At 72.6% G+C, this 115,343-nt stretch carries 76 protein-coding genes and 1 pseudogene (2 of these 77 running past the window's edge); 45 read left to right on the forward strand and 32 right to left on the reverse strand.

Features of this window, described 5'->3' with window-relative positions:
* Positions 1-323 carry the start of a siderophore-interacting protein gene (locus LRS74_RS29925; RefSeq protein ID WP_277743924.1) on the reverse strand. Its footprint begins 403 nt before the window's first position, so only the first 323 of its 726 coding nucleotides appear in the window; it begins with the start codon at positions 321-323; its stop codon lies beyond the left edge, outside the window.
* 131 nt (positions 324-454) lie between these two features.
* On the opposite strand from LRS74_RS29925, the gene LRS74_RS29930 reads away from it, so the two are divergent.
* Both LRS74_RS29930 and LRS74_RS29935 read left to right on the forward strand, forming a co-directional pair.
* A complete protein-coding gene (locus LRS74_RS29930) occupies positions 455-2,581 on the forward strand; it encodes a penicillin acylase family protein (protein ID WP_277743925.1) in 2,127 nt (708 codons plus the stop codon).
* Positions 2,571-3,221: a GNAT family N-acetyltransferase gene (locus LRS74_RS29935; protein ID WP_277743926.1), complete on the forward strand. Its 651-nt coding sequence runs from the start codon at positions 2,571-2,573 to the stop codon at positions 3,219-3,221. The genes LRS74_RS29930 and LRS74_RS29935 overlap by 11 nt, the downstream gene beginning before the upstream one ends.
* A gap of 410 nt (positions 3,222-3,631) precedes the next feature.
* On the opposite strand, the gene hemB is transcribed toward LRS74_RS29935, so the two are convergent.
* Genes hemB through hemE form a run of 5 tightly spaced genes read right to left on the reverse strand, consistent with a single transcriptional unit; the run spans position 3,632 to position 9,378 of the window.
* Entirely contained in the window at positions 3,632-4,660 is a 1,029-nt protein-coding gene (hemB, locus tag LRS74_RS29940; RefSeq protein ID WP_277743927.1) for a porphobilinogen synthase, read from the reverse strand.
* Positions 4,657-5,598: a hydroxymethylbilane synthase gene (gene hemC, locus LRS74_RS29945; RefSeq protein ID WP_277743928.1), complete on the reverse strand. Its 942-nt coding sequence runs from the start codon at positions 5,596-5,598 to the stop codon at positions 4,657-4,659. Before hemC ends, hemB begins: the two co-directional genes overlap by 4 nt.
* A complete protein-coding gene (gene hemA / locus LRS74_RS29950) occupies positions 5,595-7,259 on the reverse strand; it encodes a glutamyl-tRNA reductase (RefSeq protein ID WP_277743929.1) in 1,665 nt (554 codons plus the stop codon). Before hemA ends, hemC begins: the two co-directional genes overlap by 4 nt.
* A complete protein-coding gene (gene hemF / locus LRS74_RS29955; protein ID WP_277743930.1) occupies positions 7,256-8,215 on the reverse strand; it encodes an oxygen-dependent coproporphyrinogen oxidase in 960 nt (319 codons plus the stop codon). The genes hemA and hemF overlap by 4 nt, the downstream gene beginning before the upstream one ends.
* Entirely contained in the window at positions 8,212-9,378 is a 1,167-nt protein-coding gene (gene hemE, locus LRS74_RS29960) for a uroporphyrinogen decarboxylase (protein WP_277743931.1), read from the reverse strand. Before hemE ends, hemF begins: the two co-directional genes overlap by 4 nt.
* Before the next feature lie 185 nt (positions 9,379-9,563).
* Here hemE and hemH point away from each other — a divergent pair, with 185 nt between their 5' ends.
* From hemH to LRS74_RS29975, 3 genes are all read left to right on the forward strand, one after another.
* A complete protein-coding gene (gene hemH, locus LRS74_RS29965; protein ID WP_277743932.1) occupies positions 9,564-10,667 on the forward strand; it encodes a ferrochelatase in 1,104 nt (367 codons plus the stop codon).
* On the forward strand, positions 10,664-12,103 hold the full coding sequence (hemG, locus tag LRS74_RS29970) for a protoporphyrinogen oxidase (RefSeq protein ID WP_277743933.1): 1,440 nt from the start codon (positions 10,664-10,666) through the stop codon (positions 12,101-12,103). Before hemH ends, hemG begins: the two co-directional genes overlap by 4 nt.
* Positions 12,104-12,327: 224 nt before the next feature.
* Positions 12,328-12,867, forward strand: a complete 540-nt coding sequence (locus tag LRS74_RS29975; RefSeq protein ID WP_277743934.1) for an L-2-amino-thiazoline-4-carboxylic acid hydrolase — start codon at positions 12,328-12,330, stop codon at positions 12,865-12,867.
* Here the strand turns inward: LRS74_RS29975 and LRS74_RS29980 are convergent.
* Complete coding sequence (locus tag LRS74_RS29980) at positions 12,834-13,514, reverse strand: TetR/AcrR family transcriptional regulator (RefSeq protein WP_277743935.1); 681 nt, start codon at positions 13,512-13,514, stop codon at positions 12,834-12,836. The two genes, LRS74_RS29975 and LRS74_RS29980, sit on opposite strands and share 34 nt — an antisense overlap.
* Positions 13,515-13,609: 95 nt before the next feature.
* Between LRS74_RS29980 and LRS74_RS29985 the strand changes: the two genes are divergently transcribed.
* The gene (locus tag LRS74_RS29985; protein WP_277743936.1) at positions 13,610-15,916 is read left to right on the forward strand and encodes an MMPL family transporter; all 2,307 of its coding nucleotides are present in this window, start codon (positions 13,610-13,612) and stop codon (positions 15,914-15,916) included.
* Positions 15,917-15,921: 5 nt separating this feature from the next.
* Positions 15,922-17,319, forward strand: coding sequence for an MFS transporter (locus LRS74_RS29990; protein WP_277743937.1), 1,398 nt, complete (start codon positions 15,922-15,924; stop codon positions 17,317-17,319).
* Positions 17,320-17,429: 110 nt separating this feature from the next.
* On the opposite strand, the gene LRS74_RS29995 is transcribed toward LRS74_RS29990, so the two are convergent.
* Positions 17,430-18,209 (reverse strand): aminotransferase class IV, encoded by a 780-nt coding sequence (locus tag LRS74_RS29995; RefSeq protein ID WP_277743938.1) that lies wholly within the window; start codon positions 18,207-18,209, stop codon positions 17,430-17,432.
* Positions 18,210-18,410: 201 nt separating this feature from the next.
* On the reverse strand, positions 18,411-19,118 hold the full coding sequence (locus tag LRS74_RS30000) for a YoaK family protein (protein ID WP_277743939.1): 708 nt from the start codon (positions 19,116-19,118) through the stop codon (positions 18,411-18,413).
* 320 nt (positions 19,119-19,438) lie between these two features.
* Here LRS74_RS30000 and LRS74_RS30005 point away from each other — a divergent pair, with 320 nt between their 5' ends.
* The 4 genes from LRS74_RS30005 to LRS74_RS30020 all read left to right on the forward strand — a co-directional run bounded on the left by LRS74_RS30005 (position 19,439) and on the right by LRS74_RS30020 (position 24,059).
* Positions 19,439-20,212 (forward strand): polysaccharide deacetylase family protein, encoded by a 774-nt coding sequence (locus LRS74_RS30005; protein ID WP_277743940.1) that lies wholly within the window; start codon positions 19,439-19,441, stop codon positions 20,210-20,212.
* 506 nt (positions 20,213-20,718) lie between these two features.
* The gene (locus LRS74_RS30010; protein ID WP_277743941.1) at positions 20,719-22,056 is read left to right on the forward strand and encodes an MFS transporter; all 1,338 of its coding nucleotides are present in this window, start codon (positions 20,719-20,721) and stop codon (positions 22,054-22,056) included.
* A 71-nt stretch (positions 22,057-22,127) separates the two neighbouring features.
* Entirely contained in the window at positions 22,128-23,072 is a 945-nt protein-coding gene (locus LRS74_RS30015; protein ID WP_277743942.1) for an arylamine N-acetyltransferase, read from the forward strand.
* Positions 23,073-23,321: 249 nt separating this feature from the next.
* Positions 23,322-24,059 (forward strand): hypothetical protein, encoded by a 738-nt coding sequence (locus LRS74_RS30020; RefSeq protein ID WP_277743943.1) that lies wholly within the window; start codon positions 23,322-23,324, stop codon positions 24,057-24,059.
* 6 nt (positions 24,060-24,065) lie between these two features.
* Here LRS74_RS30020 and LRS74_RS30025 read toward each other — a convergent pair whose 3' ends face one another.
* From LRS74_RS30025 to LRS74_RS30035, 3 genes are all read right to left on the reverse strand, one after another.
* Entirely contained in the window at positions 24,066-24,617 is a 552-nt protein-coding gene (locus LRS74_RS30025; protein ID WP_277743944.1) for a TerD family protein, read from the reverse strand.
* An 84-nt stretch (positions 24,618-24,701) separates the two neighbouring features.
* On the reverse strand, positions 24,702-25,604 hold the full coding sequence (locus LRS74_RS30030) for a TIGR03943 family protein (protein ID WP_277743945.1): 903 nt from the start codon (positions 25,602-25,604) through the stop codon (positions 24,702-24,704).
* Positions 25,601-26,644 carry a permease gene (locus LRS74_RS30035; protein WP_277743946.1) on the reverse strand — a complete coding sequence of 348 codons (1,044 nt, stop codon included), beginning with the start codon at positions 26,642-26,644 and terminating at the stop codon, positions 25,601-25,603. The genes LRS74_RS30030 and LRS74_RS30035 overlap by 4 nt, the downstream gene beginning before the upstream one ends.
* A gap of 505 nt (positions 26,645-27,149) precedes the next feature.
* Between LRS74_RS30035 and LRS74_RS30040 the strand changes: the two genes are divergently transcribed.
* Positions 27,150-28,148, forward strand: coding sequence for an asparaginase (locus LRS74_RS30040; protein WP_277743947.1), 999 nt, complete (start codon positions 27,150-27,152; stop codon positions 28,146-28,148).
* Between the two features lie 36 nt (positions 28,149-28,184).
* On the opposite strand, the gene LRS74_RS30045 is transcribed toward LRS74_RS30040, so the two are convergent.
* The 5 genes from LRS74_RS30045 to LRS74_RS30065 form a co-directional block, all read right to left on the reverse strand.
* A complete protein-coding gene (locus LRS74_RS30045; protein WP_277743948.1) occupies positions 28,185-29,240 on the reverse strand; it encodes a serine/threonine-protein kinase in 1,056 nt (351 codons plus the stop codon).
* Positions 29,237-30,076: a hypothetical protein gene (locus tag LRS74_RS30050; RefSeq protein ID WP_277743949.1), complete on the reverse strand. Its 840-nt coding sequence runs from the start codon at positions 30,074-30,076 to the stop codon at positions 29,237-29,239. The genes LRS74_RS30045 and LRS74_RS30050 overlap by 4 nt, the downstream gene beginning before the upstream one ends.
* A gap of 78 nt (positions 30,077-30,154) precedes the next feature.
* Positions 30,155-32,500, reverse strand: coding sequence for an FHA domain-containing protein (locus tag LRS74_RS30055; RefSeq protein WP_277743950.1), 2,346 nt, complete (start codon positions 32,498-32,500; stop codon positions 30,155-30,157).
* A gap of 107 nt (positions 32,501-32,607) precedes the next feature.
* Positions 32,608-34,353: a DNA polymerase/3'-5' exonuclease PolX gene (gene polX / locus LRS74_RS30060; RefSeq protein ID WP_277743951.1), complete on the reverse strand. Its 1,746-nt coding sequence runs from the start codon at positions 34,351-34,353 to the stop codon at positions 32,608-32,610.
* A 67-nt stretch (positions 34,354-34,420) separates the two neighbouring features.
* On the reverse strand, positions 34,421-34,750 hold the full coding sequence (locus tag LRS74_RS30065; RefSeq protein ID WP_277743952.1) for a hypothetical protein: 330 nt from the start codon (positions 34,748-34,750) through the stop codon (positions 34,421-34,423).
* 114 nt (positions 34,751-34,864) lie between these two features.
* Here LRS74_RS30065 and LRS74_RS30070 point away from each other — a divergent pair, with 114 nt between their 5' ends.
* Complete coding sequence (locus LRS74_RS30070) at positions 34,865-35,230, forward strand: arsenate reductase family protein (protein WP_277743953.1); 366 nt, start codon at positions 34,865-34,867, stop codon at positions 35,228-35,230.
* Between the two features lie 106 nt (positions 35,231-35,336).
* Here the strand turns inward: LRS74_RS30070 and LRS74_RS30075 are convergent, their stop codons facing one another.
* Positions 35,337-36,650: a streptophobe family protein gene (locus tag LRS74_RS30075; protein ID WP_277743954.1), complete on the reverse strand. Its 1,314-nt coding sequence runs from the start codon at positions 36,648-36,650 to the stop codon at positions 35,337-35,339.
* Positions 36,651-37,268: 618 nt separating this feature from the next.
* On the opposite strand from LRS74_RS30075, the gene LRS74_RS30080 reads away from it, so the two are divergent.
* Positions 37,269-38,339: a DUF6777 domain-containing protein gene (locus tag LRS74_RS30080; protein ID WP_277743955.1), complete on the forward strand. Its 1,071-nt coding sequence runs from the start codon at positions 37,269-37,271 to the stop codon at positions 38,337-38,339.
* A 216-nt stretch (positions 38,340-38,555) separates the two neighbouring features.
* Positions 38,556-39,497, forward strand: a complete 942-nt coding sequence (locus LRS74_RS30085; RefSeq protein ID WP_277743956.1) for an MBL fold metallo-hydrolase — start codon at positions 38,556-38,558, stop codon at positions 39,495-39,497.
* 85 nt (positions 39,498-39,582) lie between these two features.
* On the opposite strand, the gene LRS74_RS30090 is transcribed toward LRS74_RS30085, so the two are convergent.
* The 4 genes from LRS74_RS30090 to LRS74_RS30105 all read right to left on the reverse strand — a co-directional run bounded on the left by LRS74_RS30090 (position 39,583) and on the right by LRS74_RS30105 (position 43,112).
* Positions 39,583-40,338, reverse strand: coding sequence for a hypothetical protein (locus LRS74_RS30090; protein WP_277743958.1), 756 nt, complete (start codon positions 40,336-40,338; stop codon positions 39,583-39,585).
* Between the two features lie 310 nt (positions 40,339-40,648).
* The gene (locus LRS74_RS30095) at positions 40,649-41,437 is read right to left on the reverse strand and encodes an amidohydrolase family protein (RefSeq protein ID WP_277743959.1); all 789 of its coding nucleotides are present in this window, start codon (positions 41,435-41,437) and stop codon (positions 40,649-40,651) included.
* Positions 41,438-41,439: 2 nt separating this feature from the next.
* The gene (locus LRS74_RS30100) at positions 41,440-42,414 is read right to left on the reverse strand and encodes a DMT family transporter (protein ID WP_277743960.1); all 975 of its coding nucleotides are present in this window, start codon (positions 42,412-42,414) and stop codon (positions 41,440-41,442) included.
* A gap of 176 nt (positions 42,415-42,590) precedes the next feature.
* Complete coding sequence (locus LRS74_RS30105) at positions 42,591-43,112, reverse strand: YbaK/EbsC family protein (protein WP_277743961.1); 522 nt, start codon at positions 43,110-43,112, stop codon at positions 42,591-42,593.
* A gap of 304 nt (positions 43,113-43,416) precedes the next feature.
* On the opposite strand from LRS74_RS30105, the gene LRS74_RS30110 reads away from it, so the two are divergent.
* Together LRS74_RS30110 and LRS74_RS30115 are read left to right on the forward strand one after the other, a co-directional pair.
* Positions 43,417-43,788, forward strand: a complete 372-nt coding sequence (locus LRS74_RS30110) for a nuclear transport factor 2 family protein (protein WP_277743962.1) — start codon at positions 43,417-43,419, stop codon at positions 43,786-43,788.
* Positions 43,789-44,004: 216 nt separating this feature from the next.
* Positions 44,005-44,484: a hypothetical protein gene (locus LRS74_RS30115; protein ID WP_277743963.1), complete on the forward strand. Its 480-nt coding sequence runs from the start codon at positions 44,005-44,007 to the stop codon at positions 44,482-44,484.
* A gap of 224 nt (positions 44,485-44,708) precedes the next feature.
* Here the strand turns inward: LRS74_RS30115 and LRS74_RS30120 are convergent, their stop codons facing one another.
* The 4 genes from LRS74_RS30120 to mtnP all read right to left on the reverse strand — a co-directional run bounded on the left by LRS74_RS30120 (position 44,709) and on the right by mtnP (position 47,856).
* The gene (locus LRS74_RS30120) at positions 44,709-44,978 is read right to left on the reverse strand and encodes a hypothetical protein (RefSeq protein ID WP_277743964.1); all 270 of its coding nucleotides are present in this window, start codon (positions 44,976-44,978) and stop codon (positions 44,709-44,711) included.
* Entirely contained in the window at positions 44,975-45,532 is a 558-nt protein-coding gene (locus LRS74_RS30125) for a hypothetical protein (protein ID WP_277743965.1), read from the reverse strand. The genes LRS74_RS30120 and LRS74_RS30125 overlap by 4 nt, the downstream gene beginning before the upstream one ends.
* Positions 45,533-45,639: 107 nt before the next feature.
* Complete coding sequence (locus LRS74_RS30130; RefSeq protein ID WP_277743966.1) at positions 45,640-46,845, reverse strand: helix-turn-helix transcriptional regulator; 1,206 nt, start codon at positions 46,843-46,845, stop codon at positions 45,640-45,642.
* 117 nt (positions 46,846-46,962) lie between these two features.
* Complete coding sequence (gene mtnP / locus LRS74_RS30135) at positions 46,963-47,856, reverse strand: S-methyl-5'-thioadenosine phosphorylase (RefSeq protein ID WP_277743967.1); 894 nt, start codon at positions 47,854-47,856, stop codon at positions 46,963-46,965.
* Positions 47,857-48,107: 251 nt separating this feature from the next.
* Here mtnP and LRS74_RS30140 point away from each other — a divergent pair, with 251 nt between their 5' ends.
* The 3 genes from LRS74_RS30140 to LRS74_RS30150 all read left to right on the forward strand — a co-directional run bounded on the left by LRS74_RS30140 (position 48,108) and on the right by LRS74_RS30150 (position 51,615).
* A complete protein-coding gene (locus tag LRS74_RS30140) occupies positions 48,108-48,968 on the forward strand; it encodes an adenosyl-fluoride synthase (protein WP_277743968.1) in 861 nt (286 codons plus the stop codon).
* 114 nt (positions 48,969-49,082) lie between these two features.
* A complete protein-coding gene (locus LRS74_RS30145) occupies positions 49,083-50,963 on the forward strand; it encodes a fluorothreonine transaldolase (RefSeq protein WP_277743969.1) in 1,881 nt (626 codons plus the stop codon).
* 82 nt (positions 50,964-51,045) lie between these two features.
* Positions 51,046-51,615, forward strand: coding sequence for a helix-turn-helix domain-containing protein (locus tag LRS74_RS30150; protein WP_277743970.1), 570 nt, complete (start codon positions 51,046-51,048; stop codon positions 51,613-51,615).
* A 132-nt stretch (positions 51,616-51,747) separates the two neighbouring features.
* Here LRS74_RS30150 and LRS74_RS30155 read toward each other — a convergent pair whose 3' ends face one another.
* Both LRS74_RS30155 and LRS74_RS30160 read right to left on the reverse strand, forming a co-directional pair.
* Positions 51,748-52,404, reverse strand: a complete 657-nt coding sequence (locus LRS74_RS30155) for a response regulator transcription factor (RefSeq protein ID WP_277744992.1) — start codon at positions 52,402-52,404, stop codon at positions 51,748-51,750.
* 31 nt (positions 52,405-52,435) lie between these two features.
* Positions 52,436-53,872, reverse strand: a complete 1,437-nt coding sequence (locus LRS74_RS30160; RefSeq protein WP_277743971.1) for a cation:proton antiporter — start codon at positions 53,870-53,872, stop codon at positions 52,436-52,438.
* Positions 53,873-54,238: 366 nt separating this feature from the next.
* On the opposite strand from LRS74_RS30160, the gene LRS74_RS30165 reads away from it, so the two are divergent.
* Positions 54,239-54,784 carry an adenine phosphoribosyltransferase gene (locus tag LRS74_RS30165; protein WP_277743973.1) on the forward strand — a complete coding sequence of 182 codons (546 nt, stop codon included), beginning with the start codon at positions 54,239-54,241 and terminating at the stop codon, positions 54,782-54,784.
* Between the two features lie 69 nt (positions 54,785-54,853).
* Here the strand turns inward: LRS74_RS30165 and LRS74_RS30170 are convergent, their stop codons facing one another.
* Positions 54,854-55,528: a response regulator transcription factor gene (locus tag LRS74_RS30170; protein WP_277743974.1), complete on the reverse strand. Its 675-nt coding sequence runs from the start codon at positions 55,526-55,528 to the stop codon at positions 54,854-54,856.
* Between the two features lie 354 nt (positions 55,529-55,882).
* Here LRS74_RS30170 and LRS74_RS30175 point away from each other — a divergent pair, with 354 nt between their 5' ends.
* From LRS74_RS30175 to LRS74_RS30185, 3 genes are all read left to right on the forward strand, one after another.
* Positions 55,883-56,554: a hypothetical protein gene (locus LRS74_RS30175; RefSeq protein WP_277743975.1), complete on the forward strand. Its 672-nt coding sequence runs from the start codon at positions 55,883-55,885 to the stop codon at positions 56,552-56,554.
* Positions 56,555-56,795: 241 nt separating this feature from the next.
* The gene (locus LRS74_RS30180; RefSeq protein ID WP_277743976.1) at positions 56,796-57,413 is read left to right on the forward strand and encodes a sigma-70 family RNA polymerase sigma factor; all 618 of its coding nucleotides are present in this window, start codon (positions 56,796-56,798) and stop codon (positions 57,411-57,413) included.
* Positions 57,414-57,495: 82 nt separating this feature from the next.
* Positions 57,496-58,245: an aspartyl/asparaginyl beta-hydroxylase domain-containing protein gene (locus tag LRS74_RS30185; protein ID WP_277743977.1), complete on the forward strand. Its 750-nt coding sequence runs from the start codon at positions 57,496-57,498 to the stop codon at positions 58,243-58,245.
* A gap of 58 nt (positions 58,246-58,303) precedes the next feature.
* On the opposite strand, the gene LRS74_RS30190 is transcribed toward LRS74_RS30185, so the two are convergent.
* The gene (locus tag LRS74_RS30190; RefSeq protein ID WP_277743978.1) at positions 58,304-58,834 is read right to left on the reverse strand and encodes a copper chaperone PCu(A)C; all 531 of its coding nucleotides are present in this window, start codon (positions 58,832-58,834) and stop codon (positions 58,304-58,306) included.
* A gap of 606 nt (positions 58,835-59,440) precedes the next feature.
* Here LRS74_RS30190 and LRS74_RS30195 point away from each other — a divergent pair.
* The 12 genes and pseudogenes from LRS74_RS30195 (at position 59,441) to LRS74_RS30250 (ending at position 73,854) form a co-directional block, all read left to right on the forward strand.
* Complete coding sequence (locus LRS74_RS30195; RefSeq protein WP_277743979.1) at positions 59,441-60,844, forward strand: MFS transporter; 1,404 nt, start codon at positions 59,441-59,443, stop codon at positions 60,842-60,844.
* A gap of 70 nt (positions 60,845-60,914) precedes the next feature.
* Positions 60,915-62,006, forward strand: coding sequence for a beta-ketoacyl-ACP synthase III (locus LRS74_RS30200; RefSeq protein WP_277743980.1), 1,092 nt, complete (start codon positions 60,915-60,917; stop codon positions 62,004-62,006).
* Positions 62,003-62,242, forward strand: a complete 240-nt coding sequence (locus LRS74_RS30205) for an acyl carrier protein (protein WP_144383868.1) — start codon at positions 62,003-62,005, stop codon at positions 62,240-62,242. The genes LRS74_RS30200 and LRS74_RS30205 overlap by 4 nt, the downstream gene beginning before the upstream one ends.
* 87 nt (positions 62,243-62,329) lie before the next feature.
* Positions 62,330-63,217: a TauD/TfdA family dioxygenase gene (locus tag LRS74_RS30210; RefSeq protein ID WP_277743981.1), complete on the forward strand. Its 888-nt coding sequence runs from the start codon at positions 62,330-62,332 to the stop codon at positions 63,215-63,217.
* Positions 63,217-63,753 carry an FcoT family thioesterase gene (locus LRS74_RS30215; RefSeq protein ID WP_277743982.1) on the forward strand — a complete coding sequence of 179 codons (537 nt, stop codon included), beginning with the start codon at positions 63,217-63,219 and terminating at the stop codon, positions 63,751-63,753. The genes LRS74_RS30210 and LRS74_RS30215 overlap by 1 nt, the downstream gene beginning before the upstream one ends.
* Positions 63,754-63,817: 64 nt before the next feature.
* Positions 63,818-65,422, forward strand: a complete 1,605-nt coding sequence (locus LRS74_RS30220; protein ID WP_277743983.1) for a fatty acid--CoA ligase — start codon at positions 63,818-63,820, stop codon at positions 65,420-65,422.
* A 69-nt stretch (positions 65,423-65,491) separates the two neighbouring features.
* Positions 65,492-65,749: a phosphopantetheine-binding protein gene (locus LRS74_RS30225; protein ID WP_144383864.1), complete on the forward strand. Its 258-nt coding sequence runs from the start codon at positions 65,492-65,494 to the stop codon at positions 65,747-65,749.
* Positions 65,736-70,172 (forward strand): amino acid adenylation domain-containing protein, encoded by a 4,437-nt coding sequence (locus tag LRS74_RS30230; RefSeq protein WP_277743985.1) that lies wholly within the window; start codon positions 65,736-65,738, stop codon positions 70,170-70,172. The genes LRS74_RS30225 and LRS74_RS30230 overlap by 14 nt, the downstream gene beginning before the upstream one ends.
* 85 nt (positions 70,173-70,257) lie before the next feature.
* Entirely contained in the window at positions 70,258-71,295 is a 1,038-nt protein-coding gene (locus tag LRS74_RS30235; RefSeq protein ID WP_277743986.1) for an ABC transporter substrate-binding protein, read from the forward strand.
* 68 nt (positions 71,296-71,363) lie between these two features.
* The gene (locus LRS74_RS30240; RefSeq protein ID WP_277744993.1) at positions 71,364-72,329 is read left to right on the forward strand and encodes an iron ABC transporter permease; all 966 of its coding nucleotides are present in this window, start codon (positions 71,364-71,366) and stop codon (positions 72,327-72,329) included.
* A pseudogene (locus LRS74_RS30245) lies at positions 72,326-73,096 on the forward strand (ABC transporter ATP-binding protein); the annotation flags it as partial. The gene LRS74_RS30240 and the pseudogene LRS74_RS30245, both read left to right, overlap by 4 nt.
* Before the next feature lie 212 nt (positions 73,097-73,308).
* Positions 73,309-73,854, forward strand: a complete 546-nt coding sequence (locus LRS74_RS30250) for a GNAT family N-acetyltransferase (RefSeq protein ID WP_277743987.1) — start codon at positions 73,309-73,311, stop codon at positions 73,852-73,854.
* Between the two features lie 70 nt (positions 73,855-73,924).
* Here the strand turns inward: LRS74_RS30250 and gndA are convergent, their stop codons facing one another.
* Together gndA and LRS74_RS30260 are read right to left on the reverse strand one after the other, a co-directional pair.
* A complete protein-coding gene (gene gndA / locus LRS74_RS30255) occupies positions 73,925-75,382 on the reverse strand; it encodes an NADP-dependent phosphogluconate dehydrogenase (protein WP_277743989.1) in 1,458 nt (485 codons plus the stop codon).
* Positions 75,383-75,783: 401 nt separating this feature from the next.
* The gene (locus tag LRS74_RS30260) at positions 75,784-76,710 is read right to left on the reverse strand and encodes a helix-turn-helix transcriptional regulator (RefSeq protein WP_277743990.1); all 927 of its coding nucleotides are present in this window, start codon (positions 76,708-76,710) and stop codon (positions 75,784-75,786) included.
* A 614-nt stretch (positions 76,711-77,324) separates the two neighbouring features.
* On the opposite strand from LRS74_RS30260, the gene LRS74_RS30265 reads away from it, so the two are divergent.
* From LRS74_RS30265 to LRS74_RS30305, 9 genes are all read left to right on the forward strand, one after another.
* On the forward strand, positions 77,325-83,807 hold the full coding sequence (locus LRS74_RS30265) for a type I polyketide synthase (protein WP_277743991.1): 6,483 nt from the start codon (positions 77,325-77,327) through the stop codon (positions 83,805-83,807).
* Positions 83,804-94,669, forward strand: a complete 10,866-nt coding sequence (locus tag LRS74_RS30270; protein ID WP_277743992.1) for a type I polyketide synthase — start codon at positions 83,804-83,806, stop codon at positions 94,667-94,669. The genes LRS74_RS30265 and LRS74_RS30270 overlap by 4 nt, the downstream gene beginning before the upstream one ends.
* Before the next feature lie 12 nt (positions 94,670-94,681).
* Complete coding sequence (locus LRS74_RS30275; protein WP_277743993.1) at positions 94,682-101,152, forward strand: type I polyketide synthase; 6,471 nt, start codon at positions 94,682-94,684, stop codon at positions 101,150-101,152.
* A 52-nt stretch (positions 101,153-101,204) separates the two neighbouring features.
* Positions 101,205-107,432, forward strand: coding sequence for a type I polyketide synthase (locus LRS74_RS30280; RefSeq protein WP_277743994.1), 6,228 nt, complete (start codon positions 101,205-101,207; stop codon positions 107,430-107,432).
* On the forward strand, positions 107,429-108,835 hold the full coding sequence (locus tag LRS74_RS30285) for an MFS transporter (RefSeq protein WP_277743995.1): 1,407 nt from the start codon (positions 107,429-107,431) through the stop codon (positions 108,833-108,835). Before LRS74_RS30280 ends, LRS74_RS30285 begins: the two co-directional genes overlap by 4 nt.
* A gap of 186 nt (positions 108,836-109,021) precedes the next feature.
* Entirely contained in the window at positions 109,022-110,332 is a 1,311-nt protein-coding gene (locus LRS74_RS30290; protein ID WP_277743996.1) for a cytochrome P450, read from the forward strand.
* A 163-nt stretch (positions 110,333-110,495) separates the two neighbouring features.
* Positions 110,496-111,908 (forward strand): MFS transporter, encoded by a 1,413-nt coding sequence (locus LRS74_RS30295; RefSeq protein WP_277743997.1) that lies wholly within the window; start codon positions 110,496-110,498, stop codon positions 111,906-111,908.
* A 42-nt stretch (positions 111,909-111,950) separates the two neighbouring features.
* Positions 111,951-112,535 carry a DUF2867 domain-containing protein gene (locus LRS74_RS30300; protein ID WP_277743998.1) on the forward strand — a complete coding sequence of 195 codons (585 nt, stop codon included), beginning with the start codon at positions 111,951-111,953 and terminating at the stop codon, positions 112,533-112,535.
* 108 nt (positions 112,536-112,643) lie between these two features.
* On the forward strand, positions 112,644-115,343 hold the beginning of the coding sequence (locus LRS74_RS30305; protein ID WP_277743999.1) for a type I polyketide synthase. The gene runs 5,616 nt beyond the window's last position; only the first 2,700 of its 8,316 coding nucleotides appear in the window; the start codon lies at positions 112,644-112,646; its stop codon lies off the right edge, out of view.

The following is a 115,343-nucleotide window of genomic DNA, read 5'->3' on the forward strand; positions in this document are numbered from 1 at the left end:
GTCGCCTCGATCGTGTCACCGGGCTCGACCTCCCGCGCCCAGTCGCTGGCGCGGCCGTCGTGCAGCGCGAACTCCAGGCTGAAGGTGCCGGCGGCCGGATCGGGGTCCACCAGGGTGTAGGCGCGCTGGTGCGGCTTGCCCGAGTTCTGGAACCACATCCGCACCCACATGGTCGGGTGCACCCCGGTGGCGGCGAGCATCCCGCCGTCGGTGAACGACACCCGACGGTACCGCTCGGTGACCTGCTCGGCGCCGGTCACCGTGAACACGAAGTCCTTGCCTCGCATCAGCTTGAGGACGACGCCCTCCCAGCCATGTCCCACTGCCTGCTCCTCCCCATCGACCGGGACATCGGTCGGGTGTCTTCCCGTGCGAATCCCCGTGCGAAATTGTTTTCCGTGCAACGGTCCTTTAGGTTAGGCCAGCCTAACCTAAAGGAGATGGGGAGTTACGTGTGAGTACCGAGGTCTATCGGGACGCCTGGGGGATCCCCCATCTCCGCGCGGGCAGCCCGCACGAGCTCGCCTTCGCCCAGGGCCGTAACGCCGCCACGGACCGGGCCTGGCAGCTCGAGGTCGAGCGGCACCGCGTGCGGGGCACCACGGCCGCCTTCCTGGGCGCCGAAGCCGTCGGCTGGGACCGCTTCGCCCGGCAGGCCCGGCTCGAGGACACCGCGCGGCGCTGCTTCCGCTCCCTCGACGCCGACACCGCCGCCTGGGTCACCGCCTACGTCGACGGGGTCAACGCCGGGCTCGCGGCCGGGGCCAGCCGCGCCCCCCAGTTCGCCGCCACCGGACTGACCCCCGGACACTGGGAGCCCTGGACCCCGCTGGGGGTCTGGCTCTCCACCCACATCCTCTTCGCCGGCTTCCCCACCAAGCTGTGGCGCGAGGAGGTGGCCCGCCGGCTCGGGGACGAGGCCATCGAACTGTTCGCCACCGACGGCCCCGGCACCTCGGGCAGCAACGGCTGGCTGGTGGCCGGCGAACGCACCGCCACCGGCGCCGCCGTCATCGCCGGCGACCCGCACCGCTTCATCGAGGACCCCGGCGTCTACCAGCAGATCCACCTGGCCTGCCCCGAGTACGACGTGGTCGGACTCGCCGTGCCCGGCGTCCCCGGCCTCGCCCACTTCGGCCACACCGGCGGCGTCGCCTGGGCCATCACCAACGCCATGGCCGACTACCAGGACCTCTACCGGGAGCGGCTGCGCCGTGGCGCGGGCGCCGACGAGGTGGAGGCCCTCGGCCCGGACGGCTGGCGCCCCGCCACGCGGCACGTCGAGACCATCGAGGTCGCGAACGGAGACCCGGTCCAGGTCGAGATCATCGAGACCGAGCGCGGGCCCGTCATCGTCGGGGGCCCGGAGCACACCGAGGGCCCCGACGGCACCGCCGAACCGGAGGGCGCGGGCCGGGCGATCAGCCTCCGCTACCCCCCGCGCGTCCGCGGCGAACTCGGCTTCGGCGCGCTGCCCGCCCTGCTGCGGGCCCGGACCGTCGCCGACGTCGACCGGGCCTTCGACCAGTGGGCCGAGCCGGTCAACGTCGTCCAGGCCGCGGACACCGAAGGCGGGCTGCTGCACCGGGTCGCCGGCGCCGTGCCGCTGCGCCACCGCGACAACCGGCTGCGCGCCGTGCCCGCGTGGGAGGCCGGCCATGAGTGGCACGGCTGGCACGAGCCGCCGCGCGAGCCGGTCGACGGGTACGCGGTCATGGCCAACCAGCGGGGCCTCGCCGGCCCGCTCGGCGTCGAGTTCGCCCCGCCGCACCGCGCGGCGCGGATCGGGGAACTCCTGGCGGCGTCCGCCGACTGGTCCGCCGGCGACATGGCCGCCATCCACACCGACACCCACCTGGCCTCCGCGCGGCGCCTGGTGGACCTGCTCGGCGAGGTGAGCGGACTCGGCCCCGACGCCGCCCGACTGCGCGACCGGCTGCTCCGCTGGGACCGCCGGATGGACGCCGACAGCACGGACGCCGCCGCGTACGCGGCCGTGCGCTCGGCCGTGGTGCGCCGGCTGGCGGCCCACCCCGACCTGTCCGGGCTGGCCGACCCCGCCGCGTTCGCCTATCCGTATCCGCACCTCTTCTGGCCCTGGCTGGCGTTGCTGCCGCGGGTCGCGTTCGCCCTGGAGACCCTGCTCACCACCGAGTCGCTGCCCGGCATCGACCGGGCCGAGGTCGCCAGATCCGCCCTTGAGGAGGTGGCGGCCGAGCAGGCCGCCGCCGGCTCCGACGCCGCCCCCGTGACCTGGGGCGAACTGCACCGGCTCGCCCCCTGGCAGGCCCTGCCGGACGAGCCCGCCGAGGAGTGGCCGGGGCTCTCCGGCGACCACGACTGCGTGCTGTCCACCATGAGCGTCCCCGGCGCCACCGACCTCAGCGCCCGCGGCCCCGCCGCCCGCTACGTCTGGGACCTGGCGCGACGCGAGGACAGCCTCTGGGTGGTCCCCTTCGGCGCCTCCGGAGTGCCGGGCGACGCCCACCACCGTGACCAACTGCCGCTGTGGGTGCGCGGCGGGCTCGCCCCCGTGATCACCGACTGGAACGACCTGATCGAGGAGAGACATGACGACTGAGGCCACCGAGGTCCCGCGGACCACCGAGGCCACCGGGCCCGCCGCCCGCGCCGCCGCGTACGAGCAGACGGTCGAGGGCTTCGGGACGGTCCGGATCGCGCCCGTGGACCCCGCGCGGGACATCGACGTGATCCACGCCTGGGCCTCGGAGGAGCGGGCCCGGTTCTGGGGGATGCGCGAGCTCAGCCGCGAGCAGGTGCGGGAGATCTACCAGGACCTGGACTCCCGCACCACCCACCACGCCTTCCTGGTGCGCCTGGACGGCAAGCCGGTGGCGCTGTTCCAGACGTACCAGCCCGAGGCCGACCGGGTCAGCGAGTGCTACCAGGTCCAGCCCGGCGACATCGGCGCCCACCTGATGCTCGGCCCCGCCGAGGGCGGTGCGCGCCCGGGGTTCACCGCCGCGGTGATGCGCGCGCTGGTCGGCTTCACGCTCGCGGACCCCGAGGTGCTGCGCATCGTGGTCGAACCCGACGCCCGCAACGAGAAGGCCATCGCCCGCTTCGTCCGCTCCGGCTTCGTGACCGGCCCCGAGGTCACCCTGCCCGAGATCGACATCCCCGAGGTCTACCTCCCCGAGAAGCGGGCCCGACTCGCCTTCCTCAGCCGCGAGGACGCCCAGCGGCTGAACCGCGGCTGAACCCGCCTGACGGGTCGGCGGGGTGAGTCGGGCTGTGCTCGAGGGTGGTCGCCGGCGGCGGGGAGCGTGGCCGGCCCGGGCCGCCGGGGGCCGTGTCCCCGAGGCCGGTGTGCCGGGCGGGTGTCCTCCCGGGCTGCGGGCCGGGGCTCCGGGCGGTACCCCTTTGCCCGTTCGCCCTGCCGGTTCGCCGTCGGCCCGTCGCGAGAGCGTCGGCCGGGCGTCCGTCAGGGTCCCGCCGCCTTCCGGTAGCGCACGGGGACGCGTGGCCGGACCGCGCCCGACGGGGGACGTCTCCGAGAGGGCGCGTGGCCGACGCGGGCGGCCGGGGCCGCCGCGCCGGCCGGGAACCATGCACGCCTGTTCGGCGACGGGTACCCCGGCCGGGGGCCGGCGACCCCCGGCCGTCGGTGTCACAGGTCGTCGTCGGCGGCCCAGCGGGCGGCCTCCAGGGCCCAGTAGGTGAGGACGGCGTCCGCGCCGGCCCGGCGGACGGCGGTGAGGGTCTCCCGGATCACCCGCTCCCGGTCGAGCCACCCCCGGGCGGCGGCGGCCTCCACCATCGCGTACTCACCCGAGATCTGATACGTGACCACCGGCACGGGCGAGGTGTCCGCCACCGCCCGCACGATGTCGAGGTAGGCCAGGGCGGGCTTGACCATCACCAGGTCGGCGCCCTCCGCCACGTCGAGGGCGAGCTCACGGAGCGCCTCGTCCCGCCGGCCCGCCGGGTCCATCTGATAGGCCCTGCGGTCCCCGCGCAGATCGCACTCCACGGCGTCCCGGAAGGGCCCGTAGAACGCGGACGCGTACTTCGCCGTATAGGCGAGGATGGCGACGTCGTGGTGGCCGGTCTCGTCCAGGGCCCGCCGGATGGCGCCCACCTGACCGTCCATCATCCCGCTCGGTCCGACGGCGCGCACCCCGGCCTCGGCGTGCAGCACCGCCATCGCCGCGTAAGCGTCCACGGTGGCGTCGTTGTCCACCCGGCCGTCCGGGGTGAGCAGGCCGCAGTGGCCGTGGTCGGTGAACTCGTCCAGGCACACGTCGCTCATCACGACGGTCTCGTCCCCGACCTCGTCGACGGTCTCCCGGATGGCCCGCTGGAGGATGCCGTCGGGTCGGAACGCCTCCGAGCCGGTGGCGTCCTTGCGTTCGGGGACGGCGAAGAGCATCAGCCCGCCCACGCCGGCGTCGGCCGCCTCGCGCGCCGCCTTCCGCAGCGAGTCCAGGGTGTGCTGGACGACGCCGGGCATCGAACGGATCGGCTGCGGAGCCTCGACGCCCTCCTTGACGAACAACGGCAGGATCAGCTGCCGCGGATGCCACCGGGTCTCGGCCACCAGCCCGCGCAGCGCGGCGGTGGCGCGCAGCCGCCGCGGGCGGACGGTGGGCCGCCGCGGTCCGGGCGGTTCGGCGGGCGGTTCGGTGTGCAGGGTCACGGGGCGACTCCCTCGATGCGTGCGTGGGCCTTCAGCAGCGCGTCGGCCAGGTCGTGTCCGACGGTCGGGGCCTCGTAGGGCGGTGCGGCGCGCAGCGTGCGCAGGGTGCGCAGCCGGCCGTCGGTGGAGGTGAGGACGGCGGTCAGGTCGATCTCGGCACCGGGCGGCGCCCCCACCACCCGGGCGTACGCGCCGACGGGCGCGCTGCACCCGGCCTCCAGCCGGGCCAGCACCGCCCGCTCGGCCTCGACCGCGGTACGGGTCGCCGGATCGTCCAGCACGCCGAGCAGCCGGGCCAGGTCGGGGTCGTCGGCGCGGCACTCGACGGCCAGCGCCCCCTGCGCGGGGGCGGGCACGAAGCGGCCCGGGGCGAGCAGTTCGGCGGCCTCGCCGAGCCGTCCCAGCCGGGCCAGGCCGGCCGCCGCCAGCACCACCCCGTCCAGCTCCCCGGAGTGCACCCGGCCCAGCCGGGTGTCCACGTTGCCCCGCAGCGGGACCACCTCCAGGCCGGGGCGCAGCGCCAGCAACTGGCCCGCGCGGCGCGGCGATCCGGTCCCCACGCGCGCGCCGTCGGGCAGCTCGTCCAGCCGGCGGCCGTCCGCGGTCACCAGCGCGTCGCGCGGATCCTCTCGTGCCGGTACGGCCGCCACGACGATCCCCTCGGGCACGGCGGTCGGCAGGTCCTTGTAGGAGTGGACGGCGAAGTCGATCCGCCCGGCCGACAGCGCGCTCCGCACCGCCTGGACGAACACCCCGGTACCGCCCATCGAGGTGATGGCCGCGGTGCTGGTGTCGCCCTCGGTGGTGATGCCGACGGTCCGCACCGGCACGCCGGTGTGCAGGGTGAGCCGTTCGGCGCAGCCGGCCGACTGGGCCAGGGCCAGGGCGCTGCGCCGGGTGCCCATGCGCAGGGTCCGGGTCGAGATGCCGGTCGTCATGGTCGGTCGCCTCCGGTCTTCGGTGCGGGGTGGGTCGCGGGCGTGGGCGTGGTCGCGGATGTCGGCGCGGGCGGTGGCCCCGGCGGCTCGTACGGCTCGGTGGTCGTCCCCGGGCGGGGCGGTCCCGCCGGTTCGGTGGTCGTCCCGGGGCGGGGCGGTCCCGGCGGCTCGGTGGTCGTCCCGGGGCGGGGCGGTCCCGCTGGCTCGGTGGTCGTCCCCGGGCGGGGCGGTCCCGCCGACTCGGCGGCTGTCCCCGGACCGGGCGACCCCGTTGACTTGGCGGTCGTCCCAGGGCCGGGCGGTCCCGCCGGCTCGGCGGCTGTCCCCGGGCCGGGCGGTCCCGCCGGCTCGGCCGGCCCGAACAGATCGTGGACCACCTGCACATACGCGTGTCCGTCCGGCTGCGCGGCCATCTCCCGCACCCGCACCGTCGGCCGGTGCATCAGCTTCTCCGCGATCCGGCGGGCGGTGCGCTCCACCTCGCCGCGCACCGAGCCGGTGAGCGCCGGCGCCCGGTCGAGCAGCCGGTCCACCTCGGCCTCGGCGATGGACAGCGCGTTGCTGCGCATCGCGACGATGAGCGGGGTGACCCGCTCCCGCCGCCTGCCGTCGTGGTAGGCGGCGGTCTCCTCGGCGACGATGCGGTACGCGTCGTCCACCGGCACCAGGGCCGCGGTCTCCTTCAGCCGGGTGTCCAGCGCGGCGAGGTCGATCAGCCGTACCCGCGGCTCGGCCGCCAGTCGCGGATCGACGTCGCGGGGGAGGGCCAGGTCGACGAGGACCAGCGGGCCGCGGTCGGCGGCGCGCCCGGCCAGGGCGGGGGCCGCCAGCTCCCGGGTGACGACGGGCTCCCTGGCGCCGGTCGCGGAGAGGACGAGGTCGGTGTCGTACAGCAGCGCGGGCAACTCCTCCAGACCGGCGCTGCGATGGCCGTGCCGGGCCGCCAGTCGGCGGGCGGGCTCCGGGCTGCGGTTGACCACGGTGACGTCGGTGACCCCGGCGCGGTGCAGCGAGGCCGCGCTGAGCGCGCCGAGCGTCCCGGCGCCGACGACCAGCGCCCGGCGGCCGGCCAGCCATCCCACGGCCTCGGCCGCCGCGTCCAGGGCGACGCCGACCATGGAGGCGGCGGACCGGCCGACGCCGGTCTCGCTCTCCGCGCGCTTGCCGGCCCGCAGGGCGTGCTGGAACAGCCCGTGCAGCACCGGTCCGACGCTGCCGTGGTGCGCCGCGAGGGTGTAGGCGGCGCGGATCTGCCCGCGGATCTGGGCGTCGCCGAGCGCCATGGAGTCCAGGCCGCAGCTCACCCGGATGAGGTGCTCGACGGCCGCGGGCCCCCGGTGGACGTAACAGTGGGTGCGCAGTTCCTCGGTGGAGTTGCCGGTGAGGGCGCCGAGCCCGGCCAGCGCGTCGCCGACGGCGGCGTCGTGCGGTCCGGCTCCGGGTCCGGGGGCCGCGACGGCGTAGGGCTCCGGGTCCGGCTGCCCGGTCTCGGCGTAGATCTCCACGCGGTTGCAGGTGGCGAGGACGGCGGCCTCCGCGATCGCGGGGGTCGCGGACAGCCGGTCCAGCAGCATGGCGGTGTCGGGTGCGGTGAGCGCGAACCGCTCCAGGACCGCCTGCGGGACGACGCGGTGGCTCACTCCTATGACCAGCGTCGTCATCGTCGGGTCTCTACCGGCTCGAGGGATTCCAGGGCCAGCCAGTCGCGGGGCCGTAGGAAGTCGGAGAGTCGGGCCTCGGGGCTGTCGGGCTCCGGGCGCAGGTCGAAGCTCCAGGCGGTCATCGGCGGCAGCGACATGAGGATCGCCTCGGTGTTGCCCCGCGTCTGCAGCCCGAACTGGGTCCCGCGGTCGTAGACCAGGTTGAACTCGACGTAGCGGCCGCGCCGGTGCAGCTGCCAGCGCCGTTCCCGCTCGCCGTACGGGGTGTCCATGCGGCGCCGCACGATCGGCAGATAGGCGGGCAGGAGCGCGTCCAGACCGCGCCGGACCAGGCCGAAGCCGCGGTCCCAGCCGTCGGGTCCCTCGGGGTGCAGATGGTCGAAGAAGATGCCGCCGACCCCCCGGGCCTCCCCACGGTGGGGGAGGTGGAAGTAGTCGTCGCACGCCTTCTTCGCGTCCGCGTAGAACGCCCGGTCGTAGGTGTCGCAGCACTCCTTGAGCGTCCGGTGCAGATGGCGGGCGTCCTCCTCGAAGCCGTAGCAGGGGGTCATGTCGGCGCCGCCGCCGAACCACCAGGTGCGGTCCCCGTCCACCTCGAAGTAGCGGAAGTTGGCGTGGAAGGACGGGGCCCAGGGGTTGCGCGGGTGGAGCACGGTGGACAGTCCGGTGGCGAAGAACCCGGAGTCCGCGTCCAGCCCGTGGGCCTCCCGGATGGCCTCCGGCACCCGTCCGCCCTCGACGGCCGAGACGTTGACCCCGGCCCGCTCGAAGACGGCACCGGCCTCCAGGACCCGGGCGTGGCCGCCGCCCCCGCCGGGACGGGTCCAGTCCTGGGCACGGAACCCGGCGGCCCCGTCGCACTCCTCGAAGGCCGCGATCAGCTCGGCCTGGGCGTCCAGCATGAGCCCCAGCACCTGGTCGCGGTGGGGCGCGGGTCGGGAGACGCGGCGGGTCATGCGTCCGCCCCCCGGGGTGTCCCGGCGGGCCGTCCCGCCTCGGTCGGGCGCTCGGCCGAGGCGCGCGGCGCACCGGTGTGCCGGCGCGCGGCGTCGTCGGCGTGGGGTGCGGCGGCCTCAGGGCGCTCGGCGGCGTCGCGGTGCTCGGCGGCGGCGTGCCGGTCGAAGGCGTGCACGGCCTCGATGAGCCGCGCTACGTGGTCGGGCGGCGCGTCCGGGCGGATCCCGTGGCCGAGGTTGAAGAGGTGCGGGCCGCCCAGCCCCTGCCGCAGCACCTCGCGGGCCCGCTCGACCAGGGCCGCCGGTTCGGCGGTGAGCGCGGTGGGGTCGAGGTTGCCCTGGAGCGTCCGGCCGGGCAGCGCCCGGCGGGCCGTGTCCAGCGGGGTGCGCCAGTCGATGCCGAAGACCTCCGCCGACAGCGTGGAGACGTCGGCGAGCAGATGGTGGGCGCCGACCGCGAAGTAGACGCGGGGGACGCCCGAGTCGCCCAGCGCGTCCAGCACCCGGGCGGCGTAGGGCTGCCCGAACTCCCGGTACAGGGCCGGGCTCAGCGCCCCGGCCCAGCTGTCGAAGAGCTGCACAGCCTGCACCCCGGCCGCGATCTGGGAGCGCAGATAGCCGGTGGTCAGCTCGGTCAGCTTGGTGAGGAGTCGGTGCGCGGCCACCGGCTCGCGGTGCAGCCAGCCGCGGAAGGCGGCATGGCCGTCGCGGGCGCCGCCGCTGTCGACCAGATAGGTGGCGAGGGTCAGCGGCGCCCCGGCGAAGCCGATCAGCGGCACGGGGCAGCGCTCGCGGACCATGCCGACCGCCGTGGCGACGAAGGGCGCGACGGCGCCCGGCTCCGGCACCCGCAGCCGCGCCACGTCGGCTTCGGTGCGCACCGGGTCGGCGATGACCGGGCCCGGGGCGAAGTCGACCGTCACGCCCATGTCGGCGAGCGGCGTCATGATGTCGCTGAACAGAATCGCCGCGTCCAGCGGAAATCGCTTCAGCGGAAGGAGCGTGATCTCGGCTGCGAGCTCGGGATTTCGGCACATCTCCCAGAAGCCGTGACGCTCTTTAATCGCGTTGTATTCCGGTAGGTAGCGGCCGGCCTGGCGCATGATCCAGATGGGTGCCCGAGCGGTGTCCTTCCCCCGCGCGGCGTCCAGAAACAGACTCATCCCCGGTACTCCGTTCCCCGTTGGTTCCCCCCTGTGGCGCCCGGTACCTCGCTCTGTACACGGGGCCTTTGACAGTCTGTAAGGGGGTTGTATTGCTGTCAAGGATGTGCCTAGAGTCCTGGAGAACCGCCGCCGGAGAACCACACCGCAATGAACGTGCATGAGAAATCGGGGGTGTGCCACATATGGCTGATCAAAATCCCACCGGGGTCGTGATGTTGAACCTCGGTGGTCCTCGTACGCTTAGCGACGTGGGGCCGTTTCTGCGTAATCTCTTCCTGGATCGGGAGATCATCCAACTGCCCGCCCAGGAGCGGCTGGGTCCGTTCATCGCCCGCCGTCGCACGCCGAAGCTCCAGCGGCTGTACCAGGCCATCGGGGGCGGCTCACCGCTGTACGACTGGACCACCCGGCAGGGCGAGGGCATGGTCAAGCGCCTGGACGCGCTGTGCCCGGAAACCGCGCCGCACCGCTTCTACCTGGCCTTCCGTTATACGGAACCGAGCAGTGAGCACGCGCTGCGGCAGATGGCCGCGGACGGGGTGCGCCGGGCCGTGGCGTTCTCGCAGTACCCCCAGTACTCCTGCTCGACCACCGGCTCGAGCCTGGGTCAGCTCTGGCGCGACGCCCGCCGGCTGGGGCTGGCGAACACCTTCCAGTGGAGCGTCATCGACCGCTGGTCGGCCCATCCGTCATTTGTTCGAGCCATGACAGCGAAGGTGCGGGAAGGGCTGGGGAGTTTCCCGGAAACGGAACGCCGGGACGCAGTTGTACTCTTCAGCGCCCACTCGCTCCCCAGGAAGGTGATCAATCAGGGGGATCCCTACCTTCAGGAAGTCGCGGGGACGGTGCGCGATGTCATGCGCGAGCTCGACGAGGACCTGCAATACGCGCTGTGTTTCCAGGCCGACGTGGGCCCCGTTTCCTGGCAGGGGCCCAACACGGAATCGGTGTTGGAAGCCCTCGGAAAACAGGGTCGGCGTAGGGTTCTGATAGTGGGAATCGTTTTCACGACGGACCATCTCGATACGCTGTCGGAGATCGACATCGAGTTCGCCGAGGTGGCCAGGAACGCCGGAATAACGGAATTCCACCGTGCGCCGGCGCCCAATGACGACCCGCTGTTCCTTGACGCGCTGGCCCAGGTCGTCGCCGACCATCTGCGCTCCGGCGACTGCGCCGGTCCGCAATTCGGACTGCGCTGCCACGGCTGCGCCAACGAGAGCTGTCGGGAGATCCTCAACCCGGCCCACCCCTATCGGCAGCCCCCGCTGCACCCGCAGCGGTGACCGGGACCCGTCCGCGGGTCGCCGTGGTCGGCGGCGGCATCACCGGACTCACCACCGCCTTCGAGCTGAGCGCCGCGCCGGCCGCGCCCGCCGTGACCGTCCTGGAGGCGGCGGAGGCCGTCGGCGGCAAGATCGCCGTACACCGCGCCGACGGCTATACCGTCGACCTCGGCCCCAACGGCTTCATGGACAACGGCTCGGACACCCGCACCCTCGCCGAGGCGCTGGGTCTGGCGCCCGCCCTGGTGCGCGCGGCGGACGCCGCGCGGGACCGCTTCCTGCTGCGCCACGGTCGGCTGCGCCCGCTCCCGGACGGCGTGCCCGCGTTCCTCGCCAGCGGGTTGCTGTCGCCCTGGGCCAAGGCCAGGGTGGCGGCCGAGCCGCTGGTCGGCCGGGCGGCGGGCGAGGAGAGCGTCCACACCTTCCTGGCCCGCCGCTTCGGCCGGCCCGCCGCCGACCTCATGGCCGCCCCGCTGGTCCACGGAGTCACCGCCGGCGACCCCGCCGTCATCAGCCTGGACGCCGCCTTCCCGCGGATCAGGACCCTGGAGCGGGAGCACCGCAGCCTGCTGCTGGCCGCCCTGCGGGCCCGCCGCCGCCAGGCCGCCGCCGCCCGACGGCTCCCGCCCGGCGCCGGCCCGCCCGGCCCGCGGCTGACCAGCTTCCGCGACGGCGGCATGCGGGTGCTGGTGGACACCCTCGCCCGCCGTCTCGCCACCGACATCCGGACCGCGGCACCGGTGACCGGCATCGAGCCGGCGCCGGACGGCGGCTGGCGGCTGGCCGTGGCGGGCGCGGAGCCGGTGTCGGCCGACCACGTCGTGCTGACCGTGCCGGCGCCCGTGGCCGCGCGCCTGCTGGGCCCGCACCTGCCCACCGCGGCCGAGGTCCTGGCCGCGCTGCGGCACGCGGCGGTTCGGGTCCTCGCTCTCGGCTACCCCGGCGGCGAACTGGGCGTGGCGCCACGCGGCTTCGGCTATCTGACGGTGCCGGGGGAGCGAACCCGCATCCTGGGCGCCGTCCACAGCTCGGTCGTCTTCCCCGACTCCGCGCCGCCCGGAGCGGTGCTGCTGCGCGCCTTCGCCGGTGGTGCGCAGGACCCGGAGTTCGCCCGACTGGCCGGGGACGAGGCGGTGGCCGCCGCGCACCTCGACTTCTGCGCCCTCTACCGGGCCGCGGTCCGCCCGGAGTTCGTGCACGACCACGTCTGGACCGAGGGGATCCCGCAGTACGACCTCGGTCACGGAGGCCGGATCCACGCCGTGCTGCGACAGGTCGCCGGCGTGCCGGGGCTGCATCTGGCGGGCGCGGCCTGCCACGGGGTCGCGGTCAACGACTGCGTGCGGGACGGCCGTCGGGTGGCGGATGAGGTGCTCACCGCGATCCGCGCCCGGCCGCCGCTGCCGCTCGACCCCCGCCCCTCCGGGCGCGCCTGACCGTCCGTGCCCGGCGCGCGGCAGCGGGCGCGACGATCGGACACGCCGGCGGATCCAGCCGAGCCGGGCGCACGAGGTGAACGACCCGCCGAGCTCCCGGGACGACGAGCCGCCGAGACGAACGAGACGCACGAGACGCACGAGACGACGGAAGGAGTGAGGCGACGCGGCGAAACGAGACGACGAGACGACGCGGCGAACGAGACGACGAAACAGGAGGTCACGTGACGGACGGCACCGAGAGCACGGGCGGCACCGACCACGCCGAGGGCGCGGTGACCCCCGGCGGGCAGCCGAGGAGAGACACGAGGGCGCAGGCCCGCGCGATGCTGCGGGAGCGGCTGCGCCGCTATCTGGAGCTGGAGGCCGAGCACGGCACGGACAAGGCGCGAGAGGTGCTGCTGGAGGGCTATCCGGAACGCCAGGCCGCCCGCATGGGGCCGCTGATCACCGGGTGTTCACTCGCCGAGGGCATCGGCAAGGCGCTGCCCCGCTTCGCGGCCATGGGCTTCCTGGAGGAGGCCGTCGACGTCTCCACCGAGGATGAGGACGCCTGCATGGAGGTGTGCCGCACCTGCATGTGTCTGACGGCGGCCCAGGACCTCGGCGAGACCGAGGCCCGGCCGATCCTGTGCGAGCTGGACTTCGAGGCCACCCGGCGGGCCTTCCCGGAGCTGACGATCGAGAGCCTGCGCCGCCGGGCGGACGGGCACCACGTCTGCGTCTTCCGCTACTCCCGGGCCGCCGCCCCGCCCGCGGGCTGACCCAGCCCGCAGCGGGTCAGCAGCATCAGGTCCGCGGCGATCTCGGCCACCGGGGCGTCGCCGCGCAGCAGTTGCTCGCGGGCGCCGGAGAGCAGATGCATGACGAGCTCGGCGTGGCGCCGGGGGTTGGTCTCCGCGCTGAAGACGCCCTCCGCGCGCCCGGCCTCCAGCACCTCGGTCAGCAGCGCCCGCAGCCGGTCGGTGTGCGCGGTCATCCGGGTCCGTACGGCCGGGCTGATGCCCAGGGCCTGGAGCTGGAGCGCGCCGGAACGCCGCTGTGGCTGTGTGAAGTACTCCAGGTGCGCCAGCAGGAAGGCATCCAGCCGGGCCTGCGGGCCGACCGCCTCGGCGATCCGCTCGCTGAGGTCGGCGTAGAAGCGGTTGACCTCCTCCTGGACCACCTCCAGCAGCACGTGCTCCACATCGCGGAAGTGGTTGTACACGGTGGCCCGGGAGACCCCGGCCCGCTCGGCGATCTTCGCCATGGTGGTGCCGGCCAGCCCCTGCTCCGCCGCGATCTGCACGGCGGCCTGACCGATGGCGGTGCGCACCCGCTCCTTGTGCTCGGCCAGCGTCCGGTCCCAGTCGGAACTCCGCGACGGCTTGGTCCCCGACGCCTTGGACTCGTGCGCATCCTTCAGCACCACGCCACCCCTTAGACAACTTGTCCATGACCTGACGGCCGGTCTAGCATCTGCATTGCTTGTCGCCCTCTGGTCGTAGAGTCTAAGGCGGTCTCTCCGTGCGGTTAGGCACTGACGGCACCACCTCTGCACGAACGAGAACACCGCGCCCGCCCGGGCGTTCCCGACGGCGCGCCATCCTGTGGCTGGTCGTGCTCGGTTGGCTGCTGATCGCCGGAGCGTCGAGTCCGTACCAGTCCCGTCTGCGGGACGTCGAGAGCAACAGCGCCGCCGCCTTCCTGCCCCGCTCCGCGGAGTCCACCCAGGTGTCACGGCTGCTCAAGGAGCGCTTCCCGGACGGCGACTCACTGCCCGCCCTGGTGGTCCACCGACGCCCCGGCGGGCTGACCGAGGCCGACCGGCGGGCGGTGCTCGCCGACGTCGACCGGCTGCGGGCGGTGCCAGGCACCCAGCGGCCGGTCGCCCCGTTCACCGCCGACGGCCGCCCCACCCGCGGGCTGGTCTCCCGCGACGCCTCGGTCGCCGTGACCGTGGTGCCGGTGTCGGCCACCAAGGGGCGTGCCGTACGGGACACCGTCGAGTCGCTGCGGGACGCCCTCCACCCGCCCCACGGCGTGACGACCGAGATCACCGGGCCCGCGGGCATCAGCGCGGACGCCATCGCGGTCTTCGGCGATGTCGACCTGCGGCTGCTGCTGGCCACCGCGGGTCTCGTGCTGGCGCTGCTCCTCGTCGTCTACCGCTCGCCGCTACTGGCGTTCATCCCGCTGGTCGTGGTCGGTTTCGCGTACGTCCTGGCCGCGGGGGTGGTCTACGCACTCGCCGCCCACGGCGGGATGCTCGTCAACAACCAGGCCGTGTCGCTGATGCTCATCCTGATGTTCGGCGCCGGCACCGACTACTGCCTCCTGCTGACCGCCCGCTACCAGGAGGAGCTGCGGAGCGACCCGGAGCCGCGCGCCGCGATGGTCCGCGCGGTGCGCCGCGCCTGGCCCGCGGTGCTCTTCAGCGGGCTGACCGTGATGGCCTCGCTGGCGGCGCTGTTCGCGGCCCGCCTCGGTTCCACCCGCGTGCTGGGCCCGGTCGGGATCGTCGGCACCGGCTGTGTCCTGCTGGGCACCTTCACCCTGCTGCCCGCGCTGCTGGTGCTGTTCGGGCACCGACCGCTGCTGCGGCGCGCGGCCGGGAAGCGGGGAACGGGAGAGCCGGCGGGGCCGTCGGGACGACCACGAGGAGAGACGGAGCCGGCGGAGGCGACGGAGACAACAAAAGGGGCGTCGGACAGGACACCGGCAGGGGCGCCGGAAGGGGCATCGGCAGGGCTACGGGGCGGGGAGGCGGCCGTGGCGGCCGGTTCCCGGCCGTGGCGGCGCGTGGTGGCGGCGGTGTTCCGCCGGCCGGTCTGGGCGGTCGGGGCGACCCTGGCGTTCTTCGCAGCCGGCTCGGCGGGACTGGCGAGCTACACCGAGGACATGAGCATGCTGCACGCCTTCCGCGCCGAGACCTCCTCCGCGGCCGGCTACCGCGCCATCTCCGAGGCGTTCCCGGCCGGCACCGCGGCACCCACCACCGTGCTGGTGGAGCGCGTCGACGGCCCGCTGCGGGAGTCCGATCTGACCCGCGCGGCCCGGCAGGTGCGGTCCGTGCCCGACGTCGCCTCCGCGACCGTGCTCCCCGCCCGCTCCGCGGACGGCCGGATCGGACAGCTGCGCGTGGTCCTGGACGCCGATCCGTACGACGCCACCGGCCTGGCCCGGATCAGCGCGGTACGGGAGGCGCTGGACGGCGGGCTGCCCACCGGTGTCCGGGCGATGACCGGCGGCGATCCGGCCGTGCAGCTCGACACCAAGCACGCCGCGGACCGCGATCTGCGGCTGATCGTCCCCCTGGTCCTCGTCATCGTCCTGGCGCTGCTGATCGTGCTGCTGCGGGCCCTGGTCGCGCCGCTCTACCTGATCGCCACCGTGATCGTCTCCTTCTTCGGCGCCTTCGGGATCTCGGTGTTCGTCTTCCGCGAGCTCCTCGGCCAGCACGGGTTGAACCCGGTGGAACCCACCTTCGCCTTCCTGTTCCTGGTGGCCCTCGGCGTCGACTACAACATCTTCCTGATGGCGCGGGTGCGCGAGGAGACCCGTCACCGGGACACCAGGACCGCGATGCGCACCGCGCTGCTCACCACCGGTTCCGTGATCACGAGCGCGGGCGTCATCCTCGCCGGCACCTTCTCGATGCTGATGATCCTTCCGTTGGTGATGCTCTTCCAGCTCGGCTTCACGGTGGCGCTGGGCGTGCTGCTGGACACCGTGCTGGTACGGGTGGTGCTGGTACCCGCGATCACCTGGCTGCTGGGAGAGCGGGCGTGGTGGCCGGCCGGGCGATCCGGCCCCACCCGGGAGAGGAGCTGACCGCGATGGCCGAGACGACCCCGTCCCCGGCGAGGGCGACGGGCAACGGAGCCCCGGGCGCCGGCGGCGGAGGGCCCGGCGTACCGGGGGCGGCGCCCCCGACGCCGGTGCCGGTGCCGCGCGCGGCCTGGGTCCAACTGGCGGTGTGCACCGCGGTCGCCGCCCTGTTGCAGATGGACGGCACGATCGTGACCGTGGCCCTGCCCGAGGTGGGTGGTGCGCTGGACGTGTCGGCGCACACCGCCTCCTGGGCGCTGACCGCCTACTTCGCCGTGTACGCGCTCGGACTGCTGCCGGGCGGACGGCTGGTCGACCGCTTCGGACCCCGGCCGATCGCCGTCGTCGGACTGGCGCTCTTCTGCGCCGGCACCCTGGTGGGCGCGCTCGCCCAGAACTTCGCGCTGCTGGTCGTCTCGCGGGTGATCCAGGGCGCGGGGGCCGGGCTGGCCAGCCCGGCGGCGCTCGCCGGAGCGGTCGCCGGGTTCCCCGCGCGGCGCCGCGGCACCGCGCTGGGCGTCTGGGGGGCGGCCTCGGGGCTGTCCAACCTGGTGGGCCCGCTGCTGGGCGGAGTGCTCACCGAGGTGTGGGGCTGGCGCGCCAACTGGTGGGCGCTGCTGCCGATGGGCCTGGCGGCGCTGGGCGCGGTGCTCTGGAAGGTGGGTCCGGCGGCGGGGCCGGCTGCCGCGTCCTCACCACACGCGCCGGCCGCACCCGGCGTGCCGGCTGCCGCGCCCGACCCGGTACGGGCGGGCTCGCCGACCGCCGCACCGGGTGCCGCATCGATGTCGGAGGCCGCCGCGGGCACGGCCGCACCGGCCCCGGCGGGATCGATGCGCACGGTGCACACCGCCTCCGCGGTCGCGGCGGTGACCTTCGCCCTGATGATCGGGACCTTCTTCGCCATGGAGCAGTACCTCCAACACGCCGCCGGGTACGGCGTGCTGGAGGCGGCGACGGCCCCGATGGTGCTGGCGCTGTGCATCGGCGCGTTCGGCCCGCCGGCCGGGCGACTCACGGACCGGCACGGTGAGCGCCGTCCGGCACTGGCCGGATTCGCGGCCTGCGCCCTGGCCTTCGCGGTCTACGCCCCCTTCGGCGTACCGCTGCACGGCTGGGCGCTGCTCCCGGGGGGCCTGCTGCTCGGCCTGGGGCTGGGGCTGCTCTTCCCGGCCACCTCCCGTGCGGCCCTGAACTCCGTGCCCGCCGCCCGGCACGGCGACGCCTCCGCCCGGCTCTCCCTGGGCCGGCTGGCCGGGGCGGCCTGTGGTGCGGCCCTGGCCGGACTCGCCTTCCGCGGCGGGGTGACGACCGATCAGCTGCGCCTCGCACTCCTGGGCGGCGGTGTGCTCTCCGTCCTCGGCGCGGTGGTGGTGGCCGTGCGCTTCGCGCGGCCCGACTCCTGATCCGGCCCCGCCGCCGGCGCCCCGCGGACGCACGGCCGTGGACCGGGCCGTGCGGGCCGTACGGACGCGGCGGCGATGTCCGACGGTCACGGCGCGCCCCGCCGGGACCGCTACAACGGCTCGCCGGGGTGGGCGAGATAGCGTGCGCGCAGGGCGGCCAGCACCGGGTGGTCCGGGGGCAGCGACGCGTCGTCGATGCCACTGACCGCCCGGACGCCGAAGGCCGTGTTGGTCGCGAAGGCGGCCGCCATCCCCCGGGCCTCCGCGGCGGTGATGGGCGCGGTGCGGTGGTCTCCGGCGCGCTGGAGCAGGGCCTGGGTGACGCCCGGCAACACCTCGGCGTCCGGCCACACCACGGTGCCGTCCGCGTCGACGAAGCCCGCGTTCCAGGTGCCGCCCTCGGAGACGAGCTCCCCCTCCCCGGTGAACAGGGCGTCGTCGAAGCCGGCCAGCTGCGCCGTCCGGCGGGCGTACAGCGCGCCGAAGAGCCCCACGTGCTTCACCCGCGGGGTGTCGCGCACATACGGCACGGTCCGGGCGCGCAGCGGCGGCAGCGGCCAGGCGGCGGCGGGACGGTGGGTGACCAGCACCTGGGGGCTCGCCGGCGCGGCGGGGCGGCCGAGGTCCAGATCGGGGTCGAAGACGGTCACCCGCACCACGAGCGCCCCGCCGCGACCGGCCACGGCCCGGTGTGCGTAGTCGCGCACCCGCTCCAGGTCCAGTTCGACCCCGAAGACCGTCCGGCAGTCGCGGGCCAGCCGCTCCAGGTGCAGCTCCAGGCCCCGTACCCGGCCGTCCTCGACCCGCATCGTGGTGAAGTGGCCGTAGTTCGTCAGCCCGAGCGCGCGCAGCGCGTCCGCGTCGGCCGGCCGTCCGTTCAGTTCCGCCATGGGCCACAGTCTCGCAGCCCGGAGGCGTCAGCCGACCGGGGAACAGCGGACCGGTCGGCGTCGGCCCGAGCTCGCCGTCCGCGTACGAGAAGAGGGCGAGCGGCATCAGCGCGGCGCCGGCCGGCGCCACGTCCTTCCGGAACACGAGCCGCCGGCCTGCCGGGCCCGCGGCTCGGCCCGCTCCCGCCTGCTCCGGCGGGGTCAGTCGTGCGCGGGGCGTTCGTGACCCGGCGCGAGGCTGAATCCGGCCGCGACGAGCACGACCGCGGCGGCCGTGCCGAGGAGCACCGCCGGCGGGCTGCTGATCTCGTGGAGCAGCCAGGAGCCGAGCACGCCGCCCCCGAACAGCGCGCCGACCCCGGCCGCCCGCCGGAGCTCGTTGGTAAGGCCGGGGGCGATCCGGTGGTCCAGGGCGAGCGGTGAGCCGCCGACGAGGGCGGCCATGGACCGGGTGGCCAGGGTGGTCGGCAGGTCCGGCACCTTGGCCCGGAGCGCGGTCACATTCCTCATCCCCATCGCGGCGGCCACCAGTGCGGTCGTCAGGTGGTGCCAGCCGCTGAGCGGTTGGTGGGCCCGCTCCAGCCGCCAGCCCACCAGCCCCGCGACCGCCAGCAGCGCGCCCTCGGTGAACAGCGCCACCAGGAACCAGCGACGGCCCCGGACGTCCACGCTCGACTCCAACCGGGCGCCCAGGCCGGCGCCGACGAGGAAGCCGATCAGCGAGGCCAGTGACGCCTTCGCGGAGAGCTCGGCGGCTCCGGTGATCGCGAAGGCGAGGAACAGCAGATTGCCGGACTGCATCGCGGTGAAGGCCGGGCCGAGCGCGAGAAAGCTGACCGCCTCGATCACCCCCGTCGTGACGGTGAGCGTCACCATGACCGCCGTCAGTGCTCCGGGCCGCGCCTTCACGCGCCCGAGTCTCCGCGCGGTGCGCCGCTTCGGCGGCGCATTGCGCCATGTGTGGGCGTGACGTGAGGGCGGGCGTCCCTCGCACCGGATGGGCGTGGGGCCGGCCGGACCTATCGGGGAGCCCGTGGGATGGGCCGCCCGCTGTGGTCGGAGCGACATCGGGCGTATGGCGACTGACCAGGGAGAACGGGGCTCTCTCGAAGAAAACGGACCCCGCCGACTTGGCGTGTATACACCGCTTGTACAGTCCTGGGATCAGTCACCCGGAGTGCGTCTCCGGGTGACGTTTTGCGTTTCCTTCGTCCCAAGGGAGTTCTGGCATGCCGAGGAGTGCATCGACGGTACGGTCCCGTGTGGCCGCCGCCCTGGCGGCGGCCGCCGCGCTGACGCTGGGACTGAGCGGCTGCTCGTCCGTCGACACGACCTCGCCGAAGAGTGCCAGATCCGACGCCGAGTCCGGCGCCAAGGGGAAGTTCGGGTCGGTCGACTGCCGCAAGGCCAAGTGCATCGCGCTCACCTTCGACGCCGGCCCGGGCAAGGACACCCCCGAGCTGCTGGACACGCTGAAGCGGGAGAAGGTGCCCGCGACCTTCTTCCTGCTCGGCAAGAACCACGTCCTCGAGTACCCGAAGGTCGTGCGCCGCATCGCCGACGAGGGGCACGAGGTCGCCAACCACACCTGGACCCACCGCATCCTGACCGACCTGGACGGGGACGAGATACGCGAGGAGCTCTCCCGCACCCAGGACGCGATAGCGAAGATCACCGGCCGGAAGCCGGTGCTGATGCGTCCGCCGCAGGGGCGCACCGACAAGGAGGTGACCAGCATCAGTCGGGAGCTCGGCCTCTCACAGGTGCTGTGGAGCGTCACCGCCAAGGACTACTCCACCAACGACTCCGACCTCATCAAGAGTCGGGTGCTGGACCAGGCCGACCGGGACGGCATCATCCTGCTCCACGACATATACAAGGGCACCGTGCCGGCCGTGCCGGGGATCATCGCGGAGCTGAAGAAGCAGGGCTACACCTTCGTGACCGTGCCGCAGCTGCTGGCTCCGGCGGAGCCCGAGCCGGGTGAGGTGTACCGCCCGTGAGGCCGGGCGGGGTGTGCCGTCCATGAGTGACCGCCCCTCAGGGGGCGGTCGCTGATCCCTCGGGGGTGATGTCCCGCGAGGGGAGGGGGGCGTCGGGGCCGCGGAAGGGCCCGGACATGCAGTCCCCGGTAGTCCTTCTCGATTCCATGGATCTCAACCGTCGCTGACGATCCTGAAGCCGAGCGGATCTGCCGGGGGCCTGGCCAGAACCGATAAGTGGGTCACTCGGGCCGATAGACGTCTCCATCGACGGTGCGGCTCTCTTCGGTCTTCTGGTGTACTACGAAGTTTCCTCCGTATTCGCCCCGAGTCAAGGCTTTTCGGGGTCCGTTTTGAGAAGTTTTGTGGCCCCGCTGCCGAGCGGGGCCTTTCGTTACCCCGAGTATTGGATCGGTCAGTCCAGAACGTGATAGCGTGCGGGGGTCGCGGGGTGTGGGGGCGTGCTTGCGTCCGGATTCTGAACCAAGCGATCCAAAAGCACGGTCAAGCGAGTCGGGAGCACCCGCATGCCACGTTCCGTATACGTCCTGGCCATGGGCATCTTCGCCATGGTCACCAGCGAGTTCGTCGTCGCCGGGCTCATGCCGCAGATGGCCGAGGGCCTGGACGTCTCCATATCCCGGATCGGCTACCTCATCACCGCGTTCGCGGTGGCCATGGCCGTGGGCGGCCCCTTCCTCACCGTGGCCCTGCTGAGGATGCGCCAGAAGTCGGCGCTCATGCTCCTTTTCGGGATCTTCCTGGCGGGCAACGTGCTGGCCGCCACCGCGTCCACCTACACGGCCATGCTGGTGGCGCGGATCATCACCGGCGTCGCCGCACAGGCGTTCTTCGGGGTCGCCATCTCGATCTGCGTCCAGCTGGCCCGCCCCGAGCTGCGTGGCCGGTCCATCGCCGTGGCGCTGAACGGCCTGATGCTGGGAACCCTGCTGGGGCTGCCGCTGGCCACCGTGGTCGGTGAGCACCTGGGCTGGCGCGCGGCCTTCTGGACCATCTCGCTGCTGACGGTGCTCGCCGCGCTGTGCACCCTGGTGGGGGTGGAGCGGCTGGACCCGGTGGAGGGGGAGGGCGGCTTCCGGCAGGAGCTCCACGTCTTCGCGAACCGCCGGCTGTGGCTGACGCTGTCCACCAGCACCTGCGTCATCGGCGCCACCTTCTCCGCGTTCAGCTACTTCAACCCGATCCTCACCGAGGTCACCGGCTTCGGTACCGGGACCGTGCCGCTGCTGCTCGTCGCCTACGGAGCCGCCAGCGTGGTCGGCAACACCGTCGTCGGCCGCCTCGCCGACCGGTACACCGCCCCCGTGCTGCTCTGCGGCCCGCTCCTCAACCTGCTCTTCCTGGTCGGGTTCGCGCTGCTGGCCCATCTCCCCGTCCCGACCGTGCTGCTCATGATGGGCATCGGGCTGGTCGGCGTCACCATGAACCCGGCGATGACCACGCGTGTCCAGCGCGCCGGCAACGCCCGCCCGCTGGTGAACACCGTGCACTCCTCGTTCATCACGCTCGGCATCATCATCGGGTCCTCGGTCGGTGGCGCCGCGATCGACGAGTTCGGCCTCCGGGCCCCGCTCTGGCTCGGCGCCGCCATGGCCGCCATCGGTGTCGTCACCGTCCTCCCCGACCTCCGACGCCGCCGGGCGGAGGTTTCCGGCGCGGAGTCGCCCGAGGGGTGGGCCGCCGAAGAGCGCGTCGCCGAAGAGCGGGTGGTCGAGGACCGGGTGGTCGGGGATCGGGTGGTCGGGGATCGGGTGGTCGAGGGGGTGGCGACCGGGGGAGTGGGCGGCGCCGTGGGGCCCGACCTTGAGCCGGCGGGTGCGGAGGTCGTCAGTCGGCGGGCCTAGGCCCACCGGACCAGCGGTCACCGCCCCATCGTCGGAGGAACACCCCCCCAGTGATCACTTACAGTCAAGCCATGGCCCAAGCGCACGCATCCGTCTCAGCTTCCCCCTCCCTCTCGGCCTCCCTCTCCGTCTCGGATTCCGCCCCGGACTCCCCGGACTCCCCGGACTCCCCGGCCGCACCGACCCCCGCCCCCGCCCCCGCCTTCGACCTCGACGCCTACCTGGCGCGCATCGGGTGGTCCGGCGAGCGGCGGGCGACCGCGGAGACGCTGCGCTCGCTGCAGCGGGCCCACCTGGTCCACATCCCGTTCGAGAACATCCAGGCGTTCCTCGGCGGCGCCCCCTCCCTGGCCCTGCCCGACCTGGAGGCCAAGCTGGTCCGCGGCAACCGAGGCGGCTACTGCTACGAACACAACACCCTGTTCGCCGCCGCCCTCGAAGCGTTCGGCTTCACGGTCACCCGGCTCACCGCCCGCGTCCTCGTCGGCGCCCGCCCCGGCGAGACGCGCCCGCGCACCCACAAGCTGCTCCTGGTGACGGTCACCGAGGGCGATGAGCGCGGCCCCTTCGTCGCCGACGTCGGCTTCGGCAGCACCGGCAGCCTCTACGAGGCCATCCCGCTGGTGGCCGACGCGGAGGTCCGGGCCGGTCGGCGCCGCCACCGTCTCGTGCTGGAGCCGCACGGCGGACCGCTGGAGATGTGGGTGCTGCAGAGCGTCCAGGACGGTGAGTGGGAGGACCAGTACTCCTTCACGGTGGAGCCCTTCGAGCCCGCCGACTACGAGGTCATCAACTGGCACATCGCCACCAACCCCCGCTCCCCGTTCCAGCACGAGCTGTACGTCCAGCGGACCTTCGTCGACAGACACCTCGCCCTCGTCGGTCGGAAGGTGGAGGAGATCCTCCCCGACGGCACCCGCACCCGGCGCGAACTGGCCGACGGCGCGGAGGTGGTACGGGTGTTGGCGTCCGACTTCGGCATCGAACTGCCGGCGGACGTGACCCTGTCGGTCTGAGCGCCGCCGCCCGGTTGCCGCCGCCGCCACGGCGCATGACGATCGAAGGGTGCGCCGCGGGCGACGACGCCCACGAGCGGGGTTCGGCGCCGGCCGGCCCGCCGGAGAGCGGCGAGCCACGGGCCAAGGCGAGCGCACGGGCCAGGGCCGAGGCAGGCGCCCGGGCCAAGGCCGAGGCAGGCGCCCGGGCCAAGGCCGAGGCGGGCGCACGGGCCAAGGGGGCAGTCACGACGCGGAGGGCGGTCGGCCATGGCGAGTGCGGCGGACGTGGAGATCAAGGTCATTCTGTCGGGCGACACCACCGAGGCCGCCGGCGAACTGCTCGGGCTGGACCCGGAGGACGGTAAACGGCGCGCGATCTACTTCTGGGACCGCCCGTGGCTCGACGGTGACACGGTCCGCCTCCCGCTGCTCGACGCGGGCGCGGTGATCCGGCTCCGGCTGGACGAGGACGGCGACAAGGGCGATCTCACAGCCAAGCGCCGGCCCTGCGATCCCGACACGCTTCCCGAGGACTGGCGGGAGAGCCGGGAGGGCGAGGACTGGGAGTTCACCGTCGAGGAGGACTGGGCCGGCCGCGACCGCGTGTGGGCGGCCTCGCTCAAGGTGGACGGCAGGTACGAACGGCCCGCCGACGACGGCTCCGAACAGCCGGAACTCAGCCGCGACCAGCGGATGCTGCTGTCGACCGCCGAAGTCGCCGCCGCCGCGCTGGACGACCTGACCGCGCTCGGCCCGATCCGCGCCGTCAGATGGAAGGCGGCCCGTCGGGACCTGATCCATCCGATCGTCGCCGAGCTCTGGACCGTCGGCGACGAACTGCGCTTCCTGGAGCTGTCGCTGCGATCCGAGCCGGGGGTCGCCTCGCTCGCCCAGCACCTGCTGGAGCGGGGCCTGGGCGACCTCGGCCTGGGGCCTCCCGCGCGCCAGGTCCTCAAGACGCGACAGGCGATGACCGCCCTGGCCCGGGCCCGCGCGAGGGTGTGAGGGGCGTCAGACCCCGCCCATCAGCCCGGCGAAGGCCGCCGGGTCGGTGTCGAAGCCGCGGACGGTGGCGTGGAACTCCCACTCGCCCGAGCCGTTCCGCCGGAACTCCGCGAGCGTGGCGGCGGTGGCCCCGGCGACCCCCGAGAAGTCGGACCCGAGCAGCTCGGTGTCGCCGTCCAGGATCCGCACCGCGGTGTGGGGCACCTCGCCGAAGGTCTTACGCCCCTGGCCCTGCTGGATGGCCACCCCGATCACGACGCGCGCGTACGTCGGAGCCAACCGGTCCAACTCCAGCGTCATGACCTCGTCGTAGCCGAAGCCCTGCCCGGTCCTGCTGTCCCGGTTGAGGGTGATGGTGCCGTCGGGTGAGCGGCTGTCGAAGTGCACCAGATACGCCGGCGTGCCCCGGGGGGTGTCGACGGTGTACGTCGCCGCGATGATGTCCAGATCGTGGGCCGGCGAACCGAAGGGGCTCGGGTCCCACTTGAGCGACACCTCGACCTTCCTGGGTCCCTTGTTGAGGCTGCTCACCTGAAATCCCCCTCCTCGGAACCGCATCCGGTCCCGACGCGCCGGTCGGCCAATCCTACCGCGCGCGGCGGGAGTTGCCCGGGCCGGTGGCGGGGACGGACCGTTCGGGCGTCACTGTGGGGCGTCGTCACGGTAGGGATTGGCCGGCTCGGGCACCGTGCGCAGCCCCCGCACGTCGAGGGCGGCGGTCGCCGCGTCGGTACCCAGCCTGCCGCGCGGGTGCCAGCGGCCGGTCACCACCAGCCAGGTCCCGGCGGCCGGAGGCTCGCCGCCGTACATCGCCACCTTGAGCGCCTGCGCGTCCGCGGCGCAGCAACTCACCCGCATCCGGGTCAGATACCAGGGGCCGCCGTCCTTGCCCGGCGTGACGAACCCGGTCAGCCGCACCGTGCGGCCGCTGAGGCTGCGGTCGGTGTCCCACACCGCCCGTGCGGAGAAGTCCAGGAGGGACATCGGGACCGGCGAGCGGGCGGGCAGCGGCGCGAACTGCGACTCCTCCTCGACGGCCATGGGGCGTTGCCGCTCGGCGGTGTACGCGGCCAGCGGGGGCGGGGCGGCGAACATCAGGCCGACGACGGGGAGGAAGAGCAGCCAGCCGACCCGCGGCCCGCGCGCGTGGTCGTGGCCGTGCCCGCTCTCGTGCTCCGGTCGGCTCTGGTGCTCGGGTCGGCTCTCGTGCTCGTGCTGGCTTTCGTTCCTGTGCCGGCTCTCGCCCTCGTGCCGGCTTTCGTTCCCGTGTGGGCTTTCGTTGCCGTGTCGGTGTTCCCGTCCGGGTGTGTGCGGCCCGTCTTCCGGGTCCTCGCCGGCCTCGGCCGCCGGCCGCTCGTACGGGAACGGGAAGCCGTCCCGCCACGCGCCGACCAGCGCCAGCAAGAACAGCAGGCACCCGGTGGCGATCAGCGGGAGCCGCAGCCCCTCCTTCACATACCGCAGATACAGGTCGCCGAAGAGCGAGATGCGCAGCACCGCCGCGCCCGCCATGCCCAGCAGCAGGATCTGGAACTGTCGCCTCACAGCAGCCACCACCCGGTCAGCGCGGCGCAACCGACGGCCACGACGGCCGTCGCCGTGGAGAAGCGGGCGGCGAAGCCCGCGCCGAACGTCCCCGCCTGGAGCGCCACCAGCTTCACGTCGACCATCGGCCCCACGACCATGAAGGTGAGCCGGGCGGTGGGGGAGAAGCCGGTCAGTGAGGCGGCGACGAAGGCGTCGGCCTCGGAACAGACCGCGAGCACGATCGCCAGTCCGGCCAGGAAGAGGACCGAGAGCCAGGGCGACCCGGAGAAGGCGTCCAACACGGTGCGGGGCACGGCCACGTTGAAGGTCGCCGCCGCCATGGCGCCGACCACCAGAAACCCACCCGCGTGCAGGAAGTCATGTTGGAAGCCGAGCCGGAACTCCTCCCACCGGCTGTTCCCCGGCTGGTGCCCCACGGCCCCACCGCGCGGCCGCAGCCACTCCCGGCGGCCGAAGGCCAGCCACAGCCAACCCATGATCGCGGCGGCCGCCAGCGAGGCCAGCAGCCGGGCGGCGACCATCTCCGGGGCGCCGGGGAAGGCGACCGCGGTGGCGGTCAGCACCACGGGGTTGACCGCCGGCGCCGACAACAGGAACGTCAGCGCGGCGGCGGGCGCCACGCCCCGGCGGATCAGACTTCCCGCCACCGGGACCGAGGCGCACTCACAGCCGGGCAGCACCACCCCGGCGGCGGAGGCGACCGGGACGGCCAACGCGGGTCGCTTCGGCAGCACCGCGGAGAACACCCGCGCGGGCACGAAGGCGTTGATGGCGCCCGACACCACCGTCCCCAGCAGCAGGAAGGGCAACGCCTGGAGCGCGACCGCCACACAGACGGTGCGCCACGCCTGGAGCGCGGGCGGATCCAGCCACGGCCCGCTGCCGAGGACCCCGACGCCGGCCGCCACCAGCGCGGCGAAGCCGATTCGGCCTGCCCGGCCGGGCCAAGCGGTGCGGCGCGTCCGTGCCACGTCCGGCGGCTCCATCGCCCGGCGTGGCCGCGCGGGTTCGGCGAGGCGCTCCTGGGTACGGGGCACGGGATTCCTCCGGAGGTGGATAGGGGGCGCTAACGATAATCATTTCGCTCTGCCTGCGGTCAAGCGGGTGCCGGCCCTCCTGCGGAGGGCCGGCGGTGATCGTGGGGTTCGTACGCGGTGGGGTCTCGGGGGTTGCCTGACGGTCGGCTGCGGGCCGGTGGGGGCTGGTCGCGCCCGCGCGGCGGAGCCGCTGGTCGACACAGCCCCGCGCCCCTGATGGGGCGCTGTCCTGCTGGGCGTGCCCGTGCGGCGGGGCCGTAGGTGGACGCAGCCCCGCGCCCCTGGCGGGGCGCTGTCCTGCTGGTCGCGCTCGCGCGGCGGGGCCGTAGGTCGACGCCGCCCCGCGCCCCTGGCGGGGCGCTGTCCTGCTGGTTGCGCTCGCGCGGCGGGGCCGCAGGTCGGCACAGCCCCGCGCCCCTGGTGGGGCGCTCTAGTACGGTGGCGGGCGGTCGGCGTTCGTGGCGTCGCGCCGCGACCTCGTACGGCCGGAGCGGAGGCCCAGCGGATGACGGTGGCACTCTTCACCCTCGGTGGCACGATCGCCATGGCCGGACACTCCGCGGGGGCGGGCGGCGGTCCCGTCGTCACCCGGCTGACCGGCGCCGAGCTCACCGCGGCGGTGCCGGGGCTGGCCGACCTCGGGGTGGCGCTCGACGTGCGGGACGCGCACGCCGTGCCCAGCGCCGATCTGTCATTCCGCCATCTCCTCGACCTCGTGGACGCGGCGTCGCGGGCGGTGGCGGACGGGGCGAGGGGCGTCGTGGTGACCCAGGGCAGCGACACCCTGGAGGAGACCGCGTTCCTGGTCGACCTGGTGTGGCCGCACCCGGAGCCGTTCGTGCTCACCGGTGCCATGCGCAACCCCACCCTCGCCGGCCCGGACGGCCCCGCGAACCTGCTCGCCGCCGCCCGGGTCGCCGCCTCGCCCGCGGCTCGCGAGCTGGGGGCGCTGGTGGTGCTCAACGACGAGATCCACTCCGCGCGCTGGGTCCGCAAGACCCACAGCACCAGCACGGCCACCTTCGCCTCCCCGAACCTCGGCCCCCTCGGGCAGGTCATCGAGGGCCGGGTGCGGATCCTGGCCCGCCCGGAGCGGCGTGAGCCGCCGCTCGCCCGCCCCGCCGCCGCCCGCCTCGACGCGATACGCGTCGCCCTGCACACTGTCACCCTCGACGACGACGGCGCCGACCTCGGTCGGCTGGCGGACACCCACCACGGCCTGGTGGTCGCCGGTTTCGGGGTCGGCCATGTGCCGTCCGCCCTCGCGCCCGTCCTCGGCGCGCTGGCCGAGCGCATCCCCGTCGTCCTGACGTCACGCTCCGGCAGCGGCTCGGTGCTGCGCCACACCTATGGCGCGATCGGCTCCGAAACCGACCTCCAGCGCCGCGGCCTGCTCAACGGTGGCCTCCTCGACCCCTACAAGGCCCGGGTCCTGCTCCGTCTGCTGCTCGCCGCCGGCGCCGATCGCGAGGCCGTCACCGCCGCCTTCGCGCGGCACGCCTGAGCCGGCACGGGAGGATTCCGGAACGATCCGCGGGGGTCAGCCCCGCCCGCGTGCCGGGAAGACCGGCGCCGCCCAGGCCGGGGGATCGGGCGGCGGTCCATGGCCGGTGAGCTCGAGGTCGACCCGGGTGGGGGCGTGCTCCTGGCTGGGCGGGCCCGCGGCCTCGGGCTCGCGCGGGGCGGTGCCGGCGCGGCGCAGGGCGGCCACGAACTCCAGGCAGCTGCGGTACCGGTCGTCGGGGGCCTTGGCCAGCGCCTTGCCGAAGACCTCGTCCACACCGGGCGGCAGGTCGGGGCGGCGCTCGGTCACCGGCGGCGGCGGGTCGTACTGGTGGGCCCAGAGCAGGGCCATGTCGTCCTCGCGCTGGAAGGGCGGGGCGCCGGTGAGCGTCTCGTAGACGACGCACCCCAGGCTGTAGATGTCGCAGCGGCCGTCCACCGGCCGGCCGGAGATCTGCTCGGGGGCCACGTAGTCCAGCGTGCCCACGAACTGGCCGACCGTGGTGAACCCGGTCAGCGACAGCGACTTCTTCGTCAGCCCGAAGTCGGTCAGATAGACGTGCTCCGGATGGTCGGAGTCGGTGCCCTCCGCCACCAGGATGTTGCCCGGTTTGACGTCCCGGTGCACCAGGTCGTGCGCATGGGCGGCGTCCAGGGCCGAGGCCACCTGCACGGCGATGCGGCAGGCCGCGACGACGGACAGCGGGCCGCCGTGGTGCAGCAGGCTCCGCAGGTCCTGCCCCTGCACGTACCGCATGGCGATGTAGAGGATGCCGTCCGCCTCGCCGGCCTCGAAGACCGGGACGATGTGCGGGTGGTCCAGGGCCGCCGCCATCCGCGACTCGTGGACGAAGCGCTGGCGGAAGGTGTCGTTGCGGGCGAGTTGCGGGGAGAGGAGCTTGAGGGCGACGGTGCGGCCCAGCCGCAGGTCCTCGGCGCGGTAGACCACGGCCATGCCGCCGTGGCCGATCTCGCCCAGGACCCGGTACGCGGCGATCTGGCGGCCGATCAGGTCCGACTGACTGCCGAACGCCACCTCCGTCCGCCGCTCCGGCTCCCGGTCCTCGCCCGCCCCCCGCCGCTCCGCCGTCATCCGCCGCCGCTCCGATCGGCCTCGCTACGCCCGCCCCGGTTCGTACCGGCCGGCACCTGCTCCCCGGAGCCGGCCGAGGATCCCGGGGGTCCCGAGGATCCCGGGGCTCCCGGGCCGGCCGAGGCATTCGAGGGTCCCGGGGATCCCGGGCCGGCCGGGGCGCCCGAGGCACCCGGGGATCCTGGGCCGGCAGGAGCGCCCGAGGCACCCGGGGCTCCCGGGCCGCTCAAGCTGCTCATGGTGGGCGGGGAGCTGCTCGTGGTGGGCGGAGAGCCGCTCGTGGTGGGCGGAGCCCCGGTGGCGCGGCCCGCCCCCGAGACTGGCTGCTCCGACGCCGCGAACGGCATCAGGGCCGCCCCGTCGCCGTAGGTCCAGGCGTCGTGCTCCGCGTCGTACAGCCAGACCTCCGGGCCGTCCACGATGACGCCGAGCCGCAGCCCCTCGGTGTCGCCGCGGAACGCCTCGCCGTCCGTCCGCCCGGCCGCCACCTCCTCCACCGCCCGCCGGTAGCGGGACAGGGTCTCCTCCACCCGGGCCAGCAGCGGCCGGGGGTCGTCGGTGTGCCGGGGCGGGTGGCTCGCGGTCGGCGGGTCGTGCGGGACGGGCAGCAGCAGTCGGCCGTCGACCCAGGCGGCCCAGCCGTTGGAGCAGACCACCTGGGCCCAGTCGCCGCGGCGCTCCGCCAGCCGCACCGGGAGCAACGGGTCCAGCGGGTCCAGCGCCTGCACGCCGTCCGGCGCCGCCCATGTCGGCAGCCCGTAGCGGGGCACGATGTGGGTCGGCTCGAACAGCGGCTCCTCGGCGGGGGCGCCGGAAGAGGCGAATGCGGCGTTCATAGCGGCTCCGGCGGGTTCATCACGGCCTGGTGGGCTCCCTCCAACAATCCCTCCTCGCGGATCCCTGCTCGCGCATCCCTACTTGCGCATGATGACCGGTTCATGACGTCGCAGCAGCCGGGACACCAGCAGGCCGAAGACCAGCGAGAGCACCACCAGCATGCCCATGTTCAGCAGCCAGGTGCTCGCCGAGTGATCGAACAGCGGATCCTCCGTGGACGGGCCTGGCACGATGCGTGCCAGGTCCACCGTCCCGGCCATGGCGGCGAAGGCCCAGCGCGCCGGCACCAGCCAGCCGATCTGCTCCATTCCCGGCACGCCGTTCAGCTTGAGCAGGGCCCCGCAGAAGACGAACTGGACGATGGTCAGCAGCACCAGCAGCGGCATGGTGACCTCCTCCTTGCGCACCAGCGCGGAGATCACCAGGCCCAGCATCATCGCGGTGAACGACAGCAGCGCCATGGCCAGGGAGATCTCCATCAACGGTGGCAGGAACACCCCTCGGCCGTCCGGCGCGTTGAGCTCCACCCCACTCAGCCCGACCAGGGTGAGCACCACCGCCTGGACCACCGTGATCGAACCCAGCACCACCACCTTGGACATCAGATACGCCGAGCGGGACAGGCCCACGGCCCGTTCTCGCTGGTAGATCACCCGTTCCTTGACCAGTTCGCGCACCGCGTTCGCCGCCCCGGTGAGCACCCCGCCGACGCACAGGGTCAGCAGCGCGTCCATCGCCGTGTCCACGGTGAACGCGGACCCGGCCAGGGCACGGGTCATCGCGCCCATGATGAAGGGCAGGGCGATCATGATGGCCAGGAAGGTGCGGTCCGCGGAGATCGCCGCGAGGTAGCGGCGGGACAGGGTGACCAGCTGCGATCCCCAGCTCTGCGGATGGGGCGGCCGCGTCGGCGGGGCGGCCTCGCGCTCCGGCGCCGGCAGTTGCGGCTGTCGGCTCGCCGTCGCGACGTACTGCCGGTGCAGCGGGGAGGCCCGGAACCCGCCCGCCCAGTCGTGCCGGGCATCGCTGTCGAACGCCTCGAAGACCTCCGGCCACTCGCCCATCCCGAAGAACGGAAGGGTCTCCTGCGGTGGCCCGAAGTAGGCGATCCGCCCACCGGGCGCCAGGACCAGCAGCCGGTCGCACACATCCAGGCTCAGCACGCTGTGCGTGACCACGATGACGGTCCGTCCGTCGTCCGCCAGACCGCGCAGCATGTGCATCACCGAGCGGTCCAGGCCCGGGTCCAGGCCCGAGGTCGGCTCGTCCAGGAAGAGCAGCGAGGGCTTGGTGAGCAGCTCCAGAGCCACGCTCACCCGCTTGCGCTGGCCGCCGGAGAGGCTGTGGATGGGCTGGTCGACCCGCTGCTCCAGTCCCAGCTCGCCGATGACCTCGTCCACCCGGGCCGCCCGCTCCGCCGCCCCGGTGTCGCCGGGGAAACGCAGCCGCGCGGCGTAGCCGAGGGCGCGGCGCACGGTGAGCTGGGTGTGCAGGATGTCGTCCTGCGGCACGAGGCCGATGCGCTGGCGCAGCTCGGCGTAGTCCCGGTACAGGTCCCGGCCGTCGTACAACACCGTGCCCCGCTCCGCCGGCCGCAGCCCGGTGAGCGCGTTGAGCAGGGTGGACTTGCCGGAGCCGCTGGGGCCGACCACCGCGAGCAGCGACTTCTGGCCGACCGGGAAGGAGACCTGGTCCAGCAGCACCTTGCGCCCCCGGTCGACGGACACCGACAGGTCCTGCACGTCGAGCGAGACCTCCCCGGTGTCCCGGAACTCCTGGAGCTCGTTACCGACCAGGCAGAACGCCGAACGGCCGATGCCCACGATGTCGCCGGGGGCGACCGCCACCGAGCCGAAGACCCGCAGCCCGTTGAGGTAGGTGCCGTTGTGGCTGCCCACGTCGGCGATCTCGAAGCCGCCACCGGGGCGGGAGCGCAGCTCGGCATGGCGACGGGAGACCACCAGATCGTCGATGACCAGGTCGTTGTCGGGGTCCCGGCCGATCCGCAGCACCCGCGAGGGCAGCGCCCGCACGGTCGCCGGCTGTCGGAAGGTCCCGGTGGCCGCCGGCTCCGAGACATAGCTCGGCCGGTCCACCGGACGGGGCATCTCGCTGAGCACCGCCAGCGGGCCGTCGGTGGGGTTTCCGAACCGGATCATGCTGCCGGGCCCGACGTCCAGCCGCACCACGCGGTGGCCCTCGGTGTAGCTGCCATTGGTGCTGCCGGTGTCCTCCAGGGTCCAGTGGTCACCGACGGGCTTCAGAACCGCGTGGTGCCAGGAGACCCGTGTGTCCCGCAGCACGATGTCGCTCGTGGGATCGCGCCCTACCTGGTAGGACCGGCTCGGACTCATCACCTGTGAACCGCCATCGGCCTCGATGACCAGCACAGGCGCGGAGGGTGCGAACGACCGCTCTCCCATGTCTGACATCGTACGGCCGGGTCGGCCGGCCCGCCTTCTCGCGCGCGGCGCCGGACCGTCATCCGGCTCCCGCCAGGCCGTCCCTTGGGGCCCCGCCCCCTCCCCGCCTACCCCTCTTCGGCGCGGCGCCGACCCTCCCGGACGAAGCGGCGCAGCCGCTGCAGCGGCCAGGTGTTGATGACGTCGTCCTTGGTGAGCCAGCCGCGCTGGGCGGTGCCCACCGCGTAGCGCATGTACGGCAGATGGGTGACGGAGTGGGCGTCGGAGTCGAGCGCGAACTTCACTCCGTACCGCTTGGCGCGCAGGATGTCCTCGTCGCTCAGGTCGAGCCGCTCGGGGCTGCCGTTGACCTCCAGCGCGGTGCCGGTCCTGGCGCACGCCTCGAAGACCGCGTCGAAGTCGGCGTCGATGCCGGGCCGCTTCCCGATCCGCCGGGTGCTGGGGTGCCCGATGACGGAGACGTACGGGTTCTCGGCGGCGCGCACCAGGCGGCGGGTCAGGGCCTCGCGGCTCTGGGTGAAGTGCGAGTGCACGGAGGCCACACACAGGTCGAAGCCGGCGAGGAAGTCGCCCGGCCAGTCCACCTCGCCGTCGGGGCCGATGTTGAGCTCGGTGCCGTGCAGCACGTGCATCCTGCGGTGCTTACCGTCCAGCTGCCGTACCAGCTCCCGCTGTTCCAGCATCTTCTCGTCGGTCATCCGTTGCATGGCGAGGTCGGGGGCGTGGTCGGTGACGACGTAGTAGGAGTAGCCGCGGGCGGCCGCGGCGGCGACCATCTCCTCCAGCGGGGCGAGCCCGTCGGTGAGGTCGGTGTGGGTGTGCAGATCGCCGCGGATGTCCTCCTCGGCGACCAGCTCGGGCAGCTCGTCCCGCAGCCCGGCGGCGATCTCGCCGCGGTCCTCGCGCAGCGTCGGCGGGATCCAGGGCAGGCCGAGCCGGGCGTAGACCTCCTCCTCGGTCTCGGAGGCGACCTTGCGGCCGCTCTTGGTGCGGAAGAGGCCGTACTCCGAGAGCTTGAGCCCGTGCCGGACCGCGATCTCGCGGGTGCGGATGTTGTGCGCCTTGGAGCCGGTGAAGTACTGCAGGCCCGCCCCCCAGGAGTCGGGCGGCAGCACCCGCAGATCGACCTGGAGGCCCTTGGTGGTGCGGATGGAGGTCTTCTTCTCGCCGTGCGCGATGACCTCCGCGACGTGCGGCATGGCCCTGAACGCGGCCATGAACGGGGCCGAGCGGGTGGCCGCGACCAGGATGTCGATGTCGCCGATGGTCTCCTTCATCCGGCGCAGCGAGCCGGCGTAGGCGCAGCCCTCGCACCCGGTGACCGCCGAGAGCTCGGCGATGATCTGTTCCGCGGAGTCCATGGCGGCCGACAGCAGGATCCGGCCGCCGGCCCCGGCCTTCTGCATCAGCGCGATGCCGTGCAGGATGTTGGCCTCGGTCTTCTCGCCGAAGCCCTTCAGATCGCGCAACCGCTCCTGGTGGATGGCCTCCAGCAGCTCGTCCACCGTGGAGACGCCCAGCTCCTGGTAGAGGGTCAGGGCCTTCTTGGGGCCGAGCGTGGGGATGGTGATGAGCTCCCGTACGCCGGCGGGGATGGCGGTCCTGGTCTCCTCGATCGTGGACACCTGGCCGGTGCGCAGATACTCCACGACCTTGTCGGCGATCGACTTCCCCACGTTGGGGATCTCCAGCAGCTCCTTGGGGCCGAGCGTGCCGACGTCCGCGTGGTAGCCGGCGATGGCGCGGGCGGCCTTCTCGTAGGCGCGTGCCTTGAAGGCGTCGCCACCGGTGATCGCGATGAGGTCGGCGTACTCCTGGAGCAGCGCCCCGACCTCGTCATTGCGCCGGGTCATGCCCCCAGGGTGCCCCCTGGTCCCCGAACGGCGCACGTCCGGGGACCAGGGGCGAGCCGGGCCGGGCTCAGCGGCTGTCGCAGTGGATGAGCGCGCGCACCATGCGACAGGTGACGGCGGAGGGCGGGTGCACTCCGATCCGGGCGGCGGTGGTCCGTATGACGTGGTCGGGTGCCTGCTCGGGGCCGTACGCCCCCGAGTTGAGCAGGGCGATGGCCAGGCGCATGGCCTTCAGCCGGCGGTTGTACGACTCGTACCACTCGCGCGGGCGGCCGGCGGGCATCCGCTGCTTCGGCAGGGTGGTCAGGGTGGGCAGAGCGGGCGGAGCGGCCGTGTCCGGCAGCTCCGGCTGGTGGCTGAGGTCCGGGAGAGGTGTGGCGGCGACGGCCATCGGCATCCTCCTGAGAGGTCGGGAACCCTCTGTCCTAACTGCTTCCATTTTACTGCCCACCACTGACAAAAGCCCCAGGCCAGAAGGGGTTTGAGGGGGGATGCGCGATACCCTGGCGGCATGGAGATCTGGATCAACCCGGCCTGTTCGAAGTGCCGTGGCGCGCTCACCCTGCTCGACGCGGAGGGGGCCGACTACACCGTCCGGCGCTATCTGGAAGACGTCCCCGGCGAGGACGAGATCCGCGCGGTGCTCGACCGGCTCGGGCTCGAACCCTGGGACATCACCCGAACGCAGGAGGCGGCCGCCAAGGAGCTCGGGCTCAAGGACTGGCCGCGCGAGGAGAGCGCGCGCGACCGGTGGATCGCCGCCCTCGCCGCCCACCCCAAGCTCATCCAGCGCCCGATCATCACCGCCGACGACGGCTCGGCCCTGGTGGCCAGGACGGAGGAGGCCGTACGGGAGGCGCTGTCCCGCTCACGGTGACGCGGGGCGGCCGGGGCGGCTGTGCCCGCCGCGGCCCGGTGGCCCTGGGGGGCACGGTGTTCCGCGCGGTGACGGTGTCCTGTGTCGGTCACGGCGTTCTACGCGGTCACGGCGTCCTGCCCGGTCGGTCGGCGGGCACCTCCGTCCCGTGCCAGCGTCCGACCGGAGCCAGCAGCCCGCCGAGGAGGCCGGCGAGGGCGCCCCACAGGGCGCCGAGGCCGAGGAGGAGCAGGCTGGCGGGACGGAGGGTGACCTCACCGCCGAGGTCGGCGAGGTCGCCCAGCCCGAGGAGGTTGAGGCCGAAGTCGGCGGAGACGCGCGTGAGCAGGCCCACCGCGAGCAGGGTGACGGCCAGCGCGACGCCCAGCCGCAGGGCGAGCCGCCAGGGCGCGGTGCCGGCGGGGGAGCGCAGGGCGAGCAGAACGCCGGTCGCCAGGACGGCGAGTGCGGCGAAGACGGCCAGCAGCCAGGCGCGGCCGTCCCGTTCGGCGAGCGAGGCCAGGTTCACCGTGGCCTCACCGCCGTCCGTCTCCCGCAACACGTCCGCCAGCGGTTTGGGCATCGGCAGCCCGACGGGGGCGGGCACCCGCCCCACCCAGGCGCCGCCGAGCCCGAGGCCCAGCGCCATCCAGGCCAGATTGGGCAGCCCGAGCAGCAGCACGGCGAAGGTCTCCACAGGCTTGCCCCGAACGATGGCCACGATCACGCCGGCGACCAGCCCCGCGGCCACATACGCCAACAGCAGCGCCACCACCGCGAAGACGGCGGGGCGGACGGTGTCCTGGAAGGGCAGCAGCCGCGAGGGCAGCGGCGCCGTGCGGGAGACGGCCAGGGCGAGGGCTAGCACGACCAGCAGCCACAGCAGGCCCAGGACCAGCGTCGGGGCGACGGCGGCGCGGAAGCCCACCGTGGGTGTCACCCCCAGCGCCTCGCCGATCTCTTCGGCGAGCTCGTCGCCCAGCCCGATCCGGAACGAGTGCCGCGCGAGCCGCACGACCAGCAGCAGCCCGAGCAGCCACAGCAGGGCGGTACGGCCGGCCCGGCCGAGGATCTCCCCACCACCGGCCACGGCGCGGTGCCGCAACGGCAGCAGGAACAGCGCCCCCAGTGTCAGGGCGCCGACCAGGGACACCGACAGCGGGATCACGTCCAGGTCGGCGTCGGTACCGCCGACGAACCCGACCTCGCCGGTCAGCTCGATCTCGCCGCCGACCGCCGAGACCACGGCGGCGGCCACCACGCGGGGGAAGGCGCCGCCCGGCAGATCGCCCGCCCCGGCCGCCCACAGGCCCAGGGCGGCGGTGGCGAACATGGCGGCCAGCGCCGCCACCACCGCCGCCAGGGCGTCCCACCAGGCACGGAGGGCGTGCTGCGCGCTGTGGCGCACGCCGTCCGGCGCGGACCGCGGCGTCTGACTCACGTCTCTCACCGTACGGAGGGTGTGCCCGGCTCGCCGGTTGGCGGTGGCGTATGGAGGGTGGGCCCGCGTGTCGAACGGCGGTGGCGTACGGCGGCGGGGGTGCGTGGCGTGTCGGATGGCGGCGGTGGCGTACGGCGGGTGCGCGTGGGCCGTCGGATGGCGGGCGCCGTACGGGAGCGTCCCCCGGCCCGCCGCCAGCGGTGGCCCACCCGACCGGCGGCCTAACCGACCGTCGGTCGACCTGACCGGCGGTCGACCCGACCAGCAGCCGGTCGGCGCGCCCCGGTCGGCGCAGCCGCGCTTGCGGCACCGCCGACGGTCGAACAGACAATGGTCTGAATGGTCCCGTATATCCCCTCGGGTTCATGCGGAGTTGTCCAACTGGTCTTGCCCGGTTGGCGCCAGACGCTCCGGATGACCCCGGAGGAATCCGCTACCTACCTGGGAGTAGGGCCCGTGACGTCCCAACCGCCGTCGAAAGAGCGTCCCAGCGGTCCCCCCTCGGGCCCGCCCTCCGGCCCCCTCTCCGGGCAGGGCTCGGGGCAGCGGCCGGGATCCGGCGCCCCGCCCGGCGGCCCCGCCCCGGCCGAGCCGACGGCGCCGTACGAATCGCCGAGCGTGCCCCCGTCCGGTCCGCCCTCCGACGGCGGCGGTGGGGGCGGTGGAGGCGGCGGCGGGGGCGGTGAGCCCGGCGGCCGTGGCGAGGGGCCCTGGTGGAAGTCGGCCCCGCGGATCGCGCTGATCGTCGGCGCCGCGGTGGTGGCGATCGCGCTCGCCCTCTACTTCGGCCTCCAGGGCGGGGACGAGTACGGCGACAAGGAGAAGGACAAGGAGCAGGCGGGTGGGGAGATCTTCCTCCAGGCGGCCGGCGACGGCGGCCCCGACCCGTTCACCGGCTCCACCGCCAAGGACTCCGAGCCCACCGGCTCCCCCTCGCCCGCCCCCAAGACCACCACCGGCCCGGCCGGCGCCACCCGTGCCGCCAACGGCACCGAGCCCGGCCTGTACGGCGGCACCCGCAACGTCGCGAGCTGCGATGTCGAACAGCAGGTCGCCTTCCTGAAGGGCGATCAGGCCAAGGCCGACGCCTTCGCCGGCGTTCTCGGCATCAAGGCGCAGGAGATCCCCGACTACCTGCGCGGACTCACCCCCGTCCAACTGCGTCTGGACACCCGCGTCACCAACCACGGCTTCCGCGACGGCGCGGCCACCGAGTTCCAGGCCGTGCTCCAGTCCGGGACCGCGGTCCTGGTGAACTCCAAGGGCGAGCCCAAGGTCCGTTGCGCCTGCGGCAACCCGCTGACCCCGCCGGTGGCCCAGGAGAACCCCAAGCCCCAGGGCAAGCCCTGGCCCTCCTACCAGCGGTCGAACACGACGACGGTCACGCCGGGCGACAAGCCGGTCGACGCCTTCACCCTCTACGACCAGGAGAAGCGCGAGTGGTTCAAGCGCCCCACCGGTCAGAAGGGCAACACCGGCCAGGCCGACCAGCTGGTGCCGCGCCCGGCCACCAGCCCCGCGCCGAGCCCGACCCCGCCCCCGGAGAAGCCGGAGCCGCCGGAGCCCGCCGAGTCCCCCGCGCCCGTCGAGCCGCCCCCGCCCGCCTCTCCGGAGGCGCCCGAGAGCCCGGAGGCCCCCGAGCCGCCGCCGCCCCCCGAGCCGCCGGCGACTCCCGGACCCGGCTACTGAGCGGGACGTCCGAGTGACACCGTCTCCCGGTGGATGTGGCGCCGGTCCTACTTCGGACCGGCGCCACGCCGCTGACGGGACGTCAATCCACTGTCGTCACAGCGCTCATGGCCCCCGGCGCTGGTCCGCCCGTCGTCCTGGTTGACTAGTCTGGCGCTCGCCCACCATCACGGATCCACTCGCTCCGTGTCCGCGGACCCCGAGGAGACGACGCCGATGAGCAGCAGCCCACACGACATCTCCCTGCCAGGCCCGCCCCGGGTGGAGGAGGTGAGCGCGGACGTCTACGCCTACGTCCAGCCGGACGGCACCTGGTGGATCAACAACACCGGCTTCCTCGTCGGCCGTCGCGGCGTGATCAGCGTCGACGCCTGCTCGACCGAACGCCGCACCCGCGCCTACCTGGACGCCATCAAGACGGTGACCCCACAGCCGGTCCGCACCCTGGTCAACACCCACCACCACGGCGACCACACCTTCGGCAACCACCTCTTCCACGGCGCCACCGTCGTGGGCCACGAGGGCGTGCGGGAGGGCATCCGCGCCTGGGGCCCGCCCCGCTCCGCCCCGTTCTGGACCGACGTGGAGTGGGGCGACTTCGAGCCGGAGCCGCCGTTCCTCACGTACACCGAGGGCGTCACGCTCTGGGTGGACGACCTGCGCTGCGAGGTGCGTCATGTGGGCACCGCGGCGCACACCACCAACGACTCCATCCTCTGGATCCCGGAGCGCCGCGTCCTGTTCGCCGGCGACCTGCTCTTCAACGGCGGCACCCCGTTCCTCGTGCAGGGCTCCATCGCCGGTGCCGTCGACGTCCTGGAGAACGTCCTCGCCCCGCTCGGCGCCGAGACCATCGTGGCCGGCCACGGCCCGGTCGCCGGCCCCGAGTTGATCGACGACGTCCTCGGCTACCTCCGCTTCGTCCAGGACACCGCCCGCCGGGGCCGCGAGGCCGGCCTGTCCCCGCTCGACACCGCCCGCGAGACCGACCTCGGCCGCTACGCCGACCTCGCCGACAAGGAGCGCATCGTCGGCAACCTGCACCGCGCCTACGCCGAACTCGGCGGCGCGGCCCCCGGCGCCACCATCGACGCCGTCGCCGCGCTCGCCGACATGGTCGCCTACAACGGCGGCCGGCCGCTGTCCTGCCACGCCTGACCCGCTCCGCCCCGCTGGGCGGTCATTCACGCACCGGAGGCGCCGCGGGGTGCGCGGTGCCTCCGGCCTACGCGATCGGGGTCGGTCAGGCGCGCACGAGGTACCACGCACCCTGGCCGTTGCAGCCGCTACTGTTGTGGTTGGTGCTGCGGTAGCCGGGCGGGACGGGTGAGCCCGAGCAGACCCATACGCCGTCGCGGGGCAGTTGGTAGTACCACGCACCCTGGTCGTTGCAGCCGATACGGTTGTGGTCGGTGTAGACGTACCCGGGCGGGAGGGTTGAGCCCGAGCAGGCCCATATGCCGTCACGGGCCCGTTCGTGCAACCACGCGCCCTGGCCGTTGCAGCCGTTACGGTTGAGGTCGGTGTAGACGTACCCGGGCGCGACGGTTGAGCCCGAGCAGGCCCATATGCCGTCACGGACCCGTTCGTGCAACCACGCGCCCTGGCCGTTGCAGCCGTTACGGTTGAGGTCGGTGTAGACGTACCCGGGCGCGACGGTTGAGCCCGAGCAAGCCCATATGCGGTCACGGACCCGTTCGTGGTACCACGCGCCCTGGCCGTTGCAGCCGATACGGTTGAGGTCGGTGTAGACGTACCCGGGCGCGACGGTTGAGCCCGAGCAGGCCCATATGCCGTCACGGACGGGCTCCTGGTACCAGGAGCCCATGCCGTTGCAGCCGCTACGGTTGTAGTCGGTGGTGACGTACCCGGGCGGAACGGGCGTGTTGGAGCAGACCCACTCGGCTGCCGCGGCCCGCGACCCCCGTTCCGCAGCGGCGGCCGTGCCCGCCGTACCGGCGAGCATCGCGGTGGCGATCAGCGCGATCGCTCCGATCACCGCCGCGATTCTGCCTCTGGCGACCGCCACCCCCGTACGTCTTCTCCCCGCCTCGCGGAAGGCGCCGGACGATTCACGGCTCCGCGCCCGCCCTGGCGCACCACGCCGCCTCGACTGCCGTTCTCCGATGCTCATGCATACCCTCCCTGCAAGGACGGCGGCTCATGCCGCTGTCACGACGGGCAGAACGTAGCAACGGAATCGCACACATGACCGGCAGCGGCTGATTTGCCAGGAATAAAGGCTCAAAGCCACTTCTTGACAGTGTTCGCACGCATGAACCCTTACCAAGCGTGCGCCTTGAGAGGGCCTACGCGGGGAAGCGTGCCGCCGTTCGCAGGTGGTAGAAGTCCACGGCGTTGTCGTGCAGCGCCATCCGGGCCAGGCGCTCGCCGAGCGCCTCGTACACCAGCGCCACATCACCGTCCGCGAAGGGGGCGCGGGCCCGGGTGGAGGGGAGGTCGGTGCCGAACAGCAGCGCCTCGGGGTTGACCTCGCCGACCGCCTTCAGCGCGGCTGCCACATCGAGGTCGCCCCGCCCGAAGCCGGTCGCCTTGACCCGCGCGCCGCGCTCCACCAGGCGCAGCAGCTCGGGCAGCCCCTCCGCCGACAGGCCCAGGTGGTCGATGCTGATCCGCGGCAGGCCGGCGAGCCGGTCCGCCAGCTCGCCCAGCTCGCGGGCGTCCACGTAGACCTCCACGTGCCAGCCCGCCACAGCCGCCACCCGGTGCCCCAACTCCAGCAGCGCGTCGAGGCTCTCCCGCCCCTGCCGGAAGAGGTTGAAGCGCACCGCCCGGACGCCCGCGGTGTTCAGCACGGTGATCTGCTCGTCGCTGACCCAGGGCTCCAGCTGGGTGACGCCGACGAAGCGCGGCCCGAGCGTGCGCAGCGCGTCCAGCAGATAGCTCTGGTCGACGCCCTGGAACGAACCGGAGACCACCGCGCCGCCGGTGACGCGCAGCCCGGCGGTGCGCCGTCGGTAGTCCTCCACGGTGAAGGGTTCGGGGACGAAGCCCTGGTTGCCGACGAGCGGGAACCGGGGGTCGATGATGTGTAGATGTGCGTCGAAGAGCGGTCCGTACGCCTCCGTTGCCGACATGATCAGCCCACCCTTTCACTCTTCGGGGCCCGTTCGGGCGCTGTCGGGGGTGCGGGTTTCGATCGTCCCTCGAAATGCCGGCCGACGGTGGCCGCCAGCACGATGAGCGCGCCGCCCAGCCCCTGGAGCAGGCCGATGCCCTCCCCGGCGGCCGCGACGGCGAAGACGGTGGCGAACAGCGGCTCGGTGGCCAGGATGAGGCCCACCCGGGTGGAGCTGGAGAAGCGCGCCGCCCGCAGCTGAACGAAGAACGCGTAACTCGTGCCCAGGACGCCCAGATAGGCGATGAGCAGCCAGTTCGTCCCGGAGACGGAGCCGATGGCGGACCACACCGGGGAGTCGCTGAAGCCGGAGGTCGCGGTGGCCAGCAGGCACACGACGCAGAACTCGACCAGCGTCAGATTGGCCAGCGACTGCGGGCCGGTGCCGGTGGACTTGCGGCCGAAGAGGGTGATCTGGGTGGCGCGCACGAAGGCCGCCGCGAGGATGATCAGGTCGCCCGGTCGTGGATGCAGCCCGTCCGCGAGGAGCAGCAGCCCGCAGCCGAACAGGGCGGTGACGGTCGCCGCGTAGACCATCCACGGCTGGTCACGGCGGCTGATGACGCGTTCGAAGACGGGGACGAGGATCACCGAAATGGTGATCAGGAAGCCGGAGTTGGCCGCCGAGGTGTGCTTGACGCCGACCGTCTCCAGGATCAGGATCCCGTACAGCAGCGCACCGAAGGCGACGCCCGACAGCAGCTCGGAGCGGGTGATGCGGGGCAGTGTGGCCGCCGCGATCAGCGCGATGGCGGGGATGGCGGTCAGGAACCGTAACGCGAGGAAGCTCGCCGCCGACACCGACTCCCCGACGTCCTGCATGACGACGTAACTGGAACCCCAGATCACGGCCACCAGCAGCACGGAAAGATCGTTGACCAGGACCGCGCGGGCCCCCGCGCGGGATGTCGTGCCGACGGCCTCGGGTGCCGGCATGAGACTGCTCCTGCCTTCGAGGAAGCCTCGATCAAAAGGGGCGTATCGCCCACGGTGTCCAGGATGTTGACACTAGTGACCAGCATAACGAACACCGTGGGCAGCCCTGAGCCGTCGCCGGAAAGGTGTCCGGAACGCGGCGGAGGCGATACGCCCCGGGAGCGGAGCAGCCGTGGTCAGGCCACGGGAGCCGCGATCGACTCCACCCGAGGAGACGCAATCGCGACGTAGTCCTTGGTGCGGAGCGCCATCGACCGGTCCAGCCGCGCCGCGTTGAAGAAGAGCTCCTCCTTCTCCAGCAGCGACGGGTCGACGATCAGCTCCAGATCCGGGTGGAACGAGAACGGCAGGATGGTGCCGGCCACGCTCCCGGCCAGCCGCTCGGCGATGTCCGCCGAGGCGAAGGCCGTGTACGTCCCGCCCAGCAGGGCCTTGATGCTGCCCAGGTCCACCCGTACGTCACCGGGGACCACCGCCAGCACGTACTTGGTGACCTTCTTGCCGAGCTTCACCATCACCACGATGCACTTCGCGGCCTCGGAGACGTCGTTCCCGCGCATGGGGCTGACGATCTCCGTCCGCCCCTCCGGCGGGTGGTCGATCAACCGGTACTGCGCACCGTGGTGGTCGAGCAGCTTGATGAGCTTGTCGTACGTCTCGTACGTCTCTTGGTTCTCGGGCGTGTCGACGGCTTCCATGAGCACCTCTCAGGCGCCGGGCTGGCGCGGGGAAGGAGGAACGAGGCGGGCCCGCGCTCACGCCGACCGGACCGTACGGCCCCGCAGCAGACTCGGCACCCGGCTCTCAGGGGGGACCGACAGTACCCGATGTACAGGCCGAGTCATCGTCCGTCACCACATTCGGCCGGCGCCTGGAAGCCGCCGATCTCCTGCTCGACCTTCAGCAGGGCGCCCGTGAGGAGCTCCAGGGTGACGATGTCGGGCGGTGTGGCTGGGCGCGAGGACGAACACGTGCCGCGAAATGGACTGGTACTACTGGTGCATGCATGAAGAGACCGCACAGGCCGCGATCGACATGTTCATCTCCGCGTTCAACGCCTCGGACGACAGCTATGTGGCTGGGCTGCTCTCCCAGGCCCTGACCTCGGACGTCATCTTCTGGGGACCGTTGGGCCGCAGTGAGGGGATCGAGGCGGTCGAACGGTTCGTGCTGGACATCCGTCGCCACCCGGCGGGGACCGGCACGATGGTGCGCTGCTCGGCGGTGGACATGCCCGACGAGTGGGCCCGGTACCGGTGGGTCTTCACCACGCCCGATGGAGGCCCCCGCCTGGCGGGAACGGACGTCGTCCATCTGCGGCGGAGCCTCATCGACCAGGTCATCATCTTCGCGGGCGAGATCAAAGTGAGCTGATAGGGCCAGCCCAGCTCTGCGAACGCTGTCCCATGCGCGATCCCCGAAGGGAGGGGACGGCGGGCCCGGGGCGGCCGGTCGGCAGGCACAGGCGGCCGCCAGGATTTCTGAAAGGTCCACGAAGCCCCGCCCGCGCGCCGGGAGGGCGGCGCGCGGGCTGGGCAGCAGGGCTAGGCTTCGGCCCGACGGCCGGTCGTGTCGCGCGGGAGGTCGCCGGTGACGGAGGACAACAGGACGCATCCCCCGTTCTCCAGCGGCGAAGACCGGCCGGTGTGCGACATCTGCCCGTCGCTACGCCTGCCCGGCGGCGCTTTCGACGTGCACGAGCGGCCGTCCCGTGACTGCCCTTTCGACCAGGCCACCGGCCACCGCTTTACCGAGGCCGGGGTGCCGGTGTGTGTCCATCCCGAGCGAGTGGGGCTCCCGGCCGCCCCGTACGCCACCGACGGGCTCCCGCTGCCGTGGGAGGTGCCCCCGCCAGCCGACGCGGCTGGGGTCGCGGGGTGGGTGCGGGCCGCGTTGACGGCAGCACCGCCGGATGCTTGCGACGAGGTGATCGCGCGCGCGATGGACATCCTGCGCGCCTCCGACCCGGCCCTGGATGTCACGGCGGTGCTGCGGACGGCGCTCGACAAGGAGGCGAGTGCCTCGAACGTGATGGCGTCATCTGTCGGATGGTGGCCGCGCCCCGGCTGAGGGATCTCGGTCAACCGCAGGCGGGGCGCGGGGGTTCAGGGCGAGCGCGTGACGCTCGGTGGGGCCTGCCCCGGCCGGACCGTCCTCACCGATAAGGAGCGGCCGGGGCAGGGGCTTGGGGTGGGCCGCCGGCGGAAGGACCATCCCTGTTCCCCGCCGGCGGCCCTGGGTGGGCGCGCGCGGTGTCCGGCCGAGGCATGGAGCCGGAGACGAGCCCACCCGGTCTAGGCGCGGCGGCCGACCACCACGGTTTCGTCGTGGTGCGGGGCCCGCAGCACGATCTTGCGCGCCTCGGCCAGGGTCTCCTTGTAGCTGCCCAGGCGTCTCGTCCCCGTCGGGCACGCCGCAGAGTTCCGGCACTTGGGGCAGGCCGAGGCGTGGGTGAGGTAGTCCCTCCACGCCTCCTGAACGGGGGTGGTCTGGGGGCCGGCGGCCTCCAGCAGCGCCGCGCGGAGCTGCTGCCCGGCGGGACGCGTCGTGTGGCTGGACCTCACCGGGCTCGCCCTTCCAGCGCGCGGCGGCCGGCCGCGGCCTGGTCGAGCGGGTCGAGCTGCTTCGGGAAGTGCGGGGCGCAGTCCGGGCAGGCGTAGACGGTGCGGCCGGGGTTGCTGGCGCCGTGCGTCTCCGCGACGGCCACCGGCTGGTCGGTCAGCCGGTCGCACCGCTCACAGGGCTTCACGGCCTGGGCAGCGGCGAGCAGCGCGGAGTGCAGCCGGCCGGGGTCGGTGAGGTAGTCGCAGGGTTCCGGGGCCACGCGCCAGTGCAGCCCCGAGCCGCCCGTACGGTGCGCCGGGGGCACGGCGACGTATGACCCGGCGCTGAGCACTCGGCACAGTGTCCAGTCCGAGGCGGCGCCGGGCGCCACCAGCCAGTACCAGACCGCGCCATGGGCGTCCGCGATGACCGCCCCGGAGTCGTCCCCGAGGAGCGTCAGGGCGCGCACGCCGATCAGCGAGGGCACGCGCACGGCGTCCCACGATCGGCCGGCGGGCTGCGTCTCGATCTCGCCGCTGCTGGGCGGCCTCCACGGCAGTGAACGGATCGTCATGGTCGGCTCCATGTGCAGGGGGATGTGCTGGCTGCCACATCGTGCCGACGAACAAGGGGGCTGGCGTTGACCGATAGGCAACACCAACCCCCTTGACAAAGGATGGTTTACACGCCACTCCAGCGGGAGAAGGCCAGCAGATGCGACGACGCCCGCGGACGCGCCCGCAGAAGCACACCCACCGTCTGGCGCGTCGACGGGTGATATCGGGTCTGCAGCGGCGACACCTCCCGCGCCTTCTCCAGCGACTCCAGCGCGTCATCGAGACGTGCGCTCAGGGCCTGGGAGCGAGCCTTGTCGATCAGGAGCTGCCCATGCCGTGCGGCGGGGTAGTTCACGGGCACGCGGATTTCCTTCGCGATCGACAGCGCTTCGGCGTGCTCATCCCGATCACCAGCGGCAGCCACGGCGTGCTGCGCAACGTTCGTGGGCCCGAAGACGAGCATGTAGTGGTTGGTCTCACCGATCTCGCGCGCCATGCCCTCGGCCTCGCCCAGGTGCGCCTGAGAACCGTCCTTATCTCCCAGCAGCGCGCTCAGCTGCCCACCCTTGAGGAGCAGACCCCCGCGCACGGCCCGAGTCTGCGGCGTCCCGTCGTCATCCAGGTCTCGGAGGGCCTGCGCGACCAGGCGCAACCCTCGCTCCATCGAGGGCCCCTCAGTGGACAACTGCGCCCGCTTGAGCCGCTCAGCGGCCACCTGCCGGGGGTCACCAGATTGTGCGGCCGCCATGGCCATCCGGCAGAGCGCGAGCCGGGCAAGGTCCATGTAGCCGAACTTGTATGCGACGGAGAACGCGCCCAGGGCGGCCTCGGCCTGGAGCCAGTGCGCCAGCTCGCGGTCGCGGCCGGCCACGGTGTACAGCTGGGTGGCGTGCGAGAGCTCCGACAGAAGCGCCGGGGTGAGCTCGGCCAGGTCCGCGTACTCGGAATCCGTCCGAAGCTGCCGGACATGATTGATCACGTCCTGGAGCTCGGACAGTGAACGCGGGGCCGGGTCGTCGTCCTCCGGGGGGATGCCCCAGTCGTCGAGGGCGTTGCTCAACGGCGCGATCAGGCGATCAAGCTGATCCCGCCGCAACTGTTCGATGTACGGCTGTCCGTGCAGCACACTGACGCTGACGCTGAGCGCACGGGCTACGGCAGCCACTACCTGCTCGCTCGGCACCCTGGAGCCGCTCTCGATACGTGACAGCATGGAAGGGGATACGTGGCATTTCGCGGCCAACTCCCTGAGTGTCAGGTCGCGTAGGGTCCTGATCTCCTGGATACGCGCTCCCACGCCCCCGGCGCGTGTGCTGGTGTCGTCGGGCACACTGACTCCCGTCTACCGTTCTTGGGTCGCACTCAGAACGGTACCCCTGGTCGGCTCCAGGGGGATGTGTCGATCGGCCCCCGTCAAGTGAGGGGCTGTCGCCCTGTTGACCCCAGGTCAGGGCCGGCTCGTGACTTCCGAGACCCACCTGGAAGGGAACGCGGCGGACGAGTCGGCCTGCATCTGATGATCGGTCATCACCGCGCCGTCCAACGCCCGGTGGCACGTGCAGTCGTCCGGCGTGGAGGAGCGGGCGAAGCCGGACAGGGTTCGCCTGGCCACGGAGACGTTGGCGCTCATCACCTCGGCCACCGTGCGCGCGTCCACCGAGCCGTGTCGTGGGTGCCAGCAGTCGTAGTCGGTGACCAGGGCGAGCCCGACGTAGCAGAGCTCCGCCTCGCGGGCGAGCCGGGCCTCGGGCAGCGCCGTCATCCCGATGACGTCCATCCCCCAGGATCGGTACAGCCGCGACTCGGCACGCGTGGAGAACTGCGGGCCCTCGATGCAGCAGTAGGTGCCGGCCCCGTGGACCGAGGGGTGGGCCGCGCGGGCCGCCCGCTCCAGAGCCGGCCGCAGCCGCCCGCAGTACGGATCGGCGAGCGAGACGTGCGCCACCATGCCGTCGCCGAAGAAGGACGCCGGGCGCGCCCCACGGGTCCGGTCCACGAGCTGGTCCAGGATCACCAGGTCGCCCGGCGCGTAGTCCTCGCGCAGGCTGCCCACCGCGCTGACGCTGATCACCTCGCTCACCCCGAGCGACTTCAGGGCGTAGACGTTGGCCCGGGCCGGGATCTCGGACGGCGGGATCCGGTGCCCCGCCCCGTGGCGCGGGACGAAGGCGATCTGCCGCCCGCCCACCGTGCCCAGTGTCAGCGGTCCGCTGGGCTCGCCGTACGGCGTCGTCAGCGTGATCTCCCGGGCGTCCTCCAGGCCCTCGAGGGCGTAGAGCCCGCTGCCGCCGACTATGCCGAGATCCGCGGTCGGAAATCCGGACGCTCGTGCCTCGCGCATGGCGCAGACCTCCCGTGCGTAAAACGTCTGGGGCGTCGGAGCGCGCAAATTTAACATTCGCCGGTCGACCGGGTAAGGCGCAAAGGAGGTGGACCCGCATGTGACTTTCGATGTACCTCCGCCTGCCACCTCCGACCAATGGTCACCCAAGGACCGTGTATCTAGCATCGGACCCGTCGCAAGTAACCGGAGCGATCGCAGGAGGGACGCACGTGACCTCGAACGGAGCGCACCGCCCCATCATCGCCTTTATGAGCGATCTCGGCACCACGGACGACTCGGTGGCCCAGTGCAAGGGCCTCATGCTCAGCATCTGCCCGAACGTCACCATCGTGGACGTGTGTCATTCGATGACGCCGTTCGACGTCGAGGAGGGCTCCCGCTACATCGTCGACCTCCCCCGGTTCTTCCCCGAGGGCACCGTCTTCGCCACCACCACCTACCCGGCCACCGGCACCGAGACCCGCTCCGTCGCGGTGCGCATCCGGCAGGCCGCCCAGGGCGGCGCCCGCGGCCAGTGGGCGGGTTCGGGCGCCGGCTTCGAGCGCCAGGAGGGTTCGTACATCTACATCGCGCCCAACAACGGCCTGCTGACGCCGGTCCTGGAAGAGCACGGCTATATCGAGGCGTACGAGGTCAGCTCCACCGAGGTCATTCCCGAGCGCCCCGAACCCACCTTCTACAGCCGTGAGATGGTCGCCATCCCCTCCGCCCACCTGGCCGCCGGATTCCCGCTGGACCAGGTCGGACGGCCGCTGAAGGACAGCGAGATCGTCCGCTTCAGCCGGCCCGCGGTGGAGGTCGCGGGCACCGAGCTCACCGGCGTGGTCTCGGCCATCGACCACCCCTTCGGCAACATCTGGACCAACATCCACCGCACCGACCTGGAGAAGGCGGGCATCGGCTACGGACGGCAGATCAGGATCACCCTGGACGACGTGCTGCCGTTCGAGCTCACGCTGGTCCCGACCTTCGCCGACGCCGGTGAGGTGGGCAACGTGGTGGCCTACCTGAACAGCCGCGGCTACCTCTCCCTGGCGCGCAACGCCGCCAGCCTGGCCTACCCCTACCACCTCAAGGCGGGCCTGTCGGTCCGCGTCGACGCCCACTGACCACATCGCGCCGGGCCGGCCGCCGACGGATCCTCGCATCCCGGGCGGCCGGCCCTCGCGCATGCGCCCCGCCATCCCCACGCGACCCCGACGCACGCGGAGGAGCCGAGGATCATGCTGTCCGAGCGAGACGACGCCTTCCCGCTCTCCCTCGCGGCCATCGCCGACCTGATGGCCGAGGAGGAGGCGGAGCAGCGAGAGGTGCTCCACCTCACCGCCAACGAGACGGTGCTGTCCCCGCTGGCCCGGCGCGCCCTGGCGAGCCCCCTCGCCGAGCGCTATCTGCTGGAGCACCTGGACATGCGGGAGTCATCGCCCGCGCGCCTGAACAACCTGCTGCTGCGCGGCCTGGACCGGGTCAGCGCCATCGAGGCGTCGGCCACCGAGGTGTGCCGCCGGCTCTTCGGCGCCACCTTCGCGGAGTTCCGCTGCCTCTCCGGGCTGCACGCCATGCAGACCACCTTCGCCGCGCTCTCCGAGCCCGGCGACACGGTCATGCGGGTGGCCACCAAGGACGGCGGACACTTCCTCACCGAACTGATCTGCCGCTCCTTCGGCCGGCGCAGCTGCACCTACGCGTTCCACGACGACCTCACGCTCGACCTCGACCGCACCCGGGAGGTCTTCGCGCGGGAGAAGCCGCGGCTGCTCTACGTCGACGCGATGAACTACCTCTTCCCCTTCCCGCTCGCCGAACTGAAGGAGATCGCCGGCGAGGTGCCGCTGGTCTTCGACGCCTCCCACACGCTCGGGCTGATCGCCGGCGGCCAGTTCCAGGACCCGCTCGCCGAAGGGGCCGACATTCTCCAGGCGAACACCCACAAGACCCTGTTCGGGCCGCAGAAGGGAATCATCCTGGGCTCCGACCGGAGCCTCATGGAGAATGTCGGCTACACCCTTTCCAGCGGAATGGTGAGCAGCCAGCACACCGCCTCCGCCCTCGCGCTCTTCGTGGCGCTCCATGAGATCTGGTACGACGGACGCGAATACGCCGCCCGCGTGGTGGAGAACGCCCGGGGGCTCGCCGGACTGCTGCACGACCGCGGAGTGCCCCTGGTGGCCGCGGACCGGGGGTTCACCGCCAACCACATGTTCTTCGTCGACACCCGAAGCGTCGGCAGCGGCCCGCTGATCCTGGACCGCCTGGTGCGGGCGAACGTCTCCGCCAACCGGGTCGTCGCCTTCAACCACATCGACACCATCCGCTTCGGAGTGCAGGAGATCACCCGAAGGGGGTACGAGCGGGACGACCTGGTCCGCATCGCCGATCTGCTCGCCCCCCTGATCCTGGGGCAGGCCGAACCCGAGCGGATCCGCCCCCGGATCGCGGAGCTGGTACGGCGACCCCGCGCCCTGCGGTACACCGGGCGGACCGCCCCGGCCACCGAGCCGGCGCGCGCCTCGGTCACGGTGGCGCGTCCCACCGCCCCCGCCCGTCCGCGCTGGATCGGCATCGAGCTCCTGCCGGCCGGCGAACCGCCGCCCAAGGACGGCTGCGAACAGGCGCAGGAACTCGGGGCGCTGGCCGGCGCGTTCCCCCACCAGATCGACTCGGCCGGCAATGTGAGCTTCAGCGCCGACGACGGCCGGTTCTTCGTCTCGGCCAGCGGCTCGTACATCAAGAACCTCCTGCCCGAGGACTTCGTGGAGATCACCGGCCACGCCGGCTGGACCCTGCGCTGCCGGGGCGACGGGCACCCCTCCGCCGAGGCGTACCTGCACCATCTGCTGCGCGAGCGGGTCGGCGCCCGATACGTGGTGCACAACCACTGCATCCTCGGGCGGGACCTGGAACACGCCGACGAGCCCGGGGTGCTGGTCATCCCGCCGCAGGAGTACGGCAGCGTGGCGCTGGCCGAGGCCGTGGCGGGGGCCGCCGCGCACAGCCGGGTGATGTACGTACGTCGGCACGGCCTGGTCTTCTGGGCCCGGGAGTACGAGGAGTGCCGGGCGCTCGTGGAGGACCTCGCCCGCCGCACCGGGCGCCGCCGGTGAACTCCCGGGCTCCGTGACGCATATGCCGGTCCCCGCGCCGGGCGGGATAGGTTGACTACTCCGTACGAATACAGGAGCCGGCATGGACAGACAGGCGACGGACGCGGCGAGCGGCGTAGGGGTGACCGTCGGCGCCCAGGTGCGTCGGCTGCGCGAGTTCCGTGGTCTGTCGGTGGCGGAGCTGGCACGGCTGTCCGGGGTGAGCCGGGCCACGCTCTCGCTGATCGAGTCCGGGCGGGGCAACCCCACCATCGAGACCGTCTCCGCCGTCGCCGTGGCGCTGCGCCTGCCGCTGGGGGACCTGCTGGTCGACCCGACCCCGCAGTCCCCGGTGCTGCGCCGCGGCACCGGCGCCCCCGAGGTGAGTAAGCAGGAGCTGCTGGACCGGGTGGGCGCCGGTGGACTGAGCGAGATCTGGCGGCTGCGCATCGCCCAGGCCGGACGGCGGATCGACAGCCCGCCGCACAGCCGGGGCACCATGGAGCGGATCCTGGTGCTGGGGGGCGCGCTGCGGCTCGGGCCGGTGGAGCGCCCGGTGGTGCTGGGCAGCGGCGACTTCGTCTTCTTCGCCGCCGACGTGCCGCACTTCTACGAGGCGGCCGAGGACGACGTGGACGCCGTGATCGTGATGACCTACCCGGCCGCTTCGTAGCCCGGCCGACCAGGGGCCGTGCCGAGCCGGCACGCCGGCCCCGACCGGCCCCGGGTGACCCCGGTTGGTCCCGGCCGGCCCCGATCGGCCTCGGCTGCCTCCGCTTGCCTCGGCTGGCCCCGGCGGACCGGTCTATCCGACCGCGCCGTACCCCGTCTCATAGTCAACGGTCGGTGCCGCCGGCAGCGGGGGGACCATGCCGTGCTCCATCGCCTTGCGCACCGCCTCGGTGCGGCAGGCCGCGTCCAGCTTCGCGTAGACATTGGACAGATGACGCTTCACCGTGCCCTCGGTGATCAGCAGCTCGTCGGCGATCTGGGAGTTGCGCAGCCCCCGGGCGACCAGCACGACGATCTCCAGTTCGCGGTGGGTGAGCACGGTCGGCCGCGGCGCCCGCAGTTCGGCCAGGGTGCGCTGGGAGACGGAGAGCACCACCCGGTCCCGGCCGCGCACCACCCCGCGGATGGTGCCGCCCAACTCCTCCGGGGTGGTGCACTGGGGGATGGCCGCCCTGGCGCCGGCGGCCAGCACGCGCCTGACCGCCTGCGGGTCGTCCTGCGCCAACAGCGCCACCAGGCACGCGTACGGCGCGGCCGCCCGCAGGTGCGTCAGATCGGCGACGTGCGCCGCGGCCGGCGTGTCCACCCCGACCAGGACGACATCGGGCCGACGGCGGCCGAGTCGCGCCCGCGCCTCGGAGACCGTCGACCACTCTGCGACGATCTCGAAGGCGGCCTCGGCGGAGAGGACGTGCGCCAGCCCCGCGCGGTAGAAGACGTTGCCGGCCATCACCGCCACGCGGATCACCGGACGCGGAACGTCAGGCGGTCGTGCCCCGCGCCGCGCTGTCCGCCGCGTCGTCCGCGTCACCGGCGCGGCCGCGGCCCTCGGCCGCGTCGGGCCCGGCGGCCCGGTCGGAGCCGTCGCCTCCGTGGGATCCATCGCTTCCGTCATGGGGTGGAGCCTCCAGGCTGGGGGACAGGAGGGGGCGTTCCAGGGCGACCGTCCGGCCCAGCCACACCCCGGCGATCTGCGAGGTCACGATGGACAGCACCACCAGCGAGGTGAAGAACTCCTCGCTGATGATGCCCGCTCCGAAGGTGACGGAGGCCAGGATGATGCCGGGGCCGCCGCGGGCGTTCATCGCGACGGCGAGGTTTCCGGCCGCGGGGGCGCTCTGGCCGGCCAGCCGAGCGCCGAGCCACACACTGGTGAACTTCACCGCGCAGGCGAGCGCGAGGAACCACAGGAAGAACACCGGGTCGAAATGGCGGACGAGATCCAGTTTCAACCCGACGACCGCGAAATACACCGGAATGAAGAAGGCGAGCGACACGTTCTGCAGCGTCTCCCGGGAGGCCGCGGTGCGCCGCACCCCGGCGCCGCACATTCCCGCCGTCAGGGCGCCGAACATCGGGTCGATGCCCAGGCTCATACAGGCCAGGCACAGCCCGAAAAGGAAGACCAGAAGAAAGGCGGTGGGGCTGCGCCGGGCGAGGACGTTCCAGCGCGCGGAGGCCGCCACGGTGAAGACCCGCTTACCGCGCCAGAGGAGGAGCACCAGGAAGACCAGCGGGGCCACGCTGAAGTAGACCACGGCCCACGGAAGTGACTCCTCGCCGATCATTCCGCCGATTCCATAGGTGTCGCCGGACTGCGCCTGGGCGATTCCCAGCACCACGGCGAGAATCACATAGAGCACGACGTCCTCCAGCACGGCGACCGCCAACACCACGCGGGAGAAAGCGGTTCCCAGAATGCCGAGATCGAGCATGATCCGGGAGATGACCGGCACGCTGGTCACGGCGATGGCCATGCCGAAGATCAGCACCAGGGTGCCGCGCGAGCCGTTGTCGCCGGAGAGGCCGCCCAACGTGAAGGCGTAGCCGATGGCCAGCCCCGCGCCGAAGGGCAGCACCAGGCCGGAGACGGCCACGGCGGCGATGGTGCGGCGCTCCGGTCCGGTCGCCCGACCGCGCAGCTCGGCGCCGGTCAGATAGACCAGCAACAACAGCCCCAGGTGGTAGAAGACCCCCAGCGCATGGGCGCTGGGACCGTCTTTCGGAATCAACCATTCCTGCGCATCGGGAGCGATCGCGCCCAACACCGTCGGCCCCAGGAGCAATCCGCCGACGATTTCCCCGATGACCGGAGGCTGCCGCACGACCTTGAACGCGTAGGCGCCGCAATGCGCGACGATCACCAGCAGTACGAGGGAGATCAGCACATGCGCGACTTCGACGGTACGCAAGGACACCGGGCACCTCCGCCGTCGTTGAGTGGATTGGCCGCCAGCGGAGTTCCTACCGGTGACGGCGGCGGGGCGTCCATGAATCCGGGGCGAATATCCACCCTTTCCACCGTCGGTTCCGCCGTGAGAACTCATCCTTCCGACGGAGCGGCGGCCCACTGCCCTCCGGGGACGGAGGTGGCAATCAGCTGCCAGAGGGATGGTGCGCGGCGAACCGCTTCGGCACAATCGCGGGAACGCCTCAGCGGTGGGCACGCCGATATCTCCGCGCGGCCTCCACGGCCACCGATCGACACCCGCGGCACCGGCTCACACCCGCCCGCCACCCGCTGCGGCTCACGGGGACCCACATCACTTCCGGGGGGCGACACCATGGACGGGATCGGCATGGATGTCACGGCGAGACTGCGCGGGAAGATCCGGGAGGTCGCCGACCGACGGCGCGCCGGTGGCGTCGTGCGGGACATCACCCCGCTGCTCGCCGACGCGCGGCTCTTCGGGACGCTCGTCGAGACCATGGCGGACCCCTACTGGGGGATGGTCGACGTGGTGGTGGGCATCGAGGCGCGTGGCTTCATCCTCGGGGCCCCGCTGGCCGACCGGCTCGGCGCCGGCTTCGTCCCGATCCGCTGGGCGGGGAAGCTGCCGGGAGCGACGCTGGTCGAGGACGGGGAACCGGGGCCCGGCGGGACGCCGTTGGAGATCCGTGGCGACGTCCTCACCCCGGGGCAGCAGGTGCTCGTCGTCGACGACGTGTTCGCCACCGGCCGGACCGCGGCGGCCGCGACGGCACTGGTCCGCCGGGCGGGCGGCACGGTGGCCGGCTTCACCGCGCTGCTCGACCTCGGACTGCCCGGCGCCCTGGACCGCCTGGCGGGAGTGGAGTCCCGCTTCGTCCTGACGGCCGGACCGCGCTGACCCACCGGGCGTCGGTCGACCCGACGCCGTGCCCCGGAGGCGCGGGGTGGGGCGGCGCCCCGGCGCCGGTCACCGGGCGGCTCGTGGTGGCACGCTGATCAGCCCGGCGCCGTATGCCTTCGCCACCGCCTGAGAGCGGTTGCGCAGACCCAGTTTGGCCAGCAGCCGGGAGACATGGGACTTCACGGTGGCCTCGCCGAGCGAGAGACAGCGGGCGATCTCCCCGTTGGACAGCCCGGCGGCCATCAGCCGCAGTACCTCGAACTCACGGGCCGTCAGGTCGCCGAACCGGTCCGACCTGGTGGGCGCGTCCACCGTGCACAGGAGCGCCCACGGTTCCAGGCTGGCCACCACGCCCGGTGGCAGTACGGCGTAGCCGGCCGCGACCGTGCGGGCCGCGGCCACCAGCTGCCAGGGCGGATCGCTCTTGGCCAAAAACGCGCGGGCACCGGCCAACAGACCGCGCAGCGCCTGGGAGGAGTCGAAGGTCTGCGCGATGAAGACCACCCCGACCGGGTCCGCCGCGGTGCCGCGGGTCAGCAGCCGGGCCAGCTGGAGGCCGTCGACGTGCGGCGGGTCGAGTTCGGCGAAGACGACGTCGGGACCGAGCCGCTGGGCGACCTCCACGGCCTCGGCCGCGCCGTCCACCTCGGCGATGACCGTGATGTCCGGCTCGTCTTCCAGAATCTTTCGCAGCCCGCTGCGGATCAGCAGGTTGTGTCCGCACAAGAGGATCCTTATCAAGGCCGCTCCTCCTACGTCGCCGTGCAGCCGAGCCGTCGTCGCGCGACAAGCCGGGGCCGGCTGCGTTTTCCCCGCTGGATGGGAAAGCTGGTCCAAGCACGTACCGTCGGCAACTTCCATTCGGGACACTTTTGTCCACTGACAGGTGTGGTGCCTGAGTCGCCGGGAATCTGACGGTCGGTGATGTGGCCAGCGTCACGGAAGTGACTGAGTGCCTCGACGGTGTCTCGACAGAAAAGCTCAAGACTACCCAACCCGGGCCTTGTCTATGCCCTGTTGGCCCAAAGAACGCCTCACCAGCGCGAATAATGGCCGGGTCTCCCCTCTCGGGAGCGAGGCTGGCACGATGGTGCCATGACCATGAGGACGGCGCTCCGCGCCATACGTGCCGCGATCTTCGCGGCCGTGTGCACGCTGACCGCCGCCCTGGGGCATGTCCTCGCCTCCGGCGCCTCCGTGTCCTGGTTCTCGTTGGCAAGCGCTTTCCTCGTCACGGCCGTCGCCGCCTGGTGGCTGGCCGGCCGTGAGCGCGGCGTGCTCATGGTGACGGGGGCCACGGTGGCCGCCCAGATGGGCCTGCACTTCCTCTTCCGACTGCTCCAGCCGGAGGAGGAGACCGGCGCTCCGGTCCCAGCCCATGCGCACCACCATCACCAGGCCGCCCAGGCGGCGCACGGCGCGCACCACGTCCACGCCGGTACCGGCATTCCGCCGGACGCCTTCGGTCTCTCGGCGCTGTGCCAGTGCCACTGCGCCGTCGGCATGCTGCTGCTCCACGCCCTGGCCGCGCTGGTGTGCGGACTGTGGCTGTGGCGCGGCGAGGCCGCGGCCTTCCGGCTCGGCCGCTGTCTGTTCGCGGCCGTCTTCGTCCCCCTTCGCCTCGTCCTGCTGGCGGTGGCCGGGGCGCCCAGCCGTCGCTTCCGTGCCTTCGCCATGGGTGCGCGCCCGGTGCGTCGACTGCGCGGGGCGCTCCTGCAACACGCCCTCTCCCGTCGGGGACCGCCCGCCTTCGTCGCCTTCTGCTGAACCGCCCGTCGACCTCGTCCGCGCCGCACCGCGCGGCGCCGTCGACGCGCGGAGTACCGGCGTACCCGCCCGCCGCCGTCACCGGCGGTCCGCGCGCGCCGGGTGTTCGTTGCGTGGCTGACTCCGCGGCCGACTTCGTCCTGCCCGCCCGGCGCGGGCAGGGGGCCTCGCGGAGCACCCACCTTCCCCAGCCGGGTCGTGCCCGCTGATGCCGACCCGCGGCACCGAAGGACGATTTGTCATGCTTGATGCCCCGTATGCGGTCCCCTCCGTACCGGCGGACTCTCCCTACGACGACGAGGTGACCGCCTGGGCACTGGCCGCCCGGGACGGCAGCCCCTTCGCCGTGGAACGCCTCGTGCGCGCCACATACGATGATGTCTGGCGGTTCGTCACCCGACTCGTCGGTGAGGTGAACGGCGCCGACGACCTGACTCAGGAGACCTTCCTGCGGGCGCTGAAGAGCCTGCCGGGGTTCGCCGGGCGCTCCAGCGCGCGCACCTGGCTGCTCTCGATCGCCCGCCGGGTGGTCGTGGACCGCTACCGTTCGGCGGCGGCCCGGCCGCGGGTCGCCGACGTCGCGGACTGGCAGACGGCCGCCGAGGGGACGCAGCCGGCCGGGCTGCCCGGCTTCGAGGAGGGGGTGGCCCTGCTGGAACTGCTGGACGCGCTGCAGAGCCCGCGCCGGGAGGCGTTCGTCCTCACCCAACTGCTCGGCCTGCCCTACGCGGAGGCGGCGTCCGCCGCGGGGTGCCCGATCGGCACGGTGCGGTCCCGCGTGGCCCGTGCCCGCGAGGACCTGACCACCCTGTTGCGCTCCGCGGAGCGCGGCGAGGACCCGCTGGCGATGGCCGCCTGAGCGGCCCTCCGCCCGCCGGGCGATCGGTGCCCGGTACATACTCAGCACGCTGTGAATTCATGTGAACAGGCAGGAGACTGACATGACGCCAGAAATCGACAACGCCTTCGCCCTGGTCAAGGAGGAGTACGGCGCCGACTCGATCGAGCGGGTCGAGCGGATGCTGCAGCCGAAGAACGAGCGGCACCCGATGCAGAAGGGTGCCAAGTGGATCATGCCGGGGATATCCCAGCAGCCCTGGCACGACCCGTACGGCCACCCGGAACTGGAGCCGATCATCCGGGCCTTCGAGGCGAACCACGCCGCGATCAAGCAGGAGATGGAGACGGCCTGGGCGGAGCAGCGAGGCGAGTTCTCCGACTACGAGCACTATCTGACGCCGCAGCAGAACTGGCAGGCGCTCTATCTGTTCCGCAAGGGCGCCCTGGTGGAGGCGTCGCAGCCGACGGCCCCGACGGCGTACAAGGTGCTGAAGGAGTACGCGGTCGACACCGAGAAGCTGTGCCCGCTGCTGGAGAGCCACTTCTCGACGCTGCTGCCGGGCGCCCGGATCGCCCCGCACTGCGATCTGTGGAACTTCAGCATCAACCTCCACCTCGCGGTGGACATCCCCGAGGACTGCGGGATCACCGTCGCGGGGGAGACGCGCACCTGGGAGGAGGGCAAGTGCCTGCTCTTCGACTACTCCTTCGAGCACGAGGCGTGGAACTCCGACTCCCGTCCGCGCACCGCCCTGCTCATGGACCTGTGGCACCCCGACACCACGATCCCTGAGCGGAAGGCGCTGGTCTCGCTGATCACCGAGATCCGGAAGCTGATGGGCGAGAGCTGACCGGAGCGCACCACCGACCGGCCGCCGGTTCCCCTGGGAACCGGCGGCCGCCGTGCGTTCAGGGCCCGGTCCGCCCCGGTCCGGCCGTCACCGCGGTGACCCGGATCGGCCCGCTGTCCCGGAACCACAGGGTGAACGGGACCCGCTGCCCGGGTTTCAGCGCGGGCGGGTCGAGGATCATGACGTCCAGGGTGTCGCGGGTCATCCGCAGTCGGCCCTGGGCGGGGACCTCCACCGGCCCGGTCGGGCGCATCCGGGCGTCCCGGCCCGCCCCGCTCCGGCGGCCGAGGACCGTGATGCCCAGCGCGGGGGAGTCCACGGACTCCAGGGTGTCATCGGAGCCTCCCGTGTTGCGTATGTCGAAGAAGGCGGCGGTAGCCTCACGGTGTCCGGGCCAGTCGACGCGCGCGTCGACGACCTCGATCCGTGCCGGTGGCTCGCCGGCCGCTCCGGTCGCCGTGTAGCCGCTCAGCAGGACGAGCGACAGGACGCCGGCGCCCACCGGGACCAGTGCCGGGCGTGCGGCCGAGGCCGCGGTCCGCCATCGCCGCGCGGCCCCGGCGGGTCGGTCAGTGGACGCCGAATCCATCGGATGCCCTCCCAAGACGGTGGGCTCACGGTAGGGCCGACTCCGGCGGGGGGACCGCTGTTGAGTCGATCTGAAGAACTTTCGTAGCGCCGGGAACCAAACGGCAATTTCATCCGACTAATGAGGTCATAGCTTCAACTAGCGATTTTCCGGCCAGTCATGACTCGGTTTGGGCCACTCGCGCGCGCTGGTCAGCGTAGGGGGTGGCGAAAAACGTTCGTCTGGGCGAGCGTAGAATCCGACCAGTCGAACAAGGTTTTGTGCGTGGAACAGGCTTCTCCCGTATTCAGCCGGGATCTTTCGAGCAACTCGGCGGAGATCCGGGCGCGTTGGCGCGGAATGCGTAATTCCGCGTGGCCGAATCCGCCCGTGTCCGGAAGTCGTGAGCGAGCCGCGTCCGCCAGCTGGCAAGTCGACTCCTAGGACAGTCCAAAAATCAACGAGAGCGGTTGTCTTCGAACATAGATTGGGAGCAGATCCGGGGCGGCCGCCCTCTTGTACATATGCTCGATTCGCGCGATGCGCACGGTGGGCCGTCCGGAGTCGGCCCGTTCTCGGCAATACCTCGGGGGAGATTGTCCACTGATGTCCGCTATAAGTCCGCCCATGGCGCCGTCGCGGCAACGGCAGATGCTGCCGCTGCTGGTTCTGGCCACGGCACAGCTGGTCATCTCGCTCGACTTCAACATCGTCTACGTCGCCCTGCCCAGCATCGGCACGGAACTCGGCTTCTCCGACCAGGACCTGCAGTGGGTCGTCAGCGCCTATGTGGTGGCGACCGGCGGATTCCTGCTGTTGGGCGGCCGGGTCACGGATCTGCTGGGCCGCCGCCGGATGTTCGTCCTGGCCGCCCTGCTCTACGCCACCTCGTCGCTGGTCGGCGGGGTGTCCGGATCCGGCGGTGTCCTGGTCGCGGTGCGCGCCATCCAGGGGATCGGCGGCGCGCTGCTCTTCCCCGCCACACTCTCCCTGATCAACACCATCTACGAGGAGGGCCCGCGCCGAAACCGGGCGTTGGCCATCTGGGGCGCGGCCGGAGCCGGCGGCCTGTGCTTCGGCTCCCTGCTGGGCGGGGTGCTCGTGGAGGCGTTCGGCTGGCCCTCGGTCTTCATCGTCAACGTGCCGCTGGGCGGGGCGATCGCGCTGGCGGGATGGCTGCTGTTCCCGGCCGACGCCCCCTGGTCGCGGGAGCGGCGGTTCGACATCGCCGGCGCGGTGACCGCGACCACCGGAGTCACCCTGCTGGTCTTCGTCCTGGTCCACGGACCGGAGGCGGGCTGGGGCAGCCGGGAGGTGGTGCTGTGCGCGGTGGCCTCGGCGGTCTCCCTGGGCCTCTTCGCCGTCGTCGAGCGTCGCAGCGCGGACCCGCTCACCCCGGGGCGTCTGTTCGCCAACCGGGGGCTGTTGTCGGCGATGGCGCTGACCGCCGTCTTCAGCGCCACCTTCAGCTCGCTCCCGTACTTCCTGACCCTCTACTTCCAGACCGTGCACGGCTACAGCGCCCTGCAGACCGGGCTCGCCTTCCTGGTCCCCGCCGTGATGGTCGCGGCCGGCACCCAGGCGGGAGAGCGCGCGGTGGCGAAGCTGGGAGTCCGCACCACCCTGCTCAGCGGAATGACCCTGGGCCTGGTCGGCAGCGTGGCCCTCGCGATCGCCCTCACCGACCACGGCTCCTACCCTCGGCTGCTGCCCGGCATCGTGCTGCTCAGCCTCGGTCAGGGCGCCACCTGGACCGGGATGTGGATCGTCGCCGCCTCCGGGGTCGCCCCCGGAGACCAGGGCGTCGCCTCGGGTCTCGCCTCCACCACGCTTCAGGTCGGGGGAGCGGTGGGCCTCGCCATCCTGGTGGCAGTCGCCAACTCCGGGCTGTCCGGCCACGCCGGTGAGGCGCTGCGCCATGCCCAACTCGACGGCATCCGCACCGCCGTGTACGTGATCGCGGCCGGGATCTGTCTCGGAGTCCTCATGGTCCTCGCCCTGCGGAAGATCCCGGGCAAGCAGGGCCGCTAGCCCCGCCCGCCCTCCGGGACCCCTCCCGCCTCCCGCCGCCCCCCACGTCATGCCAACCGAGGAGAAGGTCATGCGCACCTCGACACCCCCCGCACCGGGACCGAGCGACCCGACCGCCGCCGTACGCCGGGACCGCGCCGCCGTCGTCTGCGGTGTGGGCGGTTACGTCCCGCCCCGTGTCGTCACCAACGACGAGCTGTCCCGGTTCATGGACACCAGCGACGAGTGGATCCGCAAGCGGACCGGCATCAGCCGGCGGCACTTCGCCGACCCCGGCCAGGCCACCTCCGACCTCGCGGCGGAGGCGGGCCGACGGGCCCTGGAGTCGGCCGGCGTCGACACCGTGGACGCGGTGGTCGTCACCACGACCACGCCCGACCGCTCCTGCCCGGCCACCGCGCCGCTGGTCGCCACCAAGCTCGGCCTGGAGGGGGTGGCGGCGTTCGATGTGAGCGCCGTGTGCACCGGCTTCGTCTACGGCCTGGCCTCGGCGGCCGGCCTGATCGCCACCGGCGTCGCCGAGCGGGTGCTGCTGATCGGCGCCGACACCTACTCCGCCATCCTCGACATGGAGGACCGGACCAACGCCATCATCTTCGGCGACGGCGCGGGCGCCGTGGTGCTGCGCGCCGGCCACGCCGACGAGCCGGGCGCGGTCGGCCACTTCGACCTCGGCAGCGACGGCAGCGGCGAAGAGCTGATCATGGTGGCCGCGGGCGGCTCCCGGCAACGGAAGAGCCCGGGCGACGTCAGCCGCCAGGACGAGCACTTCTCCATGCGCGGCAAGGAGGTCTACCGGCACGCCGTGCACCGGATGTCGGCCTCCGCCCGCGCCGCGCTGGAGCTCGGCGGCTGGAAGGCCGAGGAGGTGGACCACCTGGTCCCCCACCAGGCCAACATCCGCATCCTGCACACGGTGGCGGAGGAGCTCGGGCTCCCCAAGGAGCGCTGCGTCTCCAACATCGGTTCCGTGGGTAACACCGGAGCCGCGTCCATCCCGCTCGCCCTGGTCGACGCCGTCGGCGACGGCACCGTCAAGGCCGGCGACCGCATTCTTCTCACCGCATTCGGGGGCGGCCTGACCTGGGGCGCCTGTCTCCTGCGCTGGCCCTCCCTGCCACCGGTACGCCCCTCGCACGACAACGGAGGAACACCCGCATGACCACGACCACCTACGACCAGCTGGTCTCGATCCTGACGACGCTGCATGACGCGCCGGCCGACCGGATCAACCCCGAGGCCACCTATGCCGAGCTGGATGTCGACTCCCTGACCATGGTCGAGATCAGCCTGCGGGTGGAGCGCAACCTCGGCGTCACCGTGGAGGACAACGAGCTCCACGAGGACCTCACGCTCGGCGCCACCGCCGAGCTCATCGACCAGAAGCTCGCCCAGTAACCGACCGGCCACCGCCGGCCCATCCCCCCTGTCGACCGGCGCCACATGCCGGTCCGCACCTCGCATCACGGAAGGCACACCAGAGTCATGGAAATCAAGCCGCAGGAAGGCAAGAAGCTCGGCGCGACCGTCGAGGGCTTCGACTACGCCACCGCCAGCGAGGCGGACATCGAGACCCTGAAGCAGACCATCTACACCAAGAAGATCGCCGTCCTGAAGAACCAGGACCTGTCGCCGCAGCAGTTCCTGGAGCTCGGCAAGCGGCTCGGCACCCCGGTCACGTACTACGAGCCGATGTACCAGCACCCCGAGGTGCCCGAGGTCTTCGTCTCCTCCAACGTCCTCGAGGCCGGCAAGCAGATCGGCGTGCCCAAGACCGGCAAGTTCTGGCACGCCGACTACATGTTCATGCCCGACCCGTTCGGCATCACCCTGATCTACCCGCAGGTGATCCCGACCAAGAACCGCGGCACGTACTTCATCGACATGGGCCAGGCGTACGAGCGGCTGCCCGAGGACCTCAAGAACGAGATCCGCGGCACCAACTGCCAGCACTCCGTGCGCAAGTACTTCAAGATCCGCCCGTCGGACGTGTACCGCCCGATCTCCGAGATCATCGAGGAGGTCGAGACCAAGACCCCGCCGGCGCTGCACCCGACCACCTTCGTCCACCCGATGACCGGTGAGACCATCCTCTACCTCGCCGAGGGCTTCACCATGAGCATCGAGGACGAGAAGGGCAAGACCTTCGAGAACGACCTGCTCAACCGCCTCTTCGAGGCCAGCGGTCAGCTCGACGACACCTTCACCCACGAGAACATCCACCTCCAGACCTTCGAGCAGGGCGACATGCTCGTCTGGGACAACCGCAGCCTCATCCACCGCGCGCTGCACACCTCCGCCCCCGAGCCGACGGTCTCGCACCGTGTCACCGTGCACGACTCCAAGAAGCTGTACGAGAAGGCCGCTTCCTGATGACGGCACAGACCGAGCTGGCTCCGGCGGAGGTCCACCCGTCGGACCCCGCTCTGCTGGCACAGGTGCTGCGGCCCTACAAGGACCACTGCAAGTACCTGCTGTCGGCCGACGTCTCGCTCACGTCCGGCCGTGCCTCCGCGAGTGCCGAGTTCGCGATACCCGAGTCGTGCTACATCGACGACACCGGGCATCTCAACGCGGTCGAAGTCAACATCTGTTACAACCAGATGATGTACTACCTGGTCGCCAAGTCGGTCGAACAGGGACTGCTGGAGGAGTTCAAGTCCTGGACGATGGAGGACTACTGGAGGCACCAGCTTCCCGACATCCTCATCGCCCGGTTCAACAGCAACTTCCGGACCCCCATCAATCCCCGCTCGTTCTCCGGAGAGATGGAGTTCGTCTCCGTGACCCGGCGGGCGCCCGGCGGCCGGAAACCCTTCCTCGTCGCTGAGACGTCCTATCGGTACCGGGACGCCGACGGCGGGCGGTGCGACGGCGAGGCGACGCTCGCCTTCGTCAACATCACATAGCAAATCCCTTTCCCGGGCGGGCGCCCTCGCGGCGCCCGCCCGGGGAGCCGACGCGGAGACGGACATGGCCGATTCCACCGGGACGCAAGCCCGCGACACCAGGCTGTACTTCCCCCACCTGCAGACCCTCGACGAGACCGTGCGTTTCCACGCCGAGCGCCAGCCGCAGACCACGGCGGTGCGCTGCGAGGGGCGCTCCCTCAGCTATGCGCAGCTGCACCAGGAGAGCAACCGCATCGCCCACGCCCTGCGCGCGGCCGGGCTGAAGCCGGGCGCGCGCGTGGCGTACCTCGGCAAGGAGTCCGAGCACTACTACGAGATCCTCTTCGGCTGCGCCAAGAGCGAGACCGTCCTGGTGCCCATCAACTGGCGGCTGACCGCCCCCGAGGTGAGCCACATCCTGCAGGACTCCGGCAGCGAACTGCTCTTCCTGGAGGAGAGTTTCGCCCCGGTCCTGGAGCAGCTGGGCTCCGCCGCGCCGCGCACCGTGGTGCGGCTGGGCGCGACCGAGGCCGAACCGGACTCCTTCCCGGCCTGGAAGGCGACCCAGCCCGACACCGACCCGGCGGTCCGCGTCACCCCGGACACCCCGCTCGCCCAGCTCTACACCTCCGGCACCACCGGCCTGCCCAAGGGCGTGGTGCTCGCCCACCGCAGCTGCTTCGCCATCCGCGACGCGCTGGCCAGCGAGAACCTCGACTGGATCGACTGGCGCGAGGGCGACGTCGCCCTCATCGGCATCCCCGGCTTCCACGTCGGTGGACTGTGGTGGGCCACCCAGAACTTCAACGCGGGCGTGACCGTGGTCTCGATGCCCGCCTTCGCCGCCGGCGAAGCGGTGCGGCTCATCCGCGAGCTGGGGATCACCACCGCCTGCGTGGTGCCCGCCATGCTCCGGCTGCTGCTGGGTGAACCGGGCGTCACCCCGGAGGACTTCACCACCCTCCGCAAGATCGTCTACGGTGGGTCGCCGATCTCCGAGTCGCTGCTCGAAGAGAGCCTCGCCATGTTCGGCTGCGAGTTCGCGCAGATCTACGGGCTCACCGAGACCGGCAACACCGCGGTCTGTCTGCCCCCGGCCGACCATGTGCCCGGCGGCCCCCGGATGAAGGCCGCCGGCCACCCCTACCCCGGGATCGGCGCCAAGGTCATCGACGACAAGGGGCAGGAGCTGCCCGTCGGCGAGGTCGGCGAGGTGTGCCTGCGCACCCCGGCCCGCATGGTCGAGTACTGGGGCCTGCCCGACAAGACCGCGGAGACCCTGGTCGACGGCTGGATCCACACCGGCGACGCCGGCTACGTCGACGCCGACGGCTACGTCTTCATCAGCGACCGCATCAAGGACGCCATCATCGTCGCCGGCGAGAACGTCTACCCGGCCGAGATCGAGAACGTCCTGGAGCGACACCCGGGCGTCGCCGAGGCCGTGATCGTGGGGCGCCCCGACGATCGCTGGGGCGAGACCGTGCACGCCTTCGTGGTGGCCGCCCCCGGCGACCAGCCCAGCCCGCGCGACCTGCACCGCTTCCTGGCGCAGCGCATCGCCAGCTTCAAGCTGCCCGCCAAGTACGAGTTCATCGACCACGTGCCGCGCAACCCCAGCGGGAAGATCCTGCGCCGGGAGCTGCGCGACCGCTTCTGGGGCGATTCGGAACGCAAGGTCAACTGATCCGGCATCCGCGTCCGCCGATCCCGGCATCACCCGGCATCGCATCCGAAGAGAGCAAGAGAGAACCACATGTCTGAGACCTTGACGCTGGAGACCTTCCGCGCGGACCTGGCGGAGTTCCTGCACCAGGCCCCCGAGGAGGTCGACCTGGAGGAGAACCCGCTGTTCGCCGGGTTGGACTCGCTGCGCATCGTCACCCTCGCCGAGCGCTGGCGGGACGCCGGGGTGCCGGTGACCTTCCTGGAGCTGGCCGAGCGCACCTCGTTCGCCCAGTGGTGGCAGCTGCTGTCGGACCGTCAGTCCGGAGGCGCACGTGCCGACGCCTGACCAGTCCGCGGCATCCGCGAAGACCCCGGGGACCACGGAGCCGGCGGCGCGCCAGCCGCTGCTGGCCGCCATGGAGGGTCTGTGGAGCGGCCAGCAGCTGGACCTGGACAGCCCCGCGTACAACACCGCGGAGTACGTGCTGATCCACGGCCCGGTCGACATCGCCCTCTTCGAGCAGGCGATACGCCAGGCGGTCGCCGAGTCCGAGGCGCTCAACATCCGCTTCGTCGTCGAGGACGGCCGGCCCTCCTACCTCGCCACCCCCGTCACCGACTGGGCGGTGCACCACGCCGACCTCACCGACCGGAGCGACGCGCACGCCGCCGCCCGGGAGTGGATGGCGGCCGACATGGCCCGCCCCGTCGACCTGGAGCGCGACCCGCTCTTCGGCCACGCCCTCTTCAGGACCGGCGCCGAGGAGTACCTCTGGTACCACCGCGTCCACCACATCGCGCTCGACGGCTTCGGCCTGTCCCTGGTCGCCCGCCGGGTGGCCGAGGTCTACACCGCGCTGGCGGCGGGCGAGCCCGTCGGCGACAGCGGCTTCGGCACGCTGGCGTCGGTGCGCGAGGAGGAGCTGGCCTACCAGAACTCCCCGCGCTTCGCCAAGGACCGCGCGTACTGGACCGAGCGCTACGCCGACCGGCCCGAGGTGGTCAGCCTCTCCGACCGCTCCGGGCTGCCGGCGCGGGAGTTCCTGCGTCGGGTCACCGACCTGGACCCCGAGGCGACCGAGGCGCTGCGCGCCAGGGCCCGCGAGCTGTCCGCACCCTGGTCGGAGCTGCTGCTGGCGACCACCGTCGGCTATCTGCACCACGTCACCGGCGCCCCCGAGGTCGTCCTCAGCCTGCCCGTCATGGGCCGCCTGGGCTCCGTCGCGCTGCGCGTCCCCGCCTGCGTCCGCAACGTCCTCCCGCTGCGCGTCGCGGTCGGCCCCCAGGACACCCTCGGTGACCTGGTGGCGCGGGTCTCCGCCGAGCTGCGCGCCGGCCTGCCGCACCAGCGCTACCGCTACGAGCACATCCGGCGCGACCTGAAGCTGGTCGGCGGGCAGCGCCGGCTGTCCGGCCCGGGCGTGAACATCATGCCCTTCGAGTACGACCTGCGCTTCGCCGGACACCGCTCCACCGTCCACAACGTCTCCGCGGGTCCCGTCGACGACCTGTCGGTCAACGTCTACGACCGTGCCGACGGCGCCCTGCGGATCGCCTTCGACGCCAACCCGGACCTCTACGACGAGGCCGAGCTGGCCCGCCACCAGGAGGGGCTGCTCACGCTGCTGCGCGCCCTCCTCGCCGACCCCGGCCGTGAGCTCGGCGCCGCCGAGGCGCCCGTGGCCGTCACCGGGCGGGTGCTGGCCACCCTCGACGGCGGCCCGCTGCCGCGCCCGGCCCGCTCGGTGCTGGACCGCATCACCGAGCACGCGGTGCGCCGCGGCGACGCCATCGCCCTCGAGCACGGGGACCGCCGGGTCAGCTACGCGCAGCTGCTCGGCGAGGCACAGCACCTGGCCGGGCGGCTGGCCGCGCGGGAGATCGGCCCCGGCTCGCTGGTGGCGCTCGCGCTGTCCCGTGGCGTCGACACCGTCACCGCCATCCTGGGCGTGCTGCTCTCCGGCGCCGCGTACTGGCCGGTCGACCCGGCCACGCCCGCGACCCGGCTGGCCGCGCTGCTCGACGACGCCGGCGCCGCGCTCGTCCTCACCGACGAGGCCCACGCGGCCGGGCTCCGCGCGACCGCGCCGGTGCCGCTGCTGCTGGTCGACGACGCGGGCGCCACCACGGCGAGCGAGGCCCCGGTCCGCCCCGCCCCGCTGGCGCAGCCCGCGCCGGAGCAGCTCGCGTACGTCATCTACACCTCCGGCTCCACCGGGCAGCCCAAGGGCGTGGAGATCAGCCATGGCGCGCTGGCCCACTTCACGGCGGCCGCCGGGCTGCGCTACGGGCCGCAGACGCGCGACCGCGTGCTCCAGTTCGCGCCGCCGCAGTTCGACGCCAGTGTCGAGGAGATCTTCCTGACCCTGTGCACCGGTGCCACCCTGGTCATCCGCACCGAGGAGATGACCGAGTCCATACCCGGCTTCCTCGCGGCCTGCGAGCGGCTGCGGATCAGCATGCTGGACCTGCCGACGGCCTACTGGCACGAGCTGGCCTACGCGGTCTCCACCGGCGCCGCCACCCTGCCCGAGGCGGTGCACACCGTCATCATCGGCGGCGAGGCGGCGCTGCCCGAACGCGTCGACCGCTGGCGGGAGTCGGTGGGCACCTCGGTGCGGCTGTTCAACACCTACGGGCCGACCGAGGCCACCGTGGTCGCCACCGCCGCCGAGCTCCAGGACCCCGCGCTGAGCGCGGGCGACGTGCCGATCGGCACCCCGCTGCCGGGGCTGCGCGCCGTCCTCACCGAGGCGGCCGACGCCACCGACGACGACAGCGGCACCGTCGGCGAGCTGCACCTCGTCGGCGACGCGCTGGCGCTCGGCTACCGCGGCGCCCGCCAGCCGGACAACGCCCGCTTCGCCCCGCTGGACGGACTCCCGGACCGGCCGCGCGCCTACCGCACCGGCGACCTGGTGCGGATCGGCGACGACGGACTGCTCCGGTTCGTCGGCCGGGTGGACGGCGAATTCAAGATCAGCGGCCATCGCGTGCACCCGGCCGAGGTCGAATCGATTCTGCTCGGCCACGCCGGAGTGCGCGAGGCCGCGGTCGTCGGACAGATCCTCCCCGACGGCGGCCGGCGGCTCGTCGCCTACATCGTGCCCGCCGACGGTGCGGAGCCCACCGCGGAACCCATCCGGGAACACCTGCGCGCCGCGCTGCCCGCCGCCGTGGTCCCCTCCGCCATCGAGTTCACCGACCGACTGCCGCGCACCGGCACCGGGAAGATCGACCGCAGGGCGCTGGCCGAACCGCGCTCCGCCGCGCCCCAGGACACCGCCGACAGCACCCCGGCGGCCGCGGCCGCCAGCCCGCTGGAGCGGACCATCATGGGCGTGTGGGCGCAGATCCTGGGCGCCGAGGACATCACCCCGAGCGACGACGTCTTCGACCTGGGCGCCCAGTCCCTCCAGGCGATCCAGGTGGCCAACCGGCTCGGCGTCGAGCTGGACCGCGAGGTGAAGGTGGCCTGGCTGTTCCAGCACCCGACCGCGGCCGAACTGGCCGGCTTCCTGGAGCCGGCGGGCGAGGAGCGGACCAGCGAGGGCGGACTGCCGGCGGCGGTGCTCGCCGACGCCGTACTGGACGAGGACATCCGGCCCGGGACCGCGCCCCGTGCCGGCGGCGCGCCGCGCCGGATCCTGCTCACCGGCGCCACCGGCTTCGTCGGCTCCCACCTGCTGGCCGAACTCCTCGCCACCACCGAGGCGGAGATCGTCTGCCCGGTGCGCGCGAGCAGCCCCGACGAGGCCGCCGAGCGCGTCCGGCGGGCGCTGGCCGACCAGCAACTGCCGCTCCCCGTCGACCGGGACCGGATCACGGCGGAGCCCGCCGACCTCGCCCGGCCGCACCTGGGCCTGACGCCCGAGCGCTTCGCCGAACTCACCGAGAGCGTCGACGCGATCTACCACAACGCGGCGACGGTCAGCATCATGCGCGACTACGCCAGCCTGCGCGGCGCCAACACCGAGTCCACCCGGTGGCTGCTGCGGATGGCCGCCGCCCGCTCGGTGCCGCTGCACCTGGTCTCCACCCTGTCCACCACCCCGCCGCTGCGCCACGCCCCCGAGGTGACCGAGGAGTTCTTCGGCCCCCACCCCGGGCTGATCTACGGCTACCAGCAGTCCAAGTGGGCGTCCGAGCGGCTGCTGGAGCAGGCCGCCGAGCGCGGCCTGCCGGTCACCCTGCACCGCCTGGGCCGGATCGTCGGCCCGGCCGGCACCGGGTACGTCAACGAGCGGGACTTCCTGTGGAGCGTGCTGCGCGCGGGCATTCCGGCCGGCATCGTGCCCGAGCTGTTCGAGGCGGAGGTGTGGACTCCGGTCGACTTCGTGGCGCGGGCGGTCGTACGGCTGTCGAGTGCCGCGGACGGGTCCGGTGAGGTGGTGTTCAACCACGCCCCCGTGGAGCCGGTGCGGCTGGCCGACCTCTACGGCTGGGTGCGGGAGTACGGCTACCCGGTGCGGTCGATGCCGCTGGCCCGGTGGCGTGCCGAACTGCCGCGCGTCGCCGACGTGGCGGCCACCACGCTCGCCTTCTTCGACTCCTCGGACGACGCCCAGTCCGAGAGCGGGGAAAGCGAGGAGCTGGACCTGCGGCTGGGGCGGGTGCGCGCGGACCACGTGCTGCGCGGCCTCGCGGGCACCGGCGTCTCCTGCCCGGAGATCGACCGGACCCTGGTGTTCCGTTACCTTGATCACTGTGTGAAGGCCGGAACCCTGCCGCAGCCGCCCGCGGACGGCGGTGAGGACGAAAAGTCCTGACCGCCCGGGTGAACCCGGGGAACTGGGGCGGACCGTGCCACGACTATTGGTACATAGTCCGTCCCAGTTCCCCGAGGAGCCCCCGATGCTGAACAGACGACTCGTGGCCGCGGTCATGGCCGGAGGTCTCTCCCTGACCGCTGTCGCCTGCGGTTCCTCGTCGTCCGACGACGACAAGCCGAAGGCGGGCGGCACCGGGGGCAAGGGATACCCGGTGACCCTCGAGAACTGCGGGCGGTCCACCACCTACACCAAGGCCCCCAGCCGGGTCGTGGTGATGAACGGCGCCTCCGTGGCCGAGGTCTCCACCCTGCTCGCCCTGGGCGTCGGCGACCGCATCGTCGCCAACCAGCAGTCGTACGGGCAGTCGGAGGTCAAGGGCCGGGCCGAGAAGATCGCCAAGCTGCCCACCGGCGACATCAAGCCCAACGACGCCTTCGACGTCCCGCGCGAGTCGATGCTGGGCCTCCGCCCCGACCTGGTCCTCTCCACCACCGCCTACGGCTTCAAGTCCGAGAACGGCTTCGCCACCCGCGACGACCTCTCCACCGTCAACGCCAACACCTACATCTCGCCCAGGGGCTGCGACGAGGACACCTCCGGGATGCGCATCGACGACAGCTACACGCTGCTGCGCGACCTCGGCAAGATCTTCCAGAAGCAGGACCGCGCCGAAGAGCTCATCGCCGCGTCCAAGAAGAAGATCGACGCCGTGGCCGCCAAGGTGAAGGGCGAGAAGCAGCCCCGCGTGATGGTGGTCTTCTCCAACATGCAGATGGGCACCAACGACTTCAGCGCCGTGGCCGCCAACGGCATCTGGAACGACATCCTCGCCAAGTCCGGCGGCACCAACGCGTTCTCCTCCGTCACCAAGAACACCTTCGCCGACCTCAGCAAGGAGAAGGTCGCCGCGGAGTCCGTCGACGCGCTCGTCGTCATCGGTTACCAGGACAAGAACCCGGCGGCCTACGCCCGCAAACTGCTCAAGGAGTTCCCCCAGTGGCCGGCCGCCAAGAACAACCGGTACGTGACGCTGTCCGACTCGGCCTACCTCGGGCCGAGCAACGAGCTGGCGGTCGACCGGATCGCCCGGATGCTGCACCCCGACGCCTTCAAGGAGTGACCTCTCCGGGTCGGCGGGCCCCCCTCCTGCCGACGCTGGTCGCCCTGCTCGTCACGCTGGCGGCGGTGATGGTGGTCGCCGTCAGCATCGGCGCGGTCAACGTGCCGCTGCGCGACGTGTGGAGCATCATCTGGCACCACCTCAGCGGCGACGGGCGGGTGGCCGACCCCGCCCTGGACCAGATCGTCTGGAACTTCCGCACCCCGCGCGTGGTTTTGGCGGCCCTGGTCGGCGCGGGGCTGGCGGTCTCCGGCGTGGTGCTCCAGGCGGTGGTCGCCAACCCGCTGGCCGACCCGTATGTGCTCGGCGTCTCCTCCGGCGCCTCGCTCGGGGCGGTCATCGTCTTCACCACCACCGCCGGCGCGCTGGGCGGTCTCGGCGTCTCCGCGGCCGCCTTCCTCGGCGCCATCGGGGCCATGGTGCTGGTCTTCCTGCTCGGCCAGAAGCGGGGGCGGCTGGCCCCCACCCGGCTGGTGCTGTCCGGCGTGGCGGTCGGCTATCTGCTGCTCGCCGCGACCAGCTACCTCCAACTGCGCGCCACCCCCACCGAGCTGCGCACCGTGATGTTCTGGATGCTGGGCAGCGTGGCGGGAGCCACGTGGGAGCAACTGCCCATCGTCACCACCGTGGTCCTCACCACGACCGTGGCCCTGGCCCTGTTCGGCCGCCGGCTCAACGCCCTGCTGGCGGGCGACGAGTCGGCGACCGCCCTCGGCGTCGACGTGCACCGGCTGCGCGCCGTGCTGCTGGTGCTCGCCTCCCTGCTCACCGGCACGGTCATCGCGGTCGCCGGCGGCATCGGCTTCGTCGGCCTGATGATCCCGCACCTGGTGCGGCTCGCCGTCGGGGCGGACCACCGCAGGCTGCTGCCGCTGGCCGCCGTCGTCGGCGCGACCTACCTGGTCCTGGTGGATCTGCTCTCCCGCACCCTGACCCGGCCCAACGAACTCCCGCTCGGCATCCTGACCGCGCTGTTCGGCGCGCCCTTCTTCCTCTGGCTGCTGCGGCGCAACAAGAGCCTGGACTCCCTATGAAACTGACCGTGGAACAGCTCCATGTCACCCTGGACAAGCAGCCGATCCTGAGTGACGTGAGCCTGGAGGCGAACAAGGGCGACATCGTCGGTCTGGTGGGACCCAACGGCAGCGGCAAGTCCACGCTGCTGCGCGCCGTCTACCGCTCGCTGCGCCCCGAGCGGGGCGCGGTGCGGGTGGACGGCGACGACGTGTGGAGCCTCTCGCCGCGGGCCGCCGCCCGACGCACGGCGGCGGTGCTCCAGGACGGCGGCGGCAGCCCCACCGGACTCCGCGTCCGGGAGATCGTCGCACTGGGCCGCACCCCGCACCACGGGCTGCTGGGCAGGGAGGGCGCCGAGGACCACCGGGTGGTGGAGGAGGCCCTGGACCGCTGCGGCGCCCGGCCGCTGGCCGACCGGGACTTCGTCTCCCTCTCCGGCGGCGAACGGCAGCGGGTGCTGCTGGCCCGGGCGCTCGCCCAGGACCCCAGGCTGCTGGTGCTGGACGAGCTCACCAACCACCTCGACATCCGGGCCCGCTTCGAGGTGCTGGAACTGATCCGGGCCACCGGCACCACCACCCTGGCGGTGCTCCACGACCTCGATCTGGCGGTGCGCCTCTGCGACCAACTGGTCGTCCTGCACGAGGGCACGGTGGTGGCCGCCGGCCCCGTCCTCGACGTGCTCACCCCCGAGATCCTGCGCACCGTCTTCGGCGTGGTGGCTCGCACCGAGCGCCATGCCGACGGCGTCATCCGCGTCACGTACGGCGCCCAGCCGCTGGCGGCGGGGGCGCCACGGGAGCCGGAGCCGGCGGAGGCGTCGCGGACCACGGGCGTCTCGCGGGCGTCGGACGACTTGCCGCACGCGTCGCCCGAGGCGCCGCCGGCGTCGGGCGCGCCCCGGGCCCCGGACGTGCCCGAGCCGTCGGACGTACCGGCCTGACCCCGGGCGAAATCGGCTGGTTGCCGTGGAGCGGCCTGTGCTTTCCTGCCGAGATGAACAGTGAGAGACCTGCACAGCTCGACAGGCGGCCCGGCCGCTCGGTCCGTCGGAGGACCGGCGGTGATCTCGCGGACTGCGTGCGGCTCCTCGCCGAGGTCCACCAAGGCGACGGCTATCCGGTGAACTGGCCCGAGCGGCCCGAGGAGTGGCTCTCCCGGGCCTCCTCGCTCGGGGCCTGGGTCGCCGCGCTCGACGGTCGCCTCGCGGGCCACATCAGCCTCTCCCACAGCGGCGAGGGGGATCTGGCTCCCGGGCTGTGGAGCGAGCGGAACGGCACCGGCCCCGAGCGCGCCGCGGTCGTCGGCCGACTGTTCGTCGCTCCCCGTGCGCGGGGGCACGGACTCGGCGCCCTCCTGATCGACCGGGCGGTGCGGGAGTCCCGGAGCCATGGTCTGCACCCGGTGCTCGACGTCGTGGCCTCCGACACGGCCGCGGCCGCCCTCTACGAGCGGCTGGGGTGGCGGCGGATGGCCACGGTCGAGCAACAGTGGGACCCGCGGCGGACGGTGGCCGTCCACTGCTACGCGGCGGCGCCCTGACGCCCCGGGCCGCGCGAGGGTCGGGCACGGCCCCGCCGCCCTGAGGGCCGCGGGGCCGTCGATGGGCGGCCTACGCCTCCACCTCCCGGCGATCCTCGGACCACAGTGTGTGGAAGGTGCCCTCGCGGTCGGCGCGCTGGTAGGTGTGCGCGCCGAAGAAGTCGCGCTGCGCCTGAGTGAGCGCCGCCGGCAGCCGGTCGGCGCGCAGCGCGTCGTAGTAGGCGAGCGCGGCGGAGAAGCCGGGGGTGGGCACGCCGTGCCGGGCGGCGGCCGCGACCACCGAACGCCAGTCGGCCTGGGCGTGCCCGACCTCGTCGGCGAAGCGCTGGTCCGCCAGCAGGCTGGGCAGCGCCGGGTCGGCGGCGAAGGCGCTGCGGATGTGGTCCAGGAAGGCCGCGCGGATGATGCAGCCGCCGCGCCAGATCGCGGCGATCGCGCCCAGGTCGATGTCCCAGCCGTACTCCGCGGACGCCGCCTGGATCATGTTCCAGCCCTGGGCGTAGGACATGATCTTCGAGGCGTACAGCGCCTGCTCCACCCGCTGCGCGAAGTGCTCCGCGTCCTCGCCCTCCAACACCGGTCCCTGTGGCCCCGGCAGCGCGGCGGCGGCCTTCCGCAGCTCGGTGTGGCCGGACAGCGACCGCGCGAAGACCGCCTCGGCGATCCCAGGGATCGGCGCCCCCAGGTCGAGCGCCGTCTGCACGGTCCACCGCCCGGTGCCCTTCTGCTCGGCCCGGTCGGCCACCACGTCCACGAACGGCTCGCCGGTCCCCGCGTCGGTGTGCGCCAACACCTCCGCGGTGATCTCGATGAGATACGAGTCCAGCCTCCCGGCGTTCCACTCCCGGAAGACCTCCGCGATCCGCGCCGGCTCGTAACCGGCCACCCGACGCAACAGGTCGTACGCCTCGGCGATCAGCTGCATGTCGGCGTACTCGATGCCGTTGTGCACCATCTTGACGAAGTGTCCGGCGCCGTCGGTCCCGATGTGGGTGCAGCAGGGCGCGCCGTCCTTGGCCTTGGCGGCGATGTCCTCGAACAGCGGTCCGACGGATGTGTAGGACTCGGCCGATCCGCCGGGCATGATGCTGGGCCCGTGGAGCGCCCCCTCCTCGCCGCCGGAGATGCCGGTCCCGACGAAGTGGATGCCGCGCTCCCGCAGCGCCTTCTCGCGGCGTCGGGTGTCGAGGAAGTGCGCGTTCCCGCCGTCGATGATCATGTCGCCCTCCTCGAGGAGCGGTGCGAACTCCTCGATGACGGCGTCGGTGGCCTCCCCGGCCTTCACCATGATCATCAGCTTGCGGGGCTTCCGCAGCGCGGCCACGAACTCCTCGGCGGTCTCGGTGGGGACGAAGTCCCCCTCGTGGCCGTGCTGCTCGACCAGCGCCTTGGTCCTGGCGTGGGTGCGGTTGTGGAGGGCGACGGTGTGTCCGTGGCGGGCGAAGTTGCGGGCGAGGTTGCCGCCCATGACGGCGAGTCCGGTGACGCCGATGTGCGCGGTGGCGGTGGGGGAGGGGGTGCTGGGCATGGCGGTCTTCCACTCCTGTCGCGTGCGTCGAAGGCTTGTGCGAGGCGTCAACGCCGGGGGCTCCGAGGATCTTCCTCGCGGGGCGGCCGGGAATCGCGTGGCCATGGTCGCACGGGGGTGGCTGGGGGACGGGGCACGCGTGGGGAGTGGGGGTGGGCGTGTCACCGTGGTGGCGGCGGTCCCGGGGTGTCCCCGTCACCGCACATCGCCCGCCGGTACAGCGTCGACAGCGCGTCGTCGGCCGTCGCCGGTGCCACCGGCTGATCTCCGGGTGCCGATCGCGACGCTTCCGTCCGGCGCGCGCCGGCGGCTTCCCCGCCGCCCGACGGTGGTGAGCCGTCGGGCCGCGCCGACGTCGCCGGGATCGCGGCGGCACCGCGCACGCCGCCTGTCCCGGTGACTCAGATGCTGGTGGCCATGGGGGATAACCCCGCCGCTCGCCGTGGGCGTGGGCTGGGCTTGGCGGGAGGGGGCTCGGTGGGGATGAGGCCGCACGACTGGGCGCGCAGCACGGTGGAGACGCGGTCCTTGGTGCCGAGCTTGCGGTAGATGCTCTCGATGTGCTTCTGCGCGGTGCGGACGGAGATGCCGAGGCGGCGGCCGATCGTGGCGGCGGTGAGCGCGTCGGCGAGGAGGGCCAGCACGGTGATCTCACGCGGTGTCAGGCGGGCCTCGGTGGCCTGCTCGGCCGGGGTGAGGCCGGCCTCGCGGTCGGGTCCGGGGCGCGGCCCCGCGGTCGTGTCGGCGGCTCGTCCCCGAGGGGCGGATCGAGGCGCCTCGTCGGCTTTGTCGCCGGGGGAGTCAGCCCCGAACGCGCGCCAGCGGTGCAGTCGGGTGACCTGCCTGTCGACCCCGGCGAGAAGTGGTTGTACGCGCCGAGCATAGGCCAGGTGGTCGTCGGTGAACCCGCTGCCCGAGCGATACACGAGTAATCCTCGAACGGGCTTGGAGGTATCGGTGAGTGGGAGCGCGAGGATGTGGTCCGCGGCCAATGCCTTTCGCGTCAGCGCCGCCGCGTTGCTGTTTCGCCATTCAGCCTCACCCAGGACCTGGCAGGCGGTTACCGGCGCCCGGTCCGTGGAAGAAGCGTAGTGTTGCGCGATGGGGTAACAGTGACGGAGTAATCGCTGGCTGTAATCGCCGGCGTGGTTCTCGCGCGAGCCGTCGGGCATCCAATGGGTGACGCCCGCGGGGCCTGTCCATTCCTTGGACGCGGACTCCAGAACGAGGAACTCTCCGCCGCAGGCGCGGAGTAACTCGACGACGATCGGCGGCCACAGCTGCCCCGGGTCGTGCTCGTGAAGTGCCGCGATGGCAAGGTCGAGCATGCGCTCATGATCATCTGAGGGCCTGTATGACACCGTTTCCCCCGTTGTCGATACGTACATTTACTTATACCAGTAGCACCGTGCCCCGGGTGAGGCTGAGAGGGCCGGAGGTTGGGGAGTTGCACAACGCCGCGCGCCTATGTCAGGTCCATGCGCAAAGCGGGTGAAGGGTTGGTCGGAACCGATTCTAGGGGACGGTGCTCCGTCGTCGTTCATCGGTGGGTATGGCGGTCGGGTGTGAAATCCACAGCAAAGGTGCTGTATACATTCTGAATATTCGGAATTAAACCATCCGGCCGTGTGGACCACCTGATATCCGGGCCGCTTTCGGCTTTCCCGGCCAGGTCCCAGGACAGACCCGGACGACACGGCTTCCGTGCGGCGTATCCCTTTGAGTCATGGCGACTTCACGTCGATTTCGCCCTGGATTCCGCACGGTCTCCTTGCTCGGTGTGTGTTCGCCAACCCCGACGACGGCTCATCGGCGAGCCGTGTCGAGGCGTGGACCGGCGCACGGCCGCCGAGCGCGCCGACCCGGATGGCCCAACAGAACGTGGCATGTGAAGAGTCGAACGCGTGGCTGCCCCTGGGCGCCCGAACGTGGAGGAGTAGTCATGGCCGCCGATAAGAACGACCTCGTCGGGGCCCTCCGGAAGTCGCTCAAGGAGACCGAGCGCCTCCGGCGGCAGAACCAACAGCTCCTCGATCGTGCGAGCGAGCCGCTGGCGATCGTCGGCATGAGTTGCCGGTTCCCGGGCGGGGTCACGTCCCCGGACGAGCTGTGGGAGCTGGTGGCCGAAAGGCGCATCGGCACCACCGAGTTCCCCGGCGACCGTGGCTGGGATCTGGAGCGGCTGTACGACCCGGATCCGGACCATCCCGGCACCTCGTACACGCGCGAGGGCGGGTTCCTGGACCGGGTGGGCGAGTTCGACGCCGAGTTCTTCGGGATCAGCCCGCGCGAGGCGCTGGCGATGGACCCCCAGCAGCGGCTGCTGCTCGAAGGCGCCTGGGAGGCGTTCGAGGACGCGGGCATCGACCCGACCTCGCTGCGGGGCAGCGACACCGGCGTCTTCTGCGGCGTGATGTTCCAGGACTACGGATTCGTCGCGGGGATGAGCGACCGCAGCGCCGAGATCGAGGGCTACCTCCCGACCGCCGCCGCCGGCAGCGTCGCCTCCGGGCGGGTCAGCTACACCTTCGGGTTCGAGGGGCCGGCGGTGTCGGTGGACACGGCCTGCTCCTCCTCGCTCGTCGCGGTGGACCTGGCCATCAAGTCCCTGCGGTCGAGGGAGTGCTCGCTGGCGCTGGTGGGCGGGGTGACCGTGCTCCCGAGGCCGAACAACTTCGTGGAGTTCAGCCGGCAGCGGGCGCTGTCGCCGGACGGCCGCTGCAAGGCGTACGCGGCGGCCGCGGACGGTGTCGCCTGGGCCGAGGGCATGGGACTGCTGCTTCTCGAGCGGCTGTCGGACGCGCGGCGTAACGGGCACCGGGTGTTGGCCGTGGTGCGGGGCAGCGCGGTGAATCAGGACGGTGCGAGCAATGGTTTGACGGCGCCGAACGGTCCGTCGCAGGAGCGGGTGATCCGGCAGGCGTTGGTGAACGCCGGCCTGGACGCCGCCGATGTGGACGCGGTGGAGGGTCACGGCACCGGCACCAAGCTCGGTGACCCGATCGAGGCGGAAGCCCTGCTGGCGACCTACGGCCGCGAGCGGACCCACGGCCCCCTGAAGCTGGGGTCCGTCAAGTCGAACTTCGGGCACACCATGGCGGCGGCCGGTGTGGCCGGTGTGATCAAGATGGTGATGGCGCTGCGTCGCGGGGTGCTGCCTGCCACGCTGCACGTGGATGAGCCGTCGCCGCATGTGGACTGGGCCTCGGGCGAGGTCGAGCTGCTGACCGAGGCCCAGGACTGGTCGGCCTCGGAGCGGCCGCGGCGTGCGGGGGTGTCGTCGTTCGGGATCAGCGGCACCAACGCGCACGTGATCCTCGAAGAGGCCCCGGCCGCGGATCATGAGCCGGCCGACGACGAGAGCGAGCCTCGACCGCCGTCGGTGGTTCCGGTGCTGCTCTCCGCGCGGAGCGAGGCGGCACTGCGACAGCAGGCCGACCGTCTGCGGGCCCACATGATCGAGTACCCGGACGTCCCCGTCGTGGACGTCGGCTTCTCGTCCGTGACGACGCGGGCGCAGCTGGAGCGCCGCGCCGTGGTGGTGGCGACGGACCGCGGCGCGCTGCTGACCGGCCTCGGAGCGCTCACCGCTGGCGACCCCGCGACACATGTGGTCGAGGGCAGGTCGGTGGGTGGGAAGGCGGTGTTCGTCTTCCCGGGGCAGGGTGCTCAGTGGGTGGGTATGGCGGTGGAGTTGTGGGACTCCTCGTCGGTGTTCGCGGAGTCGATGGCCGCGTGTGGTGAGGCGCTGTCGGAGTTTGTGGATTGGCGTCTTGAGGATGTGTTGCGGTCGGTGGAGGGGGCGCCGTCGCTGGAGCGGGTGGATGTGGTGCAGCCCGCGTTGTGGGCGGTGATGGTCTCGTTGGCGCGGCTGTGGCGGTCGTATGGCGTGGAGCCGTCGGCGGTGGTGGGTCACTCGCAGGGTGAGATCGCCGCGGCGGTCGTGGCCGGTGGTCTGTCGCTGGAGGATGCCGCTCGCGTTGTGGCGTTGCGGAGTCGTCTGGTGCGGGAGCGCTTGGCGGGTCTGGGCGGGATGGTGTCGGTGGCGTTGCCGGTGGAGCGGGTGGAGGAGCTGCTCGTTCCGTATCGGGGTCGGGTGTCGGTCGCCGCGGTGAACGGTCCTGCTTCGGTGGTGATCGCCGGTGAGCCGGAGGCGCTGGATGAGCTGATCGCGCTGTGTGAGCGGGATGAGGTTCGGGCGCGTCGGGTGGTGGTGGACTACGCCTCGCACTCGGCCCAGGTCGAGGCCATCGAAGCCGAGTTGCTGGAGGTTCTGGCGTCGATCGAGCCGGTCACGGGACAGGTTCCGTTCTACTCCACCGCGGCCGGTGGGTTCATCGACACCAAGACGCTGGACGCGGCGTACTGGTACGGGAATCTGCGCGGTCGGGTGGGCTTCGAGCCGGCGATCCGCGCGCTGATCGACAAGGGCAACAGCTTCTTCGTCGAGGTCTCCCCGCATCCGGTGTTGACGATGGCGGTGGAGGAGACCGCGGCGGCGCATGGCGCGGAGGACCGGGTCGGGGTCGTGGGGTCGCTGCGTCGTGACGAGGGCGGTCTGGAGCGGTTCGTCGCCTCGCTGGCCGAGGCGCATGTGGCCGGGGTGGGCGTGGACTGGTCCGCGTTCTACGCCGGCAGCGGCGCCCAGCAGGTGACCCTGCCCACGTACGCCTTCCAGCGTGAGCGGTTCTGGCTCACCCCGGGATCCGGCGCCGGGGACGCGGCGGCCGCCGGGCTGGGCCGGGTCGGGCATCCGCTGCTCGCCGCCGCGGTGCAGCTGGGCGACCGCGACGAGTGGGTGTTCACCGGCCGGCTCTCCCAGGACGCGCAGCCCTGGACCCAGGACCACCTGGTGTTCGGGCTGGCGATGGTGCCGGGCACCGCGTTGGTCGAGATGGCGCTGGCGGCCGGCCGCCGGGTGGGCTGCGAGGTCCTGGACGAGTTGGTGCTGGAGGCGCCGCTGGTCCTGGAGGACGAGGCCGCGCGGCAGGTGCAGGTCGCCGTGGGGCCGGCCGGCGAGGACGGACGACGCGAGGTGACCGTCTTCTCCCGTGCCGAGTCCGGTGGCGAGGAGGAGCAGGGAGAGACGATCTGTCACGGGCGTGGCTGGCTGGCCGCGGACGCCGAACCCGCCGCGCCGTTCCCGGTGCAGTGGCCGCCGCCCGGCGCCGAACCGGTCGCGATCGGAAGCCTCTACGCACGGCTGGCCGACATCGGACTCGACTACGGGCCGCTGTTCCAGGGCGTCCGCGCGGCGTGGCGCTCCGGTGACGAGGTCTACGCCGAGGTGGCCCTCCCCGACGACGCCACGGCCGGGGAGTTCGGGATCCACCCCGGGCTGTTCGACGCCGCACTGCACGGATCGATGCTGGCCAAGGAGGCGGGATCCCCGGTGGACCTGCCGTTCTCCTGGTCGGGAGTGCGGCTCGGGCGGACCGGCCTCACGCGGGCACGGGTGCGGATCGGCGCGGCGGGCGAGTCCGCGCTCCGCGTCGACGCGGTCGACGAGGCCGGTACCACGGTCGTGTCCGTCGACTCCCTCGCCGTCCGCCCGCTCGACCCGGCGCAGTTGGAGAGCGCGCAGCGCGGCAAGCACAACGCGCTGTTCCACGTCGACTGGGTCACGGTCAACGTCACGGCCGCACGGCAGCCGGCGCGGCTGGCGGTCCTCGGCGAACTGGCCGTCGCGGGTGAGCGACACGCCGACCTGGACACGCTGGAGCGGGCCCTCGCCGACGGCGCGGCGGTGCCCGACGCGGTCCTGGTCGCGGTCGAGCCCCCGGCCGCAGCCGATGATCCCGCGGAGGCGGCGCGGGCGACGGCCGGCCAGACGCTGGAGCTGGTGCGGCGCTGGCTGGCGACCGACGCGCTGAGCGAGGCGCGGCTCGTCGTGGTGACCCGTCACGCGATCGCGGTGGACGACGAGACACCCGATGTGGCGCAGGCGCCCGTCTGGGGCCTGCTGCGCAGCGCGCAGTCCGAGCACCCGGGTCGGTTCGTGCTGGTGGACCTCGACGCCGGCGACGAGCCGGAGTGGGCGTCGCTGCTGGAGCTCGACGAGCCGCAGCTCGCGGTGCGTGCGGGCCGGTTGCTGGCGCCGCGACTCGAGCGTGCTCCGGCGGGGGCGACCGGGGACCTGTGGCGGCTGGCGATCGGGCGGAAGGGGTCGCTGGAGGACCTGGCGATCGTTCCGTCGGACGCCGGCCGGCCGCTGGGCGCGGGCGAGATACGGGTCGCGGTGCGGGCCGCGGGCCTGAACTTCCGTGATGTGCTGATCGCGCTCGGGATGTACCCGGGCGAGGCTCCGCTGGGCAGCGAGGCGGCGGGCGTCGTCCTGGAAGTCGGCTCCGACGTCACCGAGCTGGCCCCGGGCGACCGTGTCTTCGGCCTGATGACCGACGCCTTCGGACCGGTGGCGGTGGCGGACCGGCGGACGGTCGTGCGGATGCCGGAGTGTCTGTCGTTCGCCGAGGCGGCGGCGGTTCCGGTGGTGTACCTGACCGCGTACTACGGCCTGGTCGACCTCGCCGGGCTGCGTGCCGGCGAGCGGCTGCTGGTGCACGCCGCCGCCGGCGGCGTGGGCATGGCCGCGGTGCAACTGGCCCAGCACTTCGGGGCGGAGGTCCTCGCCACGGCGAGCCCGCCCAAGTGGGACGCGGTGCGCGGCCTCGGCATCCCCGACGAGCTGATCGCCTCCTCGCGCGATCTGAGCTTCCGCGACGCCTTCCTGGAGGTGACCGGCGGGGCCGGGGTGGATGTGGTGCTGGACGCGCTCGCGGGCGAGTTCGTCGACGCCACCTTGGAACTGCTGCCGCGCGGCGGCCGGTTCATCGAGATGGGCAAGACCGACATCCGTGACCCGGAGGTCGTGGCGCGCGAGCACGAAGGCGTGCGCTACCGGTCGTACGACCTGCTGGAGGCGGGTCCGGAGCGGATCCAGGAGATGCTGGTCGAGATCACCTCGCTCTTCGAGCAGCGGGTGCTCACGCCCTCGCCGATCCGCACCTGGGACGTGCGCCGGGGTCGGGAGGCGTTCCGGTTCCTGCGCGAGGGCCGCAACATCGGCAAGGTCGTGCTGACCGTTCCGGCGCCGCTGGACCCCGAGGGCACGGTGCTGATCACCGGCGGTACCGGCGGTCTGGGCGCGGTGTTCGCCAGGCACCTGGTCGAGCGGCACGGCGCGAAGCACCTGCTGCTCGTGAGCCGCCGGGGCTCGGCGGCCGAGGGCGTGGCCGAGCTGGTCTCCGAGCTGGAGGAGCTCGGTGCGCGGGCCCGCGTCGCCGCCTGCGACGTGACCGACCGGGACCAGCTGGCCGGTCTGCTGGACTCGCTGGAGCACCCCCTCACGGCCGTCCTGCACGCCGCGGGCCTGCTGGACGACGGGGTGGTCGAGGCGCTCACCCCGGAGCAGCTGACCCGGGTGATGCGGCCGAAGGTGGACGCGGCCTGGCATCTGCACGAGCTGACCGCCGGGATGGAGCTGTCGGCGTTCGTCCTCTTCTCCTCGGCCGCGGCGCAGCTGGGCAACCCCGGCCAGGCGAACTACGCCGCCGCCAACGCCGCGCTGGACGCGCTCGCCCACCGGCGGCGCGCGGCGGGACTGCCGGCGAGCTCCCTCGCCTGGGGCCTGTGGGCGGACGCGACCGGCATGACCGGCGAGCTGGACGAGACCGACCTCGCGCGCATGGAGCGCACCGGTATCGGGGCGCTCCCCACCGAGCTCGGGCTGGAGCTGTTCGACGAGTCGCTCGGACTGGACGCGGCACTGCTGGTGCCCATCCGCCTGGAGCCGACCGCGCTGCGCGGTCAGGCCCGGGCCGGGATGCTGCCGGCGCTGCTGCGCGGGCTGGTGCGCGCTCCGGCCCGGCGCGCGGAGTCCACGGGCGGGTCGCTGGCGCAGCGGCTGGCCGCGGTGGCGGACGGCGACCGCGAGCAGGTCGTCCTGGACGTGGTACGGGCGCAGGTCGCGGCCGTCCTCGGGCACGCCTCGGGTGCCGCGGTCGATCCGGAACGGTCCTTCAAGGAGCTCGGGTTCGACTCGCTGGCCGCGGTCGAGCTGCGCAACCGGCTGACCCAGGCCACCGGGCTGCGGCTGCCCGCCACCCTCGTCTTCGACCACCCCACCCCGGTGGAGGTCGCCCGGCTGCTCTTCAAGGAGGTCGGCGGCGTCGCGGAGCAGGCACCCTCGCCGTTCGAGGCGGAGCTGCAGAAGCTCGAAGCGATGCTGATCACGGTGGCGAGCGACGAGGAGCGGCTCGCCGAGATCGAGCCGCGGCTGCGCTACCTCAGCAACCGACTGCGGACGGTCCTCAGCGGGGCCGGCGGACGGCCGGCCGACGCCGACGAAGGGTCTGGCGACGACCTCGATGTGGCGTCCGACGACGACATTTTCGAACTGATCGACAAGGAGCTCGGGTCGGCATGACCGAAAACGCGAACGACATGCGGGGCGGATCGACCGACGAGCAGAAGCTCCGCACCTACCTGCGGAAGGTGACCGCGGAGCTGCGGACGGCCAACCGTCGCGTGCGCGAGCTGGAGGAGCGCGACGTCGAGCCGCTGGCGATCGTGGGGATGAGCTGCCGGTACCCCGGCGGCGTGACCTCGCCGGACGAGCTGTGGGAGCTGGTGGCGGCCGGTCGCGACGCGATGTCGCCGCTGCCGACCGACCGCGGCTGGGATCTGGACCGGTTGTTCGGCGCGGACCCCGACCAGTCCGGGACGGTGTCCACGACCGCCGGTGGCTTCCTCGACGGCGTCGGCGACTTCGACGCGGACTTCTTCGGGATCAGCCCCCGAGAGGCGCTGGCGACCGACCCGTCGCAGCGACTGATGCTGGAGGCGGCCTGGGAGGCGTTCGAGGACGCCGGCATCGACCCGACCTCGCTGCGCGGCAGTGACACCGGCGTGTTCACCGGCGCGGTGACCTCCGACTACGGCGGGTCGATGCTGCCGGAGCTGGAGGGGTTCCGGCTGACGGGCACCCAGGGCAGCGTGATCTCCGGACGGATCGCCTACAGCCTGGGCCTCGAAGGTCCCGCCGTCACGGTGGACACGGCGTGCTCCTCGTCGCTGGTGGCGATACACCAGGCGGCGCGGGCGCTGCGGGCGGGTGAATGCTCGATGGCGCTGGTCGGCGGTGTGACCGTGCTCGCCGGTCCGTTCCTCTTCGTGGAGTTCAGCAGGCAGCGTGGCCTCGCCCCCGACGGGCGCTGCAAGGCGTACGCGGCCGCGGCCGACGGCACCGGATTCGCCGACGGTCTGGGCCTGTTGGTGCTGGAGCGGCTGTCGGACGCGCGGCGCAACGGGCACCGCGTGTTGGCCGTGGTGCGGGGCAGCGCGATCAACCAGGACGGTGCGAGCAACGGGTTGACGGCGCCCAGCGGGCCGTCGCAGGAGCGGGTGATCCGTCAGGCGCTGGCCAACGCCGGCCTCAGCGCCGCCGAGATCGACGCCGTCGAGGGCCACGGGACCGGCACCCAGCTGGGCGACCCGATCGAGGCGCGGGCGCTGCTGGCCACCTATGGGCGCGAGCGTGCGGACGCCCCGCTGCGGCTGGGGTCGATCAAGTCGAACATCGGGCACACCTCGGCGGCGGCCGGTGTGGCCGGTGTGATCAAGATGGTGATGGCGATGCGGCACGGGGTGCTGCCCGCCACGCTTCATGTGGATGAGCCGTCGCAGCACGTGGACTGGGACGCCGGGCGGATCGAGCTGCTGACCGAGGCACGGGAGTGGTCCGCCTCCGAGCGGCCGCGGCGTGCGGGCGTGTCGTCGTTCGGTATCAGCGGGACCAACGCGCACGTGATCCTCGAGGAGGCGCCGGTCGAGGTGCCGGCGGAGGACGACGCGCAGGCCGAGGGCCCGGCGGAGCGGCCGGCGGGCGCGGTGCCGATCCTGGTGTCCGGCCGGAGCGAGGCCGCGTTGCGTGCGCAGGCCGACCGGCTCCGGGCCCACCTGGCCGCCCGGCCCACGGCCTCGCCGCTGGACGTCGGGCTCTCCTCGGTGACGACCCGGGCGCTGCTGGACCAGCGCGCGGTGGTCGTCGCGGCCGACCGTGAGCGGCTGCTGGCGGGCCTGGCGGCGCTCGCCGCCGGCGAGCCCGCCGCGGGGGTGACCGAGGGCCGCCCGGTGGGCGGCAAGACCGCGGTGCTGTTCACCGGCCAGGGCTCGCAGCGCGCGCGGATGGGCGCCGAGCTGGCGGCCGCCTTCCCGCGGTTCGCCGAGGCGCTGGACGAGGTGTGCGCCGAGCTGGACCCCCGCGTCGGGCGGTCCGTGCGCGACCTGCTGGCCGCCGAGGACGGCACCGAGGAAGCGGCCCTGCTGAACGCCACGGAGTACACCCAGGCGGCGCTGTTCGCCCTCGAGGTGGCGCTCTTCCGCCTGGTGGAGTCCCTGGGCATACGCCCGGACTATCTGATCGGGCATTCGGTCGGCGAGCTGGCCGCCGCGCACGTGGCCGGCGTCTTGTCGCTTCCGGACGCGTGCGCGCTGGTGGCGGCGCGCGGCCGGCTGATGGGCGCCCTGCCCACTGGCGGGGCGATGGTGGCCGTGCAGGCGACCGAGGACGAGGTGGCCGCCTCGCTGACCGACTTCGAGGGCCGGTTGGAGATCGCGGCCGTGAACGGGCCGCGAGCCGTGGTGGTGTCCGGGGACGCCGACGCCGCCGAGGAATGGCTGCCGCGGTGGAAGGACCGTAAGACCTCGCGGCTGCGGGTGTCGCACGCGTTCCACTCCCCGCACATGGAGCCGATGCTGGACGAGTTCCGGCGGGTGGCGCGGGAGCTGCGGTTCGACGAGCCGCGGATCCCCATCGTGTCGAACGTGACCGGCGAGCTCGTGGGCCCGGAGGTGACCGACCCGGAGTACTGGGTCGGGCACGTGCGGCAGGCCGTCCGGTTCGCCGCCGGCGTGGGCACCCTGTGGGACCTCGGCGTACGCCGGTACCTGGAGCTGGGACCGGACGCGGTGCTGACCGCGATGGCACGCCAGTGCCTCGACGGCGAGGACGAGGCGGTGCTGGCGTCCGCGCTGCGCGCCCGCCAGCCGGAGCCGGAGGCGTTCGCCGGCTTCCTCGGCCGCGCGCACATCGCCGCGGCCGGAGCCGGGTCCGGGGTCGACTGGGCGGCGTTCTACGCGGGCACCGGTGCGCGGCCGGTGGAGCTGCCCACCTACGCGTTCCAGCGGGAGCGGTACTGGCTGGCCCCGAACACCGGGTCCGTGGACGCGGCCGCGGCCGGGCTCGGGCGACTCGACCATCCGCTGCTCGCGGCGGCCGTCTCCGTCGGCGACCGGGACGAGTGGCTGTTCACCGGCCGCCTCTCCACCGAGACGCAGCCCTGGGCCGCCGAACACCTGCTCCTGGGCACCATGGTGGTGCCGGGCACCGGGCTGGTCGAGCTGGCGCTCGCAGCCGGCCGACACGCCGCGAGCCCGATCCTCGACGAGCTGGTGCTCGAGGCACCGCTGCTCCTGGAGGACGGCGTCGTACGGCACGTGCAGGTCACCGTCGGCGAGTCTGGCGAGGACGGCCGCCGGGATGTGGCGATCTACTCACGCCCGGAATCCGGAGCGGAGGACGACGAGCGGGGCGTGACCTGTCACGCACGAGGCGTCCTCGCCCCCGAGACCCGGCCCGTGTCCGAGGACCCGTGGCCCGACTCATGGCCCACCCAGTGGCCGCCGGAGCACGCGGAGCCGCTCGCGGTCGACGCGCTCTACGCCCACCTGACCGACCTCGGCTACGACTACGGCCCCGTCTTCCAAGGCGTGCGCGCCGCCTGGCGCGACGGCGATGAGACCTACGCCGAGGTGGCCCTGCCCGACGGTGCCGACGACGCCGCGGCCGGCGAGTTCGGGATCCACCCGGCACTGTTCGACGCCGCGCTGCAGAGCGGTGTCATCCTGCTGACCGAGCGCGACGACAGCCGGCACAAGATGCCGTTCAGCTGGGGCGGCGCCCGGCTCGCCCAGCGGGGCGTCTCGCGGCTGCGCGTCCGCTCCGTCGCGACCAGCGACTCCTCCGTGCGGCTCGACGCGGTCGACGACACCGGGGCCCTGGTCGTGTCGGTCGAATCCGTCGTCGTCCGCCCGGTCGAGCAGGCGAAGCTCGAAGGGGCGCGCGGCGGCGGACAGAGCACGCTGTTCCAGGTCGACTGGGCCGCCGTTCCGGCCGCGGCCGGGGAGGTCACCGGACCGAAGCGGATCGCGCTCCTCGGTAGGGGCGACATCGGAACGGGCGACACCGGCACGGCCGAGCACCACGCCGACCTGGACGCCCTGGAACAGGCGCTCGCCGACGGGGCCACGCCGCCGGAGGCGGTCGTCGCCGTGATCGAGCCCTCGACGTCGGGAGCCTCGGCGGCCTCGACGGACGACACGGCGGAGGCCGCGCGGGCGACCGCCGGGCGTGCGCTGGAGCTGGTGCGGCGGTGGCTGGCGAGTGAGCGGCTGACCGACACCCGGCTGGTGCTGGCGACCCGCGACGCGGTCGCGGTGGGCACGGAAGCCCCGGACATCGCGCAGGCGGCGGTGTGGGGGCTGGTGCGCAGCGCCCAGTCCGAGCATCCGGACCGGTTCGTGCTGATCGATGTCGCGGGCGACGCGGACGAGGACGACAGGCCGGACTGGGGCGCGCTGCTCGCGCTGGACGAGCCGCAGTTGGCCGTGCGGAAGGGCACGGTGCTGGCGCCGCGGCTCGGGCGAGCCGACACGACGGCGTCGCCGGAGGCACGGCCGCTGGACCCGGACGGAACCGTACTGATCACGGGCGGCACCGGCGGTCTCGGCGCGGTGTTCGCGCGGCATCTGGCCGGGGCGCGCGGAGCGCGGCGACTGCTGCTGGTGAGCCGGCGCGGCCCGGCGGCCGAGGGCGTGGACGCGTTGGTCGCCGAGCTGGCGGGCCTGGGCTGTGAGGCGCGGGTCGCGGCCTGCGACGTGTCCGATCGCGCGCGGCTGGCCGATCTGATCGGCTCGTTGGAGCATCCGCTGACCGCGGTCGTCCATGCGGCGGGTGTGCTGGACGACGGGGTGGTCGAAACCCTCAGCACCGAGCAGCTGACACGGGTGATGCGTCCCAAGCTCGACGCGGCGCTGCACCTGCACGAGCTCACCGCGGACATCGAGCTGTCGGCCTTCGTCCTGTTCTCCTCGGTCGCGGCCCTCATCGGAAGCCCCGGCCAGGCCAACTACGCGGCCGCGAACTCCTCCCTCGACGCGCTCGCCGCGACGCGACGCGCGGCGGGGCTGCCGGCGACCTCGCTGGCGTGGGGCCTGTGGGCCGACGCGCGCGGCATGGCGGGCGAGCTCGGCGAGAACGACCTCGCGCGGCTGGAGCGGATGGGCGTCGGCGCGCTGTCGACCGAGCTCGGGCTGGAGGCGTTCGACCAGGCCCTCGGGCTGGCCACGCCGCTCGTGGCGCCGGTCCGGCTGGACCTCGCCGCGCTGCGGGTGCAGGCACGGAGCGGGATGCTGCCGGTGCTGCTACGCGGCCTGGCGCCCACGCCCGCCCGCCGCGCCGAAGCGGGCGGCTCGCTGGCGCGGCGGCTGGCCGAGGTGGCCGAGTCCGACCGGGAACGGGTCGTGCTCGAACTGGTGCAGGCGCAGGTCGCGGCTGTTCTCGGGCATGCCTCCGCCGCCAACGTCGGCGCCGAACGGGCCTTCAAGGACCTCGGGTTCGACTCGCTGAGCGCGGTCGAGCTGCGCAACAGGCTGAACCAGAACACGGGCGTGCGACTGCCCGCCACCCTCATCTTCGACCACCCGACCCCGATGGCCGTCGCCCGGCTGATCCTCGCCGAGGTCGGCGGGGTCGCGGAGGCACCGCGCCGCGCGGCGCGGCCGCGCCGGGTGGAGGCCGACGAGCCGCTGGCGATCGTCGGCATGAGCTGCCGCTACCCCGGCGGGGTGACCTCGCCCGACGAGCTGTGGGAGCTGGTGGCGTCCGGTCGCGACGCGGTCTCGGGGCTGCCCACCGACCGCGGCTGGGATGTGGAGCGGCTCTACGACCCGGACCCGGACCAGCTCGGGACGGTGTACACGCGCGGCGGCGGCTTCCTGGAGCGGCCGGGCGAGTTCGACGCGGAGTTCTTCGGGATCAGCCCCCGTGAGGCGCTGGCGATGGACCCGCAGCAGCGGTTGATCCTCGAGGCGGCCTGGGAGGCGTTCGAGGGCGCCGGCATCGACCCGACCTCGCTGCGCGGCAGCGACACCGGCGTCTTCTGCGGTGTGGTGACCACGGACTACGGCGGCACGATGCCGCCGGAGCTGGAGGGCTACCGCCTGACCGGCAACACGACGAGCGTGGCCTCCGGTCGTATCTCCTACACGCTGGGCCTGGAGGGGCCCTCGGTGTCGGTGGACACGGCGTGTTCGTCGTCGCTGGTGGCGCTGCACCTGGCCGCCCAGGCGCTGCGGTCCGGCGAGTGCTCGATGGCGCTGGCCGGCGGCGTGACCCTGATGGCGGGCCCCTACCTGCTGACGGAGTTCAGCCGGCAGCGGGCGCTGTCCCCGGACGGACGCTGCAAGTCCTACGCGGCGGCCGCGGACGGGACCGGGTTCGCCGACGGCGTGGGCCTGCTCGTGGTCGAGCGGCTCTCGGACGCGATCCGCAACGGACACCGGGTGTTGGCCGTGGTGCGCGGCAGCGCGATCAACCAGGACGGTGCGAGCAACGGGTTGACGGCGCCGAACGGTCCGTCGCAGGAGCGGGTGATCCGGCAGGCGCTGGTGAACGCCGGCCTGAACCCCGCCGATGTGGACGCGGTGGAGGGCCACGGCACCGGCACCAAGCTCGGTGACCCGATCGAGGCGCAGGCCCTGCTGGCGACGTACGGCCGCGAGCGTGCGGACGCCCCGCTGCGGCTGGGGTCGATCAAGTCGAACATCGGGCACACCTCGGCGGCGGCCGGTGTGGCGGGTGTGATCAAGATGGTGATGGCGATGCGGCACGGGGTGCTGCCCGCCACGCTCCATGTGGATGAGCCGTCGCCGCATGTGGACTGGGCCTCGGGCGAGGTCGAGCTGCTGACCGAGGCGCAGAAGTGGCCGGCCTCGGAGCGGGTGCGCCGTGCGGGTGTCTCGTCGTTCGGCGTGAGCGGCACCAACGCGCACGTGATCCTGGAAGAAGCACCGGGCGCGGCGCTGGTGAAGCCCGAAGCGCAGGCTCCGGGCGCCGCCCCGGCGGTGGTTCCGGTGTTGGTGTCGGCGCGGAGTGATGCGGCGCTGCGGCAGCAGGCCGACCGTCTGCGGGCCCACCTGACCGCGCGGCCTGAGCTGTCGCTGCTGGACGTGGGCTTCTCGTCGGTGGCGACGCGGGCGCAGCTGGAGCGCCGCGCGACCGTGGTCGCGACCGACCGTGAGCAACTGCTGGCCGGGCTGGAGGCTCTTGCCGCCACCGATCCCGCCGGGCATGTCCTCGAGGGACAGGTGATCGGCGGAAACGCGGTGTTCGTCTTCCCGGGTCAGGGTGCCCAGTGGGTGGGCATGGCGGTGGAGTTGTTGGACTCCTCGTCGGTGTTCGCGGAGTCGATCGCCGCGTGTGGTGAGGCGCTGTCGGAGTTCGTGGACTGGCGTCTTGAGGATGTGTTGCGGTCGGTGGACGGAGCGCCGTCGCTGGAGCGGGTGGATGTGGTGCAGCCCGCGTTGTGGGCGGTGATGGTCTCGTTGGCGCGGCTGTGGCGGTCGTATGGCGTGGAGCCGTCGGCGGTGGTGGGTCACTCGCAGGGTGAGATCGCCGCGGCGTGTGTGGCCGGTGGTCTGTCGCTGGGCGATGGGGCGCGGGTTGTGGCGTTGCGGAGTCGTCTGGTGCGGGAGCGTCTGGCGGGTCTGGGCGGGATGGTGTCGGTGGCGTTGCCGGTGGAGCGGGTGGAGGAGTTGCTCGTTCCGTATCGGGGTCGGGTGTCGGTCGCCGCGGTGAACGGTCCCGCCTCGGTGGTGATCGCCGGTGAGCCGGAGGCGCTGGATGAGCTGATCGCGCTGTGTGAGCGGGACGAGATCCGGGCGCGTCGGGTGGCGGTGGACTACGCCTCGCACTCGGCCCAGGTCGAGGCCATCGAGACCGAGCTGCTGGAGGTCCTGGCGTCGATCCAGCCGACGTCGGGCCGCATCCCGTTCTACTCGACGGCGACGGGTGGATTTATCGACACCAAGACGCTGGACTCCGCGTATTGGTACGGGAATCTGCGGGGTCGGGTCGGGTTCGAGCCGGCGATTCGGGCGTTGATCGACAATGGTGTGCATGTCTTTGTCGAGATGTCTCCGCATCCGGTGTTGACGATGGCGGTGGAGGAGACCGCGGCGGCGCATGGTGCTGAGGATCGGGTCGGTGTTGTGGGGTCGTTGCGTCGTGACGAGGGCGGTCTGGGGCGTTTCGTCGCCTCGCTGGCCGAGGCGCATGTGCTGGGGGCCGGTGTCGACTGGTCGGTGCTGTTCGACGGCAGCGGTGCCCAGCGGGTGGAGCTGCCGACGTACGCGTTCCAGCGTGAGCGGTTCTGGCTGACCCCGGGTTCCGGCGCCGGGGACGCGGCGGCCGCGGGGCTGGGCCGGGTGGAGCATCCGGTGCTCGCCGCGGCGGTGCAGGTGGGCGACCGCGACGAGTGGGTGTTCACCGGCCGGCTGTCCATCGACGCCCAGCCCTGGACCCGGGACCACATGGTGTTCGGGCTGGTGTTGGTCCCCGGCGTCACGCTGGTCGAGCTGGCGTTGACCGCCGGCCGTGAGTTGGACTGTCCGGTGCTGGAGGAGATGGTCATCGAGGCGCCGCTCATCCTGGAGGAGGGTCTCGTACGGCAGATCCAGGTCACCGTGGGCCCGGCCGATGAGAGCGGTCGCCGTGAGGTGGTGGTCTTCTCCCGGCCGGAGTCCGGTGACGAGGACGAGCAGCGGGAGGCGGTCTGCCACGGACGCGGCTCGCTGGCCGCGGACGCCGAGGTCTCAACCCCCTCGGACCCGTTCCCGCTCCAGTGGCCGCCCGCCGGCGCCGAACCGATCGCCGTCGACACGCTGTACGCGCGTCTGAACAACTACGCGCACCTGACCGACGCCGACTTCGACTACGGTCCCGCCTTCAGGGCCGTACAGGCGGCCTGGCGCTCCGGTGACGAGGTCTACACCGAGCTGGCGCTGCCCGAGATCGCGGGCTCCGCCCATGGATTCGGGCTGCACCCGGCGCTGCTGGACTCCGCGCTGCACGGTGGACTCGGCATGCTCTACCGGGGCGCCGACGCTCCGGGCGGGCTGCCCTTCTCCTGGACCCGGGTGCGGCTGGACCAGGCCGGTCTCACACGGCTGCGGGTGCGGATCGGCCTGGCGAGTGAGACCGCGTTGCGGCTCGACATCGCCGGTGAGGACGGCCGGCCCGTCGCGAGCATGGAGCGGATGGACGTACGTCCGGTCGAGCAGGCCCAGCTCGAGGCCGCCCGGCACGGCGGGCAGCAGCGGTCGCTCCACCAGGTGGAGTGGGCGGCGGTGCCGGCCGGGGCGCCGAGTGCGGCGCGGGTGGCGGTCCTCGGCGAGCTGGAGTTCTCCGGGGAGCGGTTCGCGGACCTGGACGCGTTGGAGCAGGCGCTCGCCGACGGCGCGGAGGCGCCGGACGCGGTCCTGACCGGCGTGGAGCTCCCCGCCCCGACGGGTGACGAGGCCGGAGCCGCGCTGGTGACGGCGGGCCGGGCGCTGGAGCTGGTGCGGCGCTGGCTGGCGAGCGAGCGGCTGACCGAGACCCGGCTCGTGGTGGTGACCCGTCACGCGGTCGCGGTCGGCGCGGAGGCGCCGGACGTGGCGGCGGCTCCGATCTGGGGTCTGCTGCGCAGCGCGCAGTCGGAGCATCCGGGGCGGTTCCTTCTGGTGGATCTCGACGACAGCGGCGAGCCGGACTGGGCGGGGCTGCTCGATCTCGACGAGCCGCAGCTCGCGATGCGCGACGGCGGGCTGCTGGCGCCCCGGCTCATGCGGGTCGACGCGGCGGCACCGACTGAGGCGCGGCCGCTGGACCCCGAGGGCACGGTGCTCATCACCGGCGGTACCGGCGGTCTGGGCGCGCTGTTCGCCAAGCACCTGGTCGAGCGGCACGACGCGCGGCACCTGCTGCTCGTGAGCCGCCGGGGGCCGGCGGCCGAGGGCGTGGCCGAGCTGGTCGCCGAGCTGGAGGAGCTCGGTGCGCGGGCCCACGTCGCCGCCTGCGACGTGACCGACCGGGCTGAGTTGGCCGGTCTGCTGGACTCGCTGGAGCGGCCGTTGACGGCGGTCGTGCACGCGGCGGGTGTGCTGGAGGACGGTCTGGTCGAGGCGCTCACCCCGGAGCAGTTGGCGCGGGTGATGCGGCCGAAGGTGGACGCGGCCTGGCATCTGCACGAGCTGACCGAGGGGATGGAGCTGTCGTCGTTCGTGCTGTTCTCCTCGGTGGCGGCGTTGATCGGCAGCCCGGGGCAGGCGAACTACGCGGCGGCGAACGCCGTCCTGGACGCCCTCGCCGCGGGGCGGCGCGCACAAGGACTCCCGGCGTCCTCGCTGGCGTGGGGCCTGTGGGCGGACGCGACCGGGATGACCGGTCACCTCGGCGAGGCCGAGCTCGCGCGGCTGGAGCAGATGGGCGTCATCGCCCTGTCGGCCGAGCTGGGGCTGGAGCTGTTCGACCAGGCCCTCGGGGTGGACGCGGCGCTCCTGGCGCCGGTCCGGCTGGATCCGGCCGCGCTGCGGGTGCAGGCGCGGGCTGAGCTGCTGCCGCCGCTGCTGCGCGGACTGGTGCGCACGCCGGCCCGACGCGCGGAGCCCACCGGCGGGTCGCTGACGCAGCGGCTGGCCGGAGTGGCGGAAGCCGACCGGGAGCGCGTGGTGCTCGAACTGGTCCAGGCGCAGGTCGCGGCCGTCCTCGGACACGCCTCCGCCGCCGCGATCGCCCCGGAACGGCCCTTCCAGGAGCTCGGTTTCGACTCCCTGGGCGCGGTCGGGCTGCGGAACAGGCTGACCCAGACCACGGGTCTGCGGCTGCCGGCGACCCTCGTCTTCGACCACCCGACACCGCTGGCGGTGGCACAGCTGCTCCTCTCCGAGGTCGGCGGCGACGAGGAGGAGGAGTCGTTCATCGATCAGGAGCTGAAGAAGCTCGAAGCCATGCTCGCCGCGATCACGGCCAACGAGCAGCAGCACGTGGCGGGACGCCTGCGCACGCTGCTGGCCGGCATCACCGACGGCGGACCCCAGGGCGGACAGAGCACCAGCGAACGGATCGAGGCGGCCACGACCGCTGACGAGGTCTTCCAGTTGATCGACGCCGAGTTCGGCGAGGCATGACGAGGAATGAACATGAGCGCTGAAAGCACCGATCCGCAGCAGGAAAAGCTCGTTCGATACCTGAAGCGGATGGCCGTCGATCTGAACGAGACCCGGGCCCGGCTGCAGGAGCACGAGGACCGCGCGAGCGAACCGCTGGCGATCGTCGGCATGAGCTGCCGGTATCCGGGCGGGGTGACCTCGCCGGACGAGCTGTGGGAGCTGGTGGCCGGGGGCCGCGACGGGATGTCGGGCATGCCGACCGACCGCGGCTGGGATCTGGAGCGGCTCTACGACCCGGATCCCGACCAGCCCGGCACCTCTTACACCCGCGTCGGCGGTTTCGTGGACCGGGTGGGCGAGTTCGACGCCGACTTCTTCGGGATCAGCCCGCGCGAGGCGACGGCGATGGACCCCCAGCAGCGACTGCTGCTGGAGGCCGCCTGGGAGGCGTTCGAGGACGCCGGCATCGACCCGACCTCGCTGCGCGGCAGCGACACCGGCGTCTTCTGCGGCGTCGGACCCTCGGACTACGCGGCGGCCCCCGCGGGCGGCCTGCCCCAGATCGAGGGGTTCCGGCTGACCGGCTCGACGACGAGCGTGGTGTCCGGTCGTATCTCCTACACGCTGGGTCTGGAGGGGCCCTCGGTGTCGGTGGACACGGCGTGTTCGTCGTCGCTGGTGGCGCTGCACCTGGCCGCGCGGGCGCTGCGGTCCGGTGAGTGCTCGATGGCGCTGGTCGGCGGTGTGACCGTGCTCGCCGGTCCGTTCCTGTTCGTGGAGTTCAGCCGGCAGCGTGGCCTCGCGCCCGACGGACGGTGCAAGTCCTACGCGGCGGCGGCGGACGGGACCGGTTTCTCCGACGGTCTGGGTCTGCTCGTGGTGGAGCGGTTGTCGGACGCGCGGCGTAACGGGCACCGGGTGTTGGCCGTGGTGCGGGGCAGCGCGGTGAATCAGGATGGTGCGAGCAATGGTTTGACGGCGCCGAACGGTCCGTCGCAGGAGCGGGTGATCCGGCAGGCGTTGGTGAACGCCGGTCTGGACGCCGCCGATGTGGACGCGGTGGAGGGTCACGGCACCGGCACCAAGCTCGGTGACCCGATCGAGGCCCAGGCCCTGCTGGCGACCTACGGCCGCGAGCGGACCCACGGCCCCCTGAAGCTGGGGTCGATCAAGTCGAACATCGGGCACTCCTCCACCGCGGCCGGTGTGGCGGGTGTGATCAAGATGGTGATGGCGCTGCGGCACGGGATGCTGCCGCCCACGCTGCACGTGGACACGCCGTCCCCTCATGTGGACTGGTCCTCCGGTGAGATCGAGCTGCTGACCGAGGCGCAGAAGTGGCCGGCCTCGGAGCGGGTGCGCCGTGCGGGTGTCTCGTCGTTCGGCGTGAGCGGCACCAACGCCCACGTGATCCTTGAAGAGGCACCGGTCGAGGACCCGACACCGACCGAGGACACCGGCGAGCCCAACCCGCCGGCGGTGGTTCCGGTGTTGGTGTCGGCGCGGAGTGAGGCGGCGTTGCGTGCGCAGGCGGATCGTCTGCGGGCGCTTCTGGCGGCGCGGCCTGAGCTGTCGCTGTTGGACGTGGGCTTCTCGTCGGTGACGACGCGGGCGCAGTTGGAGCGTCGTGCGGCGGTGGTGGCTTCGGATCGTGCGGGGTTGCTGACGGGGCTTGAGTCCCTGGCCGCTGGTGAGCCGGTGGACGGGGTGGTCGAAGGCTCGTCGGTGGGTGGGAAGGCGGTGTTCGTCTTCCCGGGGCAGGGTGCTCAGTGGGTGGGTATGGCGGTGGAGTTGTGGGACTCCTCGTCGGTGTTCGCGGAGTCGATGGCCGCGTGTGGTGAGGCGCTGTCGGAGTTCGTGGATTGGCGTCTTGAGGATGTGTTGCGGTCGGTGGAGGGGGCGCCGTCGCTGGAGCGGGTGGATGTGGTGCAGCCCGCGTTGTGGGCGGTGATGGTCTCGTTGGCGCGGCTGTGGCGCTCCTATGGCGTGGAGCCGTCGGCGGTGGTGGGCCACTCCCAGGGCGAGATCGCCGCGGCGTGTGTGGCCGGTGGTCTGTCGCTGGGCGATGGGGCGCGGGTTGTGGCGTTGCGGAGTCGTCTGGTGCGGGAGCGTCTGGCGGGTCTGGGTGGGATGGTGTCGGTGGCGTTGCCGGTGGAGCGGGTGGAGGAGTTGCTCGTTCCGTATCGGGGTCGGGTCTCGGTCGCCGCGGTGAACGGTCCTGCTTCGGTGGTGATCGCCGGTGAGCCGGAGGCGCTGGATGAGCTGATCGCGCTGTGTGAGCGGGATGAGGTTCGGGCGCGTCGGGTGGCGGTGGACTACGCCTCGCACTCGGCCCAGGTCGAGGCCATCGAAGCCGAACTGCTGGAGGTTTTGGCGTCGATCGAGCCGGTCACGGGACAGGTTCCGTTCTACTCCACCGCGACGGGTGGATTTATCGACACCAAGTCCCTGGACGCGGCGTACTGGTACGGGAATCTGCGGGGTCGGGTCGGGTTCGAGCCGGCGATTCGGGCTTTGATCGACAACGGTGTGCATGTCTTTGTCGAGATGTCTCCGCATCCGGTGTTGACGATGGCGGTGGAGGAGACGGCCGCGGCGCATGGTGCGGAGGACCGGGTCGGGGTCGTGGGGTCGTTGCGTCGTGACGAGGGCGGTCTGGGGCGTTTCGTCGCCTCGCTAGCCGAGGCGCATGTGGCCGGGGTGGGCGTGGACTGGTCCGCGTTCTACGCCGGCAGCGGCGCCCAGCAGGTGACCCTGCCCACGTACGCCTTCCAGCGTGAGCGGTTCTGGCTCACCCCGGGATCCGGCGCCGGGGACGCGGCGGCCGCCGGGCTGGGCCGGGTGGAGCATCCGGTGCTCGCCGCGGCGGTGCAGGTGGGCGACCGCGACGAGTGGGTGTTCACCGGTCGGCTGTCCATCGACGCCCAGCCCTGGACACGGGACCACATGGTGTTCGGGATGGTGCTGGTCCCGGGCGTGGCGCTGGTCGAGATGGCGCTGACCGCCGGCCGTGAGTTGGACTGTCCGGTGCTGGAGGAGTTGGTGCTGGAGGCGCCGCTGGTCCTGGAGGACGAGTCCGCGCGGCAGGTGCAGGTCACGGTGGGGCCGGCCGGCGAGGACGGTCGTCGCGAGGTGACCGTCTTCTCCCGTCCGGAGTCCGGCGACGAGGACGAGCGGGGGGAGGCGGTCTGTCACGGGCGTGGCTGGCTGGCCGTGGACGCCGAGCCCGCGGCGCCGTTCCCGGTGCAGTGGCCGCCCGCCGGTGCCGAGCCGGTGGTGGTGGACGGGCTGTATGCCCGGCTGGCCGATGCCGGATACGAGTACGGGCCCGCCTTCCAAGGTCTGCGGGCGGCCTGGCGCGTGGGCGACGAGGTCTACGCCGAGGTGGCCCTGCCCGACGACGCCGCGACCGAGGGGTTCGGGATCCACCCGGCGCTGCTCGACGCCGCGCTGCACGGCGGACTGCTGGACAAGGACCAGGGATCCCCGGTGGATCTGCCGTTCTCCTGGTCGGGAGTGCGGATCGGACGCACGGGACTCTCGCGGGTTCGGGCGCGGATCGGCGTGGCGGGCGAGTCCGCGCTGCGGATCGAGGTCGTCGGGGAGGCCGGCGAACCGGCCGTGAGCGTGAACCGGCTCGCCTTCCGCCCCGTGGAGCCGGCACAGCTGGAGGCGGCGAGCAGGGGCGGGCAGAGTTCGCTGTTCCACCTCGACTGGGTCACGGTCGATGCCACGGCCGCGACGCCGCGGCCGGCGCGGCTGGCGGTCCTCGGTGAACTGGCCGTCGCCGGTGAGCCCTTCGCGGATCTGGACGCGTTGGAGCAGGCGCTCGCCGACGGCGCGGCGGTGCCCGACGCGGTTCTGGTCGCGCTCGAGCCCCCGGCCGGCGTCGGTGACCCGGCGGAGGCGGCGCGGGTGTCGGCCGGGCAGGCGTTGGAGCTGGTGCGGCGCTGGCTGGCGAGCGAGTCGCTGGCCGACGCGCGGCTGACGGTGGTGACCCGTCACGCCGTCGCGGTGGCGGACGACGAGACGCCGCGGGTGGCACAGGCGGCGGTGTGGGGTCTGCTGCGCAGCGCGCAGTCCGAGCACCCGGGTCGGTTCGTGCTGGTGGACCTCGACGCCGGCGACGAGCCGGAGTGGGCGTCGCTGCTGGAGCTCGACGAGCCGCAGCTCGCGGTGCGTGCGGGCCGGTTGCTGGCGCCGCGACTCGAACGTGCTCCCGCGGGGGCGACCGGGGATGCCTGGCATCTCGCGATCGAACGGAAGGGGTCGCTGGACGGCCTCACGGTTGCCGCCTCCGACGCCGATCGGCCGCTGGGCACGGGTGAGGTACGGGTCGGGGTGCGGGCCGCGGGCCTGAACTTCCGTGATGTGCTGATCGCGCTCGGGATGTACCCGGGCGAGGCCCCGCTGGGCAGCGAGGCGGCGGGCGTCGTCCTCGAGGTCGGTGCGGGAGTGACCGACCTCGCGCCGGGCGACCGCGTGATGGGCCTGATGACGGACGGCTTCGGCTCGATGGCGGTGACCGACCGTCAGATGGTCGTGCGGATGCCGGAGCACCTGTCGTTCGTGGAGGCGGCGGCGGTTCCGGTGGTGTACCTGACCGCGTACTACGGCCTGGTCGACCTCGCCGGGCTGCGCGCCGGGGAGCGGCTGCTGGTGCACGCGGCCGCCGGCGGTGTGGGCATGGCCGCGGTGAAGCTCGCCCGGCACTTCGGGGCGGAGGTCTTCGCGACGGCCAGCCCGCCCAAGTGGGACGCGGTCCGAGGGCTGGGCGTCGCCGATGAGCGCATCGCCTCCTCGCGCGATCTGGACTTCCGGGACGCCTTCTTGAAGGTGACCGGCGGGGCCGGGGTGGATGTGGTGCTGGACGCGCTCGCGGGCGAGTTCGTCGACGCCTCCCTGGAACTGCTGCCGTGCGGCGGCCGGTTCATCGAGATGGGCAAGACCGACATCCGTGACCCGGAGGTCGTGGCGCGCGAGCACGAAGGCGTGCGCTATCGCTCCTTCGACCTGCTGGAGGCGGGTCCGGAGCGGATCCAGGAGATGCTGGTCGAGATCGCCCGGCTGCTGGAGGAGGGCGTGGTCGAACCCGCCCCGATCCGGACCTGGGATGTGCGTCGCGGACAGGAGGCGTTCCGGTTCCTGCGCGAGGGCCGCAACATCGGCAAGGTCGTGCTGACCGTTCCGGCGCCGCTGGACCCCGAGGGCACGGTCCTGATCACTGGCGGTACCGGTGGTCTGGGTGGGTTGCTCGCGCGGCATCTGGCTGAGCGGCATGGTGCGCGACACCTGCTGCTGGTGAGCCGGCGCGGTCCGGCGGCCGAGGGTGTCGACGCGCTGGTCGCCGAGTTGGCCGGCCTGGGCTGTGAGGCGCGGGTCGCGGCCTGCGACGTGACCGACCGGGACCAGCTGGCCGGGCTGTTGGGCTCGTTGGAGCGGCCGTTGACGGCGGTCGTGCACGCGGCGGGTGTGCTGGAGGACGGTCTGGTCGAGGCGCTCACCCCGGAGCAGTTGGTACGGGTGATGCGGCCGAAGGTGGACGCGGCCTGGCATCTGCACGAGCTGACCGCCGGGATGGAGCTGTCGGCCTTCGTGCTGTTCTCCTCGATGGCGGCGTTGATCGGCAGTCCGGGGCAGGCGAACTACGCGGCGGCGAACGCCTCGTTGGACGCGCTCGCGCAGGTGCGGCGCGCGGACGGGCTCCCGGCGAGCTCTCTCGCCTGGGGGCTGTGGGCGGACGCGACTGGGATGACCGGGGAGCTGGACGCGGCGGATGTCGCCCGGCTTGAGCGGATGGGTGTCGCCCCGCTGTCGGCCGAGCTGGGGCTGGAGCTGTTCGACCAGGCCCTCGGGGTGGACGCGGCGCTCCTGGCGCCCGTCCGGCTGGATTCGGCCGCACTGCGCGGCCAGGCGCGGGCGGGGACACTGCCGGCGCTGCTGCGCGGGCTGGTGCGCGCTCCGGCCCGGCGCGCGGAGTCCACGGGCGGGTCGCTGGCGCAGCGGCTGGCCGCGGTGGCCGAGGCCGATCGCGAGCAGGTCGTCCTGGACGTGGTACGGGCCCAGGTCGCGGCCGTCCTCGGGCACGCCTCGGGTGCCGCGATCGCACCTGATCGGGCGTTCAAGGAGCTCGGGTTCGACTCGCTGGCCGCGGTCGAGCTGCGTAACCGGCTCACCCGGGCCACCGGGCTGCGGCTGCCCGCCACCCTCGTCTTCGACCACCCCACCCCCGCCGAGGTCACCCGCTATCTGATCCCGCTCGTCATACCGGACGTCGCGACGAACGGGCAGCGGCAGTCGGGCGAGGACGAGATCCGCGCGATGCTCGCCTCGATCCCGGTCGACCGCCTGCGCAAGGCGGGCCTGCTCGACACGCTGCGCGAGCTGGCGAGCGGAGACCCGCACGACGACACGAGCCACGAGACAGCCGCGTCGATCGATGACATGGACGCTCAGGCCCTGATCCGGATGGCTGCCCAAGACGGCGAGGACATGGCATGAGGACGGTCGAGGACAAGGTCCCCACTGGGCGCCGGGACGCGGAGGAACAGGCATGACCGCCGAGAAGAACGAGCTCATCGACGCGCTCCGGAAGTCGCTCAAGGAGACCGAGCGACTCCGGCAGCAGAACAGGCGACTCCTCGCGCAGCAGACCGAGCCGCTGGCGATCGTCGGGATGAGCTGCCGGTATCCGGGCGGGGTGACCTCGCCGGACGAGCTGTGGGAGCTGGTGGCGTCCGGTCGCGACGCGGTGTCGGGGCTGCCGACCGACCGCGGCTGGGATGTCGAGGAGCTGTACGACCCCGACCCGGACCGGCTCGGAAAGGCGTACACACGCAGCGGCGGCTTTCTGGAGCGGCCGGGCGAGTTCGACGCCGACTTCTTCGGGATCAGTCCGCGCGAGGCGCTGGCGATGGACCCGCAGCAGCGACTGGTGCTGGAAGGGGCCTGGGAGGCGTTCGAGGACGCGGGTATCGATCCCACCTCGTTGCGGGGCAGCGACACCGGCGTCTTCTGCGGCGCCTTCAGCTCGGAGTACGGCGAGTCGATGCCGCCGGAGCTGGAGGGCTACCGCCTGGGCGTGCTGACCAGCGTGGTGTCCGGTCGTATCTCCTACACGCTGGGTCTGGAGGGGCCCTCGGTGTCGGTGGACACGGCGTGTTCGTCGTCGCTGGTGGCGCTGCACCTGGCCGCCCAGGCGCTGCGGTCCGGCGAATGCTCGCTGGCGCTGGTGGGCGGAGTGACCGTGCTCTCCGGGCCGTCCTTCTTCGTGGAGTTCAGCCGGCAGCGGGCGCTGTCGCCCGACGGGCGCTGCAAGGCGTACGCGGCGGCGGCGGACGGGACCGGGTTCTCCGACGGTCTGGGTCTGCTCGTGGTGGAGCGGTTGTCGGACGCGCGGCGCAAGGGGCACCGGGTGTTGGCCGTGGTGCGGGGCAGCGCGGTGAATCAGGACGGTGCGAGCAATGGTTTGACGGCGCCGAACGGTCCGTCGCAGGAGCGGGTGATCCGTCAGGCGCTGACGAACGCGGGGATCGGCGCGGCGGACGTGGACGCGGTGGAAGGCCACGGCACGGGGACGACCCTCGGTGACCCGATCGAGGCCCAGGCCCTGCTGGCGACGTACGGGCGCGAGCGGGGGAGCGGCCCGCTGCGGCTGGGGTCGATCAAGTCGAACATCGGGCACACCTCGGCGGCAGCCGGTGTGGCGGGTGTGATCAAGATGGTGATGGCGCTGCGGCACGGGATGCTGCCGGCCACCCTGCACGTGGACACGCCGTCCCCTCATGTGGACTGGGCTTCGGGCGAGGTGGAGCTGCTGACCGAGGCGCAGAAGTGGCCGGTCTCGGAGCGGGTGCGCCGTGCGGGGGTGTCGTCGTTCGGGATCAGCGGCACCAACGCGCACGTGATCCTGGAGGAAGCACCGGCCGAAGCGCTGAATCCGGAGGCGGGCGCGCAGGCTCCGGGCACCGGCCCGGCGGTGGTTCCGGTGTTGGTGTCGGCGCGGAGTGAGGCGGCGTTGCGTGCGCAGGCGGATCGTCTGCGGGCGCTTCTGGCGGCGCGGCCTGAGCTGTCGCTGCTGGACGTGGGCTTCTCGTCGGTGGCGACGCGGGCGCAGTTGGAGCGTCGTGCGGCGGTGGTGGCTTCGGATCGTGCGGGGTTGCTGACGGGGCTTGAGTCCCTGGCCGCTGGTGAGCCGGTGGACGGGGTGGTCGAAGGCACATCGGTGGGTGGGAAGGCGGTGTTCGTCTTCCCGGGTCAGGGTGCTCAGTGGGTGGGTATGGCGGTGGAGTTGTTGGACTCCTCGTCGGTGTTCGCGGAGTCGATGGCCGCGTGTGGTGAGGCGCTGTCGGAGTTCGTGGACTGGCGTCTTGAGGATGTGTTGCGGTCGGTGGACGGAGCGCCGTCGCTGGAGCGGGTCGATGTGGTGCAGCCCGCGTTGTGGGCGGTGATGGTCTCGTTGGCGCGGCTGTGGCGGTCGTATGGCGTGGAGCCGTCGGCGGTGGTGGGCCACTCCCAGGGCGAGATCGCCGCGGCGTGTGTGGCCGGTGGTCTGTCGCTGGGCGATGGGGCGCGGGTTGTGGCGTTGCGGAGCCGTCTGGTGCGGGAGCGCTTGGCGGGTCTGGGCGGGATGGTGTCGGTGGCGTTGCCGGTGGAGCGGGTGGAGGAGTTGCTCGTTCCGTATCGGGGTCGGGTGTCGGTCGCCGCGGTGAACGGTCCCGCCTCGGTGGTGATCGCCGGTGAGCCGGAGGCGCTGGATGAGCTGATCGCGCTGTGTGAGCGGGATGAGGTTCGGGCGCGTCGGGTGGCGGTGGACTACGCCTCGCACTCGGCCCAGGTCGAGGCCATCGAGACCGAGCTGCTGGAGGTTCTGGCGTCGATCCAGCCGACGTCGGGCCGCATCCCGTTCTACTCGACGGCGACGGGTGGATTTATCGACACCAAGACGCTGGACGCGGCGTACTGGTACGGGAATCTGCGGGGCCGGGTCGGGTTCGAGCCGGCGATTCGGGCTTTGATCGACAACGGTGTGCATGTCTTTGTCGAGATGTCTCCGCATCCGGTGTTGACGATGGCGGTGGAGGAGACGGCCGCGGCGCATGGTGCTGAGGATCGGGTCGGGGTCGTGGGGTCGCTGCGTCGTGACGAGGGCGGTCTGGGGCGTTTCGTCGCCTCGCTGGCCGAGGCGCATGTGCTGGGGGCCGGTGTCGACTGGTCGGTGCTGTTCGACGGCAGCGGTGCCCAGCGGGTGGAGCTGCCGACGTACGCGTTCCAGCGTGAGCGGTTCTGGCTGACCCCGGGTTCCGGCGCCGGGGACGCGGCGGCCGCCGGTTTGGGCCGGGTGGAGCATCCGGTGCTCGCCGCGGCGGTGCAGGTGGGCGACCGCGACGAGTGGGTGTTCACCGGCCGGCTGTCCATCGACGCGCAGCCGTGGACCCGGGACCACATGGTGCTGGACACCGTGATCGTGCCGGGCGTGGCGCTGGTCGAGCTGGCGTTGACCGCCGGCCGTGAGTTGGACTGTCCGGTGCTGGACGAGTTGGTGCTGGAGGCGCCGCTGGTCCTGGAGGACGAGGGCGCGCGGCAGGTGCAGGTCACGGTGGGGCCGGCTGGTGAGGACGGTCGTCGCGAGGTGACCGTGTTCTCCCGCCCGGAGTCTGGTGACGACGAGCGAGGGGAGGCGGTCTGTCACGGGCGTGGCTGGCTGGCCGCGGACGCCGAGCCGTCGGTTCCGTCGGATGCGTTCCCGCTCCAGTGGCCGCCCGCCGGCGCCGAGCCGGTGGTGGTGGACGGGCTGTATGCCCGGCTGGCCGATGCCGGGTACGAGTACGGACCGGCCTTCCAAGGTCTGCGGGCGGCCTGGCGCGTGGGCGACGAGGTCTACGCCGAGGTGGCCCTGCCCGACGACGCCACGGTCGGGGAGTTCGGGATCCACCCGGCGCTGTTCGACGCCGCGCTGCACGGCGGACTGCTGGACGACATGCCAAGGGACTCCGTGGTACTGCCGTTCTCGTGGTCGGGGGTCCGGCTTGACCGCTCGGGCCTCACTCGGGTCCGGGTGCGCATCGCCCCGGCGGGTGAGTCCGCCTCGCGTATCGACATCGCGGGAGAGAACGGCGAGCGGGTCGCGAGCATCGCACGGCTCGACGTCCGTCCGGTGGAGCCGGCACAGCTGGAGGCGGCGAGCCGGGGTGGGCAGAGTTCGCTGTTCCACCTGGACTGGGTCACGGTCCCGGCCGGGGCGCGGCCGCCGGCGCGGGTGGCGATCCTGGGCGGCCTGGCCGGGACGGAGGACCACTACGCGGATCTCGACGGGCTGGAGCGGGCGCTCGCCGACGGCCTGGCGGTACCGGATCTGGTGCTCGCCACGGTCGAGACCCCGGCCGGCGTCGGTGATCCGGCGGAGGCGGCGCGGGCGACGGCCGGGCGTGCGTTGGAGCTGGTGCGGCGCTGGCTGGCGAGCGAGTCGCTGGCCGACGCGCGGCTGACGGTGGTGACCCGTCACGCCGTCGCGGTGGCGGACGACGAGACGCCGCGGGTGGCACAGGCGGCGGTGTGGGGCCTGGTGCACAGTGCCCAGTCCGAGCACCCGGGGCGGTTCGCACTCCTCGACATCGACGGCGACATCGACGGCGGCGCCGACTCCCACGACGCCGACTTCCACGCCAACGGCGACGTGAACGTCGGCCGTGAGGCCGACGGTACGGCCGACGGCAAGGCCGCGCCGGCCTGGAGCGCACTGCTCCACCCGGACGAGCCCCAGCTCGCCGCGCGCGAGGGCCGGTTGTCGGCGCCGCGCCTCGTCCGGGCCGGTACGACGTCGACGGCTCCGGCGCCGTTGGACCCCGAGGGCACGGTCCTGATCACCGGTGGTACCGGTGGTCTGGGGGGGTTGCTCGCGCGGCATCTGGCTGAGCGGCACGGTGCGCGGCACCTGCTGCTGGTGAGCCGGCGCGGCCCGGCGGCCGAGGGCGTGGACGCGCTGGTCGCCGCGGTGGAGGCGCTCGGCGCGCGGGTCCGCGTCGCCGCCTGCGACGTGACCGACCGAGACCAGCTGGCCGGTCTGCTGGACTCGTTGGAGCGGCCGTTGACGGCGGTCGTGCATGCGGCGGGTGTGCTGGACGACGGTCTGGTCGAGGCGCTCACCCCGGAGCGGCTGGAGCGGGTGATGCGGCCGAAGGTGGACGCGGCCTGGCATCTGCACGAGCTGACCGCCGGGATGGAGCTGTCGGCCTTCGTGCTGTTCTCCTCGATGGCGGCGTTGATCGGCAGCCCGGGGCAGGCGAACTACGCGGCGGCGAACGCCTCGTTGGACGCGCTCGCGCAGGTGCGGCGCGCGGACGGGCTCCCGGCGAGCTCTCTCGCCTGGGGCATGTGGGCGGATGCCACCGGGATGACCGGGGAGCTGGACGCGGCGGATGTGGCGCGACTGGAGCGGATGGGTGTCGCCCCGCTGTCGGCCGAGCTGGGGCTGGAGCTGTTCGACCAGGCCCTCGGGGTGGACGCGGCACTCCTGGCACCGGTCCGGCTGGACCTGCCCGCGCTTCGTGCGCAGGCCCGTGCCGACATGCTGCCCGCGTTGCTGCGTGGGCTGGTGCGCGCTCCGGCCCGGCGCGCGGAGTCCACGGGCGGGTCGCTGGCGCAGCGGCTGGCCGCGGTGGCCGAGGCCGATCGCGAGCAGATCGTGCTCGAACTGGTGCAGACGCAGGTGGCGGCGGTCCTCGGGCACGCTTCCGGTGCCGCGATCGCGCCTGATCGGGGGTTCAAGGAGCTCGGGTTCGACTCGCTGGCCGCGGTCGAGCTGCGTAACCGGCTGACCCGGGCCACCGGGCTGCGGCTGCCCGCCACCCTCGTCTTCGAGCACCCCACCCCGGTCGAGGTCGCACGGCTGATCCTCGAGGATGTCGGCCGATCTCCGGCGGGGCCCGGACACGGCGATGGTGGGCCCGTGCGTCAGGAGGACCACGGCACGCTCGGAGCGCTGCTTCGCCACGCCCACGCGGCGGGGGAGATGTCCGACGCGCTGCCCTGGTTGACGGCGGCGTCGCGGTTCCGTCCCTCCTTCGCCTCGGCCGCGGAGCTGGCGGGCGCGGACGACTACGCCGTTCAGCTCGCCTCGGGCCCACGACTGCCGAAGCTCGTCTGCGTGCCCTCGTTCGTGGTCGGCTCCGGCCCCCATCAGTTCATGCGTCTCGCCGAGCACTTCGAGGGCGAGCGGGACGTCTTCGTCTGCTCGCTTCCGGGGTTCCGCGGCACCGATCCGGCGCCGGGGTCCTGGGACGCCGCGATGGCCGTTCTGGAGGGCTCGATCCGCCGCGCCGTCGGCGACGCCCCCTTCGTCCTGGTCGGCAATTCGATCGGTGGTGCCCTCGCGCACTCCCTGGCCGCCCGGTTCGAGAGCGCGGGCAGGGCTCCGGCAGGCGTCGTCATGATCGACACCCCGGGGCCCGAGGGCGGCGAGGAGGTGACCGGCCGGGTCTTCTCCCAGGTGATGACGCACGTCCTCGACCAGGCGGAGCAGGTCGTGCCGCTCGACGACGCCGGCTGGCTCGCCATGGGCGGCTATCTCCGACTGCTCGCCGAGCGGCCCGCGACGCGGGTGGAGTCCCCGACCCTGCTCATCCGGGCGACGGTGTCGCTCGGCGGGGGCGACGCACCCGTGGACTGGCCCGTGTGGCGGGACCGGAGCGAGCACGTGGACATCGCCGCCGACCACTTCGGTCTGATCGGGGCCGCGGCCGCGGAGACCGCGGCCGTGATCGAGGGGTGGATCGAAGCATGAAGGACAGTGCGTCCCGGCGCGGCGCCGTCGCGGTCGTCCTCGTCGGCGTCTTCGCCTCGTCGCTCGACGTGCTCATCGTCAACATCGCCTTTCCCGACCTGGAGCGCTCGTTCCCGTCGGCGAGCCTGACCAACCTCTCCTGGGTGCTGAGCGCGTACGCGATCACGTTCGCGGCGTTGCTGATGCCCGGCGGGCGGTGGGCGGACCAGTCCGGGCGCAAGCGCGCCTACCTGACCGGCCTGGCCCTGTTCACGGTGGCCTCGGCGTGCTGCGCCGCCGCCCCCACGCTCGGCGTGCTGGTGGCCGCACGGATCCTTCAGGGCCTCGGCGCGGCGTTGATGATGCCGAGTTCGCTCGGGCTGCTGCTCGCCCTCTTCCCGTCGGAGCGCCGCGGAACGGCGATCGGGCTGTGGACGGCCGTGAGCGGCTCCGGAGCCGCCCTCGCGCCGCCCATCGGCGGGCTTCTCGTGCAACTCGACTGGCGGTGGGCGTTCCTGGTGAACATCCCCCTCGGCGTGGTGGCGTGGTTCGTCGGCGTGCGGACGTTGCCGGAGGTCCGGGAGCGGAGCCGTTCGGTTCCCGACGTGCTCGGCATCCTGGTGCTCGCCGCGACCGTCGCGGCGATCGTGGCGGCCATCGTGCAGGGCCCGGACTGGGGATGGGGCGGGCCACGGGTCCTCGGCCTGATAGCCGTGGGGGTGCTCGGCGGCGTCTTCACCGTGCGGCGCGCGTTCAGTCATCCCGCTCCGGTCATCGAGCCCGCCATCCTGCGGATCCGGGTCGTGGCGCTCGGCAACCTCGCGACCCTGCTGTTCTTCGCCGGGTTCGGAGCGATGATCAGCGCTTCGACGCTCTTCCTGACCGGGATGTGGGACCACTCGGTGCTGCGCGGCGCGCTGGAGGTGGCGCCGGGGCCGGTGGTGGCCACCGTGTGCGCCGTGCCCGCCAGTCTGCTCGCGACGCGGTACGGCGTACGGGTGGTCGGGATGTTCGGCGGCGCCGTGTTCGCCGCCGGGGGCGTCTGGTGGGCGGTCGTGACGGACGGCACCCCGGACTACGCGGCCAGCTTCCTTCCGGGGTCGGTCATCGGCGGGATAGGCGTCGGCCTCATGCTGCCGTGTCTGTCGACGGCGGCCACCCTGTCGCTGCCGTCCGAGCGCTTCGCCACCGGGACCGCGATGAACACGATGTGCCGCCAGGTCGGGAGCGCGCTCGGGGTCGCGGTGGTCGCGGCGGTGCTCGACGCCCGACCGGGCGTCTCCGGCTACCACACCGCGTTTCTGATCATGGCGGCCTGCGGCGTCGCGGGCGGACTCGCGCTGATGGCGATCGGTGCGGAGCGAGGTCGTATTCCGGCCAACGGAACCGCGCTTTCCGCGCCAGCAACAGGACGGACCGTGTGACTTCGCGGTCCACGAGAAAGGATTACAGGAATGGACACTGCCAACACACCTCATGGCGCGTCCCCAGCGCACGGGACCACGAAGGACGGGGCCGCGTCGGGGGCCGCTGGGTGTCCGGTCAACCATGCCGCGGCGCGTCCGAAGACCGTCATCCCCGCCACCGCGCTGCCGGGGCCGCCGGATCACATGCTGAAGCAGCTCTGGAAGTACCGGTCGCTCCGGACCCTGTGGCTGACGCAGTGCCGTGAGCTGTACGGCGACCGGATCCGGCTGAAGATCAGGCCCAAGTCCGACATCTACCTGCTCTCGAACGCCGACGATGTGAAGGCGATGTTCCTGGCCCCCAGGGACACCCTGCACACCGGTAACGGCAGTGCCGTGCTGGAGAAGTTCTTCGGTAACACCGGGCTCGCCTTCCTCGACGAGGAGGAGCACCTGACCCGGCGCAAGGCCATCATGCCGAGCTTCAAGGGCGAGGCGTTCAAGCGCATCGAGGCGTCGGCCACCAAGCTGGCCAAGCAGGAGGTCGCCGCATGGCCGCGTCACCAGGTCATGTCGCTGCACCCGCTGGTCCACCGCTACACGATGAAGGTGATCGGCGAGATCATCTTCGGAGAGGTGACCCCGTCCTGCTGGGACGAGATGCTCGAAGAGCTGATGGGTGTGGTGGAGTTCAACAACCACATCATGACGGTGCTCCGGATCGAGGACATGCCGGGTGCGGTGCTGCGAGCGCTCACGGCGATCCGCCGCACGGGTCTGCGTGACTTCCTGGGGCACCGTGCGCGCGCGGACGCGCTGCTCGCCAGGGCCGTCAAGGAGCGCCTGGACTCGGGCGACCTCGGCAACGACATGCTCTCCGTCATGCTCGGCATCCGAAAGGAGGATGGCACGCCGCTGACCGGCGTGGAGCTGCGCGACGAGATGATGACCATGTTCATAGCCGGCACCGAGACGACCGCTTCGGTGATCTGCTGGGCTCTGGAGTACCTGAGCCGCAAACCGGCGATTCTCCAGCGCGTGCTCACCGAGATCGACGAGGGCGCCGGCGACGCCTACCTCACGGCGCTCGTGTACGAGGTGCTGCGGGTGCGGCCGCCGCTGCCCAACATCATCCTCCGCGAGGTCGTGAAGCCGATCGAGATCGGCGGAGTGCGCTACGAGCCCGGCATGGAGCTGTGGGCCAGCGCCCATCTGCTGAACCGGCATCCGGACCACTACGAAGACGCCGAGCGGTTCGACCCCGAGCGCTACCTGGGCACCAAGCCCGACCTGAACGTCTGGATCCCGTTCGGCGGCGGCCACACCCGCTGCCTCGGCGACCGGATCGCCATCCATGAGATCAAGGTCATGCTCCGCGAGGTGCTCTCCACCTGCGACCTCCGCCGGGTCGACCCGAGGCCGGAGGGGATGCGCAGCCGTGGCGTCGTCATCGTGCCGGAGCACGGCACCCGCCTTGAGCTCAGGCCCCGAAAGGCGGAGGTGAGCCTGGCCTAGGGGCTGTGATGAGTCGGCATACCGGGTGCCGGAGGCCACCAGCGGGCTCCGGTGCCGGTCTGCCGGCTGCGGGGGATTCAACGGGGAGGTGAGCGCGCCCGGAGCGTTCTTCGGGTGCGCCCCGTCGAGATGGACTCGCAACCGATTCGAGGAAGTAGGCGACATGACTGTCAAACAGCGGTGGGTACTGGTGCTGACCTCACTGGCCTCGCTGATAACCGCACTGGACGCCCTGGTCGTGACGACCGCGCTGCCCGCGATCAGGCTCGACCTGGACGCGTCCGTCGAGGAACTGGAATGGACGGTCAACGCCTACTTGCTGCCCTTCGCCGTACTGCTCATGGCAGGCGCGGCGTTGGGCGATCGCTATGGTCGCAAGCGCGTGTTCACCGGCGGGCTCATCGTGTTCACGTTGGCGTCGGTCGGCTGCGCGCTCGCGCCCGGGATCGGTTGGCTCATCGCGGCCCGCGCGGTGCAGGGAGTGGGAGCCGCGGCGGTCGTGTCGGTCGCGCAGGCGCATCTGAGCGTCGCGTTCAGCGCGGAGGAGCGGCCGAAGGCCATGGGCCTGTTCGGGGCCGTGACGGGCTTGGCGACGCTCGGCGGGCCGGTCGTCGGCGGCGTCCTGGTCGAGTCCGCCGCCTGGGAGTGGATCTTCTGGATCAACGTGCCGATCGGCGTGGTGATGATCCCGCTCATCATCACCAAGCTGAGCGAGAGCGTCGGTGAGGCGCGACAGCTCGACTTCGGCGGCATCGGCCTGGCCACCGTCGCTGCCTTCGGGGTGGGATGGAGCCTGGTGCGGGGCAACGCGGCGGGCTGGGGCAGCGTCGAGGTCGTCGGCGGGTTCGTCGCGGGTGCGGCCGCGCTGGCCGGATTCGTGTGGTGGGAGCTGCGCACCCCGCAGCCGTTGATGCCGATTCACTTCTTCCGGTCCCGCGCTTTCTCGGCCGGAAACGCCGCCATGTTCCTGCTGTTCGGTTCCGCCATGGCCGGTCTTTTCTTCTACGCGCAGTTCCTGCAGACCGTGCTGGAATACGGTCCGCTCGACGCCGGCCTTCGGCTGGTTCCGTGGACCGTGACCGTTTTCTTCTTCTCGCCGATCGCCGGAAAACTGGTGGGCCGAATCGGGGAGCGTCCGCTGATCACCGCCGGATTGCTGCTCCAGGCGTTCGCGTCCGGCTGGCTCGCTCTGATCGTGGAGCCGGATATGGCCTACAGCGAGATGGTCGGGCCGTTCGTGATCGGCGGAATCGGCATCTCGATCGCGGTTCCGGCGGTGATGACCGCGGTGTTCGGCGCGGTTCCGGACGAGGGATCCGGGGCGGCTTCCGGCACGTTGAACAGTCTGCGTCAGCTCGGCGGCGCTTTCGGAATCGCCATTGCCACGGCGGTTTTCGCCGCGGTCGGTGGTTACGGCTCCCTGGAGGAGTTCAATGACGGATTCAGTGCGGCGATCATCACCGCGGCGGTGGTGGCGCTGATCGGTGTGCCGATCGGGTTGGCGATTCCCGCGCGGCGTGATGTGCCCGCGCCGGAAAAGGCCGCGGTGACGCCCGACAAGTCGGCCGTGGAATAGGCTTCGAGGTAAGATCGATCAGAGATGGGTGGAGATCCACACATGAGGCTCCCGAATTCCGCACACACCTCGCAGCCCTGGCGCATTCACGAACTGGCGAGCGATTTCAAGGTCGAGGACGTGTGGGCGTTGCCGACACCGGGCGGTCCCGACGGACTCGACGAACTCGTGCGGCAGATGACGTCCGGCGACGGCGCGCACAACGCCAACCCGGTCGTCCGCGCGCTCTTCGCGATCCGCTGGCGGCTCGGGTCGCTGCTCGGCTGGGACAAGGCCGACACCGGGCTCGGCAACCGGGTGCCCTCGCTGCGCGATCGGTTGCCGGCCGACCTCCGTGAGGGGCCGCGGGGACCGGACTTCCGCGCGGCTCCGTTCACCGCGGTCTACCGGACGGACAACGAGTACGTGGCCGAGCTGGCCAACAAGACCGTGCATGTGCTGATGCACGTCGGCTGGGTCAAGGACCCGGCCGGCGGTTACCGCGGCCAGATGGCCGCGCTGGTGAAGCCGAACGGCCTGTTCGGAACGGCCTATATGGCCGCGATCAAGCCGGTGCGGGTCGCGGTCGTCTATCCGCGGCTGATGCGGTCGATCGAGCGCAGGTGGCAGCGGCAGGCCGCGGGGTGACGCGAGTCGTCTCCGCGGCGGTCGACGCCGCGACAACGTAACGACGCGTGAGCCTCGCTCATCTCGGATGGCGAAGCTCACTTTGGGGACTGGGGAGATCCGGAACTTATGCACGTGAACAGGGCCGAGCGACGGCCCGATGGCCAGAGGATCCCGGAGAACGAGCGAGCGATAGCCGTCGTCGGCATGGCATGCCGAGTCCCGGGGGCCGACGACCTCCGCGCCTTCTGGCGGTTACTGCGCGGTGGTGTCGACGCGATCACCGACGCGCCGGCGGACCGGGGGTACGACATCCCGGAGCTGGCACGGTTCGGCCGAGGCGGCTTCCTCGACCGCGTCGCCGACTTCGATGCCGGGTTCTTCGGCATCTCCCCGCGCGAGGCGGCGGCCATGGACCCGCGCCAGCGCCTGGCACTCGAACTGACCTGGGAGGCCCTGGAGGACGCCCACGCGGCGCCGGAGAGCCTGCGCGACAGCTCCACCGCGGTCTTCCTGGGTGCCACGGGCGACGACTACGCCTCGCTCGTCCACCGGCACGGCCCGGACGCCGTCTCACACCACTCGCTGGCCGGACTGAGCCGTGGTGTGATCGCCAACCGGGTCTCCCATCACCTCGGCTTCCACGGGCCGAGCGTGACCGTGGACACCGCGCAGTCCTCCTCGCTGGTCGCCGTGCACATGGCCTGCGAGAACCTGCTGTCGGGGACGACCCGGCTGGCCCTGGCCGGCGGTGTGCATCTGAACCTGGTGCCGGAGAGCACGCTCGCCCTGGCGCGGGCGGGCGCGCTCTCCCCCGACTGCCGCAGCTACACCTTCGACTCCCGCGCCAACGGCTTCGTCCGGGGCGAGGGCGCCGGCGTGGTCGTGCTCAAGCGGCTGGCGGACGCGGTCGCCGACGGCGACCCGGTGTACTGCGTCCTGCTCGGCGGGGCGGTGAACCACGACGGGGACGGCCAGGCGCTGACCGTCCCCGACAGCGACGCGCAGCAGGCACTGCTGCGGGAGGCGTGCGCCCGCGCCGGGGTCGAGCCCGAGCAGGTGCGGTACGTCGAACTGCACGGCACCGGCACGAGGGCGGGCGACCCGGTCGAGGCGAGCGCGCTGGGATCGGTGTTCGGCCCGTCCCGCGACGAGCGGCAGCCGTTGCTCGTCGGCTCGGTGAAGACCAACATCGGGCACCTCGACGCCGCCGCCGGAGTCGTCGGACTCATCAAGGTCGCGCTGGCGATGAAGCACGACGTCCTCCCGGCGAGCCTCAACTTCGCCGAGCCGCACCCGTCGATACCGATGGAGCGGTGGAAGCTCGAGGTGAACGCGGCCACCGGGCCGTGGCCCGAGGGCCGTCGGCTCGCCGGCGTCAGCTCGTTCGGCGTCGGCGGCACCAACTGCCACCTCGTCGTCGCCGCCCACCCCGTCCCGGAGCAGCCCGAGCCCGGACCGGAGCCCTCCGCCCCGGTTCCGGTGGTGGTGTCCGGCCGGTCCGCGGCGGCGCTGCGCGCCCAGGCCGGGCGGCTGCGGGAGTGGCTGGAGGCCGACACGGAGCTGCGGCCGGTGGATGTCGGCCACTCCGCCGTGACGACCCGATCGGCGCTGAAGCACCGCGCCGTCGTCGTCGCCGCGGACCGCGCCGAACTGCTGGACGGCCTGGCCGCGTTGGCGGCGGGCGAGGCCTCGGCCGACATCGTGACGGGTTCCGTCGCCGCCGGGCCCGGCGTGGTGTGGGTGTTCCCGGGGCAGGGCTCCCAGTGGCTCGGGATGGCGCGCGGCCTGTGGGAGTCCTCGCCGGTGTTCGCCGCCCGGATGTCGGAGTGCGAGCGGCTGCTGGACGGGCTCGTCGACTGGTCGCTGCGGGATGTGCTCGACGACGAGGCCGCGCTGGCCCGCGTCGACGTGGTGCAGCCCGCGCTGTTCGCGGTGATGGTGTCCCTGGCCGAGGTGTGGCGTTCGGTCGGCCTGGTGCCCGACGCGGTCGTGGGGCACTCGCAGGGCGAGATCGCCGCCGCCTGCGCGGCGGGCATCATCTCCCTGTCCGACGGTCTCCGACTGGTGGTCGGGCGCAGCCTCGCCATCAACGCCGGCCTCTCGGGCCGCGGGACGCTGGCGTCGCTGGCCATGCCCGCCGCGGACGTGGATCGCGACCGGGTCTCGGTCGCCGCGGTGAACGGCCCGAACGCGGTCGTGATCTCCGGCGAGGTCGAGGCGGTGCACGAGGTCGTCGCCGAGTGCGAGGCGCGCGGGATCCGCGCCAGGGTCATCCCGGTCGACTACGCCTCCCACTCCGCGCACGTGGAGGCGATCCGGGACGAGGTGCTGCGGGTCGCCGAGGGCATCACGGCGACCGACAGCGGGGTCGCGTTCTACTCCACGGTCACCGCCGGCCGCGTGGACCCGGCCGAACTGGACGCCGAGTACTGGTACCGGAACCTCCGGCAGGAGGTACGGCTCTCGGAGACCGTCACGGCGCTCGCCGAGGCCGGACACGGGGTGTTCGTGGAGGTCAGCCCGCACCCGGTGCTGACCATGGCGCTCCAGGACACCGTGGCCGCCGCGGAGACCGAGGCCACCCCGGTGGTGCAGGGCACCCTGCGCAGGCAGGAGGACGAGCCGCGGCGGCTGCTGCTGTCCATGGCCGAGCTGTACACCAAGGGCGTCGGGGTGGACTGGCGGCCGCTGTTCGAGGGCGCCCGCCGGGTGGAACTGCCCACCTACGCCTTCCAACGGGAGGCGTACTGGGTCGGCGGCGAGCGCGCCGAGTCGCCCGCGCCGCGTCCCGTCACGGTGGGGGAGACGGGGGCCGCCGAGTCCTCG

Source organism: Streptomyces sp. LX-29, assembly GCF_029541745.1.
GTDB lineage: Bacteria > Actinomycetota > Actinomycetes > Streptomycetales > Streptomycetaceae > Streptomyces.

What these genes read in the sequence shown, in the direction of transcription:
- LRS74_RS29935 (WP_277743926.1), top strand. Translation starts at nt 2,571, where the DNA reads ATGACGACTGAGGCCACCGAGGTCCCGCGGACCACCGAGGCCACCGGG.
- hemC (WP_277743928.1), bottom strand. Translation starts at nt 5,598, where the DNA reads ATGACGACCGGCATCTCGACCCGGACCCTGCGCATGGGCACCCGGCGC.
- hemA (WP_277743929.1), bottom strand. Translation starts at nt 7,259, where the DNA reads ATGACGACGCTGGTCATAGGAGTGAGCCACCGCGTCGTCCCGCAGGCG.
- hemF (WP_277743930.1), bottom strand. Translation starts at nt 8,215, where the DNA reads ATGACCCGCCGCGTCTCCCGACCCGCGCCCCACCGCGACCAGGTGCTG.
- hemE (WP_277743931.1), bottom strand. Translation starts at nt 9,378, where the DNA reads ATGAGTCTGTTTCTGGACGCCGCGCGGGGGAAGGACACCGCTCGGGCA.
- hemH (WP_277743932.1), top strand. Translation starts at nt 9,564, where the DNA reads ATGGCTGATCAAAATCCCACCGGGGTCGTGATGTTGAACCTCGGTGGT.
- LRS74_RS29990 (WP_277743937.1), top strand. Translation starts at nt 15,922, where the DNA reads ATGGCCGAGACGACCCCGTCCCCGGCGAGGGCGACGGGCAACGGAGCC.
- LRS74_RS29995 (WP_277743938.1), bottom strand. Translation starts at nt 18,209, where the DNA reads ATGGCGGAACTGAACGGACGGCCGGCCGACGCGGACGCGCTGCGCGCG.
- LRS74_RS30005 (WP_277743940.1), top strand. Translation starts at nt 19,439, where the DNA reads ATGCCGAGGAGTGCATCGACGGTACGGTCCCGTGTGGCCGCCGCCCTG.
- LRS74_RS30010 (WP_277743941.1), top strand. Translation starts at nt 20,719, where the DNA reads ATGCCACGTTCCGTATACGTCCTGGCCATGGGCATCTTCGCCATGGTC.
- LRS74_RS30015 (WP_277743942.1), top strand. Translation starts at nt 22,128, where the DNA reads ATGGCCCAAGCGCACGCATCCGTCTCAGCTTCCCCCTCCCTCTCGGCC.
- LRS74_RS30020 (WP_277743943.1), top strand. Translation starts at nt 23,322, where the DNA reads ATGGCGAGTGCGGCGGACGTGGAGATCAAGGTCATTCTGTCGGGCGAC.
- LRS74_RS30025 (WP_277743944.1), bottom strand. Translation starts at nt 24,617, where the DNA reads ATGCGGTTCCGAGGAGGGGGATTTCAGGTGAGCAGCCTCAACAAGGGA.
- LRS74_RS30040 (WP_277743947.1), top strand. Translation starts at nt 27,150, where the DNA reads ATGACGGTGGCACTCTTCACCCTCGGTGGCACGATCGCCATGGCCGGA.
- LRS74_RS30045 (WP_277743948.1), bottom strand. Translation starts at nt 29,240, where the DNA reads ATGACGGCGGAGCGGCGGGGGGCGGGCGAGGACCGGGAGCCGGAGCGG.
- LRS74_RS30050 (WP_277743949.1), bottom strand. Translation starts at nt 30,076, where the DNA reads ATGAACGCCGCATTCGCCTCTTCCGGCGCCCCCGCCGAGGAGCCGCTG.
- LRS74_RS30055 (WP_277743950.1), bottom strand. Translation starts at nt 32,500, where the DNA reads ATGGGAGAGCGGTCGTTCGCACCCTCCGCGCCTGTGCTGGTCATCGAG.
- polX (WP_277743951.1), bottom strand. Translation starts at nt 34,353, where the DNA reads ATGACCCGGCGCAATGACGAGGTCGGGGCGCTGCTCCAGGAGTACGCC.
- LRS74_RS30065 (WP_277743952.1), bottom strand. Translation starts at nt 34,750, where the DNA reads ATGCCGATGGCCGTCGCCGCCACACCTCTCCCGGACCTCAGCCACCAG.
- LRS74_RS30070 (WP_277743953.1), top strand. Translation starts at nt 34,865, where the DNA reads ATGGAGATCTGGATCAACCCGGCCTGTTCGAAGTGCCGTGGCGCGCTC.
- LRS74_RS30085 (WP_277743956.1), top strand. Translation starts at nt 38,556, where the DNA reads ATGAGCAGCAGCCCACACGACATCTCCCTGCCAGGCCCGCCCCGGGTG.
- LRS74_RS30095 (WP_277743959.1), bottom strand. Translation starts at nt 41,437, where the DNA reads ATGTCGGCAACGGAGGCGTACGGACCGCTCTTCGACGCACATCTACAC.
- LRS74_RS30100 (WP_277743960.1), bottom strand. Translation starts at nt 42,414, where the DNA reads ATGCCGGCACCCGAGGCCGTCGGCACGACATCCCGCGCGGGGGCCCGC.
- LRS74_RS30105 (WP_277743961.1), bottom strand. Translation starts at nt 43,112, where the DNA reads ATGGAAGCCGTCGACACGCCCGAGAACCAAGAGACGTACGAGACGTAC.
- LRS74_RS30110 (WP_277743962.1), top strand. Translation starts at nt 43,417, where the DNA reads ATGCATGAAGAGACCGCACAGGCCGCGATCGACATGTTCATCTCCGCG.
- LRS74_RS30125 (WP_277743965.1), bottom strand. Translation starts at nt 45,532, where the DNA reads ATGACGATCCGTTCACTGCCGTGGAGGCCGCCCAGCAGCGGCGAGATC.
- mtnP (WP_277743967.1), bottom strand. Translation starts at nt 47,856, where the DNA reads ATGCGCGAGGCACGAGCGTCCGGATTTCCGACCGCGGATCTCGGCATA.
- LRS74_RS30140 (WP_277743968.1), top strand. Translation starts at nt 48,108, where the DNA reads ATGAGCGATCTCGGCACCACGGACGACTCGGTGGCCCAGTGCAAGGGC.
- LRS74_RS30145 (WP_277743969.1), top strand. Translation starts at nt 49,083, where the DNA reads ATGCTGTCCGAGCGAGACGACGCCTTCCCGCTCTCCCTCGCGGCCATC.
- LRS74_RS30150 (WP_277743970.1), top strand. Translation starts at nt 51,046, where the DNA reads ATGGACAGACAGGCGACGGACGCGGCGAGCGGCGTAGGGGTGACCGTC.
- LRS74_RS30155 (WP_277744992.1), bottom strand. Translation starts at nt 52,404, where the DNA reads ATGGCCGGCAACGTCTTCTACCGCGCGGGGCTGGCGCACGTCCTCTCC.
- LRS74_RS30165 (WP_277743973.1), top strand. Translation starts at nt 54,239, where the DNA reads ATGGACGGGATCGGCATGGATGTCACGGCGAGACTGCGCGGGAAGATC.
- LRS74_RS30175 (WP_277743975.1), top strand. Translation starts at nt 55,883, where the DNA reads ATGACCATGAGGACGGCGCTCCGCGCCATACGTGCCGCGATCTTCGCG.
- LRS74_RS30180 (WP_277743976.1), top strand. Translation starts at nt 56,796, where the DNA reads ATGCTTGATGCCCCGTATGCGGTCCCCTCCGTACCGGCGGACTCTCCC.
- LRS74_RS30185 (WP_277743977.1), top strand. Translation starts at nt 57,496, where the DNA reads ATGACGCCAGAAATCGACAACGCCTTCGCCCTGGTCAAGGAGGAGTAC.
- LRS74_RS30190 (WP_277743978.1), bottom strand. Translation starts at nt 58,834, where the DNA reads ATGGATTCGGCGTCCACTGACCGACCCGCCGGGGCCGCGCGGCGATGG.
- LRS74_RS30195 (WP_277743979.1), top strand. Translation starts at nt 59,441, where the DNA reads ATGGCGCCGTCGCGGCAACGGCAGATGCTGCCGCTGCTGGTTCTGGCC.
- LRS74_RS30200 (WP_277743980.1), top strand. Translation starts at nt 60,915, where the DNA reads ATGCGCACCTCGACACCCCCCGCACCGGGACCGAGCGACCCGACCGCC.
- LRS74_RS30205 (WP_144383868.1), top strand. Translation starts at nt 62,003, where the DNA reads ATGACCACGACCACCTACGACCAGCTGGTCTCGATCCTGACGACGCTG.
- LRS74_RS30210 (WP_277743981.1), top strand. Translation starts at nt 62,330, where the DNA reads ATGGAAATCAAGCCGCAGGAAGGCAAGAAGCTCGGCGCGACCGTCGAG.
- LRS74_RS30215 (WP_277743982.1), top strand. Translation starts at nt 63,217, where the DNA reads ATGACGGCACAGACCGAGCTGGCTCCGGCGGAGGTCCACCCGTCGGAC.
- LRS74_RS30220 (WP_277743983.1), top strand. Translation starts at nt 63,818, where the DNA reads ATGGCCGATTCCACCGGGACGCAAGCCCGCGACACCAGGCTGTACTTC.
- LRS74_RS30225 (WP_144383864.1), top strand. Translation starts at nt 65,492, where the DNA reads ATGTCTGAGACCTTGACGCTGGAGACCTTCCGCGCGGACCTGGCGGAG.
- LRS74_RS30235 (WP_277743986.1), top strand. Translation starts at nt 70,258, where the DNA reads ATGCTGAACAGACGACTCGTGGCCGCGGTCATGGCCGGAGGTCTCTCC.
- LRS74_RS30240 (WP_277744993.1), top strand. Translation starts at nt 71,364, where the DNA reads ATGGTGGTCGCCGTCAGCATCGGCGCGGTCAACGTGCCGCTGCGCGAC.
- LRS74_RS30250 (WP_277743987.1), top strand. Translation starts at nt 73,309, where the DNA reads ATGAACAGTGAGAGACCTGCACAGCTCGACAGGCGGCCCGGCCGCTCG.
- gndA (WP_277743989.1), bottom strand. Translation starts at nt 75,382, where the DNA reads ATGCCCAGCACCCCCTCCCCCACCGCCACCGCGCACATCGGCGTCACC.
- LRS74_RS30260 (WP_277743990.1), bottom strand. Translation starts at nt 76,710, where the DNA reads ATGCTCGACCTTGCCATCGCGGCACTTCACGAGCACGACCCGGGGCAG.
- LRS74_RS30265 (WP_277743991.1), top strand. Translation starts at nt 77,325, where the DNA reads ATGGCCGCCGATAAGAACGACCTCGTCGGGGCCCTCCGGAAGTCGCTC.
- LRS74_RS30270 (WP_277743992.1), top strand. Translation starts at nt 83,804, where the DNA reads ATGACCGAAAACGCGAACGACATGCGGGGCGGATCGACCGACGAGCAG.
- LRS74_RS30275 (WP_277743993.1), top strand. Translation starts at nt 94,682, where the DNA reads ATGAGCGCTGAAAGCACCGATCCGCAGCAGGAAAAGCTCGTTCGATAC.
- LRS74_RS30280 (WP_277743994.1), top strand. Translation starts at nt 101,205, where the DNA reads ATGACCGCCGAGAAGAACGAGCTCATCGACGCGCTCCGGAAGTCGCTC.
- LRS74_RS30285 (WP_277743995.1), top strand. Translation starts at nt 107,429, where the DNA reads ATGAAGGACAGTGCGTCCCGGCGCGGCGCCGTCGCGGTCGTCCTCGTC.
- LRS74_RS30290 (WP_277743996.1), top strand. Translation starts at nt 109,022, where the DNA reads ATGCTGAAGCAGCTCTGGAAGTACCGGTCGCTCCGGACCCTGTGGCTG.
- LRS74_RS30295 (WP_277743997.1), top strand. Translation starts at nt 110,496, where the DNA reads ATGACTGTCAAACAGCGGTGGGTACTGGTGCTGACCTCACTGGCCTCG.
- LRS74_RS30300 (WP_277743998.1), top strand. Translation starts at nt 111,951, where the DNA reads ATGAGGCTCCCGAATTCCGCACACACCTCGCAGCCCTGGCGCATTCAC.